Annotated in this window: 92 protein-coding genes and 2 pseudogenes; 42 read left to right on the top strand and 52 right to left on the bottom strand. The window is 44.3% G+C overall.

Annotated features, from left to right (window positions below):
• The 4 genes and pseudogenes from AB6C75_RS03560 to AB6C75_RS03545 all read right to left on the bottom strand — a co-directional run.
• Nucleotides 1-457, bottom strand: a pseudogene (locus AB6C75_RS03560) (flagellin); the annotation flags it as partial.
• Nucleotides 458-754: 297 nt separating this feature from the next.
• Nucleotides 755-1888 (bottom strand): flagellin, encoded by a 1134-nt coding sequence (locus AB6C75_RS03555; RefSeq protein ID WP_372106908.1) that lies wholly within the window; start codon nucleotides 1886-1888, stop codon nucleotides 755-757.
• A 120-nt stretch (nucleotides 1889-2008) separates the two neighbouring features.
• Complete coding sequence (locus tag AB6C75_RS03550) at nucleotides 2009-2932, bottom strand: Dyp-type peroxidase (RefSeq protein WP_372106906.1); 924 nt, start codon at nucleotides 2930-2932, stop codon at nucleotides 2009-2011.
• A gap of 65 nt (nucleotides 2933-2997) precedes the next feature.
• Entirely contained in the window at nucleotides 2998-3459 is a 462-nt protein-coding gene (locus AB6C75_RS03545; RefSeq protein WP_032499208.1) for a DUF2919 domain-containing protein, read from the bottom strand.
• Nucleotides 3460-3568: 109 nt separating this feature from the next.
• Between AB6C75_RS03545 and AB6C75_RS03540 the strand changes: the two genes are divergently transcribed.
• Nucleotides 3569-3913, top strand: a complete 345-nt coding sequence (locus AB6C75_RS03540; RefSeq protein ID WP_372106904.1) for a DUF2956 domain-containing protein — start codon at nucleotides 3569-3571, stop codon at nucleotides 3911-3913.
• A 12-nt stretch (nucleotides 3914-3925) separates the two neighbouring features.
• Nucleotides 3926-4258: a DUF4156 domain-containing protein gene (locus AB6C75_RS03535; protein ID WP_102257778.1), complete on the top strand. Its 333-nt coding sequence runs from the start codon at nucleotides 3926-3928 to the stop codon at nucleotides 4256-4258.
• A gap of 56 nt (nucleotides 4259-4314) precedes the next feature.
• Here the strand turns inward: AB6C75_RS03535 and AB6C75_RS03530 are convergent, their stop codons facing one another.
• Nucleotides 4315-4602, bottom strand: coding sequence for a helix-turn-helix domain-containing protein (locus AB6C75_RS03530; RefSeq protein WP_004734273.1), 288 nt, complete (start codon nucleotides 4600-4602; stop codon nucleotides 4315-4317).
• A gap of 205 nt (nucleotides 4603-4807) precedes the next feature.
• Between AB6C75_RS03530 and AB6C75_RS03525 the strand changes: the two genes are divergently transcribed.
• The 4 genes from AB6C75_RS03525 (at nucleotide 4808) to AB6C75_RS03510 (ending at nucleotide 7327) form a co-directional block, all read left to right on the top strand.
• Nucleotides 4808-5155, top strand: a complete 348-nt coding sequence (locus AB6C75_RS03525; RefSeq protein ID WP_012604570.1) for an ArsC family reductase — start codon at nucleotides 4808-4810, stop codon at nucleotides 5153-5155.
• A gap of 96 nt (nucleotides 5156-5251) precedes the next feature.
• Entirely contained in the window at nucleotides 5252-6388 is a 1137-nt protein-coding gene (dapE, locus tag AB6C75_RS03520) for a succinyl-diaminopimelate desuccinylase (protein ID WP_372106902.1), read from the top strand.
• Nucleotides 6389-6434: 46 nt separating this feature from the next.
• A complete protein-coding gene (locus AB6C75_RS03515; RefSeq protein WP_372106900.1) occupies nucleotides 6435-7109 on the top strand; it encodes a M15 family metallopeptidase in 675 nt (224 codons plus the stop codon).
• A gap of 8 nt (nucleotides 7110-7117) precedes the next feature.
• Complete coding sequence (locus tag AB6C75_RS03510) at nucleotides 7118-7327, top strand: DUF2897 family protein (RefSeq protein ID WP_372106898.1); 210 nt, start codon at nucleotides 7118-7120, stop codon at nucleotides 7325-7327.
• A 163-nt stretch (nucleotides 7328-7490) separates the two neighbouring features.
• Here the strand turns inward: AB6C75_RS03510 and bamC are convergent, their stop codons facing one another.
• Together bamC and dapA are read right to left on the bottom strand one after the other, a co-directional pair.
• Nucleotides 7491-8537, bottom strand: coding sequence for an outer membrane protein assembly factor BamC (bamC, locus tag AB6C75_RS03505; protein ID WP_009847375.1), 1047 nt, complete (start codon nucleotides 8535-8537; stop codon nucleotides 7491-7493).
• A gap of 49 nt (nucleotides 8538-8586) precedes the next feature.
• On the bottom strand, nucleotides 8587-9465 hold the full coding sequence (dapA, locus tag AB6C75_RS03500) for a 4-hydroxy-tetrahydrodipicolinate synthase (RefSeq protein ID WP_009847376.1): 879 nt from the start codon (nucleotides 9463-9465) through the stop codon (nucleotides 8587-8589).
• A 372-nt stretch (nucleotides 9466-9837) separates the two neighbouring features.
• On the opposite strand from dapA, the gene AB6C75_RS03495 reads away from it, so the two are divergent.
• Together AB6C75_RS03495 and bcp are read left to right on the top strand one after the other, a co-directional pair.
• Complete coding sequence (locus tag AB6C75_RS03495; protein ID WP_009847377.1) at nucleotides 9838-10380, top strand: glycine cleavage system protein R; 543 nt, start codon at nucleotides 9838-9840, stop codon at nucleotides 10378-10380.
• Nucleotides 10381-10392: 12 nt separating this feature from the next.
• Nucleotides 10393-10863, top strand: coding sequence for a thioredoxin-dependent thiol peroxidase (bcp, locus tag AB6C75_RS03490; RefSeq protein ID WP_009847378.1), 471 nt, complete (start codon nucleotides 10393-10395; stop codon nucleotides 10861-10863).
• 155 nt (nucleotides 10864-11018) lie between these two features.
• Here the strand turns inward: bcp and AB6C75_RS03485 are convergent, their stop codons facing one another.
• Entirely contained in the window at nucleotides 11019-12095 is a 1077-nt protein-coding gene (locus tag AB6C75_RS03485; RefSeq protein WP_009847379.1) for an AI-2E family transporter, read from the bottom strand.
• A complete protein-coding gene (locus AB6C75_RS03480; protein ID WP_012604576.1) occupies nucleotides 12088-12327 on the bottom strand; it encodes a sulfurtransferase TusA family protein in 240 nt (79 codons plus the stop codon). Before AB6C75_RS03480 ends, AB6C75_RS03485 begins: the two co-directional genes overlap by 8 nt.
• A 178-nt stretch (nucleotides 12328-12505) precedes the next feature.
• Here AB6C75_RS03480 and AB6C75_RS03475 point away from each other — a divergent pair, with 178 nt between their 5' ends.
• From AB6C75_RS03475 to AB6C75_RS03460, 4 genes are all read left to right on the top strand, one after another.
• A complete protein-coding gene (locus AB6C75_RS03475; protein ID WP_372106894.1) occupies nucleotides 12506-13960 on the top strand; it encodes a M48 family metalloprotease in 1455 nt (484 codons plus the stop codon).
• 123 nt (nucleotides 13961-14083) lie between these two features.
• Complete coding sequence (gene arsC / locus AB6C75_RS03470; RefSeq protein ID WP_372106893.1) at nucleotides 14084-14434, top strand: arsenate reductase (glutaredoxin); 351 nt, start codon at nucleotides 14084-14086, stop codon at nucleotides 14432-14434.
• Between the two features lie 6 nt (nucleotides 14435-14440).
• A complete protein-coding gene (gene wrbA / locus AB6C75_RS03465) occupies nucleotides 14441-15034 on the top strand; it encodes an NAD(P)H:quinone oxidoreductase (RefSeq protein ID WP_372106891.1) in 594 nt (197 codons plus the stop codon).
• A complete protein-coding gene (locus tag AB6C75_RS03460; protein WP_372106889.1) occupies nucleotides 15031-15468 on the top strand; it encodes a DUF2069 domain-containing protein in 438 nt (145 codons plus the stop codon). Before wrbA ends, AB6C75_RS03460 begins: the two co-directional genes overlap by 4 nt.
• A 119-nt stretch (nucleotides 15469-15587) precedes the next feature.
• On the opposite strand, the gene AB6C75_RS03455 is transcribed toward AB6C75_RS03460, so the two are convergent.
• A complete protein-coding gene (locus AB6C75_RS03455) occupies nucleotides 15588-16844 on the bottom strand; it encodes a DUF2066 domain-containing protein (protein WP_029223039.1) in 1257 nt (418 codons plus the stop codon).
• A 277-nt stretch (nucleotides 16845-17121) separates the two neighbouring features.
• Here AB6C75_RS03455 and AB6C75_RS03450 point away from each other — a divergent pair, with 277 nt between their 5' ends.
• Nucleotides 17122-18360 (top strand): uracil-xanthine permease family protein, encoded by a 1239-nt coding sequence (locus tag AB6C75_RS03450; RefSeq protein WP_017100802.1) that lies wholly within the window; start codon nucleotides 17122-17124, stop codon nucleotides 18358-18360.
• A gap of 169 nt (nucleotides 18361-18529) precedes the next feature.
• Here AB6C75_RS03450 and upp read toward each other — a convergent pair whose 3' ends face one another.
• Nucleotides 18530-19156, bottom strand: coding sequence for a uracil phosphoribosyltransferase (upp, locus tag AB6C75_RS03445; RefSeq protein WP_009847387.1), 627 nt, complete (start codon nucleotides 19154-19156; stop codon nucleotides 18530-18532).
• A 169-nt stretch (nucleotides 19157-19325) separates the two neighbouring features.
• Here upp and purM point away from each other — a divergent pair, with 169 nt between their 5' ends.
• Together purM and purN are read left to right on the top strand one after the other, a co-directional pair.
• Nucleotides 19326-20366 (top strand): phosphoribosylformylglycinamidine cyclo-ligase, encoded by a 1041-nt coding sequence (gene purM / locus AB6C75_RS03440; protein WP_372106886.1) that lies wholly within the window; start codon nucleotides 19326-19328, stop codon nucleotides 20364-20366.
• A gap of 120 nt (nucleotides 20367-20486) precedes the next feature.
• On the top strand, nucleotides 20487-21173 hold the full coding sequence (purN, locus tag AB6C75_RS03435; protein WP_372106884.1) for a phosphoribosylglycinamide formyltransferase: 687 nt from the start codon (nucleotides 20487-20489) through the stop codon (nucleotides 21171-21173).
• 135 nt (nucleotides 21174-21308) lie between these two features.
• Here purN and AB6C75_RS03430 read toward each other — a convergent pair whose 3' ends face one another.
• Together AB6C75_RS03430 and lpcA are read right to left on the bottom strand one after the other, a co-directional pair.
• On the bottom strand, nucleotides 21309-22154 hold the full coding sequence (locus AB6C75_RS03430; RefSeq protein WP_009847389.1) for a class II glutamine amidotransferase: 846 nt from the start codon (nucleotides 22152-22154) through the stop codon (nucleotides 21309-21311).
• A gap of 67 nt (nucleotides 22155-22221) precedes the next feature.
• Nucleotides 22222-22797, bottom strand: coding sequence for a D-sedoheptulose 7-phosphate isomerase (gene lpcA, locus AB6C75_RS03425; RefSeq protein ID WP_009847390.1), 576 nt, complete (start codon nucleotides 22795-22797; stop codon nucleotides 22222-22224).
• A gap of 592 nt (nucleotides 22798-23389) precedes the next feature.
• Between lpcA and fadE the strand changes: the two genes are divergently transcribed.
• Complete coding sequence (gene fadE, locus AB6C75_RS03420; RefSeq protein WP_372106881.1) at nucleotides 23390-25855, top strand: acyl-CoA dehydrogenase FadE; 2466 nt, start codon at nucleotides 23390-23392, stop codon at nucleotides 25853-25855.
• Between the two features lie 190 nt (nucleotides 25856-26045).
• Here the strand turns inward: fadE and AB6C75_RS03415 are convergent, their stop codons facing one another.
• Together AB6C75_RS03415 and dnaQ are read right to left on the bottom strand one after the other, a co-directional pair.
• A complete protein-coding gene (locus tag AB6C75_RS03415) occupies nucleotides 26046-27293 on the bottom strand; it encodes a TIGR03503 family protein (RefSeq protein ID WP_372106879.1) in 1248 nt (415 codons plus the stop codon).
• Nucleotides 27294-27302: 9 nt separating this feature from the next.
• Nucleotides 27303-28070, bottom strand: a complete 768-nt coding sequence (dnaQ, locus tag AB6C75_RS03410; protein ID WP_009847393.1) for a DNA polymerase III subunit epsilon — start codon at nucleotides 28068-28070, stop codon at nucleotides 27303-27305.
• A 56-nt stretch (nucleotides 28071-28126) separates the two neighbouring features.
• On the opposite strand from dnaQ, the gene rnhA reads away from it, so the two are divergent.
• On the top strand, nucleotides 28127-28591 hold the full coding sequence (gene rnhA, locus AB6C75_RS03405) for a ribonuclease HI (RefSeq protein ID WP_009847394.1): 465 nt from the start codon (nucleotides 28127-28129) through the stop codon (nucleotides 28589-28591).
• A 56-nt stretch (nucleotides 28592-28647) separates the two neighbouring features.
• Here the strand turns inward: rnhA and AB6C75_RS03400 are convergent, their stop codons facing one another.
• The gene (locus AB6C75_RS03400; RefSeq protein ID WP_009847395.1) at nucleotides 28648-29433 is read right to left on the bottom strand and encodes a class I SAM-dependent methyltransferase; all 786 of its coding nucleotides are present in this window, start codon (nucleotides 29431-29433) and stop codon (nucleotides 28648-28650) included.
• Between the two features lie 53 nt (nucleotides 29434-29486).
• Here AB6C75_RS03400 and gloB point away from each other — a divergent pair, with 53 nt between their 5' ends.
• The 3 genes from gloB to AB6C75_RS03385 all read left to right on the top strand — a co-directional run bounded on the left by gloB (nucleotide 29487) and on the right by AB6C75_RS03385 (nucleotide 32570).
• On the top strand, nucleotides 29487-30245 hold the full coding sequence (gene gloB / locus AB6C75_RS03395; RefSeq protein WP_009847396.1) for a hydroxyacylglutathione hydrolase: 759 nt from the start codon (nucleotides 29487-29489) through the stop codon (nucleotides 30243-30245).
• Between the two features lie 70 nt (nucleotides 30246-30315).
• Nucleotides 30316-31887, top strand: coding sequence for a LysM peptidoglycan-binding domain-containing protein (locus tag AB6C75_RS03390; protein WP_017100795.1), 1572 nt, complete (start codon nucleotides 30316-30318; stop codon nucleotides 31885-31887).
• Nucleotides 31884-32570 (top strand): YIP1 family protein, encoded by a 687-nt coding sequence (locus tag AB6C75_RS03385; protein WP_012604590.1) that lies wholly within the window; start codon nucleotides 31884-31886, stop codon nucleotides 32568-32570. The genes AB6C75_RS03390 and AB6C75_RS03385 overlap by 4 nt, the downstream gene beginning before the upstream one ends.
• Nucleotides 32571-32700: 130 nt before the next feature.
• On the opposite strand, the gene AB6C75_RS03380 is transcribed toward AB6C75_RS03385, so the two are convergent.
• The 21 genes from AB6C75_RS03380 to rpsB all read right to left on the bottom strand — a co-directional run bounded on the left by AB6C75_RS03380 (nucleotide 32701) and on the right by rpsB (nucleotide 55481).
• Nucleotides 32701-33543 carry an endonuclease/exonuclease/phosphatase family protein gene (locus AB6C75_RS03380; protein WP_372106875.1) on the bottom strand — a complete coding sequence of 281 codons (843 nt, stop codon included), beginning with the start codon at nucleotides 33541-33543 and terminating at the stop codon, nucleotides 32701-32703.
• Between the two features lie 60 nt (nucleotides 33544-33603).
• The gene (gene glnB, locus AB6C75_RS03375) at nucleotides 33604-33942 is read right to left on the bottom strand and encodes a nitrogen regulatory protein P-II (RefSeq protein WP_017063373.1); all 339 of its coding nucleotides are present in this window, start codon (nucleotides 33940-33942) and stop codon (nucleotides 33604-33606) included.
• A 130-nt stretch (nucleotides 33943-34072) separates the two neighbouring features.
• Nucleotides 34073-34396: a cytochrome c gene (locus tag AB6C75_RS03370; protein ID WP_372047878.1), complete on the bottom strand. Its 324-nt coding sequence runs from the start codon at nucleotides 34394-34396 to the stop codon at nucleotides 34073-34075.
• A gap of 46 nt (nucleotides 34397-34442) precedes the next feature.
• Nucleotides 34443-35789 carry a tRNA lysidine(34) synthetase TilS gene (gene tilS, locus AB6C75_RS03365; RefSeq protein WP_372106873.1) on the bottom strand — a complete coding sequence of 449 codons (1347 nt, stop codon included), beginning with the start codon at nucleotides 35787-35789 and terminating at the stop codon, nucleotides 34443-34445.
• 130 nt (nucleotides 35790-35919) lie between these two features.
• Complete coding sequence (accA, locus tag AB6C75_RS03360) at nucleotides 35920-36879, bottom strand: acetyl-CoA carboxylase carboxyl transferase subunit alpha (protein ID WP_017096819.1); 960 nt, start codon at nucleotides 36877-36879, stop codon at nucleotides 35920-35922.
• A gap of 45 nt (nucleotides 36880-36924) precedes the next feature.
• Nucleotides 36925-40404, bottom strand: coding sequence for a DNA polymerase III subunit alpha (dnaE, locus tag AB6C75_RS03355; protein ID WP_009847404.1), 3480 nt, complete (start codon nucleotides 40402-40404; stop codon nucleotides 36925-36927).
• Nucleotides 40405-40547: 143 nt separating this feature from the next.
• A complete protein-coding gene (gene rnhB / locus AB6C75_RS03350) occupies nucleotides 40548-41168 on the bottom strand; it encodes a ribonuclease HII (protein ID WP_012604594.1) in 621 nt (206 codons plus the stop codon).
• A gap of 48 nt (nucleotides 41169-41216) precedes the next feature.
• Nucleotides 41217-42413: a lipid-A-disaccharide synthase gene (gene lpxB, locus AB6C75_RS03345; protein WP_372106871.1), complete on the bottom strand. Its 1197-nt coding sequence runs from the start codon at nucleotides 42411-42413 to the stop codon at nucleotides 41217-41219.
• 129 nt (nucleotides 42414-42542) lie between these two features.
• Nucleotides 42543-43331, bottom strand: coding sequence for an acyl-ACP--UDP-N-acetylglucosamine O-acyltransferase (gene lpxA / locus AB6C75_RS03340; RefSeq protein WP_009847407.1), 789 nt, complete (start codon nucleotides 43329-43331; stop codon nucleotides 42543-42545).
• A gap of 1 nt (nucleotide 43332) precedes the next feature.
• Nucleotides 43333-43785 (bottom strand): 3-hydroxyacyl-ACP dehydratase FabZ, encoded by a 453-nt coding sequence (fabZ, locus tag AB6C75_RS03335; protein ID WP_009847408.1) that lies wholly within the window; start codon nucleotides 43783-43785, stop codon nucleotides 43333-43335.
• A gap of 93 nt (nucleotides 43786-43878) precedes the next feature.
• Nucleotides 43879-44910: a UDP-3-O-(3-hydroxymyristoyl)glucosamine N-acyltransferase gene (gene lpxD, locus AB6C75_RS03330; protein ID WP_372106869.1), complete on the bottom strand. Its 1032-nt coding sequence runs from the start codon at nucleotides 44908-44910 to the stop codon at nucleotides 43879-43881.
• Nucleotides 44911-44915: 5 nt separating this feature from the next.
• Nucleotides 44916-45416, bottom strand: coding sequence for an OmpH family outer membrane protein (locus tag AB6C75_RS03325; protein ID WP_009847410.1), 501 nt, complete (start codon nucleotides 45414-45416; stop codon nucleotides 44916-44918).
• Nucleotides 45417-45443: 27 nt separating this feature from the next.
• Nucleotides 45444-47849 (bottom strand): outer membrane protein assembly factor BamA, encoded by a 2406-nt coding sequence (gene bamA, locus AB6C75_RS03320; RefSeq protein WP_012604598.1) that lies wholly within the window; start codon nucleotides 47847-47849, stop codon nucleotides 45444-45446.
• A 48-nt stretch (nucleotides 47850-47897) separates the two neighbouring features.
• Nucleotides 47898-49256 carry a sigma E protease regulator RseP gene (gene rseP, locus AB6C75_RS03315; protein WP_017100791.1) on the bottom strand — a complete coding sequence of 453 codons (1359 nt, stop codon included), beginning with the start codon at nucleotides 49254-49256 and terminating at the stop codon, nucleotides 47898-47900.
• Nucleotides 49253-50461: a 1-deoxy-D-xylulose-5-phosphate reductoisomerase gene (gene ispC / locus AB6C75_RS03310; RefSeq protein WP_372106866.1), complete on the bottom strand. Its 1209-nt coding sequence runs from the start codon at nucleotides 50459-50461 to the stop codon at nucleotides 49253-49255. Before ispC ends, rseP begins: the two co-directional genes overlap by 4 nt.
• A 51-nt stretch (nucleotides 50462-50512) precedes the next feature.
• Nucleotides 50513-51355 carry a phosphatidate cytidylyltransferase gene (locus tag AB6C75_RS03305; RefSeq protein WP_372106864.1) on the bottom strand — a complete coding sequence of 281 codons (843 nt, stop codon included), beginning with the start codon at nucleotides 51353-51355 and terminating at the stop codon, nucleotides 50513-50515.
• 16 nt (nucleotides 51356-51371) lie between these two features.
• Nucleotides 51372-52124: an isoprenyl transferase gene (locus tag AB6C75_RS03300; RefSeq protein ID WP_065679077.1), complete on the bottom strand. Its 753-nt coding sequence runs from the start codon at nucleotides 52122-52124 to the stop codon at nucleotides 51372-51374.
• 98 nt (nucleotides 52125-52222) lie between these two features.
• Complete coding sequence (frr, locus tag AB6C75_RS03295) at nucleotides 52223-52780, bottom strand: ribosome recycling factor (RefSeq protein WP_009847417.1); 558 nt, start codon at nucleotides 52778-52780, stop codon at nucleotides 52223-52225.
• Nucleotides 52781-52878: 98 nt separating this feature from the next.
• A complete protein-coding gene (pyrH, locus tag AB6C75_RS03290) occupies nucleotides 52879-53610 on the bottom strand; it encodes a UMP kinase (protein ID WP_009847418.1) in 732 nt (243 codons plus the stop codon).
• A 156-nt stretch (nucleotides 53611-53766) separates the two neighbouring features.
• Nucleotides 53767-54612 (bottom strand): translation elongation factor Ts, encoded by an 846-nt coding sequence (gene tsf / locus AB6C75_RS03285; protein ID WP_009847419.1) that lies wholly within the window; start codon nucleotides 54610-54612, stop codon nucleotides 53767-53769.
• Nucleotides 54613-54749: 137 nt separating this feature from the next.
• On the bottom strand, nucleotides 54750-55481 hold the full coding sequence (gene rpsB / locus AB6C75_RS03280) for a 30S ribosomal protein S2 (RefSeq protein WP_009847420.1): 732 nt from the start codon (nucleotides 55479-55481) through the stop codon (nucleotides 54750-54752).
• A gap of 457 nt (nucleotides 55482-55938) precedes the next feature.
• Here rpsB and map point away from each other — a divergent pair, with 457 nt between their 5' ends.
• The 3 genes from map (at nucleotide 55939) to AB6C75_RS03265 (ending at nucleotide 60181) form a co-directional block, all read left to right on the top strand.
• Nucleotides 55939-56817 (top strand): type I methionyl aminopeptidase, encoded by an 879-nt coding sequence (gene map / locus AB6C75_RS03275; RefSeq protein ID WP_012604605.1) that lies wholly within the window; start codon nucleotides 55939-55941, stop codon nucleotides 56815-56817.
• Between the two features lie 140 nt (nucleotides 56818-56957).
• Nucleotides 56958-59579, top strand: a complete 2622-nt coding sequence (glnD, locus tag AB6C75_RS03270) for a bifunctional uridylyltransferase/uridylyl-removing protein GlnD (protein WP_372106860.1) — start codon at nucleotides 56958-56960, stop codon at nucleotides 59577-59579.
• Between the two features lie 218 nt (nucleotides 59580-59797).
• Nucleotides 59798-60181 (top strand): DUF3461 family protein, encoded by a 384-nt coding sequence (locus tag AB6C75_RS03265; RefSeq protein WP_004734354.1) that lies wholly within the window; start codon nucleotides 59798-59800, stop codon nucleotides 60179-60181.
• A gap of 161 nt (nucleotides 60182-60342) precedes the next feature.
• Here AB6C75_RS03265 and truC read toward each other — a convergent pair whose 3' ends face one another.
• Both truC and AB6C75_RS03255 read right to left on the bottom strand, forming a co-directional pair.
• On the bottom strand, nucleotides 60343-61092 hold the full coding sequence (gene truC / locus AB6C75_RS03260; RefSeq protein ID WP_009847423.1) for a tRNA pseudouridine(65) synthase TruC: 750 nt from the start codon (nucleotides 61090-61092) through the stop codon (nucleotides 60343-60345).
• Nucleotides 61092-61406 carry a YqcC family protein gene (locus AB6C75_RS03255; RefSeq protein WP_012604609.1) on the bottom strand — a complete coding sequence of 105 codons (315 nt, stop codon included), beginning with the start codon at nucleotides 61404-61406 and terminating at the stop codon, nucleotides 61092-61094. The genes truC and AB6C75_RS03255 overlap by 1 nt, the downstream gene beginning before the upstream one ends.
• 87 nt (nucleotides 61407-61493) lie before the next feature.
• Between AB6C75_RS03255 and AB6C75_RS03250 the strand changes: the two genes are divergently transcribed.
• Nucleotides 61494-62534: a DUF3549 family protein gene (locus AB6C75_RS03250; protein WP_372106857.1), complete on the top strand. Its 1041-nt coding sequence runs from the start codon at nucleotides 61494-61496 to the stop codon at nucleotides 62532-62534.
• Nucleotides 62535-62635: 101 nt separating this feature from the next.
• On the top strand, nucleotides 62636-62944 hold the full coding sequence (locus AB6C75_RS03245) for a DUF3301 domain-containing protein (protein WP_017069389.1): 309 nt from the start codon (nucleotides 62636-62638) through the stop codon (nucleotides 62942-62944).
• Here AB6C75_RS03245 and AB6C75_RS03240 read toward each other — a convergent pair.
• Nucleotides 62910-63428 (bottom strand): GNAT family N-acetyltransferase, encoded by a 519-nt coding sequence (locus AB6C75_RS03240; RefSeq protein ID WP_372106855.1) that lies wholly within the window; start codon nucleotides 63426-63428, stop codon nucleotides 62910-62912. The genes AB6C75_RS03245 and AB6C75_RS03240 overlap by 35 nt on opposite strands.
• Nucleotides 63429-64196: 768 nt before the next feature.
• Here AB6C75_RS03240 and AB6C75_RS03235 point away from each other — a divergent pair.
• Together AB6C75_RS03235 and AB6C75_RS03230 are read left to right on the top strand one after the other, a co-directional pair.
• Nucleotides 64197-64484, top strand: coding sequence for a hypothetical protein (locus AB6C75_RS03235; protein WP_009847428.1), 288 nt, complete (start codon nucleotides 64197-64199; stop codon nucleotides 64482-64484).
• 38 nt (nucleotides 64485-64522) lie between these two features.
• On the top strand, nucleotides 64523-64966 hold the full coding sequence (locus tag AB6C75_RS03230; protein WP_009847429.1) for a YaiI/YqxD family protein: 444 nt from the start codon (nucleotides 64523-64525) through the stop codon (nucleotides 64964-64966).
• A 277-nt stretch (nucleotides 64967-65243) separates the two neighbouring features.
• On the opposite strand, the pseudogene AB6C75_RS03225 reads toward AB6C75_RS03230, so the two are convergent.
• The 3 genes and pseudogenes from AB6C75_RS03225 to AB6C75_RS03215 all read right to left on the bottom strand — a co-directional run bounded on the left by AB6C75_RS03225 (nucleotide 65244) and on the right by AB6C75_RS03215 (nucleotide 67606).
• Nucleotides 65244-66831 (bottom strand): annotated as a pseudogene (locus AB6C75_RS03225) (AbgT family transporter).
• A 387-nt stretch (nucleotides 66832-67218) separates the two neighbouring features.
• Nucleotides 67219-67344, bottom strand: a complete 126-nt coding sequence (ykgO, locus tag AB6C75_RS03220; protein ID WP_009847431.1) for a type B 50S ribosomal protein L36 — start codon at nucleotides 67342-67344, stop codon at nucleotides 67219-67221.
• A 1-nt stretch (nucleotide 67345) separates the two neighbouring features.
• Nucleotides 67346-67606, bottom strand: coding sequence for a type B 50S ribosomal protein L31 (locus AB6C75_RS03215; RefSeq protein WP_009847432.1), 261 nt, complete (start codon nucleotides 67604-67606; stop codon nucleotides 67346-67348).
• Between the two features lie 124 nt (nucleotides 67607-67730).
• Between AB6C75_RS03215 and tsaA the strand changes: the two genes are divergently transcribed.
• From tsaA to AB6C75_RS03185, 6 genes are all read left to right on the top strand, one after another.
• Nucleotides 67731-68426 (top strand): tRNA (N6-threonylcarbamoyladenosine(37)-N6)-methyltransferase TrmO, encoded by a 696-nt coding sequence (gene tsaA, locus AB6C75_RS03210; RefSeq protein ID WP_372106852.1) that lies wholly within the window; start codon nucleotides 67731-67733, stop codon nucleotides 68424-68426.
• A 101-nt stretch (nucleotides 68427-68527) separates the two neighbouring features.
• On the top strand, nucleotides 68528-70243 hold the full coding sequence (locus AB6C75_RS03205; protein WP_102257775.1) for a proline--tRNA ligase: 1716 nt from the start codon (nucleotides 68528-68530) through the stop codon (nucleotides 70241-70243).
• Nucleotides 70244-70432: 189 nt separating this feature from the next.
• Nucleotides 70433-71122 carry a tellurite resistance TerB family protein gene (locus AB6C75_RS03200; protein ID WP_372106849.1) on the top strand — a complete coding sequence of 230 codons (690 nt, stop codon included), beginning with the start codon at nucleotides 70433-70435 and terminating at the stop codon, nucleotides 71120-71122.
• A 187-nt stretch (nucleotides 71123-71309) separates the two neighbouring features.
• On the top strand, nucleotides 71310-71513 hold the full coding sequence (locus AB6C75_RS03195) for a YaeP family protein (RefSeq protein WP_009847436.1): 204 nt from the start codon (nucleotides 71310-71312) through the stop codon (nucleotides 71511-71513).
• A gap of 1 nt (nucleotide 71514) precedes the next feature.
• Nucleotides 71515-71706 (top strand): DUF4250 domain-containing protein, encoded by a 192-nt coding sequence (locus AB6C75_RS03190; protein ID WP_009847437.1) that lies wholly within the window; start codon nucleotides 71515-71517, stop codon nucleotides 71704-71706.
• A gap of 226 nt (nucleotides 71707-71932) precedes the next feature.
• Entirely contained in the window at nucleotides 71933-72259 is a 327-nt protein-coding gene (locus AB6C75_RS03185; protein ID WP_009847438.1) for a hypothetical protein, read from the top strand.
• Nucleotides 72260-72503: 244 nt separating this feature from the next.
• Here AB6C75_RS03185 and glyA read toward each other — a convergent pair whose 3' ends face one another.
• Nucleotides 72504-73754 (bottom strand): serine hydroxymethyltransferase, encoded by a 1251-nt coding sequence (gene glyA, locus AB6C75_RS03180; protein WP_372106846.1) that lies wholly within the window; start codon nucleotides 73752-73754, stop codon nucleotides 72504-72506.
• A gap of 347 nt (nucleotides 73755-74101) precedes the next feature.
• Between glyA and AB6C75_RS03175 the strand changes: the two genes are divergently transcribed.
• Nucleotides 74102-74704 (top strand): YitT family protein, encoded by a 603-nt coding sequence (locus AB6C75_RS03175; RefSeq protein ID WP_017096802.1) that lies wholly within the window; start codon nucleotides 74102-74104, stop codon nucleotides 74702-74704.
• Between the two features lie 180 nt (nucleotides 74705-74884).
• Here the strand turns inward: AB6C75_RS03175 and treC are convergent, their stop codons facing one another.
• The 5 genes from treC to gmhB form a co-directional block, all read right to left on the bottom strand.
• Nucleotides 74885-76570, bottom strand: coding sequence for an alpha,alpha-phosphotrehalase (treC, locus tag AB6C75_RS03170; protein ID WP_372106844.1), 1686 nt, complete (start codon nucleotides 76568-76570; stop codon nucleotides 74885-74887).
• Between the two features lie 137 nt (nucleotides 76571-76707).
• Nucleotides 76708-78132 (bottom strand): PTS trehalose transporter subunit IIBC, encoded by a 1425-nt coding sequence (gene treB, locus AB6C75_RS03165; protein WP_135383018.1) that lies wholly within the window; start codon nucleotides 78130-78132, stop codon nucleotides 76708-76710.
• 204 nt (nucleotides 78133-78336) lie between these two features.
• On the bottom strand, nucleotides 78337-79281 hold the full coding sequence (gene treR, locus AB6C75_RS03160) for a trehalose operon repressor TreR (protein ID WP_372106842.1): 945 nt from the start codon (nucleotides 79279-79281) through the stop codon (nucleotides 78337-78339).
• A gap of 90 nt (nucleotides 79282-79371) precedes the next feature.
• Nucleotides 79372-79713: an MliC family protein gene (locus AB6C75_RS03155; protein WP_371996805.1), complete on the bottom strand. Its 342-nt coding sequence runs from the start codon at nucleotides 79711-79713 to the stop codon at nucleotides 79372-79374.
• A 63-nt stretch (nucleotides 79714-79776) separates the two neighbouring features.
• Nucleotides 79777-80328: a D-glycero-beta-D-manno-heptose 1,7-bisphosphate 7-phosphatase gene (gene gmhB / locus AB6C75_RS03150; protein ID WP_012604624.1), complete on the bottom strand. Its 552-nt coding sequence runs from the start codon at nucleotides 80326-80328 to the stop codon at nucleotides 79777-79779.
• A gap of 240 nt (nucleotides 80329-80568) precedes the next feature.
• Here gmhB and metN point away from each other — a divergent pair, with 240 nt between their 5' ends.
• The 3 genes from metN (at nucleotide 80569) to AB6C75_RS03135 (ending at nucleotide 83152) form a co-directional block, all read left to right on the top strand.
• A complete protein-coding gene (metN, locus tag AB6C75_RS03145; protein ID WP_012604625.1) occupies nucleotides 80569-81603 on the top strand; it encodes a methionine ABC transporter ATP-binding protein MetN in 1035 nt (344 codons plus the stop codon).
• Nucleotides 81593-82276 carry a methionine ABC transporter permease gene (locus tag AB6C75_RS03140; protein ID WP_372106839.1) on the top strand — a complete coding sequence of 228 codons (684 nt, stop codon included), beginning with the start codon at nucleotides 81593-81595 and terminating at the stop codon, nucleotides 82274-82276. Before metN ends, AB6C75_RS03140 begins: the two co-directional genes overlap by 11 nt.
• 66 nt (nucleotides 82277-82342) lie before the next feature.
• Nucleotides 82343-83152, top strand: a complete 810-nt coding sequence (locus tag AB6C75_RS03135) for a MetQ/NlpA family lipoprotein (RefSeq protein WP_372106837.1) — start codon at nucleotides 82343-82345, stop codon at nucleotides 83150-83152.
• Nucleotides 83153-83269: 117 nt separating this feature from the next.
• On the opposite strand, the gene AB6C75_RS03130 is transcribed toward AB6C75_RS03135, so the two are convergent.
• Both AB6C75_RS03130 and syd read right to left on the bottom strand, forming a co-directional pair.
• Entirely contained in the window at nucleotides 83270-84046 is a 777-nt protein-coding gene (locus AB6C75_RS03130) for a Zn-ribbon-containing protein (RefSeq protein ID WP_017096797.1), read from the bottom strand.
• Between the two features lie 4 nt (nucleotides 84047-84050).
• Nucleotides 84051-84596 (bottom strand): SecY-interacting protein, encoded by a 546-nt coding sequence (syd, locus tag AB6C75_RS03125; RefSeq protein WP_012604631.1) that lies wholly within the window; start codon nucleotides 84594-84596, stop codon nucleotides 84051-84053.
• Between the two features lie 131 nt (nucleotides 84597-84727).
• Here syd and queF point away from each other — a divergent pair, with 131 nt between their 5' ends.
• The 5 genes from queF (at nucleotide 84728) to xni (ending at nucleotide 92118) form a co-directional block, all read left to right on the top strand.
• A complete protein-coding gene (gene queF, locus AB6C75_RS03120; protein WP_009847454.1) occupies nucleotides 84728-85573 on the top strand; it encodes an NADPH-dependent 7-cyano-7-deazaguanine reductase QueF in 846 nt (281 codons plus the stop codon).
• 57 nt (nucleotides 85574-85630) lie between these two features.
• Nucleotides 85631-87889: a tetratricopeptide repeat protein gene (locus tag AB6C75_RS03115; RefSeq protein WP_372106834.1), complete on the top strand. Its 2259-nt coding sequence runs from the start codon at nucleotides 85631-85633 to the stop codon at nucleotides 87887-87889.
• A 118-nt stretch (nucleotides 87890-88007) separates the two neighbouring features.
• On the top strand, nucleotides 88008-89573 hold the full coding sequence (locus tag AB6C75_RS03110; protein ID WP_372106832.1) for a diguanylate cyclase domain-containing protein: 1566 nt from the start codon (nucleotides 88008-88010) through the stop codon (nucleotides 89571-89573).
• Between the two features lie 262 nt (nucleotides 89574-89835).
• The gene (gene ppnN, locus AB6C75_RS03105; protein ID WP_135383013.1) at nucleotides 89836-91203 is read left to right on the top strand and encodes a nucleotide 5'-monophosphate nucleosidase PpnN; all 1368 of its coding nucleotides are present in this window, start codon (nucleotides 89836-89838) and stop codon (nucleotides 91201-91203) included.
• A gap of 141 nt (nucleotides 91204-91344) precedes the next feature.
• Complete coding sequence (gene xni / locus AB6C75_RS03100) at nucleotides 91345-92118, top strand: flap endonuclease Xni (protein WP_372106829.1); 774 nt, start codon at nucleotides 91345-91347, stop codon at nucleotides 92116-92118.
• Nucleotides 92119-92319: 201 nt separating this feature from the next.
• On the opposite strand, the gene AB6C75_RS03095 is transcribed toward xni, so the two are convergent.
• Nucleotides 92320-94350 carry a TonB-dependent receptor gene (locus AB6C75_RS03095; protein ID WP_017096795.1) on the bottom strand — a complete coding sequence of 677 codons (2031 nt, stop codon included), beginning with the start codon at nucleotides 94348-94350 and terminating at the stop codon, nucleotides 92320-92322.
• Nucleotides 94351-94821 lie beyond the last annotated feature (471 nt).

Below are 94821 nucleotides of genomic sequence, written 5' to 3'. Positions count from 1 at the left end.
TGTCTGCACCAATTTGGAATGACTTAGTACCGTGAGTACCGTTAAGCAGCTTGTTACCACCAAAAGAGGTTGTTTCAGCGATACGGTTCAATTCATCATTAAGCGCCGTTACTTCTTCTTGGATTGCTACACGGTCAGATTTGGTATTTGACCCGTTTGTTGATTGCAGAGATAAGTCACGCATACGTTGTAGAATGTTCGATGTTTCATTCATCGCACCTTCTGCTGTTTGAGCGATAGAGATACCATCGTTCGCGTTACGTACAGCAACATCAAGACCACGACTCTGAACGTTCAAGCGGTTCGAGATTTGTAGGCCAGCAGCGTCATCTTTTGCGCTGTTGATTTTAGAACCTGAAGATAGGCGTTCCATTGATGTTTGTTGAGCGCTGTTTGCACTGTTTAGGTAACGTTGTGCTGTCATTGCTGAAACGTTGGTATTTACATTCACTGCCATGGTGATTTCTCCAATTGATTTTCCGGTATAGTGGCTTCCGACGTCTCGGAAAACCAAGTAGTTATCTCTAAGTTACTTTTAATAACGGCGTGAATGCTGAAACCTTTAGAAAAAAAGCAACAAAATTAAAGAAATAGCGAGAAAGGATAAGAAAGCGTGACTGGTAGTAAAATTATCAAAAAAAGATGAGAAAAAGGCTAAAGTTGTCGAAAAGTCAGCCGGGGGAAATATTGTGTTTTAATTAACCAAAGGACTTTAGTTAACCGATAATACCTTTATAAGAATTAACCTAATTTATTAGCCTAGTAGCGTTAAAGCTAAGTTCGGCGCTTGCTTAGCTTGAGCTAAAATAGTGGTACTGACTTGCTGCAGTATTTGTTGTTTGAGCATTTGAGTGGTTTCTTTGGCGTAGTCTGTATCTTTGATTCGACTGTTTGATGCCCCCAAGTTCTCATGAACATTTTCAAGGTTATTAATCGCATGGTCAAAGCGGTTTTGCATCGCCCCGAGTTCAGAACGGTGACTATCAACATACTTCATCGCTGTATCCAAAATAGACACGGCGCGCTGTGCGCCCCCAACATCAGTGACATTAATATCATCGACTGACTCGTAATAACCCGCCGACATCGAAAGCTCACTGGCTAATGAGCCTGAGAAAGAGATCGTGCCTGCCGTGTCTTCGCCTGACATGTAGATCTGAAGCTGCCCGTCATCATTGACGGAAGCCGAAACCAGATCCGTTTGACCATTGATATAAGTCGCTAGCTCTTCAATGTCATCGCCCGCCTTGGCATTAATTCTGATCTCTTGAGGCTGACCAAAACGATCGGTAAACGCCATCTTCATATCATTCTGGTTGGATTTAACTTCCCACGAGTCACTTGCCATGCCATTGGCAACATAGCTAAAGCCGCCCATGTTGATATCATCGGTGCGCATGTTTTTCAAACCTATCTGCACCGCCTCACCAGAGCTGCCACCGATTTGAAATGACGAGCTACCAAAGCTGCCGTTAAGGAGCTTTTTCCCACCAAATGAAGTGGTTTCCGCAATTCGGTTTAGCTCATCATTTAAGGCGGTTACTTCTTCTTGAATAGCCGTCCTTTCCGATTGGCTATTCGAACCATTAGTCGCTTGCAGTGACAGGTCTCGCATGCGTTGCATGATATTTGTGGTTTCATTCATCGCCCCTTCTGCTGTCTGCATAATGGAGATACCGTCGTTAGCATTTCGAACCGCAACATCGATGCCGCTCATCTGTGCTTCTAATCGATTAGAGATTTGTAAGCCAGCAGCATCGTCTTTTGCACTATTAATACGACTCCCTGAAGCCAAGCGCTCCAAAGATTGGTTCAGCATGTTATTGGCATTAGAGAGATTCCTCTGAGCCACTAATGCTGAAACATTCGTATTAACAGTTATAGCCATAGACCTTCACTTACAAAAAGATGAATAAAACTTACGATTGCTCTTGTATCGACCTATTTATATAAAACTTTAAAAAAAAGGAGCCATGAGGCTCCCTTTGTTTATTCTATTTGAGTGCACTTACTTAATCGTTAGTGCACTCAACATCTCAGCTGAAGGAGCAAAGTAGTAAGCGCCAGTAACGGCTTTAGTAAAGCGAAGCAGTTGGTCTGTTTTGCCATCTGTTTCGCCGTACATACTCTCTAGCATCGCATCGAAATTATGACGAACATTACAGTAAGCGATGAACAGTAAACCGTGATCGCCTGTTGCTGTGCCGTAAGGTAGGCTATGACGAACAATTTTAAGGCCCTTGCCTTCTTCTTTGATATCCACACGACCAACGTGAGACGCCGCTGGAACATCGTCTAGCTCGATCGAATCTGGCTTGGTACGGCCAACCACTTTCTCTTGTGCCGATACGTTTAATCTATTCCAAGCTGGCAGATTATGCACAAAACGCTGCACCATTACGTAGCTACCACCTGCGAATTCACCTTCAGGCACAATCGCCACTTCAGCACGCTGCGCGTCTTTCGGGTTTTCAGTGCCATCAACGAAATCAGTCATGTCACGTGAGTCTAGGAAACGGTAACCGTAAATTTCATCTACTACTTCAACGTCTGCCGCTACTTCAGATAGCAATTTACGTAGGATGAAGAAGTGTAGGTCATGTCGGTTTGAATGACAGTGAATCAAAACATCAGACAGTGTGCTCGGTGCTGTGATATCACCTTCACCAAGCTCAGGAAAATCAATTAGATCAGAGGGAGCAGCTTGCTCAAACTTATCCCAAAAAGCTTTTGAGAATGCTACCGACGCCGTTAGGTTCGCATCAGGTTGAGTTTGGTTTAGCTCGTCGATTAGAGTCGGAAGCTTTTGAATTTCTGCTAGTACATTAGCAGTATTAGCGTTCACTTTAAGTTGAACGTAAAGAGCGAAAGGCCCAGCTTCAGGCAAAATAGCACTTTGAACGTTAGGCTGCTCATTTGAAACATTAAGCATAGATTATTCCTTCCAGTTTTAGCTTCTAAGTATAATTGTGAATGGTACAAATGTTTTGATGAGAATCAGTCTTCGTGCTCAACCACTTTAAAGCAATCCCTAGCGGCATGGCTATTGGTTAAATAAAGCGCTAACCAGAGGAGCAATAATAGGGTGATAGCATTTGACCAACGGAACCATCCGTTATCCAAATAGATTAAATAAATTGTATGGGAGCCCTGTGCCAAGATAGCCATCATGGTAACCCAACGTCCCCATGACACGACTTTGTTAAGGCGCTTTCTATCTGGAGATCTTAGTCCAAACAACCACATCAATAACAAACTAGGCACACTCAACGCAATCCCGACATAAAACATCTGGTGGTCTGGATAGATGGTCTCAAGAATATCCGTTCCCGACTCTCGGCTTGCGCCCGCAACAATGAAAACGACCAAAGCTTTCGCAAGAAACAGCCAACCTAACCATAATAAGATTGGGGCTTTCAAAAAGCCGTGTTTATCGTATTGTTCTATGGAGTACCGCACAACTCTCACTTTCACTTGTTTTCAAACCAACACTTTAACGCAAATCATTCATACTTAACTAGGTTTGCGTTATCTTATTGGTTAATCCGTTTTAATTGTCGAACTCAGTATGAAAAAGAAAACTAATACACCGTCTGTTGAATCTCAACAAGAAGCACTGAAGATAGCCAAAGCGACGCAAAAGCCAGCTCAAACCAAAGAACAAACAAAATTAATTGCTCAAGGTATCGAAAAAGGCATCGCACTTTACAAGAAACAGCAAAAAGAACGCAGCCGCCAAGCCGATAAAGCAAGAAAACGCGTACGGAAAGAGAAGCAAACTCAACAAACTAATCTAGACGAAGAGAGCAATGTAGACACAATTGTTGAAACAACATCAAATCACGCCAGCAAATTGCCGTGGTTACTATTGATCGCAAGCTGGGTAGGTTTCGCGATTTATTTGATGAAATAGCAGGATAAATGTATGAAAAAAGAATTAGTCGCTTTAGCTATGACAGGCATATTAGTCGGGTGCACGACACCGACAACAGTCCCACATAGCAAATCTGACCAAGTACAAATGGATTACCACGGACTGATTGATATCAACGAGTGCGAATATAAAGGGGAAGTCACCGGCAGCGAAGGCCACTGGTATAGTTATCTGTTTTACCCGAACGACACTCTGATTCAAGGCGCAATGAATGAGCTAAAGTCCAATGCTATTGGATTAGGTGCGGACACCGTAATTTTCACACTTCCCCAAGATTTTGCGACTTCCGTAACCATGTTGGGCACCGCTTATCGGTGTCGCTAATTCGACTTATCGCTAATCGGTAAGGAGTAGAAAGAAGAAAGCCAGCTTTCGCTGGCTTATGCACTAAATCCAAGGCTTGTTGCTATATCGCCTTTACGCTGGATAACCCATTGACTGTCAAATGGCCCCCAGTCGGATAATTGGTAATAGCCATCATTATGACGTCGCCCATCTTGAACAAACATAAGTTCAATACCGATCCCCGGTAACGCCTTGAGTACATCTTGAATAGTACGACGAGGCCACCCCGTTTTTTCGATGAGTTTAGGCACATTTGGCCTATCAAGGCTTTCCACTAACAATGCTAAATATAGCCGCCTTGCAAAAACAGGACTCAACTCCATTGACACCTCCTATATATGTGCAACTCAATTATTTCTTTTTTTGCTGACAACATGTTGAGGCTGATCAATAAGTCTCCAATAGTGACATTTTCTTACTGTTTTTTTTCACTCTATGAAATATTCCTCACTCTATTTTGTCTGAATTGCCGCTTCCTGATAGGATTCAACTCATAACAACGAAATAAAATCACCCAAAGGAAGAATAATGACTATCACTATGTTTGGCATTCCGAATTGCGACACCATCAAAAAAGCAAAAAAATGGCTAGAAGCTGAAGGTATCGAGTTCGAATTTCACGATTATCGCAAACAAGGCATCACTGAAGAGTTAGTAACAAGCTTCTGTTCAGAGCTTGGTTGGGAGCTTGTGCTAAACAAACGTGGTACGACTTATCGCCAACTTTCTCAAGAGCAAAAAGACACATTAACGGAAGAAAAAGCCGTAATTCTGCTTGTTGAACAACCAGCAATGATCAAGCGCCCTATCTTGAAAGTCGATGGCAAGCTTCATATTGGCTTCAAAGCTGATCAATACGCTGCTATTTTTGCGTAATCAGCTGTATTAGAACAGATAACAAAGCGTTGAATTTCCCCTGTTCAACGCCTGAAATTAATGACTAGACGTTTAATTTAAACAAGGAACTCAAGGATGACAGACAGCCCAACTTTGGCTCTGGCAAAAGACCTAATCAGCCGTCAATCGGTAACACCAGAAGATGCAGGCTGCCAAGACCTGATGATTGAACGCTTAAAAGCGCTAGGTTTTGAAATCGAAGTGATGGTATTTGAAGATACGACGAACTTCTGGGCTCGCCGTGGTACCAAAGCCCCCCTATTTGCTTTTGCTGGTCACACTGATGTTGTACCTGCAGGCCCAATTGAGCAGTGGAACACTCAGCCATTCGAACCGACTATCGTAGATGGTTTCTTGCACGGTCGCGGCGCGGCAGATATGAAAGGTTCTCTGGCTTCAATGGTTGTGGCAGTAGAACAGTTCATTGCTAAGCACCCTGATCACACAGGCTCAATCGGTTTCCTTATCACGTCAGATGAAGAAGGCCCATTCATCAACGGGACAGTGCGCGTTGTCGAAGCATTGATGGCTCGTGGTGAGAACATCGACATGTGTATTGTTGGCGAACCATCAAGTACTGAGTACGTAGGTGATGTCGTGAAAAACGGCCGTCGTGGTTCTATCACTGGCGATCTAACGATTAAAGGCACACAAGGTCACGTTGCCTACCCTCACCTTGCGAACAACCCGGTACACAGCTCTCTGCTTGCGATCAATGAATTGGCGACGACCGAGTGGGACAAAGGTAATGATTATTTCCCACCAACCAGCTTCCAGATCCCAAATGTAAGTGCGGGCACTGGCGCATCAAACGTGATTCCTGGTGAATTTGATGTTCAGTTTAACCTTCGCTTTAGCACAGAGTTAAACAACGACATCATCGTTGAAAGAATCACAAATACACTCGACAAGTACGATTTCGAATACGATCTGAAATGGACATTCAATGGCGACCCGTTCTTAACCGACGCAGGCTCGTTGCTTGATGCTATTGTCGATGCAGTAGGTCACGTGAATGATGTTAAGCCGGCACTGCTTACCACAGGTGGTACTTCTGACGGACGCTTTATTGCGCGCATGAAAGGACAAGTGGTAGAACTAGGTCCTGTTAATGCAACCATTCACAAGGTTAACGAGTGCGTGAAAGTGGCTGATTTAGAGAAACTAACTGACATGTACGAAAGAACATTAGTGAACCTGTTCGCTAAGTAGTTTTTTCATCAGCGATTCATAGCATCTAATTATTGAGAGACACGTTATGACACCAGAGCAGCTAACCGGACAATCAGATTCTCATCTAGAACCTAGCCTCATTGGCAGCAAAACCTTCTTGATTCACAGTGAGGTCAAAGATGACCTAAACGATTTGATTGAAGCTGCTCAACTCGCGGGTTTCAAAATGGAGATTGCCAGTGGCTTTCGCGACTATGAAAGGCAATCTCTGATTTGGAACCGCAAGTTTTCTGGTGAAGCACCGATATTAGACTCAGAAAGCCAACCACTTGATGCTTCAACACTCAATGAACATCAAAAGTTGTCGGCGATTCTTAGGTGGTCTGCGCTTCCCGGAGCGAGTCGTCACCATTGGGGTTGTGACTTTGATGTCTTTGCTCGTAATCACTTACCTGAAGGTACTCAGCTACAACTAGAACCATGGGAATACCTCACAGGCCACCAGCAAGTGTTTTACAAATGGCTCTCTGCCAATGCATCTCAGTTTGGATTCTTCTTTCCTTACAGCCAAGACCTTGGTGGCGTGGCGATAGAACCTTGGCATATAAGCCACCGTAAAGTTTCACAGTTGTGTTTATCACAGTTATCTCCCACTTTACTTGGCAAGCAACTCCAATCTAAGCCAATATTAGGGTATGAAATTATTGCGGAGCAGCTAGACGAGATCTATGCGCGCTTCGTGGCGAATATCAGTCATTAGGAGCGCTTATGTTAGAGTGGCTTACAAACCCTTGGGTTATCATCATCATCGTGGTTAGCGTTGTGGTGGGTAATATTGCTGCGCTCAAACAGACCGCTAATATGGGTCTGACAGGTCGTAACAAAACAGAAAAAGACTTAGACAAGCTCAATCAATTGGATAAACAGAACCAAGAGAAAGCTCAAAAAGATGAGTCTACTGACAGCAAAAATACTTAGCCTAACGCCCTTGATGCGCTAGCCCCAACAAGTCAGGCGCGAGTGACTCCTTGTTAGCGAAATGACAAAATAAATTGACAACAGGCACATAAAACACTGACTAACAAACATAAAAAAGAGGACATTGTATGTCCTCTTTTTTTCTTCTAAATTTGCTCAGTGCTTATTCAGATTTTGCTTCTTTCTTGTCTTTGGTTTGATCTGCAACGTGTGCCAGTACCGGTACCATTGACTTAAGTAGCTCTTCTTCTACAGGCTTACCTGTTGCATCCGTTACGTTAATCGATGTACGGTTGCCAAGATCACCAAACAAGAATGTGTAAGTACCTGGCGCTAAGTCAATAGGCTGTAGGCCAATCTCTTCCCAGAATTCATCATCTGGCGCTGCATACTTAGCTTTCACTGTACCTTGAGACTGGTTACGCTCTTCAAGTTCGAAGCCCATCGTCGGTAGCAAGGTAGGCAGACGTTGCCACAATACATTGTATGGTGTACGTGCAATGATCACAGGGAAACCACTGCGGTCCGAACCCATTGAGATAGGAATGCGTTTCACCAACTCTTGCGCTTTCAACGCAGCTTCAGCACGAAGGTTGGCATCGTATTTAGCCATCACTAGATTCGTTAAGAACGCGTTGTAACGCTCTTTATTGGTTGCCGATACTGGTTTCTCTTCAGAACCTTCACGCCAATCAATCAGATTAATCTTGAAGCCATGGCGATTGTTCGCTTGGAAACGAGAGAGAGAATAGCGGCTACCAATCTCGACTTCTTCATCTTCAGAAACCCAAGTTACCCAATCGGTCTCAATATCGCTATCTGATTGTTCAAGAATGCCAATGCCACGCTGAGTTAGCATATCTACAGCCGTTTGCCATACTCGGTCAGCCTCTTCAGCACGAAGGAGCCATAACGTCACTTCACCATTTTGACGCTCAGTACGAGCACCTGGGATCAGTTCAAGAACCTGTTGAGGAGGACGAATATCCACTTGACGACCGGTACCACCACTGAATTCACCGTTTGGGATATCAAAGTTTGGGTAAAACTGAGGCTGAGCATCTTCAGGCAATTGCCATTGTGAAAACTCAGGTGTTTCTAAGTATTCAAAATCATCTTTGGCTTGGCGACGTTGAGTCGGGCTGCCAGAACATGCTGTAAGAACGAAAACAGCCAGTGAACCGATCACTAGCTGGTGAGAATACTTCATTTATACTCCTAAATGCCGAAGGTTCGCTTCGGCATTGCTTTATACGTTTTTAGTAAATGCACGCTTCAGTCATTGCTTGAGCAACAACAGGTTGAGCTGGTTTTGACAGTTCAGTCAGTGGTAGACGTAAGCCACCTTCAGCAATCAGACCCATTTTGTGAACCGCCCATTTTACGGGAATAGGGTTAGACTCAACGAACAAATTCTTATGTAGAGGCATCAAACGCTCATTGATCGCTTCTGCTTCCTCAAACTTGCCTTCCTTCGCTAGCTTGAACATAGTCGCCATATCAGCAGCTGCAACATTGTTCGTTACAGAGATCACGCCATCGCCACCACGCTTAACAAATTCAAGACCAGTTAAGTCATCACCACTTAGTAAGATAAAGTCTTCGCCACAAAGTTCACGGTGAATTGCAATTCTTTCGAGATCACCAGTCGCATCTTTAAGTGCAACGATGTTTTCGATCTCGGCAAGACGAGCAACCGTTTCTGGCAACAAGTCTACCGCAGTGCGACCAGGTACATTGTAAAGGATCTGTGGAACGTCACTGACTTCAGCAATTGCTTTGTAATGTTGGTACAAACCTTCTTGAGTCGGTTTGTTGTAGTACGGTGTTACACTCAGGCAACCAGCAATACCAGAACCATTGAGCAAACGGCTGAAAAGTACAGATTCGTGAGTTGCGTTTGCACCCGTACCAGCAATAACAGGAATACGGCCATCAGCAAATTCAACGACCTTATTGACGACTTTGACATGCTCTTCAATAGTGAGTGTTGAAGACTCACCAGTTGTGCCAACCGCAACCAGACCATCACTACCTGCTGCAACATGGTGATCAACTAACTTTTTAAGGCTGTCGAAATCCACTTCACCATCTGTATTAAATGGTGTAACTAGCGCAACGATACTTCCTGAAAACATGTCTATCTCCCTTAATTTATTCTTTTTGCATGTTACTGTAAGCCAATCAATAAACACAAGACATTAAAGTGGCTTACCAGCAACATCTGCAGTAAATATTGTCGTATGTTTGAGGTAAAACGACTTATAACGGCGTTCGACCTAGAATTTGGGTAACCTACACTCAATCTAGCGAATAGCTCTGCACTCGATGTCAGTAACAAGTAAGCAATGCTCTCACGCCACTCTTTGAATTTTGAACACTCTAAATATTCCTATTACTTATTACATATTTGAAGCAAAGTGCCTCATAAAAGCCCCAAGCACACACTTATTCCTCTAGCTAACTGTGCTAACATGCATGAATCAATGGAATATAAGAGACGTGATTTTATGACTCAACATCTAGTAATCACAGCTGTGGGCACAGATCGCCCAGGTGTATGCAACCAAGTGGTTCATTTAGTCACCCAATCAGGCTGTAACATTATTGATAGCCGTATCGCTCAATTTGGCGAAGAATTTACGCTTATCATGCTACTGTCTGGAAAGGCAAACAACATCACCCGCGTTGAAACCACCCTGCCCTTGCTTGGACAAGAGCACGACTTGATTACGATTATGAAGCGAACCTCAACTCATGATGTTATTGAGAACTCTTACACAGTAGAGGTGTTCGTTGAGTCAGACGATAAAATCGGCCTTACCGAGCAGTTTACCCAGTTCTTCGCAGACCGAAACATCGGCCTCGATTCGTTAAGTGCGCGAACCATTAATAAATCTAAAGTTCAGCTCGACAACGACCAATTCCATATCTCTATTACCGCTTCTGTGCAATCAGAATGTAATTTGATGCAGCTACAAGAAGAATTCGACGCGCTGTGTCAGAGCCTATCCGTACAAGGCTCGCTCAACTTTATCAAAAACAGTTTTTAAAAAGGAAATATCATGAATACGCTAACGGCTGGTGTTCCAGCACCTGCTTTTTCTCTTCCAGATCAAGATGGCAATATCGTATCTCTTGGTGACTTCAAAGGTAAAAAAGTCCTTTTCTATTTTTACCCAAAAGCAATGACTCCGGGTTGTATTGTGCAAGCAGAAGGCCTGCGTGATATCAAAGCACAGCTTGATGACCTGAATGTGGTTGTTCTAGGTGTGAGTGTTGACCCAGTAAAACGCCTACCAAATTTCGTTGCGAAGAAATCTCTGAACTTCACACTGCTATCTGACGAAGACCACAGCGTTGCTGAACAGTTTGGAGTTTGGGGCGAGAAGAAATTTATGGGTAAAGTGTACGACGGTCTGCACCGTATTAGCTTTCTAATTGATGAAGAAGGTCAGATTGAACACGTCTTCAACAAGTTCAAGACTAAGACTCACCACGAAGTGGTTTTAGATTACTTCAACCCAGAAGCTTAATGTCGATTTTAGTGAGTTGATTCTCTAAATTCGCATCTAGATGATCTAAGTTCACAATGGACTAATCCAAATGCAAAAAGGCCGAATATCGTGGATATTCGGCCTTTTTGTACTTATTAAAATTGATAGCGCATTCAAATTGATAGCGCGTTCAATTACGATTGATGTTCAGGGTCATCATCGAGAGCGTGACTCGGTAAGGCATTCCAAACCGCTTTCACCAACGTGGCTAGAGGGATCGCAAAGAACACTCCCCAGAACCCCCACAGTCCGCCAAACACCAACACCGCTACAATAATCGCTACTGGGTGTAGGTTCACTGCTTCAGAGAACAGAACAGGAACGAGCACGTTACCATCTAACGCTTGGATAATACCGTAAGCGAGAAGCAACCAATAAAACTGAGGTTCTAAGCCCCACTGGAACAGGCCAACAATCGCGACTGGAACGGTCACAGCCGCCGCACCGATGTAAGGAATCAATACCGAGAAACCAACCGCAACAGCCAGCAGTGCTGAATAACGTAAATCCAGAATCGCAAAGGTTACGTAGCTGACACCACCGACGATCAAAATCTCAAGCACCTTACCGCGAATGTAATTTGAGATTTGTTGATTCATCTCTACCCAAACCTTGGTCGCTAGACGACGGTTCTTAGGCAGAACACCACTTGCCATACTGATCATCTCTTCTTTGTCTTTCAAAAGGAAGAAAATCAGCAGCGGTACAAGAATCAGGTAAACCGCAAGCGTCGCCAAACTAACAAGAGAAGCTAAAGAGCCCTTCACAACGCTTTCGCCAAAGCCTAATGCTTTGTTTTTCGCATTGGACACAATCGATTCTACGATCTGCAGGTTTGCTAGTTCAGGGTAACGCTCAGGAATGGTTGCGATGAACTTCTGTAAGCCACCATACATGCTTGGAATATCATTGATAAGGTTACCTACCTGTTCCCAAATCGTTGGTACTAGACCAAACAGCGCAAGTAACATCACGCTAAAGAACATTAAAATCACCAACATCACTGATGGGGTTCTTGGAACACCGAGTCTTTGAAGTTGAGTAACAGGCCACTCAAGCAGGTAAGCCAAAACAATAGCCACCAAAAGAGGGGCAATGAGGTGACCAAAGAAGTAGATCGTAATAAAGCCGAAGAGAATGATGGCAACCAAGCTGACAGCATGGGGATCAGAGAAACGTCGTTTATACCAACGATTGACCATTTCAAGCATTTGACTGCAATTCCTTTTTAGTGACGAGGAGATGATGGTAATTAGAGCAAACCTCTACGATGACGTCATAGGCTTGCTTAGACAAAAAAGTAACAATATCTTTCATCGAGCTGTTATCTGAGACATAAATTGACAATGATTGCCCTACTTCTAACTTTACACTGTGACGCTTGGCTAATAATAGTGCCATTGGACAGCGCTCTTGGCGTAAATCTAGAATATTAGGTGTCATTCTTTAGCTCGATGCTTATTATAAGGGTCGTATTGTAATCTGTTTTTGAAAACGCGCCATCATTCATTCATCTTCCTTCATGATAGCGCACGCACTTGGTAAAGGTTACATCAGATAGAGAACCAATTTGCATTGCACTTGTCTTACTGTCAGAAGAAACGGAGTATTACTGACTAATATGTTTAAACGCGCTCGCTCAATTGCTTGCTTATGCATCGCAGCTACATTAAGCACTCCAACGTTGGCAAATACCAATGGTTTGGAGCTACCCGATATCGGCACCGCGGCAGGCGGCACACTCACTATCGACCAAGAACTTATCTATGGTGATGCCTACATGCGCATCATCAGAAGCAGCCAGCCTATCGTAAACGACCCGGTTCTAAACCAATACATTGACACGCTTGGCCATCGCCTTGTCGCGAACGCAAATGATGTAAAGACACCTTTCCAGTTCTTTATGATCCGTGACCGAAACATCAACGCTTTTGCTTTTTTTGGTGGTTATGTTGCTTTGCACTCAGGTTTGTTCCTGCATGCACAGTCTGAAAGTGAACTCGCTTCCGTATTGGCGCACGAAATCGCGCACGTTACCCAGCGTCACTTAGCACGTAGTATGGAAGATCAAGCTCGCCGCTCTCCTGCAACCATCGCAGCACTGGCCGCTTCTGTATTATTAGCGATTGCAGCACCAGAAGCCGGTATCGCAGCCATCACTGCAACAACTGCTGGTAACATGCAAAGCCAAATAAACTACACCCGAAGTAATGAAAAAGAAGCCGACCGCTTTGGCATCAACACGCTGGCAAAAGCAGGGTTCGATGTAAACGCTATGCCACGTTTCTTTGGCCGCTTAGCTGATGAATACCGCTATGCAAGCACACCGCCACCAATGCTATTAACTCACCCATTGCCTGAAGACCGAATCACAGATTCACGCGCTCGTGCTCGCAGCTATACCCCACTAAAACTGGCTCCGTCATTGGATTACCATTTAGCAAGAGCCCGTATTGTTGCGCGCTATGCTGGCATCAATAATGATGCAGCTCTTGATTGGTTTGAGCGAAAGCTGAAGAAAGCCCCCAAAGCCTTGGTTCCATCATTAGAGTATGGGCAAGCACTGGTTTACCTAGATTCAAAAAAATTAGATAAAGCAGAACCAATTCTGACCAAGCTGATGAATAGCGACCCAACCAACTTGTTCTATCTGGATGCTATTTCAGATCTGCACATTGAACAGAAAAAGCCTGAGATTGCGATTAAAGAACTTAAGTCAGCACTTGAGCATCAACCAAACAACTCAGTTCTAACCATAAACTACGCCAATGCACTGATCGAAAATGAAGACCTACAGGAAGCCGTTCGCGTGTTGCAACGTTACACGCACGATAACCCGAACGACACCAATGGGTGGTACCTGCTTTCAAAGGCAAATACAAACCTTGGCAACAGCGATGAAGAATTGTCTGCTAGGGCAGAGATTTTGGCACTGCAAGCCAACTGGAACAAAGCGATTCAGTACTACACCCAGGCGAGCCAAATAGCAGAACTAGGCAGCCTAAAACAAGCACGTTATGACGCTCGAATTGATCAACTAATGATACAGCGCGAACGCTTCTTATCGTTGCAATAAGTATATTGACTGGCAGCGAAGCTCGTTGCCAAAATACAAAGAAAGCTCAACGTTACATAATAAGAAGCCACTCAGTTGGCTTCGACTGAACTATTAAATCAAAAATAATAATGAGGAAGAACCATGTCTGTCGTGATTTATCATAACCCACGCTGCTCAAAGAGCCGTCAAACTCTCGAACTGCTTGAAGCAAACGGCGTACAACCAGAGGTGATCAAATACCTAGATACACCTTTGACTGTTGAACAGCTGAAAGTGCTTTTCACTCAGCTTGGTTTTGAGAGTGTTCACGACATGATGCGTACCAAAGAAGCGGATTACAAAGAAGCGAACCTTGGTGGCGCATCAGTGACTGATGAAGATCTTTTCGCTGCAATGGCAACGAATCCAAAACTATTTGAACGCCCAGTGGTTGTCGCGAACAACAAAGCAAAAATTGGTCGTCCACCAGAACAAGTACTAGAGATTCTGTAATCCAATATGAGCATCAACATTCTTGTTCTCTACTATAGTCGACACGGCAACACCCAAGCGCTAGCAAGGCAAATCGCTCGTGGGGTGGAATCCATCCCGAACTGCGAAGCCATACTAAGAACGGTGAACAACGTGTATACGGTAGAAGAGCAGCCGGATTCGCGCTATCAGCCAACAGATCCTATTGCGACCTTACAAGATCTCCGTTCTTGCGACGGTTTAGCACTCGGCAGCCCAGTATGGTTTGGCAATATGGCTGGGCCAATGAAGCACTTTTGGGATAGCACAACATCGTTATGGATTAATGGCGATCTCATCGATAAACCAGGTTGTGTATTTACTTCCTCTTCATCACTACATGGTGGTCAAGAGACGACACAGCAAAGCATGATGCTGCCTCTACTTCATCATGGCATGTTAGTCGTGGGCATCCCCTATTCAGAACCTGCGCTGCACACCACTCAAACCGGTGGCACACCTTACGGTGCAAGCAGCACTGGAGAGAGCGCTTCATTAAGCAAAGAAGAAATTGAGTTGGCGAAAAACCTAGGCAAACGCGTAGCGCGCATCGCTATTAACCAGAAGGGAATGCCTCAATGATGTATATGCCAGAGAGACAGATGTCTCCCAAAACCAAGCTATTTCGCTACCTTGCTTTAGCGGGCAACTTGTCGCTTTTATTCTGGGTGGTTGCTTGGCAGATGACACTTTCACCGCACCCTCACCTCAGTAATGTAACACTGGCGATTGCTTGGGCTATACCGCTGTTACTACCATTACCGGGAATATTATCGGGCAAGCCTTATACGCATGCTTGGGCGAATTTCGTCTTAATGCTCTACTTCCTACACGCGTTAACTATTATGTATGTAGACGGTGGAGAGCGCTTGTTAGCCGCTGTAGAACTGCTTTTGACGACTCTAAGCTTCGCAGGCAATATATTATTTACCCGTTTTAGAGCCAAAGAGTTAGGCATCAAGTTGAAGCGCCTTTCCGAAGTAGAAAAGAAAGAGAAAGCTAAGTTCGAACAATAATATTGGTTCGATGCTCTAGATCTGACATGACAACAGATAAACAAAAAGCCCTGCGAGATTTCTCTTGCAGGGCTTTTTTCATGATTTCATATCGATCTGTCTGTCATGTCGGTAGACGATTACGAGCGAACCCATTCGTATACCAAGCTTGGCTTAGCGTTTACTGGCGCTGTGACTGGTAGCGCTTCCTCATCAGATTCACCTAGCGTCACCTCAGCATTTGTTAGCTCAGCATCTGTAGATAACTCACTGCCTTTAATCACTTGAACGCTTGGCGTAGTTTCATTGCCCATCGCATCAGTAACAACAGCAGAGTCATCGCCTACAGACATAATGTTATCTTGCGCTTCAAATTCTGGGCTCACTTCAGGTTCGATATAAGACTCTTCAACCTTCGCGACTTGGCGAATGCTTTCAACTTCTTGTTCAAACTCTTGTTGGGTCGATAACAAATGAATTCGGAACGTCACTTCATTGTTTTGAATTTGTAGAATATCTAAGCTTGCCACCGAGTTTAGACGCTTCAGTGCATTCTCCAATTGGAAGAAGTCTTGAGCGTTATTCAGGCTGATAAACTGCGTTAAGATTGATTCCGAAGATTCACTCGCAACCGTTACTGCACTCTTACTCGCGTAGTAGTTACTGATTTGGTCAACAAGCTTCTTAGAAGTCGTCGCGCTGTTGCCCGATACCGAACCACTCACAGGCGATTTTGGCGCGCTCGTCAGTTGGTTTGGTTTTTGATCATACAAAGTCCAGCGTAATCCAGAAGACTGTGCCTTAATCACCAAAACAGCATCAACAGGGTAACGTTGACTCGCGTTGCTAATCGGTGTGACAAAGCTGCCCCACAAATCCGAGGTGGCCACTCCCGTAACATCATCAAAATCACCAACAGGAAACATCAAAGGCAAACCGCGCTCTTTTGCATTGGCTTGTAAGCCTACAGCTAACAGTGAGTTGGAGTGTTCCCAGACAATGTTCTTGTCGTAGTTACTCTCTTCTACCAGCCAAACAAGAATATTTGAGCGAGTATCAGGCCAATACGGTAATTGCGCTTGAGTCAGTAGTGAACGAATTTGAGCACCGTTAAAACGCATACGCAATGTTGATTGGTCATTGCTTTCGCCAAAACTCATTTGAGACATGTACTGCGCACTCTTACGCATCGCCTTTTGAATCGTCTCATTCGACGCGACATCAGTTTGGCCAGTCGCACGTATCAATACCTGCTCCATGCCAGTATTTCTTGCCACTTGTTCTGGTTGTTTGTCTTCAGCGTTAATCGCAACTTCAGCACTAAAGATATCTACTTGAGTTAAGGCATAACTCGGAGAGGCTAATAGTCCCATCAACAACAATGCTATGTAGCGCATATTGATCCTAATATTCAAAGCTTGTGCCTTGATGATAAGCAACTATGGATTGAGGGGCAAGGTCGTTAGCACCCACTGTGTTTAATAACCACAAAATATCACCTGACCATGATAAATCGTTCACTTGTAAACTGAATTTTTCTTATTTTGATAGAGATAAACATAACTAATATAAATAAATTTGATCTATCTGACATAGCAACCGATTGCCAAGTGATAGAATCCCGCGAATTTTATTTTTCGCTTTTCATATAACGACCATTTTTAAGGACATAACATGAAAAATGCTCTGCAAGGTGCGCAAATGCTATTTGTCGCTTTTGGTGCACTTGTACTGGTGCCCCTGCTGACAGGCCTTGATCCCAACGTAGCGCTCTTTGGGGCAGGTATCGGTACCCTTTTATTCCAACTTATTACACGCCGTTCAGTACCTATTTTCCTTGCGTCTTCTTTTGCATTCATCGCACCTATCATGTTTGGCATTCAAACTTGGGGTGTAGGTGCAACCATGGGCGGCCTTATGGCAGCAGGTGTTGTGTATGTATTAATGGGTGCCTTAATTAAGGTACGTGGTGTAGCCTTTATCCACAAACTGCTTCCACCAGTCGTAGTTGGCCCTGTAATCATGGTGATCGGCTTAGGTCTTGCGCCTGTTGCGGTAAACATGGCGCTAGGTAAAACAGGCGATGGTGCGGTTCAGCTTATAGATGCAGACGCAGCATTATGGATTTCATCTATTTCATTGTTAGTAACGATTGTCATCAGTGTTTTCTCGAAAGGCTTTCTTAAACTGCTGCCGATCTTCGGCGGTATTGTTGCGGGTTATATTACGAGCTTAGTATATGGTGTCGTTGATTTTACCCCTGTCGCTCAGGCTGCTTGGTTAGCTCTACCTAACTTCACAGCGCCAGAGTTCAACATCAACGCTATCTTCTTTATGGTATTTGTAGCAATTGCACCTGCTGTTGAACACGTAGGCGACATGCTTGCTATTTCGAATGTAACCGGTAAAGACTACCTTAAGAAGCCAGGTTTACACCGCACAATAACTGGTGACGGCGTGGCAACGATTGCTGCTTCTATGTTGGGTGCTCCACCAAATACAACCTACAGTGAAGTAACGGGGGCTGTAATGCTGACCAAAGCATTCAATCCAGTGATCATGACTTGGGCAGCAGTAACAGCGATTGTTCTAGCATTAGTAGGTAAGCTAGGCGCACTACTTCAAACGATTCCAGTTCCTGTTATGGGCGGCATCATGATTCTTCTGTTTGGTTCTATCGCAACCGTAGGCTTGAATACTCTAATTCAGAACAAAGTTGACCTACACAAATCACGCAACCTTGTGATTGTCGGCATTACTTTGGTCTTCGGCATTGGCGGCATGGCATTTGGCATCGGCGACTTTAGCCTGCAAGGCGTAAGCTTATGCGGTATCGTGGCAATTCTGCTTAACCTAGTGCTTCCAGAAGAGTTAGGCGATAACACCGTAGTAGACAAAGCCCAAATCGACTAACTGCAAGTCAACAAACTGTTGAGGCTTGTGAGCCTCAATTAAGAGCATCACAAGCTAGCAAGAGCAAAAAAGGGAGAGCATCGAATGCTCTCCCTTTTATTTATACGGCTAATTAAGCAGGTTCAGTTAAGTTTAAAAACTCTTTAAATTAACTTAAACCGAAACTGAATTACTTAGTACCGAAGATCTTATCACCAGCATCGCCAAGACCAGGAACAATGTAGCCCTTGTCGTTTAGCTTCTCATCGATTGCAGCAGTGTAAAGCTCAACATCTGGGTGCGCTTTTTCTAGTGCAGCGATACCTTCAGGGGCAGCAACAAGTACCAGTACTTTAAATACTTTACAGCCTTGCTCTTTTAGAAGGTCAAGAGTTGCAATCATAGAACCGCCAGTTGCTAACATTGGATCAACCACTAGAGCAATACGCTCATCAATGTTAGATGCTAGCTTGTTGAAGTATGGTACAGGCTCTAATGTTTCTTCGTCACGGTAGATACCCACGACACTGATTCGAGCACTTGGCATATGCTCTAAAACACCATCCATCATGCCTAGACCTGCACGTAGGATTGGCACTACTGTTACCTTTTTACCTTTAATTTGGTCAACTTCTACTGGGCCGTTCCAACCATCAATAGTTACACGTTCAGTTTCAAAGTCTGATGTCGCTTCGTATGTTAGAAGGCTACCCACTTCTGTCGCTAGCTCACGAAAACGCTTAGTACTAATGTCACCTTCACGCATCAGGCCAATTTTATGTTTTACTAGCGGGTGTTTCACTTCAACAACTTTCATTTCCAACTCCGGCAATATTTAAACAAACCTGTAGATTATACACGAACTGTGGGGTTATTTCAGAATCTTTATTCTAATAAAAAAAACCGCGCAAACGTTTGCTCTTCGTAATCAAGCCCTGTTAGAATAGCGCCGTTTTCACATCCAACTTAAGTTCGAGGACTATCCCGTGAGTGGTAATACTTCTTCTCTAAACTACAAAGACGCTGGTGTTGATATCGACGCAGGTAATGCACTAGTAGACCGTATTAAAGGTGCTGTTAAACGCACTCGTCGCCCTGAAGTAATGGGCGGTATTGGTGGCTTTGGCGCCCTATGTGAACTTCCAACGAAATATAAAGAGCCGGTACTTGTTTCAGGTACTGATGGTGTTGGTACTAAACTTCGCCTTGCTTTGGATCTGAAAAAACACGACACCATTGGTATCGACCTAGTGGCAATGTGTGTGAACGACTTAATCGTTCAAGGTGGTGAGCCGCTATTCTTCCTAGACTACTACGCAACAGGTAAGCTAGATGTAGATACAGCAGCAGATGTTGTTTCTGGTATTGCTGAAGGCTGTGTTCAAGCAGGTTGTGCACTGATCGGTGGTGAGACTGCTGAAATGCCAGGTATGTACGAAGGCGACGACTACGATGTAGCCGGCTTCTGTGTTGGTGTTGTAGAAAAAGCTGACATCATCGACGGTACTAAAGTAGCTGCAGGCGACGCACTTATCGCTGTAGGCTCAAGTGGTCCACACTCAAATGGTTACTCTTTGATTCGTAAAGTTCTAGAAGTTTCTGGTGCTGATAAGAGTGAAGAGCTAGAAGGTCGCACTATCGGTGAACACCTACTAGAACCAACTAAGATTTACATCAAATCGGCACTTAAGATGATTGCAGAGCATGACATTCATGCTATCTCGCACATCACAGGTGGTGGTTTCTGGGAAAACATCCCACGCGTACTTCCTGAAGGTACTAAAGCAGTGATTGATGGCAAGAGCTGGGAATGGCCTGCTATCTTCAACTGGCTACAAGAGAAAGGTAACGTGGAGACATTTGAAATGTACCGCACTTTCAACTGTGGTGTAGGCCTAGTTGTTGCTCTACCTAAAGATCAAGCAGGCGCTGCTGTTGAACTGCTGAAAGCCGAAGGCGAAAACGCTTGGGTTATCGGTGAGATCGCAAACGCTGAAGCTGGCGAAGAGCAAGTTGAAATCAAATAAGTGATACGCTCACTTACTTAGTTAATCAATGAGGACCTTATGGTCCTCATTTTGCTATTTGGCCCACAGAAAACCTTAGTTTATGTAGGTACATTGTAAACAGTTCAGTTAATCAATCGCATGACCCACTCTATGAAAAACAGCCATTCTATGAATAACAGTCACACTAAGAAAAACATCGTCGTTTTAGTCTCAGGAAGCGGAAGTAACTTGCAAGCAATTTTGGACGCCTGCGAGAGCAATATGATTGATGCTTCAGTTAAAGCTGTCTTCTCAAATAAAGCAGAAGCTTTTGGTTTAGAGCGAGCGAAAACCGCGGGTGTTGACGCACATTCTGTGAACCCAAAAAACTATGGTTCACGTGAAGAGTTCGATCATGAATTGATGATTCAGATCGATGCTTACCAACCCGATTTAATCGTACTTGCGGGATACATGCGTATCTTGAGTTCAGAATTTGTTCGTCACTATGCCGGTAAAATGGTCAACATCCACCCTTCCCTGTTACCTAAATACCCAGGCCTACACACCCACCAGCGTGCCATTGATGCACAAGACAAAGAGCACGGTACAAGCGTCCACTTTGTTACCGAAGAACTTGATGGTGGCCCTGTAATCTTGCAAGCCAAGGTGCCGGTATTTGAAGATGATGATGCTGACATGTTAGCAAGCCGAGTACTGACTCAAGAGCACTGTATTTACCCGATGGTTTGTAAATGGTTTGCTGAAGATCGTTTATCGATGGTAAACGGGAGGGCTGTCTTAGACGGTGAAACATTAGGTACACACGGTTACGCAGAAGAGTAATTAATAAGGTTGTTCTCCCAGAGTAAATCACGGAAGAATAAGCCTTAAAAAACAGAAAACAAAAAGGCCGCTCACTGACTTATTAGTACAGTAAGCGGCCTTTTTTAATCAGGACAAATAATAGTATCGACTAGATTAGCTCAATGGTTCAGTAGGCGCTTGGCTTGCCACCTTCTTCGGAGCATAAGCGACATCTTCCAACGCTTGGTGGTTGTTGCCAATTAACTCTCCAAAATGAAACAGCGCGTATTCACCCGGCTTCATTCTAAACCACTCTTCATTGTCTGTTAGAGGCTGAGTTGCGACGACGGTTACCACATCATTAGGCGTGGTCTCTTCTTGGAAGTTAATCTCAACATCTTCATCAATCAGGCTCGCGTTACCAAAAGGAGCTCGTCTTGTTATCCAGTATAAATGGTTCGTACAGTAGTTCATCACGTACTCACCGTCACTGAGCAACATATTGAAAACACCTTTCTCTCGTAACTGGTCACAGCACTCAGCGACAAAGCGAAACATACCTTCCATATCTTGAGGAGGTTCAGGAAAACGGTCTTCAAGTTGTTTCAACAACCAACAGAAAGAGAGTTCGCTGTCCGTCTCACCGACAGGTCTGAATCGACCACTAATCAGATCATCATAATCCGTTAGTTGACCATTGTGAGCAAAGGTCCAGTATCGTCCCCAAAGCTCACGAGTAAAAGGGTGAGTATTTTCTAGATTAACGCCACCACGATTGGCTTGACGGATATGACTGACAACAGCTTGGCTCTTAATTGGGTAGTTTTGAACCAACTCAGCGATCTTTGATTCACAACTAGGATTAGGGTCTTTAAATGTACGAAAACCCTTTCCCTCATAGAAAGTAATACCCCAGCCATCACGATGTGGACCAGTGTTGCCTCCACGCTGCATAAGGCCAGTAAAGCTAAAACAAATATCAGTTGGCACATTCGCGCTCATACCGAGCAATTCACACATGGTTTAATCTACTCCCTATTTAAACCAATGGAGCCACAAACCTAGGCTCCAAATATCTGTAAAACTATTATTCCATTTCTTTTTCAACAAGCTGAATCACAATGTGGATGATCTTAATGTGAATCTCTTGGATGCGATCAGCGTAGCCAAAGTGTGGGACTCGGATTTCGATATCAGCACAACCTGCCATTTTACCGCCATCTTTACCGGTCAGCGCAATGGTTTTCATCCCTTTAGCTTGAGCAGCTTCAATCGCTTTTAGGATGTTGCCAGAGTTACCTGAAGTCGACAAACCAAACAACACATCGCCTTTACGACCGACGGCTTCTACATAACGAGAAAATACGTGGTCGTAGCCAAAGTCGTTACTCACGCAAGACAGGTGACTCGGATCTGAAATCGCAATACCAGCAAAGCCTGGGCGATTTTCGCGGTATCGGCCTGTTAGCTCTTCCGCGAAATGCATTGCATCACAGTGTGAACCACCGTTACCACAAGAAAGCACTTTGCCTTCTTGCTTGAATGAATCTGCAATCATTTTTGCAGCAGCTTCAATTTGAGCAATGTTATGGTCATCACTCAAGAACTTGTTCAGAACGTCAGCAGCTTCGTTCAATTCACTTTTGATTAGGTCTTGGTACATTTGGCATATCTCTTATGTTTTTTGAAGCAACTTAAAGTGCGTGAAATGAGAATTGAGGGTTTTCCCCTCTTTATACTGAGTTTACCCACAAACATGAAATAGTGTCGACACTTAAGCCCAAAGATTGCCACCTTTATTAGGGTCTGTTGACCTTTCGAGCTGATTTTTGCAGATCTTTGTGGGAAATTTATACAAGGCAGAGGCTTTGACGTGTAGCTAGCCTACATGAAAAGCCAATAACGCAGTAGAAATGAACCACAAAGGCTGCCCGAAGGGTTCGGCTAAAATCGTTTTATGCTTTGTTGAAGAATAATTGCTTAGAATGACTAGGCTACATACTCTTCGCCGCACCTAAAACGATTTTATCTCGAACAAAATTGAACCACGAAGATCAACAGCCCCTAACCTCCCATTGTCGATCCGTCCAAATATTCACCACCAACCTCTCACAATTAGAACTTTAACTCTATTGAGATCACTTTTTATTCACTTTGGAGTTTTACAAATATTTAATATTTTGTTTACACTTGACTGGTTAGACCTCTTACCTAAACTTAATAACAATAAGTGATCTCTGAAAAGGAAATCGATCATGAACATATTGCTCTCCCTACTCGGCATGACAGCCATCTTAGGCGTCTGTCTTTACCATAGAGTTAGTCTGGTCCGTGCGTTAATTGTGTTAACCGGCGCAATGGTAGCATTAACCCTGTTTGGCAGCGTGGAAGTCACTGGTTGGCTTTGTTATCTATTGGCCATAGCGATCTTTGCTGTACCAGCAATTCGCCAGACCCTCATTAGTCAAAAAGCACTTTCTTTGTTTAAGAAGGTTCTACCAGCAATGTCTCAGACGGAAAAAGAGGCATTAGAAGCAGGCACTGTATGGTGGGAAGCAGAGCTGTTCAAAGGCAAGCCTGAGTGGAAGAAGCTTCAAAACATTGCGGATCCAAAACTTTCTGAGGCGGAACAAGCGTTTTTAGATGGCCCAGTAAATACAGTATGTGAGATGGTCAACGATTATCAAGTGACACATGAACTTGCCGATTTGCCACCAGAAGTTTGGCAGTACCTGAAAGACCATAAATTCTTCGCCATGATCATCAAGAAAAAATACGGCGGTTTAGAATTCTCAGCTTACGCTCAGTCTTTAGTTCTACAGAAACTAACGGGTGTTTCGAGCGTATTATCCTCAACCGTTGGCGTACCTAACTCACTAGGTCCTGGTGAGCTATTGCAGCACTACGGTACAGAAGATCAAAGAAACCATTACCTGCCACGCCTAGCTGAAGGTAAAGAGATCCCTTGTTTCGCACTGACCAGTCCAGAAGCTGGCTCAGATGCTGGCTCAATCCCAGATTACGGCGTGGTGTGTAAAGGTCAATGGCAAGGCGAAGAAGTATTGGGCATGCGCCTAACTTGGAACAAACGTTACATCACTCTAGCGCCTGTCGCGACCGTTTTAGGCTTAGCCTTTAAACTGAGAGACCCAGAAGGTCTGCTTGGTGACAAACAAGATCTTGGCATCACCTGTGCTCTTATCCCTACCGATTTAAAAGGCGTAGAGATTGGTAACCGCCACTTCCCACTCAACGTGCCTTTCCAAAATGGTCCGACTCAAGGTGATGACATCTTCGTGCCTATCGATTTCATCATCGGCGGCCAGAAAATGGCAGGACAAGGCTGGCGTATGTTGGTTGAATGTCTGTCGGTTGGTCGTGGTATCACACTGCCTTCAAACTCAACCGGTGGTATTAAATCTGCAGCATTAGCAACTGGTGCTTACGCTCGTATTCGTCGTCAATTCAAACAACCCATTGGTCGCATGGAAGGGGTTGAAGAGCCACTGGCACGTCTAGCAGGTAACGCCTATGTAATGGATGCAGCAAGTAACCTGACGGTTGCGGGTATCGATCTTGGTGAAAAGCCTTCGGTTATCTCAGCAATCGTGAAGTACCACTGTACTCACCGTGGCCAACGCAGCATCATCGATGCGATGGATATCGTCGGCGGTAAAGGCATTTGCTTAGGCCCATCGAACTTCCTCGCTCGTGGTTATCAAGGCTCACCAATTGCAATTACGGTTGAAGGCGCAAACATCCTGACTCGTTCAATGATCATCTATGGTCAAGGCGCGATTCGCTGCCACCCTTATGTTCTGAACGAAATGGAAGCGGCTTATTCGGAAAGCAGCGATGCACTTGATAAGTTTGATTCAGCATTAGCAGGACACGTTAGCTTTACTATGAGTAACCTAGTCCGCAGCTTGTGGTTTGGTTTAACCGACGGTCGTGGTTCAGATGCTCCAACACCATCCAATAAAACGGATAAGCAGACACAGCGTTACTACCAACAGCTGAACCGCTACAGTGCTAACCTAGCGCTACTGTCTGATATTTCAATGGCTGTATTAGGCGGTTCACTGAAACGCAGAGAGCGCCTGTCAGCAAGACTGGGGGATATCCTGAGTCAACTCTACCTAGGTTCAGCAACACTTAAGCGCTTTGAAAGCGAAGGTAGCCATGCTGAAGATCTCCCATTAGTCCATTGGGGTATGCAAGACAGCTTGCGTCAAACTGAAGTCGCGATTGATGAGTTCTTGGCGAACTTCCCTAACCCTGTGATTGGTCGACTACTTCGCGTTGTGTTAATGCCATTTAGTCGTATCCGTCGTGCACCAAACGACAAACTGGATAGCCAAGTCGCGCACATCCTACAAACACCAAGCGAAACACGCTCTCGTATCGGCCGTGGCCAATACTTGGAAGCAACGGAATACAACCCTGTAGGCAAGATTGAAAAAGCGCTAGAGGTGATTCTTCAAGCTGAACCTCTGTTTGATAAGGTTTGTAAAGAAACACATCAAAAACGTGCTTTCTTACGACTCGACCTTGTCGCTCAGTTGGGACTTGAGAAAGGTATCTTAACGCAAGAAGAAGCAAATCTTCTGATTAGCGCTGAGGAACATAGACTGTACACAATTAACGTTGATGACTTCTCACCAGAGGAGCTTGCAGCAAAGACTCAGTACCCAGACCAATCGATTGATAACGTCGCTTAAGGTCAGAGAAACAAACAAAAACGGGACTCCTATGAGTCCCGTTTTTTTATTCATCACTTCATTGTCACAAATTTTAAGGCTTGCTCTATCGAGGCTTGTTCTATCTAAGTTTAGTCTCTCGAGGTTTGTTGCCCCGACGTCTACTCACTCAAGACAACAATCTCAAGACAACTCTAGGGATGCAGACGAGTTACTTAGGCGCCTTGAGCTGCATCTCAGGTAGCGCTCTCTTCTTCGCTGTGATTTTACGTATTACAAACCAAATCAGTAAGCCCAATAAAATCGCAGCCACATTACCTACCGCTATAATCATTATGCTGCGCTGCCTGTCATCTTCTCTTTTTTGAAGAATCATTAATTTTTCAGCAATACGTTTCTGCTCAGCAAGAGCTTCCTCTTGAAGACGTCGAGATTCTGCTAGGTCTATCTCTTGAACAACGCTGTACGACTGCTCGGTAATCGGGAAGATCAGTGGACGCTGGCTTGACGCATCGGTGGCATAAACCATCCCCGACCAAGTGTAAATTCCCAAATCATCATTATAAGGCAACGTTAAAGACACTTTCATCGCATCAGCTTCGGCTTGGCCTTGCTTATACATCACATACCCATCAAGGGCTTTATACTCAACGTGAGCTGCTAACGAGCTCGGTGCAATCATACCTGGCTCGCCAGATGCCACGACGGTATGAGATAAGCCTTCTTTGCGAGACTGAATGAAGGTGGTGGTGATTGGCGTTGGGTAAACCAAGACCTCTTGCTCTTGCGCTCGCAGGAACACACCATTACCAGAAGTAATTCGAGCTCGATATTTACCAGGCTCAATGTCCATTGGCAACGATACCGTGAATACACCATCTCCCGCTTTTTCGTCAAGATCAACGCCATCATCGGCAAATTCCCCCATGACAACCGGAATTGGCCGCGCTTCTCTCACTAAGGACTCTTCGTTTTCGACGAACTTAGTGAATGTTACTTTAAGCTTCACACGGTCAAGAAAGTCACGCAGCACAAGCGGCTTGCCATCGGATGTCAAACGAGCGGTAAATTTAATGTGTTCGGTTTGGTACAACTTGTCTGGAAATTCATTGGCGTCTAAAACCAGATGAGATAAAAGTTTGATATTATTTTTAGGTGAGACTTTACCTACCGCTTGCCAGGGACCCGGCATCGGATTGTCGATAGAGATAATATCCATTGACGATTCTTGGTACCAACGGACATTATCAGCATGACGCAAAGCGTGATACTTCTTGCCATCAGGACGAACCAAGACGACGGGTTTAGAATTATCGGCTCGATAGATTACAAAAGTAACTTGCTCGATGCTGGGATCAACTCGAAAGCGATTATCCAATAAACTCATTACAGATTCTGTTGCTGCGTGTAAGCCAAAGCTCAAGAGCAATAAACAACCGGTAGCCAATACCCTTAACATACTTTCTCCCTACTGACGCCAGAGGCAGCTTCCGCTTTTCTCGACGAGGTCTAAACGACTTTGATGCGCTTCTACTTCATCGGCCGTAGCTCGCAAAACCTTTAGGGATTTTCGACCACTTTCTGCTCTTCGTATGCTTTCGCCTTCGCCTTCTTGTTGGCCAGCGTTAAATTGCAGCGAAGTTTGCCCACCTGTCATCAATAAGTAGACGTCAGCTAGAATCTCCGCATCGAGCAATGCGCCGTGAAGAGTACGGTGTGAGTTATCAATACCATAACGGTCACATAAGATATCTAGATTGTTTCTTTTCCCTGGGAATATCTTCTTCGCCATCGCCAAGGTATCGGTAACTTTACAGTAGTCATCCGTTTTACCTATCGCAGGGTTAAGTTTCTCAAACTCATAATCCATAAAGCCCGTATCGAAGGGCGCGTTATGAGCCACCAGCTCCGCACCTTTAATAAAGTCGAGAAACTCTTTATGTATGTCTTGGTATTCTGGTTTATCAATCAAGAATTCATCGGTAATACCGTGAACGCCAATTGCCTCTTCTTGAATCGCACGATCGGGCTTGATATAGACGTGAAAGTGACGCCCAGTCAGCCTACGGTTGATGATCTCTACTGCACCAATTTCAACGATGCGATGTCCCATATAGTGGGGGCCACCCTCTGTATTCATACCGGTGGTTTCGGTATCGAGTACAACGATGCGTTTGTTTTCATTCGAACTGTTTTTTTCGTTCGTGCTTTGTTCTGGAGTGCTACTGGTATTCATAAGGATAACTGTGTCAGACTATGCCGATAATGTGCTTGAGGTAATAGTATCAAATCATGACGAAACAAGTTGAAATTTTCACTGATGGTTCTTGTTTAGGCAACCCAGGTCCTGGCGGCTACGGCATCGTACTTCGCTACAAAAAAGTAGAGAAGACGCTAGCCGAAGGTTTCACCTTAACCACCAATAACCGCATGGAAATGCTCGCCGCTGTTGTGGCTCTCCAAGCCCTCAAAGAGCCTTGCTCTGTCATTCTGACCACAGATAGCCAATACGTGCGTCAAGGTATCACCCAGTGGATTCACAACTGGAAAAAGCGCGATTGGAAAACAGCCGATAAAAAGCCCGTTAAAAACGCAGACCTGTGGCAAAGACTCGACAAAGAGACGGCGCGCCATAGCGTTGATTGGCGCTGGGTTAAGGGGCACGCGGGGCACCGAGAAAATGAAATGTGTGATGATTTAGCTCGAAGTGCAGCTGAAAACCCGACCCAAGAAGATACGGGATATCAGCCAAGCTGATCATTTTCTTAAAGGAAATGTCAGTATCTAAAACAGATATAGCAATGGAAAGCCGACTATGAGTCGGCTTTTTCTGCTTTTAACGGATACGAAGTTTTAGCGGAGTCCAAGGTGCGACGCGTATTGGTTCTAAAACTGGCTCCTACAGGAGAGAAGCGTCGCTTAAGGTGCCAATGTGGCTTGATAGGCTTAAGTGGATAAGTACGTTTACGAGCAACAATAAAGTATTGGCTACCAGCGAACGATGCACAGCTGCCTAAGCTGTTCTCCAACCACGTCCACATCGCTTGGTATTTACTCATAGGGAACAACGCGTAGGTGTCACAATGAATCACTTCATAATTAAGTACGCCTAGCCAATCTTTAATTCGGTTTGGCGTGTACATACGTCCACTCCATGGCAAGCTGTTCTTTCGCCAAGGCATCAAACTGGCAAGCCCAGTCACACTAAAAGGGTTAAAGCCGGTGATAATAATATAGCCATCGTCCATCATTACTCGGTCGACTTCCCTCAATAGCCGGTGTGGGTCGTTGCTATAATCTAACTGATGACTCAGCACCACAACATCAAAGCTTTTCTCTAAAAAGGGTAAATTATAACCATCTGCTATCACATTATGTAATGGGTTCTGGATATCTAGGTTTACTTGATGTTGAATGTTGCATGTGCAGCTAGAAATCTCACTGCTGAGGCCACCAAGTTTGAGCATATGGTAACCAAATAGTTTTGGGCACCACTCATCAAGTCGAGTTTGAATAGATTCTCTCAACCAGTCCCCATTGTGCAATTGTGCCCAAGTATAAGGACGCTCAAACTTCTTTCTGCTACGTGCTGGCTTCATCAATAATCTGTCTCACTTATTCTGTCTCACTAAAAGTGACTGGAGAACCAATAATGTTACATATCAAAAGCATACCTGCATTTAACGACAATTACATCTGGCTGATTCAAAATAGCGATCGCCGTTGTGCTGTCGTCGACCCTGGTGATGCAGCTCCAGTATTAGAGTACTTAGCACACCATGAGCTAACTTTAGATGCAATCTTGATTACGCACCACCACCACGATCACATTGGTGGCGTGCCAGAGCTGGTAAGACAATTCCCTGGCGTGGATGTCGTTGGCCCCAAAAATGAACCTATCCCGACCTTAACGCATCCCGTTGATGACGGTGACCAATTAGAGCTGTTTGGCGAAGTATTCCTCGTGCTAGGGCTCAGTGGGCACACCGCTGGGCACATTGGTTATGTTGGTGATGCCAAACTGTTTTGTGGCGATGTACTGTTTTCAGCTGGTTGTGGGCGAATCATGGAAGGCACACCACAGCAGATGTTTGATGCATTGAACAAGATCACAGCACTCCCACAAGAAACCGAGGTTTACTGTGCTCATGAATACACGGCAGCCAATATCGCTTTTGCACTGGCTGTTGAGCCTGACAACCAACATTTGCAACAATACCGCGACCAAGTGAATCGGCTTCGAGCTCAAAATAAGTCGACCATCCCCACAAATTTAAGACAAGAAAAGTTTGTTAACCCCTTCTTACGCTATACAGAACCAAGTGTAGTGAAATCAGTATCTAATCGTACCGAGCAGACCGATCCTTTATCGGTTTTTACCGCTTTACGTGCGTGGAAGAACGAATTTTAACAAATACAGGCTTGTCACTCATAGGGAGTGGCAAGTATTATCATCGGCCGTTTATTAAAAAGGCTGTAACATGCGAGTTAAGTACAGCTGGGCTTTGGTACTACTACTTTCTGGTTGCCAATTAACTCAGTCAGAGAATCCAGACCAAGCTTCCGAGCAAACCAACACCTCCCCTACTAAAGAAGTTTCTCAAGCGAACGTTTCATCGGGAGCGATCCAAGAACAACCAAAAGTTGAAACACCCGTCGTTACTCCACAAACACAGCAAGATGTTTGGAAACGTATTGCGATGCAACTTGAAATGGAAGTGCCGGACCAAAAGAAAGTCGACTACTACCGCACTTGGTACCTCAAGCACCCTGGTCATCTAAAAACTGTATCAAAACGCGCTGAACCTTTCCTTTACTTGATCACAACTAAGATTGAAGAAAGAGACTTGCCTTTAGAGCTGGCCCTGTTGCCCGTCGTTGAAAGCTCGTTTGATGCATTTGCTTATTCTCACGGTAGCGCTGCTGGACTATGGCAGTTCATTTCGGGTACTGGCAAAGCTTACGGACTAGAACAAAACTTCTGGTACGATGGCCGCCGTGACGTAGCCGCTTCAACCGACGCTGCATTGGATTTCTTAACCGACCTGAACAAACGTTTTGATGGGAACTGGCAACACGCAATCGCTGCCTACAACAGTGGCGGTGGTCGTGTGAACAGCGCAATCCGTAAGAACAAGAAGCTGGGTAAGCCAATCGACTTCTTCTCTCTAGACTTACCAAAAGAGACCAGCAGCTATGTACCTAAGCTACTTGCACTGGCCGACGTGATTGCCAACCAAGAAAAGTATGGCATCGATATCCCTGCGATCCCGAACAAGGCAGTACTGACTCTGGTTAACCCAGACGAACAACTTGATTTAGCCATTGCCGCAAGCTACGCCGACATTCCTGTCAAAGAGCTGCAAGGCTACAACCCAGCTTATAACCAGTGGGCAACGGCACCAGAGAAACACCAACAATTATTGCTTCCTCTAAGCTCTGTTGAGAAGTTCAACAAAGAAGTGGCAGCCAATAAAGGCAAAGGCATGAAGTTGGTGCGCTATAAAGTGCAATCTGGCGATAGCATCAGCGTACTGGCGAGTAAATACAACACCACCAGCAAAGTGATCCGCTCTGCAAACGGTTTGAGCAACAATAATATTCGTGTTGGTCAGCACCTATTTATTCCAACATCAACCAAAGACGATAAGACATACGCACTAAGCGCTTCAAATCGCCTAGCAAGCACACAGTCAAAGAGTCGTGGTCAATATAAGCTTAGCCATACCGTAAAAAGTGGTGATAGCCTATGGACGATTGCGCGCGCAAATAAGGTATCTCACCAATCACTGGCTAAGTGGAATGGCATGGGACCACGTGACACACTTAGAATTGGTCAAGAACTGGTCATTTGGAAGAATAGTTCAGACGGTGCCATCATCCGTACTGTCTTTTATAACGTAAGATCAGGTGACACAGTCAGCGGTATTGCATCAAAGTTCAAAGTAAAAAGCGCAGATGTTGTAAAATGGAACGCTTTGCAGAACAAGAAATACCTACAGCCAGGACAAAAACTGAAGCTGTATGTTGATGTAACTAAGGTAAGTGTATGAACCCGTCAAGTAACCCACTCGTCATGCTGTTGGATATATTCCGTTCACCAACAGCTTGTTTCTTAGCGCTTTATCAAAGAAGTGCTTGGGGATGGCAACCCTACGTCGTATTAATGCTCAGCCCATTCTTATTTTGGGGAGCCTATTTTTCGAATGTAGATTTTGCATGGTTAAGTGCTGAGTTGTCACAGCAACTGGCTCAAACAAACCCTGACCAATTGGCGTTACTTGACAGTAATACTCTACTCGCGAGTGAAATCATCAGTGATGTATTCGGCCGTACGTTAACCATCATTCTGTTGGCATTTTGGTTTAACCTAGCAACAAAGCCAAGCCAACACCAACATAGCTTTTGGCGATGGTTTGCAGCCGCATCGGTAGTGATATTCCCTGCCGTTCTAGGCGATGTAGCAAGCTACGCAAGCCTGATACTCAAGCACGGGCATGTGATGAGCTACGCGGCCGACTTGAACAGCTTAAACGGCTTAATCAAGTTGCCACTAACCAATGATTGGTCGCAATTTGCCAGCTCATTACCACTGTTGTTGCCTTGGTACATTGTATTGGGTTATGCAGCAGTATTAACTTGGACGGAGTTTGAGCGTGGTCAGGCACTGGCCATCTCTGGTTTGCCATGGGTTGGCTATTACCTAATCTGGGCTCTCTACATTTTAATCTTTTAAGCTGAATAGATAAAAACAAGGCTAGCGAAAATTCACTAGCCTATTTATTCCCCTGCTTATTACCCAAAGTAACCACAGTGTGAATGGTGAATAGCTAAGATCCAATGACTAATAAGCTAATAGCTTATTACTATTTAACCTTAAAGGTCACTCGCATAGGGTTATGATCAGAGGCGTCCGTAATGGGCGCCTTTGCTTTGTCTACTTCTAACCCTCGATAGAACACATGATCGAGCACCAACCCTGTCATAAACTGTGTACGGTTATCTGGTTCAAAAGCAACTTCCGTCAAACCTACCTGTTCCAACGCATCTTTCAATACAGCAAAGCGAGCTTCACTCCAACTGTTAAAATCCCCAGAAAAAATAACAGGCCCACGATACTTTTGGAGATTGTCGGTTAAGCTCTTGAGCTGAGCCTCGTAATCTTCCGTACCAAAAGTAAAGTTCACCGCATGGATATTAATCACAGCCAGTTCTTCGCCATTACTTAGCAGATAGCGAGACCAGAGTGCCGATTTGGGTAATTGAAGCCAAGGTTCTTCATGAGTATAAGCACAAGCTTCAATCGGTAGATGCGTCGCTAAGTTAAGTACACCAGCACTTTTCTCAAAGGCTTCAAATGCATTCACTCGAGTGCTTCCCCATTGACCACTCGTTACCCATTGGCGAAGCCCTTCTGTCATACTCGCTTCTTGCAGCAAAACTAAATCGCTACCGGCTGACAGCTTATTTAACTCACTTTGCCAATTATTTCGGTTTTGCTTATAGATATTCCACACGGTAATGTCTAGGCCATCAGACACATCAATCGCTTTCGGGGCTGAGTTTTGGTAGCAGCTATAGATATCGTTGCTAGTATTTTGAGAAGAAGTGATCAAATTGGGTTTATTCGGGATCACGAAGATAATATGAAAGCTAACAACAGCAAGCGTTATCAATAACGTGATAACAATGATGGTTTTCTTAAACATACAGCACCCTACCAGAAATGAAAAAGGAGCGATAAACGCTCCTTTTAAGGTAATAGTTTTTTATACGGCGTCTTCGTCTTCTTCGCCAGTACGAATACGTACCACACGTTCAACTTCAGTAATGAAGATCTTACCGTCACCAATTTTACCTGTTTGAGCCGTTTCGATAATGGTATCAACACATTGGTCAGCCACTTCGTCGGTCACAACAATTTCCAATTTCACTTTAGGTAAAAAATCGACCATGTACTCTGCGCCACGGTATAGCTCAGTATGACCTTTTTGACGTCCAAAGCCTTTAACTTCAGATACTGTCATACCCGTAATACCCACTTCTGCAAGTGCTTCACGTACATCATCAAGTTTGAATGGCTTGATAATGGCTTCAATCTTTTTCATGTTCATCCCTTAAACTGTGCGAATAGCTCATTATCGGTTAGCTATAATAAACATTCAATGAAAAAAGCCAGAGCATTAAAGCTCTGGCTCGAAATTTATCATCTTGTTTAATCTGCGCTTTGAGAAGGTTTTACTTAAGGCTTGCGTAGTAAGCAGCTAGATTAGCAATATCTTCATCACTCAGCATTGAAGCCTGAGCCTGCATGACAGCGGCCAAACCGCCGGTGCGCTGGCCGCTCTTATAGGCCTTAATTGATGAAGCGATGTATTGCTCGTTTTGGCCTTTAAGGTTTGGATATCCTGGGATCATTGCGATACCGTCTGCGCCATGACAAGCCGCACAGATTGCCGCTTTAGCTTGACCCGCAGCAACATCACCCGCCAGAGCGTTACCACTCAATAGTCCAAATCCAAGAACTAATCCTAGTGTAATTTTCTTCATTGCATATTCCATTAATTATTTTTATTAAAGTGACGGTAAATTGTGACACAAACTTTTTCTACTTGCTCCAAAGCGCTTCACAATCTTGACCTTCGTAGTTTTTATCTACGAATAAGCCTAAAACAGCGATCACTCGATCGCCATCCATTAATATCGGCGTTCGACGTCTTAACCAGCTGGGTACTTGGTATTCCTGAAAAAGCTTCTTGAGTTTTCTACTGTGGCCGCGTCCAACTGGGTGAGCTGACACTCCTTCAGGGTTAAAGATCACTCGCAAGGTTCCGTTGGCTTTAGTAAGGGAAAAACGTTGTACGTCTCGGTTATGAGATGCACTACCACTCGACACCGCTTTCAAATGGATCTCACCTAAACCATCAGGCAATAATAAATTCTCATCAATCAAGATTTCACTTTCCCAGTTCGACAAATCTTTGGTGTCTTGTACCAAATAGAGCTGATTGTTAAAGCGCCTAATCTCAACATCATTCAACACCAGCTTAGGATTGGCATCTGCCTGAGCACAAGCCACTTCATCCCAAATAAGTTTTAGCTGCTTTTGGCTTGGCATCGGTTGATTGCAATGGCTGATCCACATTCTGATCAAACGTGCTCGTAACAAATCAGAATGCTGAGATAACGAATCAATGCTTAAGCTCTGGCTCTTACTGTTACAGCCTCCCAAAGCTTGTTGTAAGTGAGACTCAAGCAGTTCGTCGAGTAGCGACTCTTGTTCTGCACATAATTGAGCACTGCGACAGACCGATTCTCGAAAGCTAGGCCAGCGCTCAGTCAACGTCGGAGTGACTTGATGACGAATGAAATTTCGATCAAAGCGCAGATCCTGATTACTCTCATCTTCGACCCAAGTTAACCCCATATCATGAGCCGACGCTTCGATGTCTGATCGAGTCACTGACAGCAAAGGTCTCACAATAAACGCTTCGCCAAACGACATCACTTTCGCCATTGAAGAGAGTCCTTTCGGACCACTGCCACGTTTTAACGCAAGCAAGAAGGTTTCAAGTTGATCGTCAATGTGTTGACCCGTAACAAGCACATCGCCCTGTCTGATGTGCTGCTGAAAAGCTTGGTATCGAGCATCTCGAGCAAGCTTTTCAACGCTCTCACCACAGTTGATATCCAACGAGACCCTTTCTACTGCTAACGAAACCGACAAAGCATCACACCATGTTTGGCATTGCTCAGCCCAAAGATCAGCATTCTTACTGAGACCGTGATGAACGTGCACCGCACAGCACTCAATGTGATGGGACTTAGCGTATTGCGCAGCCAATTCCAATAACACTCGCGAATCGACACCACCACTGAAAGCAACGACTAACCGACGAGGTTTGAGATCGCTTTGTTGAAATGCAGAGGTAAAAGTTTCGATTAAGTGAGTCATGGGGTTAGTGAGCCGTGTGTACTAATGAGAAAGGAGAATGTTTTAATAATAAAAAAGGGTTGGCACTGAGTCCAACCCTTTCATCAACTTGTTACGGAAAGCAGGTCTTATACCTTGCTAAGGTCGCTTATCAGCAGTAACCGTAGCTCATTAGACGCTGGTAACGACGCTCTAGAAGTGCTTCGTTGTCAAATTGCTCTAGCTCTTCTAACTGCTTAACTAACATGTCTTTCATGTTCTGAGCTGTCTGTATTGGATCGCGGTGCGCGCCACCTAGAGGCTCAGGGATGATTTCATCGATAAGCTCAAGCTCTTTAAGTCGAGGAGCTACTAGGCCCATCGCTTCAGCAGCTTGTGGTGCTTTATCTGAATCACGCCACAGGATTGAAGCACAACCTTCTGGAGAGATTACTGAGTATGTAGAGTACTGAAGCATGTTCACGTAATCACCAACACCGATCGCTAGTGCACCACCAGAACCGCCTTCACCAACAACGTTACAGATAACTGGAACTGAAAGACCAGCCATTACTTTAAGGTTCTTAGCGATCGCTTCAGATTGGCCACGCTCTTCAGCACCAACACCTGGGTAAGCACCCGCTGTGTCGATGAAAGTAATGATTGGCATGTTGAAACGCTCAGCCGTTTCCATTAGGCGAAGTGCCTTACGGTAACCTTCTGGCTTTGGCATACCAAAGTTACGGATCACTTTCTCTTTAGTCTCACGACCTTTCTGGTGACCAATAACCATAACAGGACGACCATTTAGACGAGCCATACCACCCACAATTGCTTTGTCGTCAGCGTAAGCGCGATCGCCCGCCATCTCTTCAAACTCTGTGAAGGCATGCTCCAGGTAATCTTTGGTGTAAGGACGTTGAGGGTGACGAGCAAGTTGAGCCACCTGCCATGCACCTAAGTCACTAAAGATTTTCTGTTTAAGCTCTAAGCTTTTTTTCTCTAGTTGTTCAATTTCTTTGTCTAGATCTACCGCTGCGTCACCACCGTGACGCGAAACGTCACGTAGCGCTTCGATTTTTGCTTCAAGTTCAGCGATAGGCTTTTCAAATTCTAGAAAGTTCAGGCTCATCTATGAATCCTTGTTGATTCAGCTCCGCAGTTACGGAGCTAAATTTTAGTTAAATTCGAGTTCTACTTGGCTATTTCCAAGCAGCTGTTTTAATTCGTCTAGTAATGTATCACTTGGCGTCACACGCCATTCTGTGCCCAATGTTAACCGCGCTCTAGCGTCGGCACGTTGGTAGTATACATTGACTGGGACCGTTCCGGCTCTATAAGGTTCTAAGATTTGACCAAAGCGTTCAAAAAATTGACCGTTAATTTGGGATTGCTCGATAGATATCGACACCCCACGAGCATATTTCTCACGGGCGCTTCCTAAGTCCATGACCTCGCGCGCGGACATTTTAAGCCCACCATTGAAATCATCAAAGCTGACCTGTCCAGAAACAACCACAATTTTGTCTTTTTCGAGCAATTCTGCGTAGCGATCGAGCGCATCCGAGAACAACATCACTTCCATCCGACCCGATCGGTCGTCGAGGGTCATCAAACCAATTCGAGTTCCGCGCTTCGTGGTCATTACCCTAGCAGCAATTACTAAGCCTGCAATCGTTAATGACTGGTCACGACGTGTCGGCGTGGCATCTTTCAAGCGACAGCTGGTGTATTTCGCGAGCTCTTTAATGTACGCATTAACCGGGTGACCCGTTAAATACAAACCTAACGTCTCACGCTCACCTTCAAGCCAAACCTTTTCAGGCCACTTCGGTACTTGGGTATACTTGTGTTCTACTTCTTCCGGAGCGTCGGTCAACACGCCAAACATATCCGATTGACCAAAAGACTCAGCGTGGTGATGTTGGCTTGCCGCCTTAACCGCATCTTTCAATGAGGCCATCATCGCAGCTCGGTGAGGACCTAATCTATCTAAGGCGCCTGACAGAATCAACTTTTCGATAACACGCTTGTTCACTTTTTTCAGATCAAGTCGTGCACAGAAGTCGAACAAGTCTTTAAAGTAACCGCCTTTATTACGCGCTTCGATAATAGCTTCAATTGGGCCTTCACCAACCCCTTTAATCGCACCAATGCCATAAACAATTGCGCCATCTTCATCGACATTAAAGCGGTATAGACCCGAGTTGATGTCAGGTGGAAGGAGCTTGAGCTTCATGCGGAAACACTCATCGACAAGGCCAATAACCTTTTCGGTGTTATCCATATCCGCGGTCATTACTGCCGCCATGAATTCCGCAGGATAGTGCGTTTTCAACCACAGTGTTTGATAAGAAACCAGTGCGTATGCGGCCGAGTGAGATTTGTTAAAACCGTAGCCCGCAAACTTCTCTACCAAGTCAAAGATCTTCATGGACAGTTCGCCATCAACACCATTGGCTTCAGCACCTTCTTTAAAGGTACCGCGCTGTTTTGCCATCTCTTCAGGCTTTTTCTTACCCATCGCACGACGCAGCATATCGGCTCCACCAAGCGTATAACCCGCAAGGATCTGAGCGATTTGCATTACCTGTTCTTGATACAGGATGATGCCGTACGTAGGTTCTAGTGTCTCTTTAAGCGATTCGTGTTGCCACGTTTCATCAGGGTAAGAGACCGCCTCTCGTCCGTGTTTACGGTCGATAAAGTTATCTACCATGCCTGATTGCAGAGGGCCCGGACGGAACAAGGCCACCAATGCGATGATATCTTCAAAACAGTCGGGTTGCAGACGCTTGATCAGATCTTTCATACCGCGAGATTCCAGTTGGAATACCGCAGTCGTTTCTGAATTCTGTAATAGGTTAAATGACGCTTGATCATCCAAAGGAATCGACTCGATACGAACCGGATCTTTCCCCTCTTTCGCTAAGCGAGGGTTTACTAGGCCTAGTGCCCAGTCAATGATCGTCAGTGTACGCAGCCCCAAGAAGTCAAACTTAACCAAGCCAGCAGTTTCTACGTCATTCTTATCGAATTGCGTTACTGGGAAGTTACCTTCAGCATCGGCATAGATAGGTGCAAAATCAGTAATCGTGGTCGGTGAGATTACAACACCACCTGCGTGTTTACCTGCGTTTCGCGTACAACCTTCTAGAATTCGACATTTATCAATCAGCTCACGAACTTCTTCATCGCCGTCGTAGAGTTCAGGCAATGCAGGCTCAGCGAGGAATGCTTTCTCTAGCGTCATACCCGGATCAGGCGGAACTAGCTTAGAAATACGGTCAACGAAGCCAAATGGGTGGCCTAATACACGGCCAACGTCACGGATTACCGCTTTTGCCGCCATAGTACCGAAGGTGATGATCTGAGAAACGGCATCACGGCCGTACATTTCAGCCACGTGATCAATAACTTGGTCACGCTTATCCATACAGAAATCGATATCGAAATCGGGCATGGATACACGTTCTGGGTTCAAGAAACGTTCGAACAGCAAGTCATATTCAAGTGGATCAAGATCGGTGATATCAAGCGCGTAAGCCACCAAAGAACCAGCACCAGAACCACGACCCGGGCCTACTGGTACATCGTTATCTTTTGACCACTGGATGAACTCCATTACGATCAAGAAGTAACCTGGGAAACCCATGTTATTAACTACTTCTAGCTCGATTTTAAGTCGCTCATCGTATTCAGGCCTGCGTTCAGCTCTGACTTTTTCGTCAGGAAATAGGAATGCTAAACGTCGTTCAAGACCTTCTTCTGATTTTTTGATCAAGAAGTCTTCAATCGCCAAACCTTCCGTCGGGAAGTTCGGCAAGAAGTATTCGCCCAATCGAACGGTGACATTACAACGCTTAGCGATCTCAACACTGTTCTCTAATGCTTCAGGGATATCTGAGAACAACTCACACATCTCTTCTTCGCTACGGAGGTACTGTTGTGGACTGTAGTTTTTCGGTCGACGTGGATCAACCATGGTAAAGCCGTCGTGAATCGCCACACGGATTTCATGAGCGTCAAACAAGTCTTCAGAAATGAATACCACTTCGTTGGTCGCAACAACTGGCAGGTCTTCTTGCTCAGCCAATTCCAGCGCAAAGTGCAGATAAGACTCTTCGTCCGTACGTCCAGTTCGAATGAGCTCCAGATAAAAACGGTCTGCGAAATGTGTTTTGTAAAACTCAACGCTGCTTGCAACCAACTCTCTATTGCCTTTCAGCAACGCTTTACCAATCTCACCTTCTTTTGCACCCGATAAAAGAATCAGGCCTTCCGCATGTTCAATCAGCCACTCTTTATCAATAACAGGCTGATGCTGCACATGGCCACGAAGGTAAGCTTTTGATATTAATAACGTTAGGTTATTGTAGCCTTTATTACTCGTTGCAATAACGGTGAGTTTTGTCAATTCATCGCCAAAATCAGGAGACTGCATCAAGAAGTCAGCACCAATAATTGGTTTAACCCCACACCCATGAGCAGTACCGTAGAATTTCACCAAACCGCACAGGTTGGTAAAGTCGGTCAATGCTAGAGCAGGCATACCCATTTCAGCGACTTTTTTAACTAATGGTGGCACCTTGGATAGGCCATCCACCATCGAAAAGTCACTGTGTACGCGTAGGTGAACAAATTTTGGATCTGACATTATTTTTCCTGAGTTCTAGGTTTGAGCCTAGGATTACAACTGTGTGTATTCTATTTTTTTCTAGCGTCACTAAGCAACTTTATTCGATGCTAAGCTCTAGTTTACGTAAAGCTCTAATCTATATAGAGCTTATTCAATTCGCTCTAATCTATGCCAAGAATACGTTTTACTGGCTTAAAGCTTTTGCGGTAATGCTCGGTTACGCCATGTTTTTCAATCGCTTCAAAATGCGCTTTTGTCGGGTAACCTTTATGTTTAGCAAAACCAAACTCTGGATGAAGCTTATCAAGTTCTTCCATCTCTTGGTCACGAACCACTTTAGCGATGATAGACGCTGCGCTGATTTCAGCCACCCGTAAATCCCCTTTCACAATAGCCAGACCGGCCATCGGTAGCTCAGGGACTCGGTTTCCATCTATTAGCGCCATATCAGGTTGAACACTCAGCCCGGCAATAGCACGCTGCATAGCTACCATAGTCGCTTGTAAGATATTCAACTCATCAATTTCTTGTGGAGAACAACGACCCACAGACCATGCCAAGGCTTTCTCCTTAATTTCAGGAAGCAGAGCAAGGCGCTTTTTCTCAGACAGTTTTTTTGAATCGTTCAAGCCTTCGATTGGGTTATTCGGATCGAGGATAACCGCGGCGGTAACTACATCACCAACTAACGGCCCACGCCCCACTTCATCAACACCAGCAAATAACTGGTAGCCTTGAGGATACTCAAAAGGAGGAAATTCTTTTTTCTCTTTTACTGCCATGACAATTCTCTTTGTAACTTTTAAGCAAATGCTTTTGAAAGAAGCACTTTATGATTCAACAAACTCTCGACCGATCAATTTCAGAACTGCGTTAGCTGCCTGTTTGTCAGCATCTTTACGAATCCAGTGATGCATTTCAGTAAAGCGTTCAATAAGTGGCGCGTTGTCAGTTGAAAGCATCTTATCGACCGATGGGAAAAGGTAATCTGGGTGACACTCCTCAAGAATGTGTTCTTTTACGATTTCTTCACCCGCTAGGATATTCGGTAACGAGACAAATTTTGTGATCGACAATTTCTTAACGATATAGCCAGTGAGCTTATTGACCTTGTAGCCAACGACCATCGGTCGTTTCAGCAACATACACTCAAGAGCAACAGTACCAGAAGCTAACAAAACAGAATCAGCAGCAGTAATCACATTGGTAGCCGTATCTTCTACCAAAGTAAATTCAAGTTCAGGTGCCGTCGATTGCCAGATCTCTGTAAACTGTTTCTTGCGCTGTTCATTAACCAATGCAACAACAAAATTGATATCAGGGTACTTTTGCTTAATGCGCTGACAAGTTTCGATAAATGGTTGAGCAATCAAACTCATTTCACCACCACGGCTACCTGGCAATACCGCTAACCACGGCTTATCTTGATCTAAACCTAAAAGATCGCGAGCCTCTTTCTTATTCGGTTCCAGTGGAATGGTATCAGCCAACGTGTGGCCAACGAATTCACAAGCAACGTTATATTTATCATAAAACGCTTTTTCGAATGGTAAGAAAGCCAGTACCAAATCGGTTGCTTTGTCGATTTTAAAGATACGCTTTGGACGCCATGCCCAGACTGAAGGGCTGACATAATGAACAGTCTTAATGCCCGCGTTCTTAAGATCTAATTCAAGTCTTAGATTAAAGTCTGGCGCATCGATACCGACGAAGACATCTGGCGGGTTTTGAGTAAAGTACTTAACTAGCTCCGCTTTCACTTTTAGCAAGCGAGGTAAACGACCAAGCACTTCTACAAGCCCCATCACGGCAAGCTCTTCCATTTCGAAAAGAGACTCACAACCAAGCGCCTTCATTTTTGGTCCGCCAATACCCACGAACTCAGCATTCGGATATTGTGATTTGATCGCTTTAATAAAGCCTTCGCCAAGCGTGTCACCAGAGAGTTCTCCGACAACGATACCTATACGCAGAGGTTCATTCGAAACAAAGTCCAAGCTATTGGTTGCTGCTTCTTGCTGTGCCATAGTTTTCTAATTCCCTTCTTGCCTAAAACAAAAAAGATCGCCTAACGAGTAGCGATCTTTTTGTTATACCAATCTAACGAGGTAACTATTGTCATACTCATATTGATTGGTACATAACCACATCAAGTATTAACGAATAATACCGCGCTCAGAACTCTCTAGCATTTCTAACATAGGAGTTACCGAAGCAAACTCTTTCGCCATTTCAACTAAAGCGGCTTTCGCTTCTTCAAGTGTTTTGCCTGAACGGTATAACTCTTTGTACGCTTTCTGTAATGCTCGAATTTCTGGTTTTTCAAATCCGTTACGCTTCAAGCCCACTAGGTTGAGGCCGAATGGAGCGGCATGATTACCCTGTGCAAGCACGTACGGCAGTACATCTTGAACAACCGCAGAACAGCCGCCAATATAAGCGTAAGCACCAATAGAACAAAATGGGTGAATAGCAGAAAGCGCCATAACACCCGCATAATCGCCAACGGTTACGTGGCCACCAAGAATAGCATTGTTACCAATGTGAGTATGGTTACCAACAATAACATCATGCGCTACGTGAGCATTTACACAAAGTAAGTTGTCGTCACCAATCACAGTGGTAGCTTTGTCTTGAGTTGTACCACGGTGGATCTGAACTGCTTCACGAATCACATTACGGTCACCGATCACAACAGTCGTGTCTTCACCACCGTATTTCTTATCTTGGTTTTCTTCTCCAATCACAGCGTGTGGGAAGATTCGGTTTTGCTTACCAATTGTCGTGTGACCTTTGATCACAACATGCGACATCACTTCAGTGTCGTCACCAATTGTCACGTTACCAGCAATGTAAGTGAAAGGACCAACCGTCACGTTAGCACCGATAGTTACATCACCTTCGATTACTGCTGCCGGGTGAATTTTCGCTGTTTCATGAATCATATTAAAACTCTCTACGAGCACATTTAAGTTCAGCTGAACATACAACTACGCCGTCAACTTTCGCTACACCGTTGAACGATGCAATGCCACGACGTTCTTTTAAGAACTCAACTTCGATAACCAATTGGTCACCTGGCACTACTGGCTTGCGGAACTTCGCTTTATCTACGCTAGCAAAGTAGTAAAGCTCATTACCAGAAGGAGCACCAAAAGATTTAAATGCTAGAAGACCTGTTGCTTGCGCCATTGCTTCTAAGATCAACACACCTGGGAATACAGGAAGTTGTGGGAAGTGGCCTGTGAACTGAGGTTCGTTAACAGAAACATTCTTAATCGCAGTCAGTGTTTTTTCTTTTTCAAAGCTAGTCACACGATCAACCATTAAGAATGGGTAGCGATGAGGTAATAGTTCCTGAATTTCAGTAATGTTCATCGTTGTCTGTTCAGTAGTCAAAGTCGTATTCCTATGTATATTCTTTATTTAATGAGAAGGATTATAAACGAAAAAGACTCGCTGTACGCGAGCCTTTTATTAGAAATGCTGGAATTATGATTCCGCGCTGTTCTCGATAAGTTTTTCAACGGTTTTCAAACGCTTGTTCATTTCATCAATACGATGAACTCGCGTTGCTGTTTTACGCCAATCTTTATTTGGCTGCAAAGGAATACCTGAAGAGTACATGCCTTTTTCGGTGATACTGCGCATTACCATCCCCATACCGGTGATTGTAACGCCGTCAACGATTTCTATATGACCATTAATCACACAACCGCCACCAATAATACAGTACTTACCTATCGTTGTGCTGCCGGCAATGATAGTACCACCTGCAATAGCAGAACCATATCCGATGTGAACATTATGAGCTATCTGGAGTTGGTTATCTAAGATAACGTTATCTTCAATAATAGTGTCATCTAATGCGCCACGGTCAAGGGTAGTACACGCGCCGATTTCTACGCGGTTACCAACACGAACTGAACCGACTTGTGGGATCTTAACCCACTCGCCTTTCTCATTCGCATAACCAAAACCATCGGATCCAATCACTGTACTAGATTGAATCAAACATGCTTCGCCGATCACCACTTCATGGTAAACACTTACGTTAGCCCAAAGCTTAGTACCTGCGCCAATTTTTGCATTTTGACCAATAAAGCAACCAGCACCGATAACGACGTCATCACCAAGCACTACGCCAGTTTCAATCACAGCATTGGCACCAATAGACACATTTTGTCCAATGGTCGCGTCGCCTGAAATTGAAGCAGAATCAGCAATACCCGCAGCTGGCGCTGGCGTGGTATCAAGCGCTTGAGCAACCTTAGCAAAAGCAACATAAGGGTCGTTGACCACAATAACGTTGGTCTTACACAGTTCACGCTCGCTCTCTTTAACCATAATAGCGGATGCTTTACAGTCACCAAGGTGCTTGCTGTACTTCACGTTCGAAAGGAACGTAATATTTCCTTCTTGCGCTTTATCCATAGGAGCGACTGCTGAAACGGTAACTGTACCGTCTCCGTGTAGCTCTCCACCGGTAATCGTTGCCAATTCGGCTAAGGTCAGATTCTTCATAAAACTTATTTCAGTGATTTAATTACTTTTTCAGAGATGTTGTATTCTGGCTTGCCGTACTGCAGAGCTTGAATATCAACGATCATGTCATAGCCTTCTTTCTCTGCAACTTTAGTTACAGCATCTTGAATTACTTTGAATAGCTTCTGCTTCTCTTGTGCTTCACGACGTTGGCTTGCTTTTTCTAGTGCTTGAGCTTTGATTTTGTATTTGCTGTCTAGTTGGCCGACTTCAATACGAAGTTTCTCTACTTCATCAGGCCCTAATAGCTCACCATCACGCTTAAGCTTTTCAATCTTAGTCTTAGCTTCCGCTTGGATACTTTGAAGCTCAGCAGCTTTATCTTTGAACTCTTCCTGCATTTTTTGAAGAACAACTTCACGCTGAGGTAGAGCCTGGAATACTTGTGCAGTATTTACATAGCCCACTTTTTGCGCAGCTTCAGCCGCTGTTGCAAAGAAAGAAGAGCTAAGAACTACAAGGCCTAAACCTGCTGCTTTAATCATATTTTTCAAAATATTGTCCTTTAAAGATTAGAAAGTTCTACCAATGGTGAATGTGAAGAATTCTTCGTCATCGCCTTCGTAGATTTTGATTGGTTTCGCTAGAGAGAAAACCAATGGTCCCATCGGTGACATCCACTGAAGAGCGGCACCATAAGATGAACGGTAATTTGTTGGGTCAGAGTAATCGTAGTAGTACTGTTGACCGCTATTCGGTGCGCCACGGTCTACGAATTCGGTATCCCATACACTTGCCATATCGAAGAACACGCTAGTTCGAATCTGACTGCGCGCTTCATCAGAAGCAAACGGTGTTGGTACGATTAACTCTACGCTAGCCAAAGCAACCGCATTACCACCAACCGAATCATCGGTCGCAGAATTGTACGTCGGGTTGTTGCCCGTGCTATTTCCGTAAACAGCTTTTGGACCAGCTGAGTTAGAACCAAAACCACGTAGTGTTGTAAAACCACCCGCGTAGTAGTTTTCGTAGAATGGGAACAAGTTATCATTACCATCCGTTTGGCCATAACCGTTACCATAGCCTAATCGACCACGCATCAATAGTGTAAACTCATGCTTTTTAGTCAACGGAATGTAATGTTTTACATCGTATTGCGCTTTGAAGTATTTAGCATCCGAACCGGGTACTGTCATTTTCGCGAAAGCACGTTGGTGGTTACCTTCAGTAGGGAAGAAGCCACGGTTAAGGTTGTTGCGCGTCCAAGAGATATTGATATCGAAGTCATCGGTTAAGATATGCTCATCACCGTATTGGTCAATACTTCTCGCAAACTGTTCAACTTGAATATAGGTAGGAACGTTACCGATCTTGTTGTGCGTATAACCAAAACCAAACTCGAGACGGTTAAGCTCATCCATAGGGAAACCCCATGTTAAGCTCGTACCATAACTTTGGTTGGTATAATCGACAATACCCGCTTCAGAGGCTTCGAATTCGTTGTAGAAGATTTTTCCGCCCATACTCACGCCATCAAGATTCCAGTATGGGTCACGGTAATCTAAGCTCACGTTCTTTTGGTAGTCATTCATCATGGCGCTTACGCCAACACGGTTACCAGAACCTGCAAAGTTATCTTGCTGTAAACCAACCTGGAAGCTGACACCCGATTCAGTACCGTAGCCAACACCGAAGTTGACGCTACCCGAGTTCGCTTCCTTAACGTTGTAAACCAGATCCACTTGGTCTTCACTGCCAGGAACACGTACCGTTTGCACATCAACCGTTTCAAAAAAGCCTAAACGGTTAAGACGGCTCTTACCTGTATCAATCGACTTGGAGTTCAGCCAGCTGCCTTCCATCTGACGCATTTCACGACGCAGTACTTCATCTTTCGTTGAGTTGTTACCCGTGAATCGAATATCACGAACGTAGATACGGCTGCCCGCTTCTACATTGATAACCAACGACACTTCTTTGGTCTCATCGTCAAATTCAGGAATCGTACGAACTTGTGGGTACGCATAGCCAGATTCGCCTAAAATTCGTTTCACGCTCTCTTCTAAAGACGTTACAGAAGAACCGTTATATGTATCGCCATCTTCGAATGGCACTAACGCTTCGAAGTCAGCCTCGCGGCCGATAAGCTCACCACGGAAAGAGACATCTTTAACGGTATAAGCTTCGCCTTCATCTAGGCCTAGCGTGATGTAAACACCTTTCTTATCAGGAGAGATCGCTACCTGAGTCGAATCCACCTTAAATTTAAGGTAACCACGGTCAAGGTAGTAAGATTTCAACGCTTCGATATCACCAGCCAGTACTTGCTTCTGGTATTTTTCATCCGCAAGGAAATTCCACCATGCAACATCAACGTTCAAGTTGAAACGACTAAGTAGATCAGCGTCAGAGAAAACTTCGTTACCGATAAAGTTAATTTGCTGAATCTTAGCGGACACGCCCTCAGTAAACACAAACTTAAGGTCAGAACGGTTACGAGGCAGAGGCGTCACTACGGCTTTTACTGTCGCGTTGTATTTACCAACACTGTAGTAAAAATCTTCAAGGCCCTTCTCAATGTTACTCAGTGTAGTACGGTCAAGGGCTTCACCTTCACGAACACCAGATGCATCTAGGTTCTGCTGAAGTTGTTCTTCTTTGATCGCCTTGTTACCTGAGAATGAGATGCTTGCGATGGTCGGTCGTTCTTTGACTTGAACAACTAAAACATCATCATCGCGAAGGACTTTAACGTCCTCAAAGTTGCCTGAAGCATACAGTGCACGAATGATCTCAGATACATCGCCGTCATCCACTTCATCGCCAATACGTACTGGCATTTTCAGTAGAGCTGCACCAAGTGCAACACGCTGTAAACCTTCGATCTTGATATCTTGAACTACAAAGTTTTGTGCTCCGTTCGCAGCCACACTAGTGGCCAATAGACTTGCGAACAGAATTTGCTTAATCGCCATACTTATTCTAATTATTCCTTGCTACTACCAATGCCTGTGAGAAACCATTCACAGACGAGTAAAATCATTAAATATTGCCAGAGCCATCAAAGAGAAGAGGATTGCGCCTCCCACTCTGTATCCCATTTCTTGAACTTTTTCAGGTACAGGTTTACGAGTAACGGCCTCAATAGCGAAAAAGAGCAAATGTCCGCCATCAAGCATAGGCAGCGGAACTAAATTAATAATACCCAAGTTAACACTAATCAGAGCTAAAAAACCTAAGAAGTAAACTAAACCGTAATCGGCGGTTGCCCCTGCGCCTTTAGCAATTGAAATTGGGCCACTCAAGTTATTTAAGCCAACATCACCAACGATAAGCTTCTTAAGCATTGTTAGCGTCAAACCTATGATTTGACCTGTTTTATCAAATGCTTTTCCTACAGACTCAATTACACCAAATTGTAACTCAAAGCGATAATCTTCTGGCCATTCTGCGACTTCGGGAGCAATACCCGCATAGCCGATTGTAGAACCATCAGAAAATTCGCGACTATTCGGCGTCATAACCAATGACCGCTCAACACCATTTCGTAATACGACAAGGTCCAAGGGCATCATTGGGTGTGAACGGATTAATTCAACAACCGACTTCCACTGTTCAATAGGCTGACCATTAATTTCGACAATTTTGTCGCCAGACTCTAGCCCTGCAGAATAGGCAGCACCGTCATCAATAACTTGAGCGAGCACTGTCGATATCTCTGGAGAATACGGTCTAAAACCAAGCGTTGTCATTGCTGACTCAGTTTCTGGGTTGAACGACCAGTCAGAAATATCCAATGTTATCTGTTGTTCAAGGCCGATGTCGTCTTGAGAAGAAACCGTTACCGTCATGGACTCATCACCAATATGTGATATCAAACCCAAGTTTACTGATTCCCAATCTGCGGTTTTGATTCCTGAAATAGATTTAAGTTCCATTCCACTTTCAATTCCGGCTTGTGCAACAATAGATTGCGGGGTGACCTCTCCAATCACAGGCTTAACCGCTGGAACACCAATCAAAAAAACCAGCCAATATGCGAACACGGCAAATATAAAGTTGAATGCTGGACCTGCACCCACAATCGCCGTTCGTTTCCACAACGGTTTCTTATCAAAAGCGTATTGCTGTTCGTCTTCAGAAAGGTCATCAACACGCCCATCGAGCATCTTAACGTAGCCGCCTAGCGGAATCACTGACAAGCTGTATTCAGTACCATCACGGCCGATCTTGCTCCAGATTGATTTACCAAAACCAATCGAGAATTTTTCTACTTTCACACCACAACGACGAGCAACCCAGAAGTGTCCAAACTCATGAACAGCAACCAGAATACCAAGCGCTACAATAAAAGATGCGAAGTTCCACAGAATTCCACTCATGCTAGCTGCTCTTTAATAAATTGAATGGCTATTTGACGAGACATATTATCTAGCTCAAGAAGGCTTTCCAAGCTATCTAAGCCCTCAGAGCTATATTGTTCACATACTTTGTTCATAACATGCTCGTTAATGATAGCAATATCGGTAAACTTCACTTGATTGTTCAAGAAAGCATCGACTGCAATTTCGTTTGCCGCATTAATCGCTGTTGTTGCATGCTGACCCAAATAGCACGCCTCAATGGCTAATCTCAAACATGGGTAACGAGTTAAATCAGGCTCTAAGAAGGTAAGCTCGCCCACTTTGGTGAAATCCAGAGGCTTAACACCCGCTTCAGTACGATCAGGATAAGACATCGTCAAAGCGATTGGCGTTGCCATATCGGGTTCGCCCATTTGAGCGAGCACCGAGCCCTCCTTGTACTGAACCATAGAATGAATCACAGACTGAGGGTGGATAATGACTTTGAGTTGCTCTTGAGAGGCATTAAATAGCCATTTCGCCTCAATGTACTCTAAGCCTTTATTCATCATAGTTGCTGAATCGACAGAGATCTTAGGGCCCATTGACCAGTTTGGGTGTGCAACCGCTCTCTCAGGTGTGACCGAATCTAACTCTGCAACATCCGTATAGCGAAAAGGGCCGCCAGAGCCTGTCAAAAGGATATGATTGATACCATTTTCTTCAAGGTCACAACGGCCTAGTTTGGTTTGCACATTCTGAGGTAAGCACTGAAAGATAGCATTATGCTCGCTGTCGACAGGAAGCAGTTCAGCGCCGTACTTCTCTACGGCGTCGATAAACAACTGTCCAGACATCACCAACGCTTCTTTGTTAGCCAGCAAGATGCGCTTACCAGCCTTAACCGCAGACATCGTAGGAAGCAAACCTGCCGCACCCACAATAGCAGCCATTACTGTGTCCACTTCATCTAGAGAAGCGACCTGACACATGCCTTCAGAGCCAGAAAGAACTTTGATGTTTGGGTAATTCGCAGACAACACTTCAGTCAGCTTAGATGCTGCATCAGGGCAAGCCATAGCAACATAGCTTGGTTGCCATTTTTCAACTAACGCCAGCATCTTTTCAACATTCGAGCCTGCAGCCATTGCTACGACCGAATAGAGTTCTGGGTTTTGTTCAACGACTTTTAGTGTACTTGCACCAATTGAGCCGGTAGCGCCAAGGATAGTTAGATTTCGCATCACATATGACCGTAGAAATGTAATAAAGGGCAGAATCACTGCCCTTTTTTATTAGAATGCTAAATAAAGCAGAGCAAAGACAGGGAACGCAGCCGTTAAGCTATCTATTCTATCAAGTATACCACCATGACCAGGAATCAGATTACTGCTGTCTTTCACCCCAGAAACACGTTTAAACATGCTTTCAACAAGATCACCAAGAACAGAAATAACGACGGTCACAAGAGTAATAACAATCATGTGGAGAGGGCTTGTGAATTGGATATCAAACAAGTCAGCAAAGATCCAGGCCACGATCACTGCTGTAATGATGCCACCAATAAGACCTTCAATCGTTTTATTAGGACTCACCGCAGGGGCCATTTTGCGCTTGCCAAAGCTCTTTCCTGAAAAGTAAGCACCACTGTCCGCAGCCCAAACAAGCAAGCAAACGAACATCACCAATTTTGCGCCGTGGTAAGGATCAACATCGATACCGTTAGCACGCAGGATAACCACACTCCAGAAGAATGGTAGCAAAGTCAGCACGCCAAATGCGTGACGAAGAATTGATGAGTCTTTCCATGCTGGCATAGACTTAGGATAAGTCACTGCCATACCACTCGCGATTATCCACCAAATTGAACCAATCGTTAGAATGGCGTAGTGAGCACCCGATAAGTTATTAAGGCTAAATGCATCAAAAGGTATAAAAGCAAAACTTGCAGCACTTACCACAACTGTTGGAATCAACGCTAAATAACGTGATTTGCTTTCAACAAACTGAGTCCACTCCCAAAAACCCAATAGCGAGATTACTGCTAGTGAAAGAATAAACGTGGGAAGTGATAACTCGAAAATACCTAGAATAACTAGGGGAGCTAAAATCAACGCCGTAATAATTCGTTGTTTCAAACCAAAAAAATCCTTATTAACTGTCCATCAGAGCTTTAATTTGCTCACCGGTGCATCCAAAACGACGCTCGCGGTTTACAAACCAAGTCACAGCTTCTACTAAGCTGTCTTCATTAAAGTCTGGCCAGAATTGCTCAGTGAAATACATTTCGGCGTAAGCTAATTGCCAAAGCATAAAGTTACTAATGCGGCACTCGCCACTGGTGCGGATAAGTAGATCGACTTCTGGAATATCTGCCATCGTCAGGTGCTGTGTAATCATAGCTTCATCAATGTCTTCTACATTAATATCGCCAGACTTAACCTGTTGAGCAATCGAAGTCATCGCTTGCTGGATGTCCCACTTACCGCCGTAGTTAGCCGCAATATTAATAACCATACCCGTATTGGTGCTAGTCAAAGCTTCTGCTTCTTCTATTTTCTTTTGTAGTCGCGCATTAAAACGACTTTTATCACCAATAACACGAAGTTGTAGATTATTTTTATGAAGCTTTTTTACTTCACTCGACAGCACTGAAATAAACAGTTCCATCAAAAGACCCACTTCTTCTTCAGGACGACGCCAATTTTCACTACTAAAAGCAAAAAGAGTTACGGCTTTAATGCCAAGTCTGGCAGCTGAAGATATGGTTTTTCGAACGGCTTGAACGCCATTTTTATGACCAAAGACACGAGGCTTACCCTGAGCTTTTGCCCAGCGACCATTACCATCCATAATGATAGCAATGTGTTTAGGAAGAGAGTCTGTGAACGCTTGAGAATTATGCATAAAAGAGTGAATCAAATTCTAATAGTCGAACAGAATAGCATAAAAAAACGCTGCACCGTGAGTACAGCGTTTTTCCTGAAAGAAAAGAATATGGAAAATTAAACTTCCATCAACTCTTTTTCTTTAACTGCTAGAACTTCGTCTACGTTCTTAACCGCAGCGTCAGTTAGCTTTTGAATTTCGTCTTGTGCTTTACGATCTTCGTCTTCTGAAATTTCTTTGTCTTTAAGAAGCGCTTTTAGATCGCCATTCGCGTCACGACGGATGTTACGAATAGCAACACGGCCACCTTCAGCTTCGCCACGAACGATTTTAACTAGGTCTTTACGACGCTCTTCCGTAAGCGGTGGAAGTGGAACGCGAATAACCGTACCTGCAGACATAGGGTTTAAGCCTAGGTCAGAAGTCATGATTGCTTTTTCAACAAGAGGAGTCAGTGTTTTATCAAACACTGTAATTGCTAGTGTACGTGCGTCTTCAGCAATAACGTTAGCTACTTGAGTCAAAGGCGTTGGTGCACCGTAGTACTCAACAGTAAGACCAGAAAGTAGGCTCGGGTGAGCACGGCCTGTACGGATTTTTTGTAGGCTGTTTTTTAGTGCATCAACACTTTTTACCATGCGCTCTTGAGCGTCTTTTTTGATTTCGTTAATCACAATTTCACCTTGATTATGTTCTTTCTTCAAGAAAGCTTTTTATTTGGAGTGATAAGGATAAGCTTACCGAAGCATTATACTTCAGTAAGCCCGAAAAATTAGTCAGCGTCGCTGATTAATGTACCTTCAGTTTCACCCATAACCACGCGACGTAGTGCGCCTGGCTTATTCATGTTAAATACACGGATTGGCATTTTGTGGTCACGTGCTAGCGTAAATGCGGCCAAGTCCATTACTTTCAATTCTTTCTCAAGAATTGTGTTGTAAGACAACGTATCATACAACTCTGCGTCTGGGTTTGCTACTGGGTCAGCAGTAAATACACCATCTACTTTTGTTGCTTTTAGAACTACGTCAGCTTCGATTTCGATACCGCGTAAACATGCAGCAGAGTCTGTAGTAAAGAATGGGTTACCAGTACCAGCAGAGAAGATCACAACACGACCTTGACGTAGTTGGCTGATTGCATCTGCCCAGTTGTAGTCGTCACATACACCTTTAAGAGGAATTGCTGACATTACACGTGCGTTTACGTAAGCACGGTGTAGTGCGTCACGCATAGCAAGGCCGTTCATTACCGTTGCAAGCATCCCCATATGGTCACCAACAACACGGTTCATACCCGCTTCTGCTAGGCCTGCGCCACGGAAAAGGTTACCACCACCGATAACAACACCAACTTGAACGCCTAGTTCAACTAATTCTTTTACTTCTTGAGCCATACGATCAAGGATCGTTGGGTCAATACCAAAACCTTCTTCGCCTTGTAGCGCTTCACCGCTAAGTTTTAACAGAATACGTTGATACGCTGGTTTAGGGTTCGTAGTCATGGAGCTTACCTTCCAAAGAGTTGATGATTAACAGTCATGGATAAAAACTGAAGAGCTCAGTTTGCATTCATAACAGCTAAAAGCCGGAAATAATTCATTATTCATAAAAAGACCGCAGCATTTGCCACGGTCTCTTTTCAAACAATACGCTAAGGATTAACCTTTTTGTACCGCTGCAACTTCGTCTGCGAAGCTCATTTCAGCTGCTTTCTCGATACCTTCACCAACTTCTAAACGAACGAAGGTAGTAACTGATGCGCCTTTCTCTTTAAGAATGTCAGCAACAGTTTTCTTAGGTTCCATGATGAAAGCTTGACCAGTAAGAGATACTTCGCCCGTGAATTTCTTCATACGGCCGATAACCATTTTCTCAGCGATCTCTTGTGGTTTGCCTTCGTTCATAGCGATTTCAACTTGAACAGCTTTTTCTTTTTCTACTACGTCAGCAGGTACGTCAGATGGGTTAACGTACTCAGGCTTAGAAGCAGCAACGTGCATAGCGATGTGCTTAAGCGTTTCAGCTTCGCCTTCACCAGCAACAACAACACCGATTTTCTCGCCGTGACGGTAAGAAGCTAGTGCAACACCTTCAACAAGCTCAACACGACGGATGCTGATGTTCTCACCGATCTTAGTTACTAGAGCGATACGTGCGTCTTCAAACTTAGCTTGAAGTGCAACGATGTCTAGACGTTCAGCTAGAGCAACTTCAGCAACTTCGTTAGCGAATGCAAGGAAACCTGCATCTTTAGCTACGAAATCAGTTTGGCAGTTCACTTCAAGAAGAGCAGCAACGCCAGCTTCTTCTTTAATGATGATTGCGCCTTCAGCAGCAACGTTACCAGCTTTTTTAGCTGCTTTCGCTGCGCCAGATTTACGCATGTTTTCAATTGCTAGCTCGATGTCGCCTTCAGCAGCAACAAGCGCTTTTTTACATTCCATCATGCCCGCAGCTGTGCGTTCACGAAGTTCTTTAACTAGAGCTGCAGTTACAGTTGCCATTCTCTATTCCTCAGTAAATTCTAAAAAAGATAAAAAACAGGGGCCTAATTAATTGGCCCCTGATATTGACTGTATTCAGTTCTTAAGCCATCGATTATGACCGCTTAATATGAACTAAATATGGCTCAGAGCCGCTATTATTCAGCTTCTACAAAACCGTCTTTTTCAGCAGCTACAGCAGCAACATCTTTGTTACGACCTTCTTTAACCGCGTCTGCAGCAGCGTTTAGGTAAAGCTGTACTGCACGGATTGCATCATCGTTACCAGGGATAACGAAGTCAACACCGTCTGGGTTAGAGTTAGTATCAACTACAGCGTAAACTGGGATACCTAGGTTGTTTGCTTCTTTAACTGCGATGTGTTCGTGATCAGCATCGATAACGAATAGAGCGTCTGGAAGGCCGCCCATGTTCTTGATACCACCAAGAGACTTCTCTAGCTTCTCCATTTCACGAGTGCGCATTAGAGCTTCTTTCTTAGTAAGCTTGTCGAAAGTACCGTCTTGAGCTTGCGCTTCAAGTTCTTTCAGACGCTTGATAGACTGACGAACAGTTTTGTAGTTCGTTAGCATACCGCCTAACCAGCGGTTGTTAACGTAGAACTGGTTGCTGTTGATAGCAGCTTCTTTAACAGCTTCAGATGCAGCGCGCTTAGTACCAACAAAAAGAACTTTACCTTTCTTCTCGCCAACTTTAGCGATTTCAGCTAGAGCGTCGTTGAACATTGGTACAGTTTTTTCTAGGTTGATGATATGTACTTTGTTACGAGCACCAAAGATGAATGGCTTCATTTTTGGGTTCCAGTAACGAGTTTGGTGACCGAAGTGAACACCAGCTTTAAGCATATCGCGCATTGATACAGTTGCCATTTTAAAATCCTCTATGGGGTTAGGCCTCCACATCCCCCATGAATCCGACCCCTAACAACTAACCACTTTTCAGCCGTTATCTGTGTTGTTGAGGCACCCCGGAACATGTGTCGGAATGTGTGTGATTTAAAGAAATAAGTTAGTGGACACAAAGCTTGTTTCGCCAATTGGAGAAAACAGTCCTGATGTCCGGCGCGCTTTATACCATATTTTGTCTATCTATGGCTAGAAAAAAATCCAAAAATGGCGACTGCTATACTCTAGCCTATTAGCGGATTTCACCGATAAATCGCGGCCTAATCAAATCGATTCAGCATCGTCTTACAGAGCAATATCGGCTTAATTTAATTAGTATCCACCAGCATTGTATGGATATGGGAATGTTGCGCTAAAATGCTGCACTGATAGAATAGCCCCAATATGCACACTTAGGTGCTACCAAATTAAGAGATATGCAATGGCTGTAAAAATTAAAACTGCTGAAGAAATTGAAAAAATGCGCGTCGCCGGCAAGCTGGCTTCTGAAATTTTAGAGATGATTGAACCTCACATCCAAGTGGGTACAACGACAGAAGAGCTTAACCAAATCTGTCACGAGTACGCTCTAGAGAGAGGCGCATACTCAGCACCACTTGATTACCACGGTTTCCCTAAGTCTATCTGTACGTCTATCAACCACATCGTGTGTCATGGTATTCCAGCATCACAAGATGAGACTGGTAGCACTGGTCAATTCAAACCTGCAGTATTGAAAGATGGCGATATTCTAAACGTTGATATCACTGTGATTGTTCCTGATGACGAAAATGCAGACCTAAGCACTCGTCCGCAGGGTTACCATGGTGACACATCTAAAATGTTCCTTGTGGGTGAAGTTTCACCAGCAAACAAACGTCTATGCATGGTTGCTCAAGAAGCACTTTATGAAGGCATGCGTCAGGTTAAACCAGGCGTTCAACTTGGCCAAGTTGGTACTGCTATCGAGAAGTACATCAAGACAAACAACAAGAATAACCCACGCGCTAAGTTCTCTATTGTAAAAGATTACTGTGGTCACGGCATTGGTTCTGAGTTCCACGAAGATCCACAAGTCGTTCACTACAAAAACAGCGATCGCACAGTGCTAAAAGCAGGCATGTGTTTCACAATCGAGCCAATGATCAATGCTGGTAAATTTGGTTGCCGTCTAGATGACGAAGATAGCTGGACAGTGTACACAGCTGACAGCAAGAACTCGGCTCAGTGGGAACACACATTAGTTGTGACTGATACAGGTTGTGAAGTACTAACACTACGCAGCGATGATACGATTCCACGTATTATGAAGAATGCTTAGTTCAACAAACTGAACACCTCAGACTTTTGAAAATATCCTCGCATTGCCGAGGATATTTTTTTTATCCGCTCAATTTCGATTTTGCATCAGCTTCTGTTAAATTGTTTACTATTCTCATTTGCTTGCACGGATAGCAGACTATGCCTTATCAATGCCCTATTACGTTCAATGACGAACAACTTGAAATCTGCGAATTAAAAAATCAGCTCGAAATATTCACGCAGTATCAAAAGAGTGAATTTCTAAATCATCATCCAGTTACCGATTTGGTTCTGCTGCGCTCCGAATACATGGATTTGCTTCTCAATCGTTTATGGGAACATTTCGGATTTAGCAAACTGCCTCATATTGCGTTGGTCGCAGTAGGCGGCTATGGCCGTGGTGAACTACACCCTTTATCCGATATTGATATACTCATCGTCTCGCAAAAAACTCTGCCACCCGCACTGGGTGAAAAAGTCAGTCAATTCATTACCCTACTCTGGGACTTGAAACTCGAAGTCGGCCACGCAGTCCGTACCATTGCCGAGTGTCTTGAGATCGGCATTGATGATTTAACCGTTGCGACCAACTTACAAGAGTCACGTTTACTATGCGGAAGCGAAGACACCTTTCAAGAGTTAAAGCTTAAGATTCACTCCGATTCATTTTGGCCAAGTGAGACCTTCTACAAGGCGAAGATTCAAGAACAGAGAGAGCGTCACGCTCGTTATCACGACACGACTTACAATCTAGAGCCGGATATCAAATCAACTCCGGGCGGGCTCAGAGACATCCACACTCTGAGTTGGGTAGCACGTCGCCACTTCGGTGCGACTTCTTTGTTAGAAATGAGCAAGTATGGCTTTCTTACCGATGCCGAATATCGTGAACTCGTGGAGTGCCAAGACTTCTTGTGGCGCGTTCGCTTTGCACTGCACATAGAGCTGCGCCGTTATGACAACCGACTTACCTTTGCGCATCAGGCTCAAGTAGCCGAACACCTTGGTTACACTGGTGAGGGCAATCGCGGCGTAGAAATGATGATGAAGGAGTTCTACCGAACACTTCGTCGTGTAGCAGAGCTCAACAAAATGCTGCTTAAGCTGTTTGACCAAGCAATCATTAACGGTGGTCAAACACAAGAAGCCGAGATTCTCGACAATGACTTCCAACGTCGAGGTTCATTAATCGAAGCGCGTAAGCCAGCCCTATTCCAAGCACGACCAGAAACGATTCTCGATATGTTTATCCATATCGCGAATGACTCGACGATCGAAGGGGTAAGCCCACCAACATTACGACAACTGCGAACGGCGCGTCGCCGATTGAACCGCTTCCTGCATACCCTTCCTGAAGCTCGTGACAAGTTCATGGATTTAGTTCGCCACCCCAACGCACTGCACAAAGCTTTTAGCTTGATGCATAAACTGGGCGTGCTATCGGCGTACTTACCGCAATGGAGCCAAATTGTCGGCCAAATGCAGTTTGATCTGTTCCACGTTTACACCGTGGATGAACACAGCATTCGCCTGCTCAAGCACATCAACCGCTTTAGCCAAGTAGAGAACCACGACAAACACCCAATTTGTTGTGAAGTGTACCCTCGAGTTCAGAAAAAAGAACTCCTGATCCTCGCCGCAATCTTCCACGACATCGGAAAAGGTCGTGGTGGAGACCACTCCGAGATCGGCGCAGTTGAAGCTTACTCTTTCTGTATTGAGCATGGGCTATCGAAGCCTGAAGCCAAACAAGTTGCGTGGCTAGTACAAAACCACCTGTTAATGTCAGTGACAGCTCAGCGCCGTGATATCTACGATCCGGATGTGATTACCGAATTCGCCAAAAAAGTTCGCGATGAAGAGTCACTTGAGCTGCTGGTTTGCTTAACTGTCGCTGATATCTGTGCAACCAACCCAGAGCTATGGAACAGCTGGAAACGTACCCTACTCGCAGAGCTATTCCATTCTACGCAGCGAGCACTGCGTCGCGGCTTGGAAAACCCAGTCGATGTCAGAGACCGTATTCGTCACAATCAACAAATGGCATCTGCACTGCTGCGTAAAGAAGGTTTCTCCGCTCGTGAAATTGAAGTGTTGTGGCAGCGTTTTAAAGCTGACTATTTTTTGCGTCATACACACACTCAAATTGCATGGCACTGTGAGCACTTACTTCGCTTAGAAGATCCGAGCCAACCTTTAGTACTTATCAGCAAAAAAGCAACACGAGGTGGTACAGAGGTATTCGTATACTGTAAAGACCAAGCAGCACTTTTCGCCACCGTTGTTGCCGAGCTCGACAGACGTAACTTTAACGTTCACGACGCACAGGTCATGGTCAGTAAAGATGGTCACGTTTTGGATACCTTTATCGTACTTGATCAGCATGGTGAAGCGATTGATGAAGCAAGGCACAAAGCCGTTGCGAAGCATCTAACTCATGTTCTGGCTGATGGCCGTCCAACTAAGATTAAGACACGTCGCACGCCTCGAAACTTGCAGCATTTCAAGGTAAAAACTCGGGTTGAGTTCCTACCAACTAAGAGCAAGAAGCGCACCTTGATGGAATTGAGAGCTCTTGATACACCGGGGTTGTTGGCTCAAGTCGGCGCAACCTTTGCTGAGTTAGACATCAATTTGCACGGCGCTAAAATTACCACCATCGGCGAACGTGCAGAAGATTTGTTTATTCTGACCAGTGACGCGGGAGGAAGGTTGTCTGAAGAACAAGAACAAGCCTTAAGAGAAAGATTAACCGAGCACGTTTCAGAACTCGCACCTTAGAAAGCTAATTTAGAGCTAGAAATAAGTTGTGACGAGGAAACAAGTTTAGCTCTAGGAGCGGCTTTAATAGCCAAATAAGTGTGGGCAAAGATAGAGAGCGATCTTGCCCACAACTTACAATCAATTCACAGATATCAACTATCTAGCTCGTCGTTAGGCTGCTACATTGATCAAGTCAATTACATAAAAGTATTACATTCATAACCTAGAGGTCGCTTATGTATCCAAACCTCACTGGCTTAGGTATCCACGAACCTAAACAGATTGAACGTTACTCCCTTCGCCAAGAAGCGCACAAAGATATCCTGAAGATTTACTTTCGTAAGCAGAAAGGCGAACTGTTCGCGAAAAGCGTTAAGTTTAAGTACCCACGACAAGTAAAAAGTGTGCTTGTTAGCGGCGGCAATAATCAATACAAAGAAGTGACAGAGATTAACCGCAACCTCACTCTTGTGATTGATGAACTCAACAAGATCACCAAACCGACGCCAACGGCGGAGGTGGATGTGAAGCAGAAGATCCTTACTGACTTGCGCCATCTAGAAAAAGTGGTATCAAGCAAGATCGCAGAGATCGAAGCCGATCTAGAAAAACTTAAATGATCCCGCGATTAACTGTTAGCGATTAACGATTAACTAACCTACATTAGTTATGCCGTTAAGGTCGCACAGACATCAAAAAGGGCTGATATCACTATCAGCCCTTTGTTTTTATTCTATTTTCTCTATTCACTTAGACTCGCGATTGCTTAAACACGCGTGACTTACTTCGACAAGCAAGTTTGAGCATCGATTAAGTTGGCATCCCACTCAAAAGTTTCAAACAACCTTAACCACGTTTCATCTAAGTTCGCCTTCATCACCAATTCTTCTTTAGTGAAAGGATGAATGAAGCGCAATTCAGAAGCATGCAGCAACAGACGGTGTGAGTCTAAATCATCACGGAACAGTCGGTTATGCTTACCATCACCATGTGAAGTATCGCCCACGATTGGGTGTCTTAGATGAGCCATGTGACGACGCAGCTGATGTTTACGTCCTGTCTTTGGCATCATCTCAACTAAGCAATAACGACTGGTAGGAAAACGGCCTGTTGAATACGGCACTTCAACTTTAGCTAACGGCTCGTAAACAGTGACGGCTTCTTGTGGTTCTTTATCTTCTTTCGCGAACTTATCGGCGATCTTATCCAGCTCAACCTTAAGCGCATAATCGAGCGTATCGCCCTCTTCTATCCAACCACGCACAATCGCATGATAGGTTTTTTGCATCTCGTGGTTGGCGAACATCGGCATCACCTCAGAGGCAACTTCACTCGACAGAGCAAACACCAATACGCCAGACGTTGGACGATCTAAGCGATGCAGAGGAAATACGTGCTGACCAATTTGGTCGCGCAGAGTCTGCATCACAAACTGAGTCTCGTGTTTATCCAACCATGAGCGATGCACTAGCATACCCGCAGGCTTATTCACCGCGACAAAATACTCATCTTGATAAATGATCTCTAACATTACGCGCATACCTCATCAATGCTCTGAATCGTCACTAGCAGCTCAGCTTTGTCTGCCTCATTTTTCCACACTTCACCAAAATAAGGATGAATCGCAAAGCCTTTCGGTAGGCTCATTTGGGCATCCATCATTGCGTTGATCTTTACGATAAAGATCCACTGCAACCACTCTTCTGGCTGTAGCGAGTCAATCGCAAAAGGCTCAACGCTCGCCAAAGCTTCATCCGAAGGCGAAACATCACTCCATAGCGAACATTGGCGCATTTGTTGTTCTAATTGTTGAAGTAAAAGAGGTAACTTTGTGGCAGCTGTCATTTTTCACCAAGTTATTTATCTAGTGACCTTGAAATTGGGGCATAGAGTACCATCTATTTAGGAAAGAAAGTTAGGAGCTTTATTACTATGGAAACCATTCACACGCTCACTCAGTTACTAAAGAATAGCGGTTGCCAATACGACATCTACGACCTAGGTCGTCGTATCCAGAAAATCGACAACACCCTATTCTCTGATGTTGAGCAGGGGAAACAGCCATACCCGTTTCCACTTCAGAAACAAGCTCACTTAGCGATTAGCTACTGGAACGAACACAAGCAACCTTGGATCTGGTTCCTAAAATTCAAACTCGATGAAAGAGGCTTACTGCATCAAGGGGATGTGGGTAATTTTCTTAAGTTTGTTATCGAAGCGATGGGCACTCGTTTGAACGGTGATATCAGCGAAGAGCAACAACAAAAGCTGTCAAACAACCCTTATACCTTCAAGCCTTCTGAAGACAAAATGGCCGTATTCCATAGCCAAGTAAGAGCAGGGTTAGACCTCGCGACGAGCCAATATTACGAGCACGCTCAGCATTACTTCACAGGTGAGCTTGGTTGGGATAACTGGAAAACCGTTGGTCTTCAAGGCATCACCGATATGTGTGCTCGCTTAGGCAGTCAGCAAAACGGTGTCGCTATTCGCAAAGCATTGAATAAACTGCCATCAGAGCCGCTATACGCAACACTAGGGGCGCTTGAGCACACGCAAATCAATGATAAGCTCGCTCAACGCTTACAAGAAATGGCAGACAATGAGATTAACAGTCAAGAGCCGGATCTGTTCTTACTGTCAGCTTTGGTTCGTGCCCTTTCCGGTGCAGAACAAGGGATCGCGAATAACATCATTAACCAAGTTCTCACTAGTCCACGCTTGAGCCACCAAGAAGTGTTGATTGGTTTAGCGGGTCGCAGCTGGCATGCGCTACAAGACCCTGCGATTGCTGAGCAATTCTTGCTGCGTCTCGCACAAACGGGCAATCAAAACCTGTTCAATCAGTTATTTGCAGATTTAGTGATGATTCCGACACTAAGAATGGTATTTTTACCCTTGTTGAATTCGAACCCATCACCTGAACTCGCAAACGCATTGATTGAGTTACAACAAGCGGCTAAGTCTCAATAATTGACTGACGACTAACTCAAAAGCGAGCTAGATCTGTAGCTCGTTAACACAAGCTCAAAATTACGATTGGAATAGAGTGATTAAAAGGAAGTATGGATTAAATGATAGATAACTTATTGGCTATTTTGCTTCTGTGCTTCTTTTGCTTTCTGTTTTGGCAGCAGCGCAGGCAATCCGAGCTTGCGAAAGCTGCCATTGCGAGAAAGTGTAAAGAGCTCGACCTACAATTATTAAGTGTCGCCTTCAACGGTCATAAACTTAAGATGCGCCATGAGCTCACGACCATTTGGCGCTGGCATACTGTGTACCATTTTGAATTTTCGGCGTTAGGTGATGACCTGTACCAAGGAAAACTGACCATGGTGGGCTTCCGCTCTATGCGGTTTGAGCTACAGCCTCATAGAATGTAACGTCGCAGTGCGCGTTATAGCTATATTCATGATAAGGGCCAAACGAATCTTGTTTGGTTTCCTTAAATTCAAACCCTAGTTTTTCTAATAACTTAATCGATGGGTTGTGGCCGACATTCACAGTCGCAACAACATTCGTTAGGCGCTCTTCAAAACACACCAAACTTAAAAATGGTTTTAGCACCTCACTAGCAAAGCCGCGATTCCAATGCTCTTTATCCAAAATAAAGCCAAGCTCATGCCTACCCTCTTCTGATGAAATAAAGACATGTCCAAGATATTCACGGGTTTGGTTGTGGATGATAGCGCGGCAGAAGCCGACGTTGTCTTGCAGTATCTCTTGAAATAAGAACTTCGCAGAGGCAATAGAGTGCGGCCCATTCATTTCAAAACGATTAACGGGGCAGCAATTCAACTTGATAAAGTCGTGTTGTAGCTGTTCGGTATAAGGTACCAACAGCGTTCTTGAGGTTGCTATCGTCATAAAACACTCCTTGTGTTGACCATTAGCAGAAAAGCAGATGTCGCGATCTTAGATAAAAGCTCCTGAATTAAAGAGCCCCCTAGAGAGAAGAAAAGTCTCAGATAAAGAAAAGCCCCGACACCGAAGTGTCAGGGCTAGGGTCTTACTCGCAGCAGTCCGGCTACTAATAAATGCTCCATGCATCATCCATAATAGTGGCTGTAATCCTTCAGCTCTTTCCTTTACTTCGCCGTCCTAGCGGTGTCCAATCATCCTGAAAGCTAACAATCCTAGTTAGCGCACATCACTTGTTCCGTGAGCGGTGTCCTTTACATCGTCCTGATGCTAATCCAACCCTTTAAATCCTAAAGGTGTCCATTGTCATTCCGTTGCAGCTAACTTCCTGTTAACTGACTGTATCCCTACAATGTCCTTACGCTCCATGCTTGACTACTCAATCCTAAGTAACCAAATCTTCATCCTGAAGATAACCAAATCCTTGGTGCTTTCCTGTTCCGTGTCAGAATCCTTCCGACAAGGTTTAATTTACGCGATTTACGATTTGGGACAATAGATTTGCATCACACTTTGAATTTATTAAAGTTGTTAATTATATAAAACAACAAAAAATCAACAGCTTAACCATATGCACCTCAATCTCTCTAGCGATGTATTCGTGTTATCTCACAACCTTTGTAAGAGATCTCTCACAAGCTATGGGCGGTTTTATGATTCGCTATCACTCACCAGAGCGAGTAAAATGGCTGAAGACTAAAAATGGAGGTCAACATGCTGACAAAAGATGTGTCTGAAGAGTTGAAATCAGTGCTTGAAGGACTGCAAGCACAAGGGAAAGAGCCTACAGTTGCTTTAGTTAAAGCTCGTATGAGTACATCGGTTCCGATGCCCGCTTTAATCACGACCATCAAGAGCTGGAAAAGCGCGAATCGCGTTCCTAAAGTTGAAGTCGCGACACAAGAAGAGCCTGCACTTGATCGTGTTAGCCAACTGGAAAAGCAAATCCTTGAACTTACCACCCGCGTTGCCACGCTAGAAGCCAAGTTAACGGAACAATAAGTTAACTGAGCAATAAGCTAACAGAGAAATAGAACACAATGAAAATATGGGTTGATGCGGACGCTTGTCCTAAGGTTATCCGAGAAACAATCGTACGCGCAGCTGAGCGCACTGGGGTTGAATGTACCTTCGTGGCAAACCATCTGGTTCCTGTCCCTAAACGCAATAACATCCACTCAATCCAAGTCCCAAGCGGATTTGATATTGCAGATGATGAAATCGTAAAACGCACTGAACCCGGTGATCTCGTGATTACATCCGATATCCCTCTCGCCGATGAAGTGATCACCAAAGGTGGTCAAGCACTTAGCTCTCGTGGCGAGCTCTACACCAAAGAAACCATCAAAGCGCGCCTGAACATTCGTGACTTTATGGATACCATGCGTTCAAGCGGCATCCAAACGGGTGGACCAAGCGCCCTCTCACAGACCGATCGTCGTGAGTTCGCGAATCACCTTGATCGCCTGCTAGCAAAGCGCTAATCATTAAGAAACATTGATATTCGTTCATAGCCATAACCGTGAACCTGTAGATATGTTTGTCGACATACTCCGTTCTTGTTACTTAACACTTGATACTAAGTGCTACTTTAACGGAGTATTGATGATCCATCTTGTCACCATCTCTTCTTTTTAAATCATCCCAATTTTCTACACTCTTTCAGATCACTTTCCGTGATTGGTACACCATACTTTCGATCAAAAAAAACCTGCACGAGGCAGGCTTTAAAATCTAACAATATGACTTGTACTAACGTTACTACGGCGTGTAGAACGTTGCTGCACCTGGGCCTACTGGAAGACCAAATACGAACACCCATAGGTAGAACAAGATGCTCCAACCGAACATAAAGCAGATTGAGTATGGAAGCATTGTAGCAATCAGAGTGCCGATACCAAGGTTCTTCATGTAACGCGTCGCTACAGCAAGAATAAGACCGAAGTAGCTCATCATTGGTGTAATGATGTTCGTCGTTGAATCACCGATACGGTAAGCTGCTTGAATCGTTTCTGGTGCGTAACCAACAAGCATTAGCATAGGTACAAAGATAGGTGCTGTTACTGCCCACTGAGCAGAAGCCGAACCGATCATTAGGTTAATGAAGCCACACATTAGGATAAATGCAAAGAACAACATTGGGCCAGTAAGACCGATATCTTGTAAGAAGCTAGCGCCACCAACAGCGATTACTTGACCAAAGTTAGTCCACTTAAAGAAAGCAACAAACTGTGCAGCAAAGAATACAAGAACAATGTACATGCCCATTGAAGACATAGACGTTGCCATCGCATTGATCACGTCACGATCGTTCTTCATTGAACCGGTAACTTTACCGTAAACAAAACCAGGAATAGCGAAGAATACAAAGATAAACGCAACAATACTCTTCAGGAATGGAGAACCCGAAACCGTACCAGACGCTGAACGTAGAACACCGTCAGCTGGAACGATAGTCCACGCTAGAAGTGCAGAAACAGCCAATACAGCAATACCTGCTAGTTTTAGACCTTTCTTCTCAACATCCGTCAGTCTGCCCATCGAATCATTTGATAAATCTTCAGAAGCTTCTTCGTCGTTGTATTTACCCAACTTAGGTTCAACAATCTTCTCAGTTACAAATGCACCTGTAATCGCGATGAAGAAAGTAGAAACAAACATGAAGTACCAGTTTGACTCAGGACCAACCGTGTAAGACGGGTCAATCATCTGTGCCGCTGTTTCTGTAATACCAGAAAGCAGTGGGTCAACCGTACCGATAAGTAGGTTTGCAGAGTAACCACCTGACACACCAGCGAATGCCGCAGCAAGACCAGCAAGAGGGTGACGACCTAAAGAATGGAAAAGCATTGCTGCTAGTGGAATAAGTACCACATAGCCAAGCTCTGATGCTGTGTTAGAGATAATACCTGCAAACACAACCGTTACTGTAACCATGCGCTTAGAAGCACCCATTACCATGCCACGCATTGCAGCAGATAGTAGACCTGAGTGTTCAGCAATCGCTACACCAAGCATAGCAACAAGTACAGTACCTAGTGGAGCAAAACCAACAAAGTTCTTAACTAAGTTAGTCACAATAAGTTGTAGACCTTCTGCGTTAAGCAGACTTACAACGTGGATCATGCCGTCAGCAGCACGACCTTTAGCACCTTCTGGTCGAGGGTCCATAACAGACACTTCGAAGTAACCAGCAATACCTGAAGTAACGAGGATTGCTAAGCAGAAGATTGCGAAAAGAGTGATTGGGTGGGGCAATAGGTTCCCCAAATATTCAACGCCATCTAAAAAGCGAGTAAAAATAGGTTTTTTTAGGCGAATTGTTTTTTATTGAAGCTGATGAACTCATCAGTTCCCTCCTTGTAGTGATTCCTGTGCAATTATGACAAAGATGTTTAAATTGCCCGCGCAGATTACTCGACAAAAGGGTCAATTAGAAATCGTAAATGTTACAAAGTGTGTAACAAACCATTCTTTTAAACTTAATAAAAACAAAAAATTAGCAAATAACTCTAATTAAAGTATGAAAGTTAGGTTTATAATTGGTATGGATGCATTCATTCGATTTATGCTTGCGCTTGTAAGCTATTGATAAAGTGACAAATAAGAAACAACGTACGCTAAGTGAGCACATACTCTCCTTCAAAGTTCCTCTCGAAGGAAAAGAAAAACAGACAAATGAATGAAGTTTGACTTTCCCCTCGTTTTTACACTCATGTCACATCAAATTGACTGACTATTTTTGAACCGCTTTGAATCTCGGGTTGGATTTACAGATGACATAGAGACGGCCTCTACGCTTTACTATTTGGCAATCTGGGTGACGGCTTTTCGCACTTTTCAGTGATTTCACAACTTTCATTCTATTTCGCTCCCTTACCTAATTGACCAAAACGACGAGTGAAGTTCGCAACGCGTCCCTCTTTATGTAGCACTCGCTGTTTACCCGTATAGAAAGGATGCGACTTTGACGACACCTCAATCGTGAAGTAAGGATAAGTATTTCCGTCTTCCCATTCGATAGTGCGATCTGTTTTCAATGTTGATCCGATTAAGAAGTACTCATCGACACTGGTGTCATGAAAAACCACGGGGCGGTAATCAGGGTGGATATTCGGTTTCATTGTATTTCCCTTAAATAACTAACTTGATATGTTATAACATATCAAATGATAATTATTATCAAAAGAAAAGCAAGTGATTTTATGATATTTTTCCGTCTTAACTGAAACCAGAGAACACCTTGCTATGTACACCATTGAACCTGTTGGCTTTATTGAGTCTCCTTATAAAGAGAAGTTCGCTGTGCCAAGACAGCCTAGGTTAGTACCCACTTCTACCTCAAGAGTCAGGCTAGTTGAAGCAGCGAACAGCCTTGAGTCTGTTCGTGATATTGAACAATTTAGTCATGTGTGGTTGTTGTTTTTGTTCGATAAGAACCTTGAAGCAGGATGGAAACCAACCGTGAGGCCACCTCGCCTTGGCGGGAACGAACGTATTGGTGTATTCGCGTCTCGTGCCACATTCAGACCGAATGGAGTGGGTATGTCCGCGGTTGAGCTCAAAGGTGTATCTCAAGAAAAGGGACAAACTTGGTTGGACTTGGGCAGTGTTGATCTCGTTGACGGCACACCGATCATCGACATCAAACCTTATATCCCCTACTCGGATTCAATTCCCGATGCACTAGGAGGGTTTGCCGCCGATGAACCAGCAGTGCTCGACGTTAACTTCTCGCAGCAAGCCCAAAGTAAGCTGTCTGGTCACCCTCAGGCTCGCCATATCATTCAGGTGATCAAAGAAGTATTAGGCCAAGATCCTCGCCCTGCCTATAAGAAAGGTAAGCCTGACAACAAGGAATATGCGGTAAATTTGTTCGATCTTAACGTGAAATTCGTGGTTGAAACGCTTTTCATCAATGTAACTGACATTGAACGCTTTTGAGATCCCAAATAGGCTGATATTATATGCGGCTATATCAGATTTGCTGTGGTTACGAACGACAGCAAGTTTTCTTTTATCAATGATGAAACGGATACCATAGAATGCGTACCAGTAACTACCTTCTTTCTACTCTGAAAGAGACTCCAAACGACGCAGAAGTTATCAGCCACCAGCTGATGCTACGTGCAGGTATGATCCGTAAGCTAGCTTCAGGTTTATATACTTGGCTACCTACTGGTCTACGTGTACTGCGTAAAGTCGAAAATATCGTTCGCCAAGAGATCGATAATGCAGGTGCCGTTGAAATCTTGATGCCCGTAGTTCAACCGTTTGAGCTTTGGGAAGAGACTGGCCGTTCTGAAAAGATGGGTCCTGAGCTACTTCGTTTCACAGACCGTCATTCTCGTCCATTTGTTCTTAGCCCAACAGCAGAAGAAGTGGTAACGAGCCTAGTACGTAACGAGATCAGCTCTTACAAACAGCTTCCTCTAAACCTGTACCAAATCCAGACTAAATTCCGTGATGAACGCCGCCCTCGTTTTGGCGTAATGCGTGCTCGTGAATTCTCTATGATGGATGCGTACAGCTTTGATATCGATAAAGAAGGCTTAGAAAAGTCTTACCAAGCGATGCACGATGCTTACTGTAAAGCATTCGACCGCATGGGCCTTGAGTACCGTCCAGTATTGGCAGACTCTGGCGCAATCGGCGGCAGCGGCTCTCAAGAGTTCCACGTTCTTGCTGAAAGCGGCGAAGACCTAATCGCATTCTCTTCAGAATCGGATTACGCAGCGAACATCGAGAAAGCAGAAGCACTAGCTCCAACGACTGAAGCGGCAGCGCCAACTCAAGAGATGGAACTGGTTGATACGCCAAACGCAAAAACAATCGCAGAACTTGTAGAGCAACACGGTCTAGCAATCGAGAAGACCGTTAAGACTCTATTCGTTAAAGCTTCTGATGAAGTAAATGCAGACATCATCGCGCTAATCATCCGTGGCGACCACGAGCTTAACGAAGTGAAAGCAGAGAACCTTCCACAGGTTGCTACTCCACTAGAGATGGCTTCTGAAGAAGAAATCCGTGCACTTGTTGGTGCAGGTCCTGGTTCACTTGGCCCTGTTGGTCTAGAGCTACCATTCATCGTTGACCGCTCTGTTGCTGTAATGAGCGACTTCGGTGCTGGTGCAAACGTAGACGGTAAGCACTACTTCGGTATTAACTGGGGTCGTGACGTTGAGCTTGCTCAAGTTGAAGACCTACGTAACGTAGTTGAAGGCGACCTAAGCCCATGTGGTCAAGGTACCATCCAACTTAAGCGCGGTATCGAAGTTGGTCACATCTTCCAACTAGGTAATACTTACTCTAAAGCAATGAACTGTAACGTGCTTGGTCCTGATGGTAAGAGCGTAATCCTAGAAATGGGTTGTTACGGTATCGGTGTTTCACGTGTTGTTGCATCAGCTATCGAACAAAACCACGATAAGTTCGGTATCACTTGGCCAGACGCACTAGCACCATTCCAAGTTGCTATCGTACCAATGAACATGCACAAATCTGAGCGCGTTAAAGAAGCAGCTGAGAAGCTATACGCTGAATTAACGGCTATGGGAATCGAAGTACTATTCGATGACCGTAAAGAGCGCCCAGGTGTTATGTTTAAAGATATCGAGCTAGTGGGCATCCCTCACACTATCGTTATCGGTGATCGCAGCATGGACGAAGGTAACTTCGAATACAAAAACCGTCGTACTGGTGATAAAGAAGCAATCGCTATGGACACGGTTATCGAGCACCTTACGGCTCAACTGGCTTAGTAATCCGATTACTCGCTAGATAAACATTGAAAGGCTACCATTAGGTGGCCTTTTTTGTGCCTGTCGTTTCTCTTCAAACTCCCTTCTATTTATCACCAGAGTAAATAACGTAAGTTAATCCCCTGTTCATCTTTAAATCCGTATATTGGGTTCATCAACTCTTTAGGCACGATTACATTGGAGGTATCGATGGATATCAAAAGCTTACTTAACCAAGCACTTAAGTCAGATCTCGTTAAACAAGGTACTCAGAAGCTTTCCCAAGGCTCTTCAAGTTTAAGTGGCCTAACTCAAGGCGGCAGTGGTAAGAATATCAACAAAAGCACGCTCGGAGCCTTCGGGGCAGGTGCCGTGGGCGGCGGACTCTTAGGTGCGTTAATAGGCTCTAAGAAAACCAAGAAAATGGGTAAGAAAGCCGCTGGTATTGGTGGCGCAGCTGCACTGGGTGCCCTTGCTTATAAGGTCTACAACGATTACCAATCGAAACAAGGCCAAACACCGAATAACGAACAAGCTCAGTTTGATGAGACCGATTCAAACCATAGCGTACTGATTCTAAGATCGATGATTGCGGCGTCCAAAGCCGATGGTCATGTCGATGAAGAGGAGATGGCAAAGATCGAGCAAGCGGTCGAAAATATGGGCGCCGATTATCAACTGACTAAATTGGTCTCTGAAGAGCTGCACAAACCACTCGATCCAAGTGAAATTGCTCAATTAGCAACGTCACCTCAACAAGCGAGTGAGATCTACTTAGCCTCTTTGATTGTAGCGGATGAGCAGAACTTTATGGAGAAGGCTTACCTCAAAGAGTTAGCAAAGCAGCTCAACTTAGCTGATGAGGTCACTTATCAGCTTGAACAGCAGCTCTCTAGTTAAGCGGTAATTATCAGGCGAATCAGTAAATATCACGCTAAGTAACAAGTTAGCAAAGTGATACATTGAGCATCAACAGAATGAGATATTGAGCAAGAACAAACTAACTCTGAACTTAGTCAGATCCACTTTGTTTTTGCTTATCTCTATGTGTATATTGAGATCAGTTATCATTTGGTTAGGTATAAAAATGAAAGTATACGATTGTTGTGATTTGGTGCGTGAACTGTATTCTCAAATTGGCAGTGGCGACCAAGGCTATATCCCTAAAGCGATCACCTGCGCGGTAAAAACATTGAACGACCTTGCTGCAGATGAATCTCTTCCTAAAGAAGCAAGAGATCGCGCTGCATTTGCCGCAGCGAATCTACTGATCTCAGATTTCGAGGACTAATATGAACCTCGCTAACTTTGAAAAGATGGATCCTGTGATGTTGATGAGCATCGTTAACATGAAGCTGCGTGACGACTTCGGTGGTGATTTAGATCGAGTAGTCAACTTCTATGAAATCGACAAAGCTGCATTGACCGCAAAACTTGCGTCTGCCGGTTTTGAGTTTCTTCCTGAAGCAAAACAGTTTCGATAGTCATTTAGAACAAACTTAAATTTTAAAGACCAACCTCTGTGTTGGTCTTTTTGTTTCTAGAGCAGGCTAAACACGAATAAACGTATTAGAAATTATCTGGTTGCGCCTATACTTTTATATCCTAGAGTCAGCCAACACTCCTTGAATCAAAGCGTGTTGTTGTATAGGCTACTCCAAACAGCATATAAAACTCATCACCAAATTCGATGATATCGAAGGACTAACAATGAAAAGACTCGGACTTTTAGCCGTTATCGCAGCCGTATTTACCGCAGGTTGTGCTTCAAATACTCAACAAGACAACTTCCGTGAAGCCTCTTTTGAGCTGTGTAATACTGAAGTCGATATCTACTCTGTAAGCCATGATGAAAGAGTACGTATCGTCTGCTCTGACGGCTCTAAATTTGCCTTAAACAGTGAAGATACGCTAGAAATTATGCGCGATATCAACATCGACTATTGTGATGGCGAAGGCTTAGGTAAATTCAACGAAAGCCGTCACTACTACTCTTTCAAGTGTAAGTCAGGCACCCTACTTAGCATTAAAAAGTAGAAGCGACACAAGAAAGTGATAAAGCAGTAAAGGGTTGATGTGAAAGCATTAGCCCTTTTTAGTACCTGCCTTTCTGTATTCTCAGACAACCTAACTCTCATACCTACAGATACAAAAAAGGCCCCAAAAGGGACCTTTAAATCAATTTCAAAGTAGTCGTTTGAAATTCTAGGAGAGCACGCGGAGTTTACGAATGTAAATGAGCACCTTTGACACCGAAATTAAGCTATTTGAGCCAGAAAAATTATGCGTAAACAGGTAGACGCTTACAAATTTCTAGAACTTTCGCTTTAGTTGCTTCGATAACAGACTCATCACCCATGTTATCTAGGATGTCACACATCCAACCTGCTAGCTCTTTCGCGTCTGCTTCTGAGAAACCGCGACGAGTGATAGAAGGAGAACCGATACGGATACCAGAAGTAACGAATGGGCTACGTGGATCGTTTGGAACTGAGTTCTTGTTAACTGTGATGTTAGCTGAACCTAGTGCTGCATCAGCCTCTTTACCTGTGATGTCTTTGTCGATTAGGTCAACTAGGAACAGGTGGTTCTCTGTAGAACCTGAAACGATGTTGTAACCGCGTGCTAGGAATTCAGCAACCATTGCTTTTGCGTTAGCAACAACGCGAGCTTGGTATTCTTTGAACTCTGGTTCTAGAGCTTCTTTGAACGCTACTGCTTTACCAGCGATAACGTGCATTAGAGGACCGCCTTGGCCGCCTGGGAATACTGCTGAGTTTAGCTTCTTGTAAAGATCTTCACCTTCGTTAGAAAGGATAAGACCACCACGAGGACCAGCAAGCGTTTTGTGCGTTGTTGTTGTAACAACGTGAGCGTGTGGAACTGGGTTCGGGTAAACGCCTGCAGCGATTAGACCCGCAACGTGAGCCATATCTACGAAGAAGTAAGCACCTACTTTGTCAGCGATTTCACGCATGCGCGCCCAATCACAAATTTGAGAGTAAGCAGAGAAACCACCGATGATCATCTTAGGTTTGTGCTCGATAGCTAGCGCTTCCATCTCTTCGTAATCGATTTGACCTGCTTCATCGATACCGTAAGGGATGATGTTGTAAAGCTTACCAGAGAAGTTTACTGGAGAACCGTGAGTTAGGTGACCACCGTGCGCTAGGCTCATACCTAGAACAGTATCGCCAGCATTCAGTAGTGCCATGTATACAGCGTTGTTTGCTTGAGAACCTGAGTGAGGTTGTACGTTCGCGTATTGAGCGCCAAACAGTTCACATGCACGTTCGATTGCTAGAGTTTCAACTTTATCTACGAACTCACAACCACCGTAGTAACGCTTACCAGGGTAGCCTTCAGCGTATTTGTTTGTAAGTTGAGAACCTTGAGCTTCCATTACACGTGGGCTTGTGTAGTTTTCTGAAGCGATAAGTTCGATGTGCTCTTCCTGACGAAGAGTTTCTTCTTGGATAGCTGCGAATAGGTCCGCATCGTAATCAGCAATGTTCATGTCACGCTTAAGCATCTGTATCTCCTGACTCAGATTGTACTGAAAGTTTCAAAAAAACCACACAACGACCGAAAGCAAACGTTTCCGTCACCGTTTTGATGTGACGCATTCTACATAATTTGATCTAGGTCATAAAGAGCTAATTGCAATTTTATCATGCAGTTTTTTCATAATCACAAATAAGATTCATCATGGTTATTGAGCTTATCCAACCAAAGATGACGCTTACTGTCAATTTTACGCTTTACACCCTGTAAAACGCAGATTACATAGGTTTACCTTAATTTTGCACCTCAAGCTACCGAAAGCTAAGGTTTTTCTCTACTATGCACGCCTTTATTGGTTAGGTAATTATAAAAACGATGGAAAAACACTCACGTAAAGAAGATTGGGTAGCCATTCTTACTGGCACGTTTTTAGTGGCGTTAGGCGTCTTCTTTTTACAGTCAGCAAATCTGCTTACCGGTGGTACTACTGGCTTGGCTCTGCTTTTGAGTCAATTCTTACCTGTAACCTTTGGTATTTTGTACTTTGTTGCCAACTGTCCATTCTATTTATTAGCTTGGAAACGATTTGGTCGTAGCTTTGCCATTAGCAGTGCAATTGCTGGTGCGTTAGTCTCGGTGTTTGCCGATCATTTATACCTAGTTATCTCACTAGAAGTTCATAACGAAATCTACTGTGCTGTTGCTGGTGGCTTACTAATGGGCTTAGGTATGCTAATCCTATTCCGTCATCGCTCAAGCTTGGGTGGCTTCAACGTACTGTGTTTGTTTATCCAAGACCGCTACGGTATATCAGTAGGAAAAACTCAGATGTGCATTGATGCTTGTATTCTGTTTGCATCGTTCTTCTTTGTATCACCTTGGGTGATTGCCGTATCTGTATTAGGCACCGCAGTATTGAACATCGTATTGGCAATGAACCACAAACCAACTCGCTACTCGGTGAATTACGCGTCTTAGCGTTCATTACCTGCTCTGTCGTTACTGGCACTCGATACGCAAGTTTTTCGCAAGCAAACTCGAGGCACGATTAATCCATACATCAGTAAAACAAAAAGGCTTTGGGAAGCACTCCAAAGCCTTTGTAGAGGCCTAATTCTTAAGGGGAATAGAACTAAGCTTATAGAAATAGAAACAAGGTTAATCTTCAATCAAGAGAATACGAGTCTCGTAAGGTCGCAAAACTTGATGATGAGACGCCACTAAACTCTCGCTCACTTGATAATTAGACAACAAGCTCTTAGCCTTCGCCATCTCAAAACGTTCAGGTAAAACGCATTCAGCCTCTTCACCATAATAGTTATTAATGCACAGTAGAGTTTGCCCTTCACTCTCACGAACATACGCAAAAATGGATGGGTGCTCAGGCAGAAGGTCTTGATAGCGACCATGAGTAATCACCGGTACTTGTTTACGTAACTCAATCAAAGTCTTATAGAAGTAAAATACAGAATCTTTATCTTCCAACGCTTGCTCGGCGTTGATTTCAGTGTAGTTATTCGCCACATCAAGCCATGGTTGAGCTTGTGAGAATCCGGCGTAAGGCTCACTGCTCCATTGCATTGGTGTACGAGAGTTATCACGAGATTTCTGCGCCAAGATCGCCATCATATCTTCATGAGCTACACCATCACGGTTAACCATGATGTCGTACATATTGGTGCTCTCTACATCACGATATTGGCTGATGTCGATATAACCTGGGTTGGTCATACCAATCTCTTCACCTTGATAGATATAAGGTGTACCTTGCATCATGTGCACAGAAGCAGCCAACATTTTAGCCGACTCAACACGATATTGTTGATCGTTGCCCAAGCGGCTCACGACTCTTGGTTGGTCGTGGTTACACCAGAATAGTGCACCCCAACCTTTTCCGTTCAAGCCAGTTTGCCAGTGGTTAAAGATTGACTTGAGCTGTAAGAAATCGAACGGCGCATTGGTCCACTTCTCACCATTGGTGTAATCGACCTTGAGGTGGTGGAAGTTAAACACCATTGATAGCTCACTGTTATCAATGTTTGAGTATTTCTGACAGTGTTCCAACGTAGTTGAAGACATCTCACCAACCGTCACGCTACCGTATTTCTGGAATACTGCTTCGCTGATCTCTTTCAGGTATTCGTGCACTCGTGGGCCGTCGGTATAGAAACGGCGACCATCACCGATATCATCATTAGGGAAATCTTGCTGCTTTGAAATCAGGTTGATTACATCTAAACGGAAACCATCGACACCCTTCTCAGCCCAGAAGCTAATAACATCTTTCACTTCTTCACGTACAACCGGGTTCTCCCAGTTAAGGTCGGCCTGTTCTTTGGCGAATAAGTGTAGGAAGTATTGTCCAGTCGCTTCATCTAATTCCCATGCATTACCACCGAACTTAGACTGCCAGTTCGTTGGTGCTTGGCCACCTACTGGATCTTTCCAGATGTAATAATCGCGGTACGGACTGTTTTTGTCGCCCAAAGCAGATTGAAACCACGCATGCTCGGTTGAAGTATGGTTGACCACGATATCCATCACGATGCGAATACCACGTTGGTGCGCTTCAGACAATAATAAGTCGAAGTCTTCCATGGTGCCGAATTGAGGGTTAATCGCGTAGTAGTCGGAGATATCGTAACCATTGTCGATCATGGGTGACGCGTAGACTGGGGTTAACCAAATCGCATCGATGCTCAAATGTTTAAGGTAATCCAGTTTCGAAATGATCCCTTTGATATCGCCAGTACCTTTACTGCCACTGTCACAAAAGCTCTTTGGGTAGATTTGATAGATGGTTGCGGTTTTCCACCAGCTTTCATCATGTTCAGTCATCGCCATCTCTAACACTCACTTACCAGAAAATATAAAATAAAAATCACCATGCTTACATGGTCGAATAGCCGTTATAACTAAGAGAAAAAGCTATAACTAAGAGAAAAGCGATGACTCACTTGAGTCATCGCTTAGTAAATGCATTACGCGTTGGCGGTTTCTAGCTCGCCTTTCATCTGTGCTCGTTTATAGAAGAACAATGTCAGCGTTATCGGCAATACAACCGCTACCAGCATCGCGACTAAGTAAATCGACCAATATTGAGGTTGAATCGATAAGATACCCGGCAAGCCACCAACACCGATACCATTCGCCATCACACCTGCGCTGCCACAGATTGCAGCCGCTGCGGCACTGCCGATCATTGCGCTCAGCATTGGGAATTTGTATTTAAGGTTGATGCCGTACATCGCTGGTTCCGTCACACCTAAGTACGCAGAGATTGCCGCAGGTACCGAGATGTCTCGTTCGCCTTCGCGCTTACTCAAAATAATGATGCCGACAACCGCTGAAGCTTGTGCAATGTTTGATAGCGCAATCAAAGGCCAGATTGGTGTGCCACCTAAGTCTTGCATCAGTTGTAGATCCACAGCGTTGGTTGTGTGGTGAATACCTGTAATAACCAAAGGTGCATATAGGAAGCCAAAGACCACTGAACCAAGAACCGCGAAGTCACCTGTCATTGCCACTTTGGCAGCGAATGCCACACCATCACCCAACATACGACCGAATGGACCAATAAAGGCGTGGGCCAGAATCACAGACAAGATGATCGAGACAAATGGCACGACAACTAGGTACAGATAAGAAGGTACAATGCGCTTAAGGTTGGTCTCAATGAAGGCCAAAGCCACCCCCGCTAACATTGCAGGGATCACCTGAGCTTGATAACCGACTTTCTCAATCACGAACAAACCAAAGTCCCACACCTCAGGTACCGATTTACCTATCATGTAAGCGTTCATCAATTGTGGGGAAACCAAGGTCACACCGAGCGTGATACCCAAAATAGGGGTTCCGCCGAGTTTCTTAACCGTCGCCCAACACACACCAACCGGTAGGAAGAAGAAGATCGCTTCGCCAATCAACCACAAGAAAGAATGAACGGTAGCCCAGAATTGGCTTATCTCAACCAAGGTTTTGCCGTCGAACATGCGAATGTCGCCAATCACATTACGAAAACCAAGAATCAAACCACCCGTAATAATGGCAGGTAGCAGTGGTACGAAAATTTCGGCTAAATGGGAGATACCACGCTCAAGGAAGTTCATGTTCTGGCGAGCCGCCAGTTTCGCCTCATCTTTTGATGATGCATCTTTACCGGTTTGCTCAATCAGAAGTGCGTACACCTCATCAACCTCGGTGCCAATAACCACTTGGAATTGACCTGCGTTAGTAAAGCAGCCTTTTACCAGCTTAAGCTTCTCCAATTCTGCTTTGTTCGCTTGTTCCGTATCATTCAATACAAAACGCAGTCGGGTCAGACAATGGCTGACACTCGCAATATTCTCTTTGCCACCGACTAACTCGATAAGACGCGCAACGTCTTGCTTCGCTATCTTACTCATACTACCCCACCCTGGTTTCATTCAATTACTCACCTAAACCATGCAGCGATAGCCACTCGGATTTAGATCAATGGGAACATTCCCAATTGCCGTCATTATAATGCCCACATGAATGATAAATTAAAATGGGAACAGTCCCATTAATTGAAAGAGATCACACTCTAATTTTAATCTAAGCGGTTCAATTTCGCTTGATTGAGTGGATTATAGAATAGGTGATTGAGTGTGATGAGAGATCTCTGCATTACCTAAAAGCTGAGAGATCAATAAATTAGCGGCCAACTTACCCGCAGATTGATACCCAGGATCAATACTAAATACTCGCGGGAACAAGAAAGAGAGAAGATCATTGCCACCAACACCGGTCACCACCACATCTTCACGTTGTAGTTCTTGCAGACGTTTGATTACACCAAGAGCCAATGTGTCACTGGCACAAACAAGTGCTTGAGTTGTAGGAGTCAGTACCTCATCCACCAGCTGATAAGCACTTTCATGATGAAGTTGACCAGTACGATAGTTGGCAATCACTCCAGCGCTTTCACACCAATCTAGATAGGCCTTAAGACGCAGTTCACCGGTTGATTTGTCGCTAGGATCAACGCCAATGAAACCAACCTCAGAGATTTCCTGCTCTGCTAGATGCGTTAACGCACTATTGATCACCTGTTGGTTATCATAGTTAATCGACGTCACGTTCTCGGTATCCAGAGCAATCACCACCGCTTTGTGTTCCCAAGCTTCAATGGCAGGAATATCACAGTCAGTAAAGCCAAACACAATGATGCCATCTACATTGCGACGCTTGAGAACCTGCAGATGCTCATTGGCTTTTTCTCTATCAAGCTGACTTTCCATGATCACGACATCGTAATCCGCTCGATACAATTCGGCCAGCATCGTACTTACCGCTTTGTTTTCAGAGGGGGAATCCAGACGAGAGATGATGACACCGATGACTTTTTGACTGCCACCACGCATCGACTGCGCAGACTTCGAAGGCGTGTACCCAGATTCTTGAATGACTCTTTCCACCCTTTCACGGGTTTCAGGTTTTACTTTGGGATCATTGGTCAGAACACGAGATACGGTAGACTTACCAACACCGGACAGCTTAGCAATATCGAGAATAGTGAGTTTTTTGCTCATAAAAAGTCTGACGTTAAAGGGAAGAGAAAGAAAAAGTGAGGGAGAACTCCCTCACTTAACTGTTTGTAAATCCTAGTAGATAACTATGACCTACTTTCGGCAGTTTTTATAGATAACACGACCAAGTTCTAGACGTGCATTGTCACCTTTAGTTCGTAAAGTTACGCTGTTAATCAGTTCAGAGGTTCCATCATCTAAGATGTACTTCGTTCCTGAGCCTGCCGCTATTTGAGTGAGGCGATATTCATTCTCGGGTAAACGTAATACCGCTTTTTCATCACCAAGGTAAGCGACCTTAAATGAAGCGTCAGACTCACATTGATAAATCACGAATTGATCGTCCGATACTGCGCTCTCAGTCTCAGGAGCTGCTGATTTAGAGCATCCGTATAACGCTACAGTACATAGAGATGCTATCAACAATGCTTTCATACTGCGTTCCTCATCTTTATATAGTGAATAACACTTATATCTAAGTGAAAGAGACTTAGTGTCTTAACCTTTTAAGAATGCTGGTACATCTTTAATACTGTCAAGCACGACACTTGCAAGCGCTTCACCTTTTTCAGTGATTGGCTTACCGGTTCTTACCAGTACTTTAGTGCCAACACCCGCCGCTTCTGCAGCCATCATGTCTTCAGCTTTATCGCCGATCATGACCGAGTTAGCCATATCAATCTTCAGAAAGTCACGCGCAGAAATGAACATGCCTGGCTTTGGTTTACGACATTCACAATCTTGTTTGTAGTCACCAACACCGTGCTCAGCGTGGTGCGGGCAGTAATAAATACCATCTAGCTCAACGCCGTTATCAACAAAGTTCCAATCCATCCACTGCGTTAGAGAAAGAAAACGGTCTTCACTAAACATGCCGCGAGCAATACCAGATTGGTTGGTCACTAACACCAATAAATAACCCATATCTTTAAACGCTTTCGCCGCTTCAAACACACCATCGATGTATTCAAAGTCATGTTCATCATGTACGTAGCCGTGATCAACGTTAATCACACCATCACGATCTAAAAAAACAGCAGGTTTAGACAAAATTCAGTTCTCTATCAACTCTCTATTAATCATTAATTATTACACGCTTTATTTGCTTCATCACTATCTATTTAGTTTTGCGTTCGTTAACGATTTGTTTCTAGTTTAACTTCGCAACTCGCGTTTAGCCGTCTAGACGTAAAAATATCTATTGACTTAGATCATAGAACACCATAGCATCATCTGTAAATCGAGTGAGTCATCAATATATTATTCTGTTCTACCTGCACGGGTTTCTCTATGATTAAAGTGAATCAAGTCAATAAGGTTTTTTATCAAGGCACTAAAGAAATCAATGCCTTAATTGATATCAACCTCCACATTCCTCAAGGTCAAATCTTTGGAGTCATCGGCTCTTCAGGTGCAGGCAAAAGTACCCTTATCCGTTGTGTAAACATGTTGGAAGCTCCAACGTCAGGTGAAGTGATTGTTGACGGTATCGACCTGACAAAACTCAGCAAATCAGAACTTAGCGAAGCACGCCGTAACATCGGCATGATATTCCAACACTTCAATCTGCTGTCTTCTCGTACTGTATTTAACAATGTAGCACTACCTTTAGAGCTTGCTGGTAAAGATAAAGCTGCGATTGAAGCGAAAGTGAGTGAACTACTTGAGCTTGTAGGCCTATCGGATAAGCGTGATACCTACCCTGCGAACTTAAGTGGTGGTCAAAAGCAGCGTGTCGCGATTGCTCGTGCGCTAGCTTCAGACCCGAAAGTACTACTGTGTGATGAAGCGACCAGTGCTCTGGATCCAGCAACGACTCAATCTATTCTTGAGCTGCTACGTGAAATCAACCGCAAGCTACACATCACGATCCTACTTATTACGCACGAGATGGACGTAGTTAAGAGCATTTGTCACGAAGTCGCGATCATTGGTGGTGGCGAGCTAGTAGAGAAAGGCACAGTTGGCGACATATTCGCACACCCTAAGACAGAGCTAGCACATCAGTTTATTCGCTCAACGCTAGACCTATCTATCCCTGAAGATTATCAAGCGCGTTTGCAAGAGACTCGTGTTAACAGTAGCTACCCATTAGTACGTCTTGAGTTTACTGGTGCAACGGTTGATGCTCCGCTGATGACGCAAATTGCTCGTAAATTCAATATCGATGTCAGCATCTTAAGCTCTGACCTCGATTACGCCGGCGGCGTGAAGTTCGGCATGATGGTCGCTGAGCTGTTCGGTAACGAAGCCGATGATAATGCTGCTATCCAATTCCTACGCGACAACAATGTAAAAGTAGAGGTGCTTGGTTATGTCCTTTAGTTTCAAAGAGATTGCTGACTGGTTCAGCCTTAACGGCAACCTTCTATTGGAAGCAACAGGCGAGACACTTTACATGGTTGCTGTTGCTGGCATCGTTGGTTTCGCTGTCGGTATCCCATTAGGCATGATTCTACACACGACTAAAAAAGGTGGCCTGTTAGAGAACACCAAGCTAAACAAAATTCTTGGTGCGGTTGTGAACGTGGGCCGTTCTGTGCCTTTCTTAGTACTGATGGTAGCGATCATCCCTCTCACCAAGATGCTGATTGGTACCTTCATCGGTACAACCGCAGCGATTGTTCCGCTGACGATTGGTGCTATCCCATTCGTAGCTCGACTTATCGAGAGTGCACTACTTGAAGTACCAACAGGTCTAGTGGAAGCAGCTCAGTCAATGGGCGCAACACCAACACAAATCATCAATAAGGTTCTGCTTCCTGAAGCACTGCCTACTATCATCAACTCAGTGACGATTACGCTAGTGACTCTTGTGAGTTACTCGGCAATGGCCGGAACTGTGGGTGGTGGTGGCCTAGGTGATGTCGCGATTCGTTACGGATTTCACCGCTACGATGTGACCATTATGGCAGTGACAGTCGTCATGTTGATTGTGCTAGTACAAATTATTCAATCAATCGGTGATTCATTAGTTCGCCGCGTTGACCACAGATAACGACTTACAGACCAAAATCAAAGTCGTATGAACCAAATTAAATAGATTTATTAAAAGGAGATTATTATGAAATTTAACCTTAAAGGTTTACTTACTATTGCAGCAGCAGCTTCAGCGCTAGTACTAGCAGGTTGTGGTGATAAAGAAGTCGATACTTCTAAGATCAAAGTTGGCGTAATGGCAGGTGCAGAAGCACAAGTTGCTGAAGTAGCAGCTAAAGTCGCGAAAGAGCAATACGGCCTGGATGTTGAACTGGTCACTTTTACGGATTATGTAACACCTAACGCAGCGCTAGATGATGGTTCTATCGACATCAATGCATTCCAACACACGCCGTACCTAGATCAGCAAGTTGCTGACCGTGGTTACAAGCTAACGGTTGCAGGTAACACTTTTGTTTACCCTATTGCAGGTTACTCTAAAGAAGTTAAATCGGTAGACGAAATCCAAGATGGTGCTCGTATCGCTGTACCAAACGATCCAACAAACCTAGGTCGTTCTCTACTGCTTCTTGAGCAGCAAGGTTTACTTGAACTTCGTGAAGGTGCAGGTCTTCTAGCTACCGTTCGTGACATCGTTAGTAACCCTAAGAACCTAACGATTGTTGAACTAGACGCAGCTCAACTGCCACGTTCTCTTGATGATGTAACTTTATCTATCATCAACACTACTTACGCGAGCTCTATCAACCTGACTCCACAAAAAGACGGCGTATTCGTTGAAGACAAAGATTCTCCATACGTGAACCTAATCGTTTCTCGTGAAGACAACCTAAATGCAGAAAACGTACAAAACTTCGTTAAAGCATATCAAACTGAAGAAGTGTACAACGCAGCTTCTGACATCTTCCAAGGTGGCGTAGTTAAAGGTTGGTAATCAGCTTAAATAGACACTTATAGATACCGAAAGGGGCTGACTCAATGTCAGCCCCTTTTTTAATGATGAAAGTTTGCTAGAAAGTAAAGCTTCTCAGGGTGAATCAAACGAAGTCGATTACTTGAGGTGATCCCAAGAAATGTTGGATACCAGACGGCAATCATCACACTTGAAATAGAAAATATCGTGGATTGGCGCATCTAACAGCCATTCACCACCACATTGTGGGCATTTGCGCTCTTTTTCATCTTTCAGGCTGATCCCACCGACACGATATAAGTAGTAGTAAGTTGGAATCTTAGTCAGAAATTCAATGCGCCCTCTTAGACCCCAACCGCGTTTAAACAACACACTCTTAGTATCACTGATCTCGGTTAGCGTTGCATGTTCAGCACGGCAACCACCCCCCATTTGCACTTCATCACAGGCTTGCCATTCGGTCTGCCATTTCAGTACGGCTTTATGATCGCCATTAAATGTCGGCGGGTTACGATATAGTGGAATAGGCAACAAGCTGTCGCCACTGCGCAGCGGTGAACAGGTATGCACGAACGTCGTGTACAACACTTGCCAGCTCGGCGCTTCATCTTCGGCTACTTCTTCGGAGTTAAGATCTCGGCCAAGCAGACGCATCTTAGGCGCTAATAAACTCGCCGCAGATAAGCGCTCGAAACAGACTTTGACGAAGTCTGAATGATTACGTGGGTGTAAGCTATCTTGCTCCGGACACACAACGCGAACATAGAATTCACCGTCACCCATCACGATTGGAAACTCACGACCTAACACTTGTCCGTTATAACGAAGAGCATCCATTAAGCCATTAACCGCCTTATCGACAGCGCTTACCGTTGTGTTATCAAAACACTCAAATTGAAGTTCTAGTACGTACATCTATTTATACCGCTGGTTGTAGCTTTTCTAAAAATTCTGCCAATGTCTCGGCTAGTACATCACGATTTTTGGTGCCTAAGCGCTCTAGGATTACGTTACCCGTTAGGTTACAGATAGAGATAACATCCAGTTCAGCATCAGTCGCGGCAATGAAAACCGTTGGTTTTAGCTTCAAACGACGCTGAGTCACTAGGTGACCTAAGATGTTTTCTTGTAGGCATTCGAAATCGTCATCACTCCAAATCTGTAACAAAGTCAGTTCGTTACCATCAAAAGTCGCGTTCATATCCGCACTAAATTGTGCGCCGTAGAAAGTCTTAACGTCTTCATGCAGAGTCAACTCAATACCCGTTTCAACATTGGTGAAATCTGCGAATTGCTCACGTGGATAGTGTTTCCACAACACGGCATCACCACTCTTTTCTTCTACGCATGGCGATACAATGTCCACCAACTCCTCATTACGAGGTAAGCTTTGGTGTTGCTGCTGCCACGCGTCAACGTATCGCTGACTGAAAGAAAGTAGTGCGTCTTGAGCGCGTTGAGTCATGAAAATCTCCTAAACACAAAATAATAAATAGAATCCGAGCCCTTTCCGTGCCGATTAAGCGATGACTTAATGACAGGATAATGGGGATTCAGTAAAATCGACCCCATTCTAATCGAATTTGAAACGAAAGTATGAGCAAATATTCTGACGCAAAAGAGCTAGCGGGTTTAACCCTAGGCCAAAAAACTGAGTACTCTAACCAATACGATGCAAGTTTATTGCAACCAGTACCTCGTAGCCTTAATCGTAATGATCTTGCGCTAAACGGAGAGTTACCTTTTGTTGGTCATGATATTTGGACGATGTACGAGCTTTCGTGGCTAAACACCAATGGCTTACCACAAGTGGCTGTTGGTGAAGTGTTCATTCCGGCAACTAGCCAAAATTTGATTGAGTCAAAATCTTTCAAGCTGTACCTAAACAGCTACAACCAAACTCAGTTTGAAAACTGGGATCAAGTCACTGAGCGTCTAACTCAAGATTTGTCAGCATGTGCAGGCGAATCTGTGATTGTGAATGTAAATTCAGTAACCGATTACACCAACCAACCTATCGTGACGATGGAAGGTGACTGTATCGACAATCAAGACATCCAAATCACGAGCTATGATTTTGAAGCGTCACTGCTTGAAGGGGCTGCTGGCGAGCAAGAAGTAGAAGAAACTCTACATAGTCACTTATTGAAGTCAAACTGCTTAATTACCAATCAACCGGATTGGGGCAGCGTAGAGATCGCATATTCCGGAAAGCAAATTGACCGTGAAGCTCTGCTACGCTATTTAGTTTCTTTCCGCGAGCATAACGAATTCCACGAACAATGTGTTGAGCGTATCTTCACTGACATCATGAAATACTGTGCACCATCGAAGCTAACCGTATTTGCACGTTACACGCGTCGTGGCGGTCTGGATATCAATCCATACCGTTCAACTGAGCAAGATAGACCAAGCCACAATAAGCGTATGGCTCGCCAATAATCGGCGTGAACCGCCCAAACTTATTTGAACCTACAAAATCTTTAAAGGGACATTGAAATGCGTTGGTTATACGTTGTTAGTCTATTCATTTTAAGCTTAAGCACATCGGTTAATGCGTCGGTCTATTCGTCGGCGCTCCTCAATGAAGCCAATAACTTGGTTGAGATAGAACCGAGCCAAGCAAAACGAATGGCCAACAGCTACCTAACGCTACGTATCCTTTCAGATCAACGCGAGAAGAGCCCGTCAGCTATTTCTCGTGAAGAGGCCGACTCTTCGATTAGAACCCCGAACAGCAGTATCGATGCGTATAAGATCTTAGCGAAAGCAGAGTTTAATCTAGGCAACATTCGTATTGCGATTCAGCACATCGACAAAGCCTCTGAGCTAGCAAAAACCTATAAGCTTGAGTATCTAAAGTTAGATCTGGAAATACTTAAAGTTAGGTTACTTTGGCTTACGGACAGAAAATCTGCCCAAGCAGAATCAGAGCTAAAAAAAATAGAAACAAGCTTAGAGTCGGTTAATAAGACCTTACGCCTGACGGAAGGGATTACCTATCGCTTAATCATGTTGAAAGCCGACATTTCCTCTTATAACAACAACGTAGGGGAAGCAGAAAAACTCTATCAAGAAGCAAAAACTTACCTAGAACAGCGTCACTCGGAAAAAGTCGTCATTGATTATCACATCACCGTCGGCGAGTTTTATCTTACCCATAAAGAGTACAACCATGCACTATCTGAGTTATTGTACGGCTACTGGAAATCAGTAGAAGGTAACCTGAGTTCGCGCTTGGCTAAAGTAAACCGCCTACTTGCACAGCTTTTCTTTGAACGTCAAGTATTAGATAAAGCTCTAGAGCACCTGTCTCAAGCTGCTGACTTTTATGATAATTTTGAAAGCTCTCCCATATTAGCGCAAGTACTAAAAAAGATGGGTGATGTGTACTTCAATCAAGGCAAATATAACCTTGCCCTCGTGCACTTTTTCAATGTCCTTGATCATGAGAGTACAGACCGAGACATCTACCAAGTCATTGACATTCGTCTAAGTTTATCTGCGACTTACTTACGACTTTATAACTACCCTCTAGCCGAGCAATACCTAGCACGAGCTCTTGAACTGCTGGAGTATTCCGACATTCCTAAATTGGAAGGCCGCGCTGCACTCTTATCCGCAGGTTTGGCATACCACCTACAAGAAAGCGAAGATGTAATTAAGCATGCGACACGTGCGCTCAAGATTTCGCGTCAGGTAGAAAACATGCGCCTGTCGCAACACTCCTACCACTTGCTCTCTTTAGGTTATGAGCAAGCAGGGCGTCCACAACAAGCGCTAGCAAATCTCAAACAATACAATATCCTTGTCTCTTTGGAACAACAAAAACTCAACCGTGTTGGTGAAGACGCATTCCGCCAACAAAAAGAGTTTGCCGAGCAAACGCTCCACTATGCAGGTCAAGAACAAGAATTAGAGAAATACAAACTTGAGCACCATAAGTTCCAGAAAATATCGTTCGCCTTATTTTTGTTCAGCATTGTCTTGTTCTTCTTTGTGCTACGCCGAGGCTACATCATTCAAACCTTAGTCACGGAAATGGATTCACTGCGTACCGACCTATTCACACACTCACGCTCAAAGCTTCCAAATCTAAGAATGCTGAACGCAAAGCTATCAAATTCACTAGAACAAACCAGCCAAAACTTCGAACAATGGCAACTTGGTGAGCTGATTCATGAACCACTCAACGACCGTTTACGCTTTGTGATGATTGATTTGCCGTTCCTACGCAATATGTACACTCAGAACGGTTATAAAGCAGGTTTAGAACTCGAAGATGCTTTCGGCGAGTTCCTTAAATCTAAGCTCGAAGGTCCTGCGCGCGTCTACCACTTCTCGGATGCGAACTTGCTTTATATCGAACCAAATGCTGACCGCGATTCATCGCCTGAGGCTATGTTCAGAAAGATTCAATCTTGGATTAATCACTTCGAACCAGAGCGAAACATTAATCGAACCGTCCGCATGGGCATCGCTGACTACCCGTTCTTGCCACGCGCTTATACCGCGATTAACGACCAAGAACTCCTCGATGTACTATTAATGTCGACCAACCTGGCACGTGAAATCAGCCTCAAAGAACGCAGTAGCCAATGGGTTTACCTTAAAGCCATCGACAATGCCCCCGCAGCGAGCCTTGCAACGGGTAACATAAGAGATGCTTGTAAACATGCGATTAATCAAGGGTTAATAAAGATACAATCCTCACACCAGAATGAGGACAATATCAAAAAAATGCTAAAAGATGACTGATTTGCGAGCGGTTAAACGTCGTAGGTCGTGACCTTATTTTTAGTTTTGTTATTATCAAGGTCACGGAATTTCATCTATACGATCGAGTACGATCTACGCGGCGCTAATTAATACATCTATGGGCATTCTTGAAAAAGACATTCAGGCGCAACTCCACCAGCTGAAATATCAGTTGGATCAAGTCCGCTTGACGCAAAGAGATACCTCGTTCAAATTTATTCGAGAACAAAAAGTTCTCAAGCGTATCGTTACGTCTTTAAGTGATGCATGTGTTGGCAGCAACACTCATTTAGATGAAAATCTCATTGCCCTTAGGGAAGAGATCGAAAAGCAAAAAGACATTAGCTCAATGATCCCCAAGTTGGCAGTATTAGAAAGGATGCTCAAGCAAAAAACGTTGGCTATGGATAAACAGAACGGATATCTGGATGATAGTATTAAGCACAGTGGGGAAACGCTGCAGCGTATAACTGGCCTTCCGGCACAGCTAAAGCGCGATCTAAGAAACTTACTTAGCTTCTCCGAGTGTCATGGCAGTCAAAAAGTCGACCATGCGATGAAGCTTCTCAGTATTTATGAGCGTGCCATTAAGATTATGGCAAACAACTCACGCACTCATTTTGCCGACGTAGATCAATCAACTGAACAAGAACTCCTTTCCGAACTATCAAACGAATTACAACACCTGATCACTGAACTCGACTTCGAGGGTGAATCGGGGGATCTACTGACCGATATTAGAGCGAAGCTACTACTTGGTGTTTCAACACAAAACCTACTTGAGCTAGCACTTCAAATCCTCAAACTGGTGATTGATGGCACGAGCCTAGAGCGTAAGCAGTCTGAACAATTTATCGAACAACTCAATTCCTCGCTCGCTTCTAGTATCAAAACAGCAGATCAAAACGCCGACCAGAGCCAAAGCTATTTTGAACATCGCCAAGGTCTTAATTCTGAGTTGAATGAACTTGTTACTAAGAGCCAAAGCTCTGTTGATAAAGCAACGGATATTGATAACTTAAAACTTTCGATAAACCCGCTGCTCAGTGAAATTGCCTCTCTTTCAGAAAGACTGAATCATGCAGAACAGAAAGAACAAGCTCTAATAGAAAGAATGAGCTACGGAAAAAACCAATTAGATTCGCTCTATGAAGTCACCCAAGATTACCGCAAGCGTCTAGAAGATCAGGCTCAGCGTATGCTGCTTGACCCTCTGACTAAGATCTACAACCGTACCGCCTTCACCGATCGTTTAGAGTTAGAATATCGTCGCTGGATTCGCGCACAACACTCACTAAGAGTCGTGCTGCTAGATATCGATAACTTCAAAGCAATTAACGATAGCTTTGGCTATACCGCTGGTGACAAAGCACTCAAGATCATCGCAAGAGCGATCACCAAAGAAATTGGTACTACCGATACTGTCGCTCGCTTTTCTGGTGAAGAGTTCATCTTACTACTTCCCGAGCAAAGCGATGAATATTGCCATCAAGTGACTCAAAGCATCCAGAATCAAGTCAGCCGCTTACCTTTCAAATTCCGTGACCAACAAATCACAATTACCTTGTGCGCGGCAAGTACTCCGTTTAAAGAGTCAGACACACCTGAAGAAGTATTAGAGCGACTCAATAAAACACTAAACAAAGCCAAACAGCGCGGTAACAACCAACTTGTTTGGGACTAAGACAGCCCTAGATTTAATTTATTTCATTTTTTCAAATACTTATCACATACCATATCCCTCAATGTTTGCTAAGCTAATGATTAACATTCGCTTAACAAGCATTCTTGGCAAGCAATGCTGTATTTAAAAGAGCAACGCTGTAGTAATCGTTTCGTCTGGTTAATTCTCTCGCCTTTAACCAAACACTTTCAACGTTAGCTTCTCATCTCGAACTAAAGGGCCACTTCCAACCTCCCCTAGTTCTTTTCAACAAGGAGGCACTATGATCACTCATATCAGCCCTGCCGGTAGCATGGATTTACTCTCTCAACTTGAAGTTGAGCGTCTTAAGAAAACCGCATCTAGTGATCTGTACCAGCTTTATCGTAACTGTACGTTAGCGGTACTCAACTCGGGTAGCCACACCGACAACTCCAAAGAGCTGCTCGATAAATATCAATCGTTTGATGTTGAGGTGGTCCGTCGTGAGCGCGGGATCAAACTCGAACTGAGCAACCCTCCAGAACATGCCTTTGTCGATGGTGAAATCATCAAGGGTATCCAAGAACACCTATTCTCAGTGTTGCGTGACATTGTTTACGTCAACATGCACTTAGCCGATAACCAAAGGCTCAACCTGACTAATGCCACTCACATTACTAACCTTGTGTTTGGTATCTTGAGAAATGCAGGTGCGCTAACACCGGGCATCGAGCCTAACCTGATTGTATGTTGGGGTGGTCACTCAATTAATGCCAGTGAGTATCAATACACTCGTGAAGTAGGTAATGAACTCGGCCTACGTGAACTGAATATCTGTACCGGTTGTGGACCGGGAGCGATGGAAGGCCCAATGAAAGGGGCTGCCATTGGTCACGCGAAACAGCGCTATACAGACCACCGTTACTTAGGGCTAACTGAACCATCAATCATTGCGGCTGAGCCACCAAACCCAATAGTGAACGAACTGGTGATCATGCCAGATATCGAGAAGCGTCTTGAGGCATTCGTTCGTATGGCGCATGGCATCATTATTTTCCCCGGTGGTCCAGGTACGGCTGAGGAGCTGCTGTATATCTTAGGGATCATGATGCACCCAAATAACGTCGACCAACCAATGCCGATTGTTTTAACAGGCTCAAAAGAGAGTGAAGCTTACTTCCGTTCTATCGACAAGTTCATCGGCGAAACCTTAGGGCCTGATGCGCAAAAACACTATGAGATCGTAATTGATGACCCAGCACGCGCTGCGAAAATCATGAAGCAGGCAATGCCAGATGTACGCTCTCACCGTAAAGAGACTGGCGATGCCTACAGCTACAACTGGTCACTGCATATTGAACCTGAGTTCCAACTGCCATTCGACCCTACGCATGAATCTATGGCGGCGCTTGATCTGCATATGGATCAGAAAACAGAAAGCCTTGCGGCTAATCTACGTAAAGCCTTCTCAGGAATTGTAGCAGGTAACGTCAAAGCTGAAGGTATTTTGGAGATAGAGAAACATGGCCCCTTCCTGATTGATGGCGACAAAGAGCTGATGACAAAAATGGACCAGCTGCTAAATGACTTTGTTGAACAGCATCGAATGAAACTGCCGGGCGGCACTGACTATGTACCTTGCTATAAAATTATGCCTAGCAGCGAATAACGGCAAGTAACTGATAACAAGCCACAAGCATAAAGTTAAACAAGTCATGACGTTTACGTCACCAAAGTTTCAACTCACCAAGTGATACGTTACTATAAGGGGCTAGCAGCCCCTTATTTATTGCCTATTTAGTGGAAACTTATGTCTATCCATCTTGTTATTATCGATGCCTTGAACCTCATCCGACGCGTGCACTCTGTTCAGCCGGACCCAACCGATATTGCAAGAACCATCACCACGACTGCTCGTACTCTTAATCGCATCCTAAACGAATCAAAGCCCACTCATATCATTGCAGTATTTGATCATCATTTACAAGATCGAGGTTGGCGCGCGGAAGTCCTTCCCGCTTATAAGCAAAACCGTAAGCCGATGCCAGAACCATTAATGAAAGGTCTCGATGCGATTCAACAAGCTTGGTGGGAATTAGGGATTGATTCACTGCTGTCTGATGGCGATGAAGCGGATGATCTCGTCGCAACATTGGCAAAGAAAGTCGCTGACCACGGAGAAACCGTCACTATCATTTCCACGGATAAGGGCTACTGCCAACTGTTGTCACCAACGCTTCAGATCCGTGATTATTTCCAGCACCGTTGGTTAGATAAGCCCTTTATCGAAGCGGAATTTGGTGTAAAGCCAGATCAACTGGCAGATTACTGGGGATTAACGGGCGTCAGCTCAAGCCAAGTCCCCGGAATTCCTGGTATAGGGCCAAAAGCAGCCAAAGAGATATTAACGACATACCCTGATATCGAAACAGCATTCCTAGCTGAAGACTTACCGAAAAAGTATCGTAAGAAATTCGATGAGCATATCGAGTCGGCTCGCGTATGTAAGCTCGTTTCTGCACTCAAAACAGACATCGATTTAGGTTTTAATCTGCAAGATATTCGCTACGAAGCTGTGTCTTAATCCGACGTTACAAATTTAGTCATTAAAAGCTAACCGTTAGAAATAGATCGCTTATAAATCAACAAATTAGAAACTCAATCATTAGAAAGCAGAAAAGCCTTAGTCTGAACTAAGGCTTTTTTGTTGTTTCATTTTAAGACGAAACATTGCACTTATACTGATAAGTCTCTATTTCTAGAGTAACTTTCAGCTAAGAGCAGATTAGAAGCTATAAGCGATAGAAGCTTTAAAGTTACGACCCGCTTCATAGCTGGTGTACTTTTCTGAACCCCAAGAGATACCAAAACCAGTATGCTCAGCGTACTTCTTATCAAGCAGGTTATCGATACCAAGGTTCATCTCTAGGTCTTTAGCAAACGTCGGTGTGTAAGCCGCCCAAATGTTGTGCGTTGCGAAGCCTGAGCGTTTGATCTCTTTGCCTTTTTCGTTCTCGTAATCGTTCCCCGGAACAAAGCGTGAATCCCAACCAAACACAAATTCATTGTTTAGGCTGTAGTTAAAACCGGCCTTAAAGTTATGAATACCGGTTTTATTCATGTGGCTTGTCTTGCCATTTTTCAGGCTCTTTTGCTCGCCATCAGAGTAAGAGTGGTTAGCGTAAACACTTAACGCGTCTAACTGATAGCTCAATACAGTCTCTACACCCCAAACTTCAACATCATACTTATTCGATAATGTTGCGTTGTTCTTAGTTGGGTGCATTTGGTTATCAAGGTCATAAGTATAAGCCGTGAAACCTAGAATCGCGTAATCAGCCGCAAGCAAACGTGTTAGCTCGTAATCAAAACCAGCTTCGTAGTTATTACCCGTCATCGCCTTAGTATCAGACTGCTTAACTTTGCTTGGTGCTTTCATCGTCAGCGTTTCTGGTAGTGACGCACCTTTAAACAGACGACCGTAACCCACACGAAGTTTTAGGTTTTCCGTTGTTTGGTATTCACCTTTGAACTTTGGAGATAGCTGATCAAACTCGCCCTTATACACGCCACCCAGTTTATGAACGTCGTAACGAAGACCTGTTGTCAGACGGAAATCGCTGAATTCGTACATATCTTGTAGATACAGACCGTAAGCCGTCACCGTACCACCATCCATGCTGTAGTTCTCGGTTTGACCTTGCTTAGTACCGCTTAGATATACGCCTTGACCAGCATCAATCCATTGCTTGGCTTTGTAGCCCTCAAGACCATAAGTAAGCTCATGCTCACCAACCCAAGAAACGTTACGAATGTCACCACCAATGGTTGTTACATTGTATTCACGCTTAGGGTAAGACATTTTGCCATCTTTGAACCATTTACCTGCCGGTGTTTTGCCCCAAGCGGTACCTTCAAGAGCATCACGATCCATGTATTGACGGTTGTAGTAAACATTACTTTTCAGATGAACTAGATCACTACCTGCATCGTATTCGTGCTGTAGCGTCACTGTATCGCGATTAAGCGAATGATAGTCGTGTTTATCGTCAGCATACAGAGCACCCGCCTTTTCGCCAGAAAGCTGACGCGTACCACCATCACTGTATCGGTTGAAAGTCAGTTTAAATTCATTGGCATCATTAGGAATGAAAACAACTTTAGCCAAACCCGACTTAAGCTCACCCTGCTTAGAGGTTACCGCTTCTTGATCAGGAATGTGCAGATCGCCATCTTCTGAATAGTTCGCAATACCCATGAACTCTAGCTTGTCGTTCACTTTTGCATACACAGCAACGTTGGTTGCAAAACGCTCATAAGCTGTTTGATAGCTTGTTTTTACTCGAGCACCAACGCTTTCACCCGGCTTAAGAAGATCGCTTGGGTCTTTCGTTTCGTAGCTAAATGAACCATTGATAGCACCAGAACCTGACAGTGCAGAGTTACCACCTAATTCAATTTCAGCTCTTTTTAGCATTGCAGGATCAATCGCTTGGTCACCAGAGTGGTGGAAAAGCTGACCTTCTTGTCGCGCACCATCAATAGTCACTACGGCAAATTTGTCTTCCATACCACGTACAAATACTTTGCGAGAGTAACGTGCGTTCCCGTCAACCGTAACGCTAGGCATAGTATTCAAAACATCTTTGATGTCTGATGCTTGCTTCTTTTCCAGTGTGTCAGAGTTGATTTCAGTCTGAATCAATTGGTCAAGGGCAGAACCGATAACGACTACGGTTTCTGGTTCGTCGGCAGCAAATGCTGTAAATGAGGTTAAGGCAACCGTAACGGCTACTGATAGTGCTTTAAGTTTCATAATGCGACTTATATTTTATAGATTTAAGTAAAAGTGCACGAATGGTACACGACACTAATTACAATGTTAATAGTAATAGTTATCATTTACATTCTTTACTTACATTTACTTACTTATAATAAAATACAATTTGATTAGGATGTTCTTGCTGTAATTTACTGCTGAATTTTAAATAAACCCTTCTTCGTTTCATCGCTGAACTAGGTAGCCGTAAGTATCGATAGCTTACGGCTTTTTTGTCTCATATCGACACTAATAGTCGACAATTCGACGACTATCAACCAAGTTGAATTAGTCATATTTACACTTAAATATGACTAAAAAACGCACATAGACCAACCTTTCTAAACTATCAGTACGAAGCGATAATCAAGCTCATAAACAAACTTAAGATATAAAAAATGCCCCTAAAGGAGTAATGCCGTTCACTTAAGAGTGAACGGCATTTTTGTTCTTAGCATACCGTTGTGG

This window comes from Vibrio sp. 10N.237.312.B06 (assembly GCF_041464685.1).
Lineage (GTDB): Bacteria > Pseudomonadota > Gammaproteobacteria > Enterobacterales > Vibrionaceae > Vibrio > Vibrio tasmaniensis_A.
This window is presented reverse-complemented; position numbering and strand designations above follow the sequence as displayed.

What these genes read in the sequence shown, in the direction of transcription:
- AB6C75_RS03555 (WP_372106908.1), bottom strand. Translation starts at nt 1,888, where the DNA reads ATGGCTATAACTGTTAATACGAATGTTTCAGCATTAGTGGCTCAGAGG.
- AB6C75_RS03550 (WP_372106906.1), bottom strand. Translation starts at nt 2,932, where the DNA reads ATGCTTAATGTTTCAAATGAGCAGCCTAACGTTCAAAGTGCTATTTTG.
- AB6C75_RS03540 (WP_372106904.1), top strand. Translation starts at nt 3,569, where the DNA reads ATGAAAAAGAAAACTAATACACCGTCTGTTGAATCTCAACAAGAAGCA.
- AB6C75_RS03535 (WP_102257778.1), top strand. Translation starts at nt 3,926, where the DNA reads ATGAAAAAAGAATTAGTCGCTTTAGCTATGACAGGCATATTAGTCGGG.
- AB6C75_RS03530 (WP_004734273.1), bottom strand. Translation starts at nt 4,602, where the DNA reads ATGGAGTTGAGTCCTGTTTTTGCAAGGCGGCTATATTTAGCATTGTTA.
- AB6C75_RS03525 (WP_012604570.1), top strand. Translation starts at nt 4,808, where the DNA reads ATGACTATCACTATGTTTGGCATTCCGAATTGCGACACCATCAAAAAA.
- dapE (WP_372106902.1), top strand. Translation starts at nt 5,252, where the DNA reads ATGACAGACAGCCCAACTTTGGCTCTGGCAAAAGACCTAATCAGCCGT.
- AB6C75_RS03515 (WP_372106900.1), top strand. Translation starts at nt 6,435, where the DNA reads ATGACACCAGAGCAGCTAACCGGACAATCAGATTCTCATCTAGAACCT.
- AB6C75_RS03510 (WP_372106898.1), top strand. Translation starts at nt 7,118, where the DNA reads ATGTTAGAGTGGCTTACAAACCCTTGGGTTATCATCATCATCGTGGTT.
- bamC (WP_009847375.1), bottom strand. Translation starts at nt 8,537, where the DNA reads ATGAAGTATTCTCACCAGCTAGTGATCGGTTCACTGGCTGTTTTCGTT.
- dapA (WP_009847376.1), bottom strand. Translation starts at nt 9,465, where the DNA reads ATGTTTTCAGGAAGTATCGTTGCGCTAGTTACACCATTTAATACAGAT.
- AB6C75_RS03495 (WP_009847377.1), top strand. Translation starts at nt 9,838, where the DNA reads ATGACTCAACATCTAGTAATCACAGCTGTGGGCACAGATCGCCCAGGT.
- bcp (WP_009847378.1), top strand. Translation starts at nt 10,393, where the DNA reads ATGAATACGCTAACGGCTGGTGTTCCAGCACCTGCTTTTTCTCTTCCA.
- AB6C75_RS03485 (WP_009847379.1), bottom strand. Translation starts at nt 12,095, where the DNA reads ATGCTTGAAATGGTCAATCGTTGGTATAAACGACGTTTCTCTGATCCC.
- AB6C75_RS03480 (WP_012604576.1), bottom strand. Translation starts at nt 12,327, where the DNA reads ATGACACCTAATATTCTAGATTTACGCCAAGAGCGCTGTCCAATGGCA.
- AB6C75_RS03475 (WP_372106894.1), top strand. Translation starts at nt 12,506, where the DNA reads ATGTTTAAACGCGCTCGCTCAATTGCTTGCTTATGCATCGCAGCTACA.
- arsC (WP_372106893.1), top strand. Translation starts at nt 14,084, where the DNA reads ATGTCTGTCGTGATTTATCATAACCCACGCTGCTCAAAGAGCCGTCAA.
- wrbA (WP_372106891.1), top strand. Translation starts at nt 14,441, where the DNA reads ATGAGCATCAACATTCTTGTTCTCTACTATAGTCGACACGGCAACACC.
- AB6C75_RS03460 (WP_372106889.1), top strand. Translation starts at nt 15,031, where the DNA reads ATGATGTATATGCCAGAGAGACAGATGTCTCCCAAAACCAAGCTATTT.
- AB6C75_RS03455 (WP_029223039.1), bottom strand. Translation starts at nt 16,844, where the DNA reads ATGCGCTACATAGCATTGTTGTTGATGGGACTATTAGCCTCTCCGAGT.
- AB6C75_RS03450 (WP_017100802.1), top strand. Translation starts at nt 17,122, where the DNA reads ATGAAAAATGCTCTGCAAGGTGCGCAAATGCTATTTGTCGCTTTTGGT.
- upp (WP_009847387.1), bottom strand. Translation starts at nt 19,156, where the DNA reads ATGAAAGTTGTTGAAGTGAAACACCCGCTAGTAAAACATAAAATTGGC.
- purN (WP_372106884.1), top strand. Translation starts at nt 20,487, where the DNA reads ATGACCCACTCTATGAAAAACAGCCATTCTATGAATAACAGTCACACT.
- AB6C75_RS03430 (WP_009847389.1), bottom strand. Translation starts at nt 22,154, where the DNA reads ATGTGTGAATTGCTCGGTATGAGCGCGAATGTGCCAACTGATATTTGT.
- lpcA (WP_009847390.1), bottom strand. Translation starts at nt 22,797, where the DNA reads ATGTACCAAGACCTAATCAAAAGTGAATTGAACGAAGCTGCTGACGTT.
- fadE (WP_372106881.1), top strand. Translation starts at nt 23,390, where the DNA reads ATGAACATATTGCTCTCCCTACTCGGCATGACAGCCATCTTAGGCGTC.
- AB6C75_RS03415 (WP_372106879.1), bottom strand. Translation starts at nt 27,293, where the DNA reads ATGTTAAGGGTATTGGCTACCGGTTGTTTATTGCTCTTGAGCTTTGGC.
- dnaQ (WP_009847393.1), bottom strand. Translation starts at nt 28,070, where the DNA reads ATGAATACCAGTAGCACTCCAGAACAAAGCACGAACGAAAAAAACAGT.
- rnhA (WP_009847394.1), top strand. Translation starts at nt 28,127, where the DNA reads ATGACGAAACAAGTTGAAATTTTCACTGATGGTTCTTGTTTAGGCAAC.
- AB6C75_RS03400 (WP_009847395.1), bottom strand. Translation starts at nt 29,433, where the DNA reads ATGAAGCCAGCACGTAGCAGAAAGAAGTTTGAGCGTCCTTATACTTGG.
- gloB (WP_009847396.1), top strand. Translation starts at nt 29,487, where the DNA reads ATGTTACATATCAAAAGCATACCTGCATTTAACGACAATTACATCTGG.
- AB6C75_RS03390 (WP_017100795.1), top strand. Translation starts at nt 30,316, where the DNA reads ATGCGAGTTAAGTACAGCTGGGCTTTGGTACTACTACTTTCTGGTTGC.
- AB6C75_RS03385 (WP_012604590.1), top strand. Translation starts at nt 31,884, where the DNA reads ATGAACCCGTCAAGTAACCCACTCGTCATGCTGTTGGATATATTCCGT.
- AB6C75_RS03380 (WP_372106875.1), bottom strand. Translation starts at nt 33,543, where the DNA reads ATGTTTAAGAAAACCATCATTGTTATCACGTTATTGATAACGCTTGCT.
- glnB (WP_017063373.1), bottom strand. Translation starts at nt 33,942, where the DNA reads ATGAAAAAGATTGAAGCCATTATCAAGCCATTCAAACTTGATGATGTA.
- AB6C75_RS03370 (WP_372047878.1), bottom strand. Translation starts at nt 34,396, where the DNA reads ATGGAATATGCAATGAAGAAAATTACACTAGGATTAGTTCTTGGATTT.
- tilS (WP_372106873.1), bottom strand. Translation starts at nt 35,789, where the DNA reads ATGACTCACTTAATCGAAACTTTTACCTCTGCATTTCAACAAAGCGAT.
- accA (WP_017096819.1), bottom strand. Translation starts at nt 36,879, where the DNA reads ATGAGCCTGAACTTTCTAGAATTTGAAAAGCCTATCGCTGAACTTGAA.
- dnaE (WP_009847404.1), bottom strand. Translation starts at nt 40,404, where the DNA reads ATGTCAGATCCAAAATTTGTTCACCTACGCGTACACAGTGACTTTTCG.
- rnhB (WP_012604594.1), bottom strand. Translation starts at nt 41,168, where the DNA reads ATGGCAGTAAAAGAGAAAAAAGAATTTCCTCCTTTTGAGTATCCTCAA.
- lpxB (WP_372106871.1), bottom strand. Translation starts at nt 42,413, where the DNA reads ATGGCACAGCAAGAAGCAGCAACCAATAGCTTGGACTTTGTTTCGAAT.
- lpxA (WP_009847407.1), bottom strand. Translation starts at nt 43,331, where the DNA reads ATGATTCATGAAACAGCGAAAATTCACCCGGCAGCAGTAATCGAAGGT.
- lpxD (WP_372106869.1), bottom strand. Translation starts at nt 44,910, where the DNA reads ATGAAGAATCTGACCTTAGCCGAATTGGCAACGATTACCGGTGGAGAG.
- AB6C75_RS03325 (WP_009847410.1), bottom strand. Translation starts at nt 45,416, where the DNA reads ATGATTAAAGCAGCAGGTTTAGGCCTTGTAGTTCTTAGCTCTTCTTTC.
- bamA (WP_012604598.1), bottom strand. Translation starts at nt 47,849, where the DNA reads ATGGCGATTAAGCAAATTCTGTTCGCAAGTCTATTGGCCACTAGTGTG.
- rseP (WP_017100791.1), bottom strand. Translation starts at nt 49,256, where the DNA reads ATGAGTGGAATTCTGTGGAACTTCGCATCTTTTATTGTAGCGCTTGGT.
- ispC (WP_372106866.1), bottom strand. Translation starts at nt 50,461, where the DNA reads ATGCGAAATCTAACTATCCTTGGCGCTACCGGCTCAATTGGTGCAAGT.
- AB6C75_RS03300 (WP_065679077.1), bottom strand. Translation starts at nt 52,124, where the DNA reads ATGCATAATTCTCAAGCGTTCACAGACTCTCTTCCTAAACACATTGCT.
- pyrH (WP_009847418.1), bottom strand. Translation starts at nt 53,610, where the DNA reads ATGACTACGAACCCTAAACCAGCGTATCAACGTATTCTGTTAAAACTT.
- tsf (WP_009847419.1), bottom strand. Translation starts at nt 54,612, where the DNA reads ATGGCAACTGTAACTGCAGCTCTAGTTAAAGAACTTCGTGAACGCACA.
- rpsB (WP_009847420.1), bottom strand. Translation starts at nt 55,481, where the DNA reads ATGGCAACTGTATCAATGCGCGATATGCTTAAAGCTGGTGTTCACTTC.
- map (WP_012604605.1), top strand. Translation starts at nt 55,939, where the DNA reads ATGGCTGTAAAAATTAAAACTGCTGAAGAAATTGAAAAAATGCGCGTC.
- glnD (WP_372106860.1), top strand. Translation starts at nt 56,958, where the DNA reads ATGCCTTATCAATGCCCTATTACGTTCAATGACGAACAACTTGAAATC.
- AB6C75_RS03265 (WP_004734354.1), top strand. Translation starts at nt 59,798, where the DNA reads ATGTATCCAAACCTCACTGGCTTAGGTATCCACGAACCTAAACAGATT.
- truC (WP_009847423.1), bottom strand. Translation starts at nt 61,092, where the DNA reads ATGTTAGAGATCATTTATCAAGATGAGTATTTTGTCGCGGTGAATAAG.
- AB6C75_RS03255 (WP_012604609.1), bottom strand. Translation starts at nt 61,406, where the DNA reads ATGACAGCTGCCACAAAGTTACCTCTTTTACTTCAACAATTAGAACAA.
- AB6C75_RS03250 (WP_372106857.1), top strand. Translation starts at nt 61,494, where the DNA reads ATGGAAACCATTCACACGCTCACTCAGTTACTAAAGAATAGCGGTTGC.
- AB6C75_RS03245 (WP_017069389.1), top strand. Translation starts at nt 62,636, where the DNA reads ATGATAGATAACTTATTGGCTATTTTGCTTCTGTGCTTCTTTTGCTTT.
- AB6C75_RS03240 (WP_372106855.1), bottom strand. Translation starts at nt 63,428, where the DNA reads ATGACGATAGCAACCTCAAGAACGCTGTTGGTACCTTATACCGAACAG.
- AB6C75_RS03235 (WP_009847428.1), top strand. Translation starts at nt 64,197, where the DNA reads ATGCTGACAAAAGATGTGTCTGAAGAGTTGAAATCAGTGCTTGAAGGA.
- AB6C75_RS03230 (WP_009847429.1), top strand. Translation starts at nt 64,523, where the DNA reads ATGAAAATATGGGTTGATGCGGACGCTTGTCCTAAGGTTATCCGAGAA.
- ykgO (WP_009847431.1), bottom strand. Translation starts at nt 67,344, where the DNA reads ATGAAAGTTGTGAAATCACTGAAAAGTGCGAAAAGCCGTCACCCAGAT.
- AB6C75_RS03215 (WP_009847432.1), bottom strand. Translation starts at nt 67,606, where the DNA reads ATGAAACCGAATATCCACCCTGATTACCGCCCCGTGGTTTTTCATGAC.
- tsaA (WP_372106852.1), top strand. Translation starts at nt 67,731, where the DNA reads ATGTACACCATTGAACCTGTTGGCTTTATTGAGTCTCCTTATAAAGAG.
- AB6C75_RS03205 (WP_102257775.1), top strand. Translation starts at nt 68,528, where the DNA reads ATGCGTACCAGTAACTACCTTCTTTCTACTCTGAAAGAGACTCCAAAC.
- AB6C75_RS03200 (WP_372106849.1), top strand. Translation starts at nt 70,433, where the DNA reads ATGGATATCAAAAGCTTACTTAACCAAGCACTTAAGTCAGATCTCGTT.
- AB6C75_RS03195 (WP_009847436.1), top strand. Translation starts at nt 71,310, where the DNA reads ATGAAAGTATACGATTGTTGTGATTTGGTGCGTGAACTGTATTCTCAA.
- AB6C75_RS03190 (WP_009847437.1), top strand. Translation starts at nt 71,515, where the DNA reads ATGAACCTCGCTAACTTTGAAAAGATGGATCCTGTGATGTTGATGAGC.
- AB6C75_RS03185 (WP_009847438.1), top strand. Translation starts at nt 71,933, where the DNA reads ATGAAAAGACTCGGACTTTTAGCCGTTATCGCAGCCGTATTTACCGCA.
- glyA (WP_372106846.1), bottom strand. Translation starts at nt 73,754, where the DNA reads ATGCTTAAGCGTGACATGAACATTGCTGATTACGATGCGGACCTATTC.
- AB6C75_RS03175 (WP_017096802.1), top strand. Translation starts at nt 74,102, where the DNA reads ATGGAAAAACACTCACGTAAAGAAGATTGGGTAGCCATTCTTACTGGC.
- treC (WP_372106844.1), bottom strand. Translation starts at nt 76,570, where the DNA reads ATGGCGATGACTGAACATGATGAAAGCTGGTGGAAAACCGCAACCATC.
- treB (WP_135383018.1), bottom strand. Translation starts at nt 78,132, where the DNA reads ATGAGTAAGATAGCGAAGCAAGACGTTGCGCGTCTTATCGAGTTAGTC.
- treR (WP_372106842.1), bottom strand. Translation starts at nt 79,281, where the DNA reads ATGAGCAAAAAACTCACTATTCTCGATATTGCTAAGCTGTCCGGTGTT.
- AB6C75_RS03155 (WP_371996805.1), bottom strand. Translation starts at nt 79,713, where the DNA reads ATGAAAGCATTGTTGATAGCATCTCTATGTACTGTAGCGTTATACGGA.
- metN (WP_012604625.1), top strand. Translation starts at nt 80,569, where the DNA reads ATGATTAAAGTGAATCAAGTCAATAAGGTTTTTTATCAAGGCACTAAA.
- AB6C75_RS03140 (WP_372106839.1), top strand. Translation starts at nt 81,593, where the DNA reads ATGTCCTTTAGTTTCAAAGAGATTGCTGACTGGTTCAGCCTTAACGGC.
- AB6C75_RS03135 (WP_372106837.1), top strand. Translation starts at nt 82,343, where the DNA reads ATGAAATTTAACCTTAAAGGTTTACTTACTATTGCAGCAGCAGCTTCA.
- AB6C75_RS03130 (WP_017096797.1), bottom strand. Translation starts at nt 84,046, where the DNA reads ATGTACGTACTAGAACTTCAATTTGAGTGTTTTGATAACACAACGGTA.
- syd (WP_012604631.1), bottom strand. Translation starts at nt 84,596, where the DNA reads ATGACTCAACGCGCTCAAGACGCACTACTTTCTTTCAGTCAGCGATAC.
- queF (WP_009847454.1), top strand. Translation starts at nt 84,728, where the DNA reads ATGAGCAAATATTCTGACGCAAAAGAGCTAGCGGGTTTAACCCTAGGC.
- AB6C75_RS03115 (WP_372106834.1), top strand. Translation starts at nt 85,631, where the DNA reads ATGCGTTGGTTATACGTTGTTAGTCTATTCATTTTAAGCTTAAGCACA.
- AB6C75_RS03110 (WP_372106832.1), top strand. Translation starts at nt 88,008, where the DNA reads ATGGGCATTCTTGAAAAAGACATTCAGGCGCAACTCCACCAGCTGAAA.
- ppnN (WP_135383013.1), top strand. Translation starts at nt 89,836, where the DNA reads ATGATCACTCATATCAGCCCTGCCGGTAGCATGGATTTACTCTCTCAA.
- xni (WP_372106829.1), top strand. Translation starts at nt 91,345, where the DNA reads ATGTCTATCCATCTTGTTATTATCGATGCCTTGAACCTCATCCGACGC.
- AB6C75_RS03095 (WP_017096795.1), bottom strand. Translation starts at nt 94,350, where the DNA reads ATGAAACTTAAAGCACTATCAGTAGCCGTTACGGTTGCCTTAACCTCA.